This window comes from Bradyrhizobium jicamae (assembly GCF_018130695.1).
Classification (GTDB): domain Bacteria; phylum Pseudomonadota; class Alphaproteobacteria; order Rhizobiales; family Xanthobacteraceae; genus Bradyrhizobium; species Bradyrhizobium jicamae_B.
In genome coordinates this window covers 1-113234 of record NZ_JAFCJX010000020.1, presented here as the reverse complement: position 1 = coordinate 113234, position 113234 = coordinate 1, and the positions used below count along the sequence as shown (strand labels likewise).

Here is a 113234-nt window from a genome sequence, read left to right as displayed (position 1 = left end):
ACGCCGGCGCGATGAAGCTCGAGCTCGGCCCGGTCAATATCGGCAAGGCGATCGAGGCCGCCGCCGAGGGTATCCAGGACCGGCTCGCCACCGACCGGATCGCGCTCAAGGTCGAGGTTTCGCCCAATATCGGTGATTTCATCGGCGACGAGCGGCGGGTTGTGCAGGTGCTCTACAATCTGCTCGCCAACGCCGTCGGCTTCTCGCCGCATGATGCGACGGTGACCATCAGCGCGCGGCGGACCGAGCACAGCGTGGTGTTTGCGGTGACCGATGCGGGGCCCGGCATTCCGCCGGAGATGAAGGACAAGGTGTTCAACTGGTTCGAGAGCCATTCGCACGGCTCCCGGCACCGCGGTGCCGGCCTTGGCCTGTCGCTGGTGCGCTCCTTCGTCGAGCTGCATGGCGGCCGGGTACGGGTCGATTCGACCGTCGGCAAGGGCACCACCGTGACCTGCGACTTCCCGATCGACCAGACCGCGCATCGCAACGCCGCGGAATGAGCGCCCCGACCACATTCTCGGTGCCGCTCGCGAACGAAACCGCGACGGCGCAGCTGATGGCCGATCTCGCGCTCCTGATCGGCGCCGGCGACACCATCACGCTGTCCGGCGATCTCGGCGCCGGCAAGACCGCATCCGCCCGCGCGCTGATCCGCTATCTCGCCGGCGACGACGAACTGGAAGTGCCGAGCCCGACCTTCACCCTGGCGCAGAGCTACGAGCTTCCGTCATTCCCGCTCATCCACGCCGATCTCTACCGGATCAATGATGCGAGCGAGCTGGAGGAGATCGGGCTGTCGCCATTGCCCGACGGCATCGTCGCGCTGATCGAATGGCCGGAGCGCGCGCCCGACGCGCTGCCTGCCGATCGCATCGACATCGCCTTCAGCCATCGTCCCGCGCTCGGATCGACCGCGCGCGCCGCCGAGATCACCGGTCACGGCACATCCGCCGCAAAGGTTTCACGACTGAAGACGCTGCGCCAGTTTCTCGAGCTCGCGGGTTTCCTCGACGCCGCGCGCGAGCGCATGCCGGGCGATGCCTCGACGCGCTCCTACGCGCGGCTGCGCAACGATGACGGCAGCGTCATCCTGATGAACTCGCCGAAGCGGCCCGATGGGGCTGCGATCTACAACGGACGATCCTACAGCGCCGCCGTGCATCTCGCCGAGGACGTCAAGCCGTTCGTCGCCATCGGCAACGGCCTGCGCAAGCACGGCTTCTCGGCGCCTGCGATCCGGCACACCCATCTCGACGCCGGCTTCCTCATCACCGAGGATTTCGGCGGTGTCGGCGTTATTGAAGGCGATCCGCCGCAGCCCATCGCCGAGCGTTATGAAGCCGCGACCGACATGCTAGCGGCGCTGCATCGCGAGACGTTGCCGGAGCAGCTGCCGCTGACGCAGCATTCGATCTACAACATCCCCGTGTTCGACATCGACGCCTGGCTGATCGAGATCGGCCTGATGCTCGAATGGTACATGCCCGATCGCGGCGTCACGCCGAGCGACGAACTGCGCGACGAATTCTTTGCGATGTGGCGCACGCTGCTGGAGAAGCCGGCGGCCGCGCCGCGGACCTGGGTGATGCGCGACTTCCATTCGCCGAACATCATCTGGCTCGCCGAGCGCACCGGCATCCTGCGTGTCGGCATCATCGACTTCCAGGACGCGGTGCTCGGTCCGGCCGCCTACGACATGGTGTCGCTGCTGCAGGATGCGCGGATCGACGTGCCCGAGCAGCTCGAGCTCTCGCTGTTGACCCGCTACATCAAGGCGCGACGCGCGACCGATGACACCTTCGATCCGGCCGCCTTCGCCGAGCTCTATGCCATCATGTCGGCGCAGCGGAATACGCGGTTGCTCGGCACCTTCGCCCGACTCAACCGGCGTGACGGGAAGCCGCAATATCTCAAGCACCAGCCGCGGATCTGGACCTACCTCAACCGGTCGCTGGCCCACCCGGCGCTATCAGGCTTCCGCGACTGGTATCAGGCCCACGTGCCACCACCGGTTCGGTAGACTCCTTGTTTGACGCGTTTTCTTGACGCGAACCGGTATCCACTTCGCTCGAAAACGCTATGGTTTACCGGTTGTTAGCCATCCCTCTCCTACACTGCGCCGGCCGTGCTCCGCCCATGGGGCCGGCGGATCGGGAGCATAGACGGACCATGGCGACGTCGGAGCGGCGCAAGGGTGATCGGGTCGTATTCGAGCGCGGCTTCGCGGCGCATATGATGGGCATCGACGGCACCTGGCGGCGCGACTGCGTGATGGAGGACGTCTCCGAGAGCGGCGCCAAGCTCACGGTCGAAGGCTCGGTCGAGGGCCTGCATCTGAAAGAGTTTTTCCTGCTGCTGTCGTCCACAGGATTGGCCTACCGCCGCTGCGAGCTGGCATGGGTCAACGGCGACCAGATCGGCGTCAATTTCCTGAAACAGGGCGACAAGAAGAAGAAAAACGCCAGGCGTGGCGCGCAAGCCGCCGACGCCTAAGAGCATGATCCGGAAAAGTGAGCATCGGTTTTCCGATCAGATCATGCTCAAACAAAGGCTTCCCGTTGCCCATTATCGTCGCACGGCCGTCATGTCCGATGACTATGGCGTCTGATCGATATGCTTGCCGAATCGCCGTGCTATGATCGGCGCCGCAGAGACATCATGACCGAGACCCTCCTGAAGATGCCCGTCACCCCCCACAAAGCCATGGTGCTCGCCGCCGGTCTCGGCGTGCGGATGCGCCCGCTGACCAACACCAGACCGAAGCCACTGGTCAGCGTGGCCGGCCAGCCGCTGCTCGACCATGTCCTCGACAAGCTCGCCGGCGCCGGGGTCACCGAGGCTGTCGTGAACGTGCACTATCTGCCCGACCAGATCATCGAGCACGTCAAGACCCGCAGCCGCCCGCGCGTGATCATCTCCGACGAGCGCGACCAGGTGCTCGGCACCGGCGGCGCGGTCGTGAAGGCGCTGCCGCTGCTTGGCGACACCCCGTTCTTCCATCTCAACGCCGACACGATGTGGATCGACGGCGTGCGCTCCAACCTGGCGCGGCTCGCCGAAGCCTTCGATCCCGCGCGGATGGACATCCTGCTGCTGATGGCGCCGACCACCTCCAGCATCGGCTATAGCGGCCGCGGCGACTATTCGATGCTGCCCGATGGCGCGCTCCGCAAACGCCGGGAAAACCAGGTGGTGCCGTTCGTCTATGCGGGTGCAGCGATCATGTCGCCGGCGCTGTTTGCCGATGCGCCCGCGGGCGAGTTCTCGCTGACCAAGATGTTCGACCGCGCCAACGAGCAGGAGCGGCTGTTCGGCCTGCGGCTCGACGGCGTCTGGATGCATGTCGGAACCCCCGACGCGGTCCAGGCCGCGGAAGAGGCGTATCTGGAGAGCGTGGCGTAAGCGCCTCACGCTCCGCTGTCATACCCCGCGAAGGCGGGGCACCCAGTACGCCGCGGCCCCTCGGATCAAACACCACTGCCTCTGGAATACTGGGTCACCCGCATGCGCGGATGACGACAGTGGGGCTATATTGCGCCCTGATCCCGAATCAGGCCGCCCATGCGTGTTTTCAGCGTTCCAGTTTCAGCGCCGTTCCTGCGTACCGTCATCTCGGCGCTGGTCGATGGCCGGCTGGTGGACGGATTCGCGGCGCGGCAGGATCCCGCGAAACTCGCACAGGCCACACTCTATCTGCCGACCCGCCGCGCCGGACGGCTGGCGCGCGAAATCTTCCTCGACGTGCTCGATACGGATGCCGCGGTGCTGCCGCGAATCGTCGCGCTCGGCGATATCGACGAGGACGAGCTTGCCTTCGCCGAGCAATCCGACGCGGTCGGCGGCACGACATCGCTCGACATCCCGCCACGAATGGCAGAGCTGGAACGCCGGCTGACCCTGGCGCATCTGGTCGCGGCCTGGTCGCGGACGCCGGTGTCCTCGCCCCTGGTGGTCGGCGGCCCCGCCTCGACACTGCAGCTCGCCGGCGACCTCGCGCGTCTGATGGACGACATGGTGACGCGCGGCGTCGACTGGAACGCGCTCGACCGGATCGTGCCGGACCAGCTCGACAAATACTGGCAGCACTCGCTCGATTTCCTGCGCATCGCCCGCCAAGCATGGCCGAACCATCTGGCCGAGATCGGCCGGATCGAACCGGCGGCGCGGCGCGATTTGTTGATCGACGCTGAAGCGAAGCGGCTGACCGCGCATCATCCAGGCCCGGTGATCGCAGCCGGCTCGACCGGTTCGATGCCGGCCACCGCAAAATTCCTGCATGTGGTTGCAAAGCTCTCGAATGGCGCGGTCGTGCTGCCTGGCCTCGATACCGATCTCGACGACGAATCCTGGGACACGATCGGCGGCGAACGCAACGCCGAGGGGCGCTTCACCACACCGCCGTCCTCGAACCATCCGCAATTCGCGATGCATGCGCTGCTCGACCGCTTCGGCATCAAGCGACGCGATGTCGAGCTGCTGGCCGAACATGCACCGCTCGGGCGCGAAGTGCTGGTATCGGAAACGATGCGGCCCTCGACCGCGACTGCCGAGTGGCACGACCGCCTGGAGCGGCCGGAGATCGTCGCGCGAATCTCCGCCGGCATGGCCAATCTCGCCGTTGTCGAAGCGCCCAATCCCGAGATGGAGGCGCTGGCGATCGCAGTCGCGATGCGCGAGGCGCGGCATCTCGGCAAATCGGCCGCGCTGGTGACGCCCGACCGCGCGTTGGCGCGGCGGGTGATGGCATCGCTGACGCGGTGGAATCTCGAATTCGACGATTCCGGCGGTGACGCGTTGATGGAAACGCCGGCCGGCGTGTTTGCGCGCCTTGCTGCAGAAGCCGCGGCACGCGGGCTCGAACCGCCGACATTGCTCGCGCTGCTCAAGCATCCGCTGTTCCGGCTCGGCGGCTCGCACCGCGCCCTCAAGCGCGCGATCGAGGTGCTGGAACTTGCCGTTCTCCGCGGCACGCGTCCGCAACCCGGTGGCGCGGGACTCGCGCGCGACTTCGCACGCTTCCGCGCCGAGCTCAAAAAGATGCGCAGCGGCGAGCTCTCCTCCGTGCATGCGCTGGAGCAACGCGCCAGGCTGCGCGACGAAGACCTCAATCAAGCCGAAACGCTGATCGCGAAATTGCAGGCGGCGCTGACGCCGCTGGAAAACATCTCGACCACCCGGCCGCATGATTTCGCCGAGCTCGCCGCGCGCCATCGCGAGGTGCTGGTGGCGCTCTCCAGCGACCAGCACGGGATTCCCGTGGCGTTCGAGGAGCGCGCCGGCATGGCGCTGGCCGCCGCGTTCGACGATCTCCTCGCCAAGCAGCAGGTCAGCGGGCTGATGACGCCGCTCGCCGATTATCCCGACGTGTTCCAGACCGCGTTTGCCGACCGCATGGTGCGGCGTCCGGAATCGGCGCGGGCGCAGCTCAACATCTACGGCCAGCTCGAAGCGCGTCTCACCGAATCCGATCGCATCATCCTCGGCGGCCTTGTCGAGGGCGTCTGGCCGCCGGCGCCGCGGATCGATCCCTGGCTGAGCCGGCCGATGCGCCATGAGCTCGGCCTCGATCTGCCCGAGCGCCGCATCGGCCTCTCCGCGCACGACTTTGCGCAGCTGCTCGGCCATGACGAGGTGATCCTCACCCATGCCGCCAAGGTCGGCGGCGCGCCGGCGGTGGCCTCGCGCTTCCTGCACCGGCTGGAAGCCGTCGCCGGCGACGAGCGCTGGGACGCCGCCAAGGCCCTCGGCGAAAAATATGTGCAATACGCCGCCGAGCTCGATCGGCCGTCTCGGGTCGAACCGGTCAAGCAGCCGGAGCCGCGGCCGCCGCGCGCGACGCGGCCGCTGAAGATGTCGGTGACCGCGATCGAGGACTGGCTGCGCGACCCCTACACGATCTTCGCAAAGTACATCCTCAAGCTCGATCCGCTCGATCCCGTCGACATGCCGCTGTCGGCGGCGGATCGGGGCTCGGCGATCCACAATTCGCTCGGCGAGTTCACGGAAAGATTCGCCGACGCGCTGCCCGACAATGTCGCGCAGACGCTGCGCGAGATCGGCGGAAAGCACTTTGCGCCGCTGATGGAGCGGCCGGAGGCGCGCGCGCTGTGGTGGCCGCGCTTCCAGCGCATCGCCACCTGGTTTGCCGAATGGGAGCAGGTGCGCCGCGGCGACATCCACAAGCTCGACGCCGAGATCCGCGGCGAGATCGGCATCCCCCTCGACGGCAAGCGCACCTTCATCCTCTCCGCCCGCGCCGATCGCATCGAGCTACGGCAGGACGGCAGCTACGCGATCCTCGATTACAAGACCGGCCAGCCGCCGACCGGCAAGCAGGTCCGCATGGGGCTGTCGCCGCAGCTGACGCTGGAGGCCGCGATCCTGCGCGAGGGCGGCTTCAAGGAGATCCCGGCCGGCGCCTCGGTCGGCGAACTCGCTTACGTTCGGTTGAGCGGCAACAATCCGCCGGGCGAGCACCGGACGCTGGAATTGAAGATCCGCACCAACGACACGCCGCAGCGGCCGGACGAAGCCGCCGACAGCGCGCGCCTCAAGCTGGAAGCGCTGATCCGCGCCTTCGACGATCCGCAGCAGCCGTATACTTCGCTGAACCTGTCGATGTGGGCCAATCGCTACGGCAGCTACGACGACCTCGCGCGAATCAAGGAATGGTCCGCGGCCGGCGGCCTGGGGATCGAGGAATGGTGAAAGCGCCCCGCCCGATTCCACCCGCTGTCCGCGACGCGCAGGCGCGCGCGTCCGACCCGAAGGCGTCGACCTTCGTGTCGGCCAATGCCGGCTCGGGCAAGACGCATGTGCTGGTGCAGCGCGTGATCCGCCTGCTGCTGGAAGGCGTGGCGCCGGAAAAGATCCTCTGCATCACCTTCACCAAGGCCGCTGCCGCCAACATGGCCGAGCGCGTCTTCACCACGCTTGGCCATTGGGTGACGCTGGACGATGCGGCACTGGATGCCGCGATCAAGGAGGCCGGCATTCCGCATCCGTCCAGAAACCTGCGGAGAGAAGCGCGAAAACTGTTCGCCTGCGCGCTGGAGACGCCGGGCGGGCTGAAGGTACAGACCATCCACGCGCTGTGCACGCGGCTGCTGCAGCAATTCCCGTTCGAGGCCAATGTGCCGGCGCGCTTCGCGGTGCTCGACGATCGCGACCAGAACGAGATGATGGAGCGCGCCAACCTCGCCGTGTTCCTGGAAGCCTCGCGCAATCCCGACAGCGCCACGGGCCGCGCGCTGATGACGGCGATGGCGAACGCCGCCGACGTCACCTTCAAGGATGTGGTGCGTGAGGCGTGCCTCAGCCGCGATCACTTCATGGCCTGGACCGACGCCGCCGGCAGTGCGGCCGCCGCCGCTGCGCAGATGTCGGCGACGCTCGGCGTTTCTCCGGAGGATCGCATCGAGGATGTCGAGCGCGCGATCGTCGACGGTCCCAACCTGCCAAGGTCGAGTTGGCTGGAGACTGCCTCGCTGCTCGAAACCAGCAGCAAGGCAGATCAGAAGCAGGCGGCTCGATTGCGTAGCGCACTCATGTTCACCGGGGCCGCTCAGGTCGATGAATACCTTGGAGTGTTCCTCACCGACGAGCGTTCCCCTCGAGCATCAGTCATCACGAACAACTTCATCAAGCAAAATGCGATTGCTGGCCGACGCATCGAAGCGGAAATTGACCGGCTCGCGCCATTGATCGCAAAACGTCGCGCCGTCACGACCCGCGACCGCACCGAGGCGCTGATCCATATCGCGACCGCGGCCGCCGCGCATTACCGCCGCGAGAAAATCGAGCGCGGCCTGCTCGACTATGACGACCTCATCGACAAGACGCTGGCGATGCTCGACCGCGTTTCCTCCGGCTGGGTTCATTACAAGCTCGACCGCGGCGTCGACCACGTGCTGATCGACGAGGCGCAGGACACCAGCCCCCGGCAATGGGACATTGTCGCGCACATCATCTCCGAATTCACCTCCGGCGCCGGCGCGCGTGACGCCCTGGTGCGCACGGTGTTCGCGGTCGGCGACGAGAAACAGTCGATCTTCTCGTTCCAGGGCGCCGAACCGCGAGAGTTCGACCTGCGTCGGAGCGATTTGAAGAGAAAGTTTGAGGGGGCCGGACTGAAGTTCGACCCGGTATCGTTCAACTATTCATTCCGTTCGGGACCGGCGATCCTTCATTCAGTCGATCAGGTATTCCGGGAACCTGAAATTTTTCGAAGCATCCACGCCGATACTGTCCATCCTCTCCATCACGCGCTCGAAGATGCCGGGCCGAGCCTGATCGAACTCTGGGATCTCGCAGTTGCCGACGACCGCCTGGACATCGAGGGCTGGCGCGCGCCATTCGACGGCGTCTCCGTGACTAGTCCGGAGGTGAAGCTCGCAAAGCGCATCCAGGCCGAGATCAAGCGGCTGGTCGAGAGCGGCACCATGACCGGCAGCGAAGGCGCGCGGCGGCCGCTGCGTTATGGCGACATGCTGATCCTGGTGCGCCGGCGCGGCAATGCGTTCGATGCGGTGATCCAGGCGCTGAAGCACGCCAATATCCCGGTCGCCGGCGCCGACCGCCTCAAGCTTACCGAACACATCGCGATCATCGATTTGATGAACCTCGCCGATGCGCTGCTGCTGCCGCAGGACGATCTGGCGCTCGCGGTGGCGCTGAAGAGCCCGCTGTTCGGCCTGACCGATGACGATCTGTACGATCTCGCCTGGAACCGAAAGGGATCGCTGCGCGATGCGCTCGGCGCGAGGGCTGCAGCAGACCTGCGCTTCGCGACCGTGCTCAAACGCCTCGAACAATGCGAGCGCCGCTTTCTCGTCGAGACGCCGTTTGCATTTTATGCCTGGCTGCTCGGCGGCGATGGCGGACGCGCCCATATCCTGCGGCGGCTCGGCCACGAGGCCAATGACGCGCTCGACGAATTTCTGGAGCTCGCACTGAGCTATGAGCGCAAGGCGCCGGCCTCGCTGCAGGGCTTTGTGGCCTGGCTGCGCGCTGCCGATACCGAGGTGAAGCGCGACATGGAGATCTCGCGCGACGAAGTCCGCGTGATGACCGTGCACGGCGCCAAGGGCCTGGAATCCTCCGTCGTCTTCCTGGTGGACACCACGACCTCGCCCTCGGATACGCAGCGGCTGCGGTTGATCAACCTGCCGCAAGGCAATGCCGGCCCGCATGCTCCGGGTGTCGTGGTGTGGGCCGGCAAGAAGGCGGAAGACCCGCCCAATGTCGCCGACGCGCGCAAGGCGATGCTCGGCGATACCGAGGACGAATACCGCCGCCTGCTCTATGTCGCGATGACCCGCGCCGCCGACCGGCTCGTGGTCGGCGGCTGCCTGCCCGGCAACATGAACACGGTGCGGAAGTCGTCCTGGTACGATCTGATCACCAGGGGCCTCGCCAATTCCGAGCTGCAGATGGAGGAGTTGGAGACACCTGCCGGCAAGGTGACGCGCTATTCGCGACCCGAGGACGTCGCGACCACCGGCGCTGCTACGACAGCAGCGGCGCCAGCGGTCGAGCTGCCGACCTGGTTGCGCACGATGGCGTCACCCGAGCGCGCGGCCGGCAACATGCTGCGTCCGTCCGATCCCGCCGATGATGCCGGCCACAAGGTGCCGAGCGGCGAGACGCTGGCGCTGCGCGCCCGCGCCCTGCAGCGCGGCACACTCGTGCATCGCCTGCTGCAATCGCTGCCCGATGTCGCCGCCGAGCGACGCCGCGACGCCGCGCTGGGCTATCTCGCGCGCAACGCCGATGGCTGGAACGAAGACGATCGCACGGCGCTTGCGGAGCAGGTGCTCAGCCTGATCGCCGACCCGCGCTTTGCCGCAGTGTTCGCGCCGGGCAGCAAGGCCGAGGTCTCGATCGTCGGACGGCTGGAACGGCCGGGGCAACCCAAGGCGCTGGTCTCCGGCCAGATCGACCGCCTGGTGGTGACGCCGTCGGAGGTTTTGATCGTCGATTTCAAGACCAACCACGCCCCGCCGGCGGCCGCCGCCGAGGCCCCGCCCGGCTATGTCAGGCAGCTCGCGCTGTACCGGGCGGTGCTTTCCAGGCTTTATCCCCAGACGCCGGTCCGGGCCGCGCTGTTGTGGACAGAAACGCTTGAAATGATGGAGATTTCGGCCCCCGCGCTGGACGCGGCCCTGCCATAGGATCATGTCCGTGTGACCGAGCTTGACCCGGCAAGATCGCGTTCATAGGTTTGACCCATGCTCTCCGGGCGCGATTCCCAAGCGATTCTTGGACCGCGCCCTTTGTGTCCAAACCGAACGAGGTATTCCCATGGCCGTTGGCAAGGTTTCTGACGCCGATTTCGAAGCCGAAGTGCTCAAGGCGACCGGGCCGGTGGTCGTCGATTTCTGGGCGGAATGGTGCGGCCCCTGCCGCATGATCGCGCCCGCACTTGACGAGATTTCCGGCGCGATGGGCGACAAGGTCAAGATCGTGAAGCTCAACGTCGACGAAAGCCCGAAGACCGCGTCGAAGTATGGCGTGATGTCGATCCCGACCCTGATGATCTTCAAGGGCGGCGAGATGGCCTCCCGCCAGGTCGGCGCTGCGCCGAAAGCGAAGCTGCAGCAGTGGATCACCGCTGCGGTCTGATCCCGCTTTGAATTTGCTGATTGTAGAAACGGCCGGCGCAATGCCGGCCGTTTTGTTTTTGTATCTACCGGATCCAACCCGTCGCGATCGCCGAGGCCAGCTCCGGCTTGCCGTTCTGCCGCGCCAGCGCAGCCATCGCATCGTGATCGTACGGCACATGGCGAAACGTCGCATGCCACGCACCGTCGACCCGTTCGAGGATCGCGTAGCGCGCGTCGGGTGAGCCGGCCTCGACGACGTGCTTGTAGGGATGGACGTCGCGATAGCCGGGCGAGCCGACGCTGCCGGGATTGACGATCAGCCGGCTATCGCGAAGCCGCACCGCGCGCGCGATGTGGCTGTGGGCGCAGAGGATCAGGCGCTGCGTTACGCCGGCGGCTTTCTCCTCGATTGATTCCAGCGAGGCCATGCAGACCTCGCCGCTCGGCAGCACCGTCTCCAGCCAATAGGTCTCGTCGTCGGACGGCGTCGCATGACAGAGGAAAACCTCGTTGCGATAGACGCGCGTGGCCGGCAGCGTGCGCAGCCAGTCGAGATGTTTTGCGTCGAGCTGCGCATGCGCGGGCCGATCCCACGAGCCCATCTTCTCCGGCGGACGATCGATCAGGTAGCGGTCGTGATTGCCGAGCAGGTGAGTGGCATCGAGCGCCATCAGCGCATCCATCGTCCGCCGCGCGTCGAGCGCACCGCTCGCCATGTCGCCGAGATCGACGATGTCGGAAATGCCTTGGGCGCGGATGTCGGCGAGCACAGCCTCCAGCGCGAGATAGTTGCCGTGAACGTCGGCGATGGCGGCAAAACGCATCTATTTCGTTACTCCAGACTCTTCTGCCCCGGACGCAGCGCACCGCGCAGTGGTGCGCTGCAGAGCCGGGGCCCATGTATCGGCATAGGTCCCGGCTCAGCGGAGCGGCACTTCGCGCCGCACCGCGTCCGGGACACGAGAGAACTCATGCAGGAGGCGTACCATTCGCCGCCAGCACGGGGCCGGCGAGATAGAGCGAGCCAGTGATCAGGATGCGCGGCGGCACTTCGTAGGCGAGCGTCGCGAGACGCTGCAGCGCGGCCTCGACGGAAGCAGCAGTCTCCACGCGCATGCCGAGCGCGCGTGCAGCATCGGCCAGCCGGTCCGGCGGCATGCCGCCCGCACGGCCGGGCACCGGCACCGCGATGATGTGACGCGTCAGGCCGGCGAAATTGGCGAGAAACGCATTCGCATCCTTGTTGCCCATCATGCCGGCGACGACGACCAGCGGACGTGACACGCGCTCTTCGAGATCGCCGAGCGTCGCGGCCACGACGCGGCCGCCCTCGGCATTGTGGCCGCCATCGAGCCAAAGCTCGGAGCCCTGCGGTCCCCGGCTGACCAGCGCGCCTGACGTCAGCCGCTGCATTCGCGCCGGCCATTCGGCATTGACGATGCCGGCCTCGAAGGCAGCGATGTTGAGCTTGAATGCATCGATGGCGCGCAAGGTGGCGATCGCCAGTCCCGCATTGTCGAACTGATGCCGGCCGAACAGCTTTGGCGCGGCGAGATCCAGCAGGCCGCGGTCATCCTGATAGACCAGCCGGCCGCGCTCGACACCGACATGCCATTGCTGGCCGGCGGCGTGCAGCGGCGCGCGCATGCGGCCCGCTTGCGTCTCGATCACCGCCATCGCCTCCGGCGCCTGCTCGGCAGCGATCACCGGTACCTTTCGCCTGATGATCGCGGCCTTCTCGCTCGCGATCGACGTCAAATTATCGCCGAGGAATTCCGTGTGATCCATGCTGATTGGCGCGATCACGGAGGCAAGCGGCGTCTCAACGACGTTGGTCGAATCGAGCCGGCCGCCGAGGCCGACTTCGAGCAGCACGACATCGGCGGGATGCGCGGCGAACAGGCAGAACGCCGCCGCGGTTTCGATCTCGAAGACGGTCGCGGGATCGCCGGCGTTGACGCGCTCGCAATGTTCGAGCGCGGCCAGCAATTCGTCGTCGCCGACCAGCTTGCCGCCGCCGACCGCGCCCAGCCGGTAGCATTCATTGAGCCGCACCAGATGCGGCGAGGTGAAGACATGCACGCGCAGGCCTGCGGCTTCCAGGATCGCGCGCAGGAAGGCGATGGTCGAGCCCTTGCCGTTGGTGCCGGCGACATGAATCACCGGCGGCAGCTTGCGCTCGGGGTGATCGAGCCGCGCCAGCAGCGCATGCATGCGGTCGAGGCCGAGATCGATGCTTTTCGGATGCAGCTTCGACAGCCGCGCGATCAACGCCTCCAGCGAGGGTTGCGATGAGGCGGCTGGTGCGCTCACGCGTGCGGCGCAGCCGGCACCGTCTCCGGCGCCGTCACGATCTGGGCCGGCGTCGTGACCGGCGCCGCGGGCTTCGATGCGGTCTCGAGCGCCGGCGCCTTGGTCAGCAGCCGGCACAGCCGCGCCAGCGTCGCCTTCATCTCATGGCGATGCACGACCATGTCGACCATGCCGTGCTCTTTGAGATACTCGGCGCGCTGGAAACCCTCGGGGAGCTTCTCGCGGATGGTTTGTTCGATGACGCGCGCGCCGGCAAAGCCGATCAGCGCGCCGGGCTCGGCGATCTGCACGTCGCCGAGCATTGCATAGGACGCGGTGACGCCGCCGGTGGTCGGGTTGGTCAGCACCACGATGTAGGGCTGCCTGGCCTCGCGCAGCATCTGCACGCCGACGGTGGTGCGCGGCATCTGCATCAGCGACAGGATACCCTCCTGCATCCGCGCGCCGCCTGAGGCCGCGAACATGATGAAGGGCGACTTCTTCTCGACCGCGAGCTCGAGCCCGCGCACGATCGCTTCACCCGCGGCCATGCCGAGCGAGCCGCCCATGAAATCGAAATCCTGCACCGCGACCACGACGCCGGCACCTTCGAGCTTGCCGTAGCCGACCTTGATCGCGTCGTTCAGCCCGGTCTTGGCGCGGGCATCCTTGATGCGGTCGACATATTTGCGCTCGTCGCGGAATTTCAGCGGATCGGGCGTCACCTCGGGCAGCGCCACGTCGAACCAGGTCTCGTTGTCGAAGATCGACTTCAGCCGCGCCACTGCGCCCATGCGCATGTGGTAGTTCGAGCCGGGAATGACGAACTGGTTGGCCTCGACGTCCTTGTAGAACACGAGCTGTCCGGAATCCGGGCACTTGATCCAGAGGTTCTCCGGCGTCTCGCGGCGCAGGATGTTGCGGATCTTCGGCCGGACGACATTGGTGAGCCAGTTCATGGTTCCCTCCAGAATGCGGATCGGTCCCGCATCGGGTGGATATATGGCGGGCCGGAGGAACCCCGGCAAGCCGCTAGAGCCTTTTCCGTTCCGATTGCATCGGAACGGGGCTCTAGATTCTAGTTCTGACGCGTTTTCTTCCCGCGAACCGGGGTCCACTTCGCTGGAAAACGCTCTGGCGGCCTTGTTGCCTCAAATTGTGGCTTATTCTGCGGCCTGCTTGGCGCCGCGGACGCCCTGCGCCAGGGCGGCGACCAGATCGGCCACGGCGGGCACGGTCTTGGTGGTCGCCCGGCCCTCGGCGTCGAGGCTGCCCTTGAGGGCATCGACCAGGGCGGTGCCGACCACGGAGCCATTGGCGTGCTCGGCGATCGCCCGCGCCTGCTCCGGCGTGCGGATACCGAAGCCGACGCAGACCGGCAGCTTGGTGTGCCGCTTGATCCGTGCCACCGCTTCTCCGACCACTTTCGAATCGGCGGCCGCTGCGCCGGTGATGCCCGCGATCGCGACGTAATAGACAAAGCCCGAGGTGTTCGCGAGCACCGCCGGCAGGCGCTTGTCGTCGGTGGTCGGCGTCGCCAGGCGGATGAAGTTCAGCCCGGCCTTCATCGCGGGGATGCAGAGCTCGGTGTCCTCTTCCGGCGGCAGGTCGACGATGATCAGGCCGTCGACGCCGGCGGTCCTGGCGTCGGCCAGAAACGTATCGACGCCGTAGATGTAGATCGGATTGTAGTACCCCATCAGCACGATCGGCGTGGTCGCGTCGTCCTCGCGGAAATCGCGCACCAGCTCCAGCGTCTTGCGCAAGGTCATGCCGACCTTGAGCGCGCGCAGGCCTGCGGCCTGGATCGAGGGACCGTCGGCCATCGGATCGGTGAAGGGCATGCCGAGCTCGATGATGTCGGCGCCGGCCTTCGGCAGCGCCTTCACGACCTCGAGCGAGGTCGCAGGGTCGGGATCGCCGGCCATCACGAAGGTGACGAAGGCCGCGCGGCCCTGCTTCTTGAGTTCAGCGAACTTCGCGTCGATACGGGTGGTCATGGTTTGGCCGTCGCTGTGCTATACCTCTCCCCTCCGGGGAGAGGTCGGCTGCGCAGCAGCCGGGTGAGGGGGATGGAGCGGTTCAAGGCAAGAGCGAGAAGCCTCCGCGCGTCACAAACGAGCGCCGAGGCGAAGCTTTGGCAAGCATTGCGCAATCGACGGCTGGAGCGATGGAAGTTTCGGCGCCAACATCCAATTGATCGATACATCGTCGATTTCGTCACGCTTGACGGCAAGCTGATCGTCGAGGTGGACGGCGTTACACATTCCACGGCTTCGGAAATCAAGCGCGATGCAAAGCGGACGGAGGTCCTTGAGGCCTGCGGATTCCTCGTCGTGCGAGTCTCCAACACCGATGTGTACGAAAACCTCGAGGGGGTGCTCGAGATGATCGAAACTTCACTACGGTTCGAATGAGCGGAGAGGCCCCTCACCCGGCCGCTGCGCGGCCGACCTCTCCCCGACGGGGAGAGGTGAAGAAGGCGCGTCCCTCGGATCACTTCTTCCTGCCCTTCAAGATGTCGCCGACCTGCGGCACGTCCTTGTCGCCGCGGCCGGAGAGGTTGACCACCATCAGATGATCCTTCGGCCGCTGCGGCGCGAGCTCGGACAGCTTGGCGATCGCGTGCGCCGATTCCAGCGCGGGGATGATGCCTTCGAGCCGCGACAGCAGCTTGAATGCTGCCAGCGCCTCCTCGTCGGTCGCCGAAAGATATTTCACGCGGCCGGTTTCATGCAGCCAGGAATGTTCGGGCCCGATGCCGGGATAATCGAGGCCGGCCGAGATCGAGTGCGCTTCCTCGATCTGCCCGTCGGCATCCATCAGAAGGTAAGTGCGGTTGCCATGCAGCACGCCGGGACGGCCACCCGCGATCGACGCCGCATGCAGCTGCGTCAGGCCGTGGCCGGCCGCTTCGACACCGAATATCTCGACGCTGGGATCGTCGAGGAACGGATGGAACAGCCCCATCGCATTGGAGCCGCCGCCGATGCAGGCGATCAGCGAGTCCGGCAGGCGGCCTTCCACTTCCTGCATCTGCTCGCGCGTCTCGTGGCCGATGATCGACTGGAAGTCGCGCACCATCATCGGATAGGGGTGCGGCCCTGCCACCGTGCCGATGCAGTAGAAGGTGTTGTGCACGTTGGTGACCCAATCGCGCAGCGCGTCGTTCATCGCGTCCTTCAGCGTGCGCGCGCCCGACTGCACCGGGACCACCTTGGCGCCGAGCATCTCCATGCGGATCACGTTGGGCTGCTGCCGCTCGACGTCGACCGCACCCATATAGACGACGCATTCGAGGCCGAAGCGCGCGCACAGCGTCGCGGTTGCCACGCCATGCTGGCCGGCCCCGGTCTCGGCGATGATGCGCTTCTTGCCCATGCGCCGCGCGACCATGATCTGGCCGAGCACGTTGTTGACCTTGTGCGAGCCGGTGTGATTCAGCTCCTCGCGCTTCAGATAGATCTTGGCGCCGCCGAGGTGCTCGGTGAGCCGCTCGGCGAAATACAGCGGCGAGGGCCGGCCGACATAGGCCTTCAGATAGCCGTTCATCTCGGCCTGGAACGCCGGATCGGCCTTGGCGTCGGCGTAGGCCTTTTCCAGCTCGAGGATCAGCGGCATCAGCGTTTCCGCGACATAGCGTCCGCCGAAGATGCCGAAATGCCCGCGCTCGTCAGGCCCGGTGCGGAAGGAGTTGGGAAGGTTTTTATTCATCGAACCGTCAGTTCTTGAGTGGCGCGCGCAGCGCGAATGAAAGCGCGGATCAGCTCGGGATCCTTGATGCCGGGCGACCGCTCGACGCCCGAGGAGACGTCGACGCCGCCGGCGCGGGTGACGCTGACGGCCTCCGCGACATTGTCGGCATGCAGCCCGCCGGAGACCATGAAGGGTACCTTAAGATCGAGCTTCTCCAGCACGTGCCAATCGAAGGTGGCGCCGAGCCCGCCCGGCCGCGTCGCGCCCTTCGGCGCGCGGGCATCGAACAGGATGCGGTCGGCGACGCTGGCATAGCCGGGCAAGGCTGCGAGATCGTCCGCGGCCTCGACCGGCAGCGCCTTCATTAGGGGCAGGCCGAATTTCTGCTTGATGTCGCGCAGCCGCGCGGTGGTTTCCTTGCCGTGCAGCTGCAGGATATCGGGCCGCAGCGTCTCGACGATGTTTTCGAGCGTCGCGTCATCGGCGTCGACCGTCAACGCGACCTTGACCGCGCGCCCCTTGGCGCGGCCGCCGAGATCGCGCGCGACCTCGAGGCTGATGTGGCGCGGTGACGGCGGGAAGAACACGAACCCGACCATATCGGCGCCAGCATCCAGCGCGACGTCGAGCGTCTCGCGCGTGGACAGGCCGCAGATTTTGACGAGCAGGGACATGGTCTCTCAGAACGAATTGTCAAAGCGGATTTTCGGGCAGCCGGAACCGGGCTCGCCCGGGACCGACGGGGCGGGTTCTACAACGTCGCGCCCTGCTTGTCTCGCCCGGCAGACCCGTAAAAACCGAGCTGGGCCCGCGCCGGCTGGCGCTGGGCATCGCCCCGGGCGTTCGCCGCCCTGAGATCGGCGAGTTCGGCACGGGCCTGGCGGGCATCGGCCTCATGCTGGCGGGCGGCACGGCGCCAGCGTCCCTGCCGGCGCCAGACCGCGGTGCCGCCGGCGATCACGCCGAGGATCGCCACGGCGATGATGAGGACGAACAGCGGCATCGTCACTGAATTGAGGGGCCCGAACGACACCGTGACCCAATGACGGTTGGCGACCGCGAAGGCGATGAAGATCAGTCCCAGCGGGATGACGACCAATGCCGTGAAGAATTTTCGCATGACCATCTCTCATCGCGATGGAGCTCGGCGGGCCCTCGAGCCCGCGGCACGGCAGATGCAGACGCGTTATTTAAGCGTCGGCCTTGGGCGCGTCCACCTCACCGTCCTCGCGGTTCAGGCGCTCGCGCATTTCCTTGCCGGTCTTGAAGAACGGCACGCTCTTCTGATCGACGGGCACATGCTCGCCGGTGCGCGGATTGCGGCCGGCGCGGGCCGGGCGATGCTTGACCGAGAAGGCGCCGAAGCCGCGCAGCTCGACGCGGTCGCCGCGCGCCAGCGCGGCAACGATCTCATCGAGAATCGCATTCACAATGTTCTCGACGTCCCGCTGATAGAGATGCGGGTTGTGCTCGGCGATACGCTGAACGAGTTCGGATTTGATCATTGAGAGTGGCGCCCGGGGTCTTGCGGAAGACCATTTCCGTGAAAATGCCTTGAACTGTCAAGACGCTAAATCAAGTTTGGGTGCCGCGAAATCACGTGACAAAGTGCCCAAGCAGGGGTTTTGGCGCCTCCCGCTCCGCGGGAAGCGCTTCAGCAACACGCTTTTACAGCGTTAGTTGGTCGCACCCGGGGTCCACAGGGCCAGCATGCCGTCGAGGCCGAAGCGATCGACCGCCTGCACCATGCCGCCCTGCTCGATTCGCCGCGCGATGGCGCCGAGTCCCACCGCATCAAGCGATATCGATACCGCCGTGCGCAGGAAAGTCAGGTCGCCGAAGCGCGGATTGAGCTTGTAGTCGTGCACAGGAAGGCCGCTCTTGACCTTCTTCTCGGCCACCAGCCAGGCAATCGCGGTCTTTTCGTCGCCGAGCTGGTCGACCAGCTTGAGATCGACGGCCTGCCTGCCGGTGAAGACGCGGCCATCGGCTACTTTCTCCAGCAGCGTGTCATCCATGCCACGCCGCTCCTTCACCAGGCCGCGGAACCAGGCATAGGAATCCTTCACCAGCGCGTCGATCGCGGCGCGCGCCTCCGGGCTGGTCGGTTCATAACCGTTCGGCGCAGCCTTCAGCGGCGAGGATTTGATCTCTTCCATCTTCACGCCGACGGTTTTCAGCAGCTCGGAGACATTCGGGTACTGGAACAGCACGCCGATCGATCCGACCAGCGAGCTCTGCTGGGCGACGATATGGTCGGCGGCGATCGCGCCGATATAGCCGCCGGATGCGGCGAGCCCCTCGACCACCACGACCAGCGGCTTCTTTTCCTTCAGCCGAACCAGCGACTGATAGAGCTGCTCGGAGCCGGCGGTGGTACCGCCCGGCGAATTGATGTGCACGACGACGGCGGCGGCCTGCGACTTCTCCAGCCGCTCCAGCGCCTCGACGCGCTGCTGGTCGCTGCGGATCAATCCTTCGATGTTGATGCGCGCGATCGCGCCCGACGTCGCCAGCGTGCCGCGCCCGCCGGCCGCAATCACCGCGATGCCGATGATCGCCGCGATGGCGACCAGGGCTGCGGTGACGCGCCAGAAGGTCAGCTTGCGGCGGATGCGGCGGCGATCGACGATCACGTCAGAATCCAGCGACATTGAAACTCTCCAAAAATGTCCCGCGCGTCGCGCAAGCGCAGCGTCGTCACGCCCGGTGAAATACACCAATTGCGGCGCAATATGAAGAAAACATGGCCCGCAAACCCGTAGGGAGTAGCCCGGATGGAGCGCAGCGCAATCCGGGAAAGCCTATCCGCGGATGGCGCGGCCCCGGATTTCGCTGCGCTTCATCCGGGCTACGAGACCAGGCTACGAGGCCCCAACAAAAAGGCCCCGGCTTTGCGCCGGGGCCTGATCGATCCGCTCGAACTTGAGCGGATGCTTACTTGTTCTCGCCGCGGTTCTTGAGCGCGGTGCCAAGGATGTCGCCGAGCGTCGCACCCGAATCGGAGGAGCCGTACTGCGCGATGGCTTCCTTCTCTTCGGCGACTTCCAGCGCCTTGATCGAGACCTGCACCTTGCGGGCCTTCTTGTCGAACTGGATGACGCGGGCATCGACCTTCTCGCCGACGGCGAAGCGTTCGGCGCGCTGGTCGTTGCGATCGCGGGCGAGTTCAGACCGCTTGATGAAGGTGGTGAAGTCGGTGCCCGAGATCTTCACCTCGATGCCGGCTTCCTTCACTTCGAGCACTTCGCAGGTCACGACCGCGCCCTTCTTGACGTCGCCCGGCTCGGCGAAGGGGTCGCCTTCGAGCTGCTTGACGCCAAGCGAGATGCGCTCCTTCTCGACATCGACGTCGAGCACCACGGCCTTGACCATGTCGCCCTTCTTGAAGTTGTCGATCACCTGCTCGCCCGGAAGCTTCCAGTCGAGGTCGGAGAGATGGACCATGCCGTCGACGTCGCCCTCGAGACCGAGGAACAGACCGAACTCGGTCTTGTTCTTGACCTCGCCCTCGACCACCGAACCGACCGGGAACTTCTCGACGAAGACTTCCCAGGGATTGCGCATGGTCTGCTTGAGGCCGAGCGAGATGCGGCGCTTGACCGAATCGACTTCGAGCACCTGCACCTCGACTTCCTGCGAGGTGGAGACGATCTTGCCGGGGTGCATGTTCTTCTTGGTCCACGACATCTCGGAGACGTGGATCAGGCCTTCGATGCCCGGCTCGAGCTCGACGAACGCACCGTAGTCGGTGATGTTGGTGACGCGGCCGGTGAAGCGGGCACCCAACGGGTACTTGGCTTCAATGCCCTGCCACGGATCGTCCAGCAGCTGCTTCATGCCGAGCGAGATGCGGTGGGTCTCGTGGTTGATCTTGATGATCTTGACCTTCACCGTCTGGCCGATGGTGAGCACCTCGGTCGGATGGTTGACGCGGCGCCACGCGATGTCGGTGACGTGCAGCAGGCCGTCGATGCCGCCGAGGTCAACGAACGCACCGTAATCGGTGATGTTCTTGACCACGCCGTCGATCACCTGACCCTCTTCGAGGTTCTGCACCAACTCCTGGCGCTGCTCGGCGCGGGTCTCTTCGAGAACCGTGCGGCGCGACACCACGATGTTGCCGCGGCGGCGGTCCATCTTGAGGATCTGGAACGGCTGCGAGTTGTTCATCAGCGGCGCAACGTCGCGGATCGGACGGATGTCGACCTGCGAGCGCGGCAGGAAGGCCACCGCACCGTCGAGGTCGACCGTGAAGCCGCCCTTGACCTGGTTGAAGATGACGCCGTTGACCTTTTCGTTGTTCTGGAAGGCCTTCTCGAGCTTGCCCCAGCTTTCCTCGCGGCGCGCCTTGTCGCGCGACAGCACGGCTTCGCCGAGCGCATTCTCGATGCGGTCGAGGAACACCTCCACGGTGTCGCCGACCTTCAGATCGCTTTCGCGACCGGGGCCGGAAAATTCGCGCAACGCGACGCGGCCTTCGGTCTTCAGGCCGACGTCGATGACGGCCATGTCTTTCTCAATTGCAACCACCTTGCCCTTGATGACCGAGCTTTCCTGCAGGTTGCCGCCGGCAAAGGACTCATCAAGCATCGCGGCGAAATCGTCGCGGGTCGGATTATAGGAAGCAGCAGTATTCGAAGCCATTTGTTCTCCAGATGCGGTATCTCGCCGGCCGTTCGGGTTGATGGGCGTATCGCGCGTGAAGTGTCGGGGTTCCGCAAACCCCAACGACCGCTCATCGCGCGAGGCGCAACAGCGGGCCGGCAGATGACTGCACGTTCGGTACGTATTGATTTTGTCCGGGGCCAGAAACGCGAATATCGATTTCAAGACCGGGAGCGGGCGTTCCTCCAGAAACGGCAGGGGTTCAAACCCGTTGCCGGCCCGCTCGGGACAGCCTCGATCAGATCGATGGTGGCCCGGACGGCGCTGATATAGCCCCCAAGCCCCCTTTCGGCAAGCTGGAAATGGCCTGATTCAGGGGCCCTTAAGGCTGACGAAAGCTTAGCCCAAACTGTCAAATCCCACGTTCAACCGCTTGTTGACCGCATCCTCCGAAAGGCATGCGGAGGGGCCCGGATGGAACCCGGCCTTAAGCCTCCTGGGGCACCATGGCACCGTTACAAAAAACAGGGGGAGTGACACCAATGAAGAGCTTCATCGTGCTGGCGGCGGTTGCCGTCCTGACTGTCGGAAATGCCATCGCCGCGATGCCCGGCGCCGTTTCGACCGAGCACAGCAAAGCCACGACCACGATCGCGCAGCCGGTCCTGTCGATGGCCGACCAGGAACTGCCGTTCGACCGCTATTGGTCGAAGAACTGACCTAAGGGATCCATGCCGGATCGGGAGCGCGATGATGACGCCATCGCGCTCCTTTCCTTTTGAGGGATAGCTTAGCGCTTGCCGCGGACCGCCTCGACGATGGCGATGGCAGCCTCGACGCTCGCATCGATCCCGAGATTTGAATTATCCAGCGTATGCGCATCGTCAGCCGGACGCAGCGGCGCAACGGGCCGGTTCCGATCCCTTTCGTCTCTGCTGATGATATCGGCCAGGATCGCAGCCTCATCAGCCTGCTCGCCACGCGACTGTGCCTCCAGCGTCCGCCGCTGTGCCCGGACCTTCGGATCAGCCACGACGAAGATCTTCACGTCCGCATCCGGGCAGATCACCGTGCCGATGTCGCGGCCGTCGAGCACCGCGCCGGGCGGCTCGGATGCGAACTGGCGCTGAAAGTTCAAGAGCACCTCGCGCACCGCGGGGAAGGCCGAGACGATCGAGGCGGCGTTGCCGACCTCATGCGACTTCAGCGCCGGATTGCCAAAAGTCCCCGGATCGATCGCGCGCGCCGCCGCGATCGCCAGCGCCTCGTCATGCAGATCGCCGCCGGTCTCCAGCACGGCATAGGCCACCGCGCGATAGATCACCCCGGTGTCGAGATGGCGATAGCCGTAATGCTGCGCGAGCCGCTTGCCGAGCGTTCCCTTGCCCGAAGCGGCCGGTCCGTCGATGGCGATGATCATGATGTCCTGTGTCTGGTCCTGTCAGAGGCCGCGGGCACGCCGCAACGGCCGTTCCTCGGTGAAGATGTTGCGGGACGAGAATTCGGCCGGGCTGCTGAAGGTGAGGAATTCGCGCATGGCGTCGGTCGGCGCCGTGACCGTGAACCAGGGCTCTTCGAGGCGGCGTGCCGGATCGCAGACCCAGGACGGCACCCGCCCGAGACGGCGCTGCTTTGCCAGATACTCAGCCATCGCGCCAACCAAAGCGTCGAGCTTCGCATCCCCGGTCAGTTTCGGTTCGCGCTCGATCGTAGCGAATTTCGCGTCAAGCGTAGCCGCCAGATCAAAGCTGTCCACGAACTCGGCCAGCATAACATCCTGCGGCGAGCCCGCGACGATACGGTCGACTGCTTCAGCGAGGGTATTCGGGCGCATCGGCGGCTCCCTCACGACTCATGTTCTTCAACAAAAACCGTTGCTTCTCGGAAGATGCGGCGCTCATTGGAAAATAGCGCCCCAGAAGACTGATTGCATCCTCCACAGTCGCGATACCGACGACACGCATCAAATTCAGGATGTCGAGCCGTTCCGTTTCGCCGCGCGCAGGGTCCATGATCCTGAAGGCCTTCAGCTTCATCGCCAATAAATATCTGGCCGACGGGACCGATACAGTCAAACCCGTCGCAGACCCGTCACGTGGAAACGTACCAAACTCGAGGTGATCGCCTGCTTGATCGGCAAATGTGCTGAGATGGAACGCAACTCCATCATTGAACCAATCGTCTTGCCACCCATTCTCCGCGGCGATCTCGCTCACGACGGCTGCCAACCAGTTGGGCAGCGGATGTTCGAGCCGGGATACGTCGACATCATCGGTGGAGAACCGAAAGTTGCTGGCCAACATCAGGGCCGAGCCGCCGTAGACAGCAATCTGCAACTTCGTCCCAGCCAGCGCAGCAGCACGGCCGATGCGATCGAAGGCATCAAGCAGTGCGTCGCGGCCGAATGCTGCAGTCATTGCTCCCGCCTCATGAAAACTCCGCGCCGAGCGAGCGCATCATCGGAAGAAAATCCGGGAAGCTGGTGGCGATGAAGGTGGTGTCGTCGACCTTGACCGGCTTGTCGGCAGCAAGGCCCATCACCAGCGCGGACATCGCAATGCGGTGATCCATGTGGGTGGCGACGAGGCCGCCGCCGGGGACGTGGCCGCGGCCTTCGACGATCAGGTCATCGCCGGAGACCTCGACCTTGACGCCGTTGACGCGCAGCATGTCGGCGGTCGCTTCCAGCCGGTCGGATTCCTTGACGCGCAGCTCCTTGAGCCCGCGCATGATCGTCGTGCCCTCGGCAAAGCTCGCGGCGACCGCCAGCACCAGATATTCGTCGATCATCGAGGGCGCGCGCTCCGGCGGCACCTCGACGCCGCGCAATTTCGAGGCGCGCACGCGCAAGCGTGCCATCGGCTCGCCGGCGTCGCCGCGCACCTCGCTCTCCTCGATCGAAGCGCCCATTTCTCGTAACGTCGTGAAGAGGCCGGTGCGCAGCGGATTGGTCATGACGTCGGTGAAGACGACATCGGAACCGTCGACGATCAGCGCCGCCACGATGGGAAAGGCTGCCGAAGACGGATCCGCGGGCACCACGACCTCGGCGCCGCGCAGCTCGGGTTCGCCGATCAGCGCGATCCGGCGGCCGTGGCTGCCCTCTTTCGTCGAGGTGATGTCGGCGCCGAAATGCTTCAGCATCAGCTCGGTATGGTCGCGGCTCGCTTCCTGCTCGATCACGACGGTCTCGCCAGGCGCGGACAGGCCCGCCAGCAGCACCGCAGACTTGATCTGGGCCGAGGCGACCGGGGTCTTGTAGACGATCGGCACCGGATAGCGGGCGCCGTGCAGGGTCAGCGGCAGCCGGCCGCCCTCCCTGATATCGCCGGTCCGGGCGCCCATCAGCTCGAGCGGATCGAGGATGCGGCGCATCGGGCGCGAGCGCAGCGAGGCGTCGCCGTCAAACACAGCCACGATCGGGCAGCCCGCGACCGCCCCCATCACCAGGCGGCAGCCGGTGCCGGAATTGCCAAAATCGAGCGGCGCCGTGGGGGTGGCGAAGCCGCCGACCCCGACCCCGTTGACCGTCCAGGCAAACGGCCCGGTCCGCTCCACCCGGGCGCCCAGCGCCTGCATGGATTTGGCGGTATTGAGCACGTCCTCGCCTTCCAGGAGGCCGGAAATGCGGGTTTCGCCGACCGCCAGCGCCCCAAGGATCAGGGCGCGGTGGGAGATCGATTTGTCGCCGGGGACGCGGACTGTACCGGCCAGGGGGCCGCACTCACGGGATTCCAGCGGGGTTGGGGTGTCAGAATGGGCCAAGATTGTGTCCTCTCGCGCCGCGGCAGGTATCACATAGGCAACACCGCGTCACGCGCCCGTCAAATGCGCGCAAACCGCTATTGACAGCAGCGTCCCAACTAGCCAAGTGAAGCACCGTTTTTCAGGAAAATTCTGGGATCACCACGTGGCCAAGTCCGACCTCGGAACCAAACGCATTTGCCCGACCACGGGCAAGAAGTTCTACGATTTGAACAAGAATCCGGTGATCTCGCCCTATACCGGCGAAGTCGTGCCGATCGCGCCGATTGCACCGCCGCGGGGCCGTGCCGCAGCCGCCAGCGCGCCGCCGACCGCCGCCGAGATGCCGGAGGCCGCGGAAAGCGAAGAGTTGGTCTCGCTCGAGGAGGCCGATGCCGAGGAGAACACCGGCAAGGTCAAGGCTCAGGTTCCCGAATCCGAGGACGATATCGAGGTCGATGAGACCATCGAGGACGATGACGACGACGATTCGACCTTCATCGCCGACGACGAAGAGGGCGATGAGGACGTCACCGACATCATTGGTGACGTCGGAGGCGATGAAGAGACTTGAGATCGCCGCTGATCTATGATCAACGGTGCTGCCGCGCGAGTCGCCTAGGACTCGCCGGCCGGGACTGACCCACCGGGTCACCCCACTGGAAGACTTACGGGGCCATAGCTCAGCTGGGAGAGCGCTTGCATGGCATGCAAGAGGTCGGCGGTTCGATCCCGCCTGGCTCCACCAGCCTTCGCTTGCTTCGCAAGCTACGGCTCGGCAAGCCACGCCGAACTCTATCGTAGCGAAGCAAGCGAAGGCTGCCGCGGCGTAGCCCGAAGGGCGAAGCCGGGCTCCATCCGTTTGAATTGGATGTAAGCTCTCCTCGACAGCTGGGGAGCGTGCCGTGAAGTACGTCTACATTCTTGAGAGCCTCGATTCTCTGCATTTCTACGTCGGGATTACCGACGACCTCCGCGCGCGACTGGTTAAACACAATGCTGGCGAGGTGCCTCATACGTCGAAGTACGGGCCTTGGCGCCTGAAGACTTACATTGCATTCAGCAACGAGCAGCAGGCAGTCGCGTTCGAGAAATACCTGAAATCGGCATCAGGCCGCGCGTTCGCCAAGAAGCGCCTCTGACCGCCCCCTACTCCCCCAACACCGCATTCAACCGATCCCTCAACGCGACGATCTCGTCCTTCATCGCCACGAGCTCGCCGACCGAGCACGCTGACGCAGCGAGAATCGACTGCGGCACGCTCTTCGCCTTGTCCCGCAACGCCTCGCCCTCCGCCGTCAGCTCGATCAGCACCTGGCGCTCGTCCTCGGTGCTCCGCGTGCGCTTGATCAGCTCCGCCGCCTCCAGGCGCTTCAAGAGCGGCGTCAGCGTGCCGGAATCCAGGAACAGCCGCTCGCCGATGGTCTTGAGCGGAACGTTGTCACGCTCCCACAGCACCAGCATGACAAGATATTGCGGATAGGTGAGGCTGAGCCGGTCGAGCAGCGGCTTGTAGACGCGGTTGAAGGCGTGGGCGGCGGAATAGACCGCAAAGCAGATCTGATTGTCGAGCCGCAGCAGCTGTTCGGCGGCGTGTTTCCTGGCCATCTCTTGTTTCGTCCAATTCCGTCGGATTCGCCCCTCATACTGGGCGCGCGGCCACGCGAATTCAATTGCGGACAATTAAATGTGAGGCCATGAAATATGTATTGCGCACAATTTAATTGTCTGCAATAGATATCCGCGTCGAATTCAAAACCCCCGGGAGAACCACCATGTCTGTGAACGTGCTCTACAAGACCAGCGCCAAGGCAACCGGCGGCCGCGACGGCCATGCGGCGACCCTCGACGGCGCGCTCGACGTCAAGCTCTCCACCCCGAAGGAACTCGGCGGTGGCGGCGGCGCCGGCAACAACCCCGAGCAGCTGTTCGCGGCCGGCTATGCCGCCTGCTTCATCGGCGCCATGAAGTTCGTGGCGTCTCAGGGCGGCCCGAAGGTTCCTGCGGACGCCTCGGTGACCTCGACGGTCGGCATCGGCCCCCGTTCAGCCGGCGGCTTCGGCCTCGCGGTCGAGCTCGCGGTCTCGCTGCCGGGTGTTCCCAAGGCCGAAGCGGAAGCCCTGGTCGAGAAGGCCCACCAGGTGTGCCCCTACTCCAACGCGACCCGCGGCAATGTCGACGTCAAGCTGAGCGTGGTCTGATCAGACCCCTCAATACCCACGATACGGAATGGCCCGCCAATACGGCGGGCCATTTGCGTGAGGGCCGCATATGCCTGTGCGCGGCGGACCATTGCTGAGGCGAGCGAAGACCGCTAGCTCTGCGGGCTGAATTCGTAACCCTGAAAGCGATGAGTGCTCCATGACTTCAGAAGCGGCTGCGGGCGCAATGGCCGGACTGCGCGTGATCGATCTGACGCGCGTGCTCGGCGGTCCCTATTGCACCCAGATCCTCGCCGACCACGGCGCCGACGTGATCAAGGTCGAGCCGCCCGCCGGCGACGAGGTCCGCGAATGGGGCCCTCCCTTCCACGAGGAGGACGCGGCCTATTTCGTCGGCATTAACCGCAACAAGCGCTCGATCGGCCTCGACCTCGCCTCCGAGGGCGGCCGCGCGGTGCTCTTGAAGATGCTCGAGACCGCCGACGTGCTGATCGAGAATTTCAAGCCCGGCACGCTCGACAAATGGGGCATCGGCAACGATGTGCTGCGCGAGAAATTTCCGCGGCTGGTGCACGCCCGGATCTCCGGCTTTGGCGCCGACGGCCCGCGCGGCGGCAATCCCGGCTATGACGCGATCATTCAGGCGATGACCGGCATGATCGCGGCCACCGGCTCGGCCGACAGCGGCCCGATGCGGATCGGCGTGCCGCTGGTCGACATCACCACCGGCCTCTATGCCGCGATCGGCATCCTGATGGCGCTGTCGGAGCGGCAGCGCTCGGGCCTCGGCCAGTTCCTCGAAACCACGCTGTATGAAACCGGCCTTGCGATCATGCATCCGCACACCGCGAACTATTTCATGCATGGCAAGCCGCCGTCGCTGACCGGCAACGAGCATCCGAACCTCGTGCCCTATGCGATCTTCCCGACCAAGACCGACAACATCTTCATCGGCGTCGGCAATGACGGCACCTTCCGCAAGCTCGCCAAGGAAATCGGCAAGGAGGAGCTCGGCACCGATCCGCGCTTTGCCCGCAACAAGGACCGCATCGCCAATCGCGACGCGTTGCGCGCAGAGCTCGCCGCGGTGTTCAGCCAGCACGAGGCCGAGCCGCTGTGCAACCGCCTGCTCGCGGCCGGCCTGCCCGCCGGCCCCGTGCAGAAGATCGACCAGGCGCTGACCAACCCGCACACGCTCCATCGCGGCGACGTCATCGAGAAGGATTGGTACAAGGGCGTGGCATCGCCGATCCGGCTCGACCGCACCAGGCCGAGCCTGCGCCGCACGCCGCCGAAGTTCAGCCAGCACTCCGCCGAGGTACTGGGCGAGTTCGGCTACTCCCAAAGCGAGATCGATGCCCTGCGCGACAAGGGCGTCGTCTGCGGTCCCGAGCGCAAGCGCTGAGACCATGTCTTGTTTGTGCATGATCTGTTCGGAAAACCGCGCCACACTTTTCCGGATCATGCACGAGCACCGATATTCATCTGACTATTGCCGCACTGCGGCGTAGCGCGCGCGGCTCCGCGGCCGCGCGTCTTCGCCTAATTTCCGGCTTCCCTTTTCCTTGCGCTTGCTGCTTTCGTTTCAGCCGCTTACACAAGTCATGTGAACGTCATAAGGCGCTGCTAGCGCAAGCGCACATTTTTGACGGCCCTAGGGAGGTTTTCTTGATGGCTCTTCGACACTTTGGTGCGGCTGCCGCAGTCGCGGTCACGCTGGCTTTCGGCGCGTCGCCCGCGCTCGCCGTGACTGAAATCCAGTGGTGGCACGCGATGACCGGTGCCAACAACGACGTCATCGTCAAGCTCGCCAACGATTTCAACGCCGCGCAGGGCGATTACAAGGTCATTCCGACCTACAAGGGCAATTACGCCGACACCATGAACGCCGGCATCGCCGCGTTCCGCGCCGGCAACGCGCCGCACATCATGCAGGTGTTCGAAGTCGGCACCGCGACCATGATGGCCGCGACCGGTGCCGTGAAGCCGGTCTACAAGCTGATGGCCGACGCCGGCGAGAAGTTCGACCCGAAGGTCTATCTGCCCGCGATCACCGGCTACTACTCGACCTCGAAGGGCGAGATGCTGTCGTTCCCCTTCAACTCGTCGTCGACGGTGATGTGGGTCAATCTCGACGAACTGAAGAAGAACAATCTCGAGATCCCGAAGACCTGGCCTGACGTGTTCGAGGCCGCCAAGAAGCTCCATGCCAACGGCCATCCGACCTGCGGCTTCTCCAACTCCTGGGTCACCTGGGTCAATCTCGAGCAGCTCTCCGCCTGGCACAACGTGCCGCTCTCCAGCAAGGCCAACGGGCTCGACGGCTTCGACACCGTGCTCGAGTTCAACAGCCCTCTGCAGCTCAAGCACCTCGAAAACCTGGTCGAGCTGCAAAAGGACAAGACCTACGACTATGCCGGCCGCACCAACACCGGTGAAGGCCGATTCACCTCGGGTGAGTGCGCGATCTACCTGACCTCGTCGGCTTTCTTCGGCAACGTCAAGGCCCAGGCCAAGTTCAACTTCACCGCCGCGCCGATGCCGTATTACCCCGACGTCAAGGGCGCGCCGCAGAACTCGATCATCGGCGGCGCCTCGCTGTGGGTGATGGGCGGCAAGTCGGCCGACGAGTACAAGGGCGTCGCAAAGTTCCTGACCTTCCTCTCGGACACCGATCGTCAGGTCTATATCCACAAGGCGTCGGGCTATCTGCCGATCACCAAGGCGGCCTATGACAAGGCGAAGTCCGAGGGCTTCTACAAGGACCAGCCCTATCTCGAGACGCCGCTGCTCGAGCTCACCAACAAGGAGCCGACCGAAAACTCCCGCGGTCTGCGCCTCGGCAACATGGTGCAGCTGCGTGACGTCTGGTCGGAAGAGATCGAGCAGGCGCTGGCCGGCAAGAAGACCGCCAAGCAGGCGCTCGACGCCGCCGTCGAACGCGGCAACACCATGCTGCGGCAGTTTGAAAAGACCGCCGTTCGCTGACATGATGCTCTAGACACTCTCCGGATCGGCAGGCCGCATGGGGCGGCCTTCCGTTTCCCGCATCGCGCATCATGCAAAAGCAATCCATTTTCCAGTCGAAGCTGTTGCCCTATCTGCTGGTCGCACCGCAGCTGGCGGTCGTCCTGATCTTCTTCTACTGGCCGGCCCTGCAGGCGGTGATCCAGTCCTTCCTGCTGCAGGACGCCTTCGGACTGTCGACCAGCTTCGTCTGGTTCGAGAACTACGTCGAGCTGTTCAAGGACCCCGCTTACTTCGGCTCGATCGTCCGCACCTTCGTCTTCTCCTTCGCGATCGCCGTCTCCTCGCTCTCGTTCGCGCTGCTGCTCGCCGTCATGGCCGACAAGCCGCTGCGCGGCGGCATGCTCTACCGCACGTTGCTGATCTGGCCCTACGCGGTGGCGCCGCCGGTCGTCGGCGTGCTCTGGATCTTCATGCTGCACCCCTCGCTCGGCGTGCTCTCGCGCTATCTGCGCAACATGGGCATCGACTGGAATCCGCTGCTCAACGGCGACCAGGCGGCTGCGCTGATCATCCTCGCCGCCGCCTGGAAGCAGATCTCCTACAATTTCCTGTTCTTCCTCGCAGGCCTGCAGGCCATACCGCGGAGCGTGTTCGAGGCCGCCGCGATCGACGGCGCGCGTCCGATGCGGCGCTTCTGGACCGTGACGTTCCCGCTGCTGTCGCCGACCATCTTCTTCCTCCTGGTCGTCAACATCGTCTACGCCTTCTTCGACACCTTCGGCATCATCGACACGATGACGCGCGGCGGCCCCGGCAAGTCGACGGAGACGCTGGTCTACAAGGTCTATAGCGACGGCCTGATCGGCGGCAATCTCGGCAGCTCGGCGGCGCAGTCGGTGATCCTGATGGGCATCGTGATCGTGCTGACCGCGGTCCAGTTCCGCTTCGTCGAACGCAAGGTGACCTACTAATGGTCGAGCAAGAGGGCTTTCGACGCTACGTCGCGCACGTCATCCTCTGGATCGGGATCGCGATCGTCGCGTTCCCGGTCTACATCGCGATCGTCGCCTCGACCCAGGACAACGCGTTGATCGCCAACGGGCAGATGTCGCTCTTGCCCGGCGGGCATTTCTTCGAGGTCTACTACCAGACCATTTTCATCGGCACGAGCGGCTCGACCCGCGAGCCGGTCGGCAACATGATGCTGAACTCGATGATCATGGCACTGATGATCGCGGTCGGCAAAATCGCGATCTCGATCATCTCGGCCTATGCGATCGTGTATTTCCGCTTTCCGTTCCGGATGCCGATCTTCTGGATCATTTTCATCACGCTGATGCTGCCGGTCGAGGTGCGCATCTATCCGACCTACAAGATCGTCGCCGACCTGCACATGCTCGACAGCTATGCCGGCCTGGCGCTACCGCTGATCGCCTCCGCCACCGCGACGCTGCTGTTCCGGCAGTTCTTCATGACCGTGCCGGACGAACTGCTGGAAGCCTCGCGCATCGACGGCGCCGGCCCCTTGCGCTTCTTCTGGGACACGCTGCTGCCGCTGTCGCGCACCAACATGGCGGCGCTGTTCGTGATCCTGTTCATCCTCGGCTGGAATCAATATCTTTGGCCGCTGCTGATCACCACGCGCGACGACATGCAGACCATCCAGATCGGCATCCGCAAGATGATCACCACGACCGATGCCTTGACCGAATGGCCGGTGGTGATGGCGACCGCGGTGCTGGCGATGCTGCCGCCGGTGTTCGTCGTGGTCGCGATGCAGAAATTGTTTGTCCGCGGACTCGTCGAGACGGAAAAGTAAGCTATGGCCAACGTCACCCTGCGCAACGTCCGCAAGACCTATCCCGGCGGCTTCGAGGCCATCAAGGGCGTCAATGTCGACGTCGGCGACGGTCAGTTCTGCGTGCTGGTCGGCCCCTCCGGCTGCGGCAAGTCCACGCTGCTGCGCATGGTCGCGGGGCTCGAGACCATCACCGGCGGCGAGATCGACATCGGCGGCAAGATTGTCAACCAGGTCGAGCCGGCCGATCGCGACATCGCGATGGTGTTCCAGAACTACGCGCTCTATCCGCATATGAGCGTCTACAACAACATGGCCTATGGCCTGCGCAACCGCGGCATGGCGGAAGCCGAGATCACGACCCGCGTCGAGGAGGCCGCGCGCGTGCTCGAGCTCGCGCCGATGCTGGAGCGCAAGCCGCGGCAATTGTCCGGCGGCCAGCGCCAGCGCGTCGCGATGGGCCGTGCCATCGTGCGCCAGCCGAAGGTGTTCCTGTTCGACGAGCCGCTGTCGAACCTCGATGCGAAACTGCGCATCGCGATGCGGGTCGAGATCCGCAAGCTGCAGCGCCGGCTCAACGTCACCTCGATCTACGTCACCCACGACCAGCTCGAGGCGATGACCTTGGCCGACATCCTCGTCGTCATGAATGGCGGCCAGGTCGAGCAGATCGGCAACCCGCTCGACATCTACCAGCGCCCCGCGACCACCTTCGTTGCCTCCTTCATCGGCGCCCCGCCGATGAATCTGATGCCGCTGCGCTCGGACGAGTTGAAGTCGCAGATCGCAGGCGTCGACGGCGCCGGTATCGTCGGCATCCGGCCGGAGGATTTTGCGATCTCCAATGAGACGGTCGCCGGCGGCGTGGCGCTGGGGCTCACCATCGAGGCGATCGAGCATGTCGGCGCCGAGACCTTCGTCTATGGCACCCGCCAGCGCGAGGAACAGGGGGTTGCCGCCAATCCGGGCGACCTGCCGCCCGGCGAGGTGATCGTCCGGGTTCCCGGGATTTCCCGCCCGGTCATCGGCGAGCGGATCCGGGCCGTCGCCCCCCGCGACAAACTGCATCTTTTTACCGCTGACGGCCGCACCCGCCTCGGCCAGTGACCGACCGGCCGATTTTTGTGCTGATCCACAAGGGATTTACGTCGGATTCAGGGGGTGCTTGATAGCATCCCCAGTCGCTACCATATTGTTCACTGACCGGAGGGCCAGGCGGCCCGCCGGTTGCATGGGGTGCCGCAAGGGCCCCTCAAAGTCGCTTCGAGAGGACTTTGTAATGTCTCGTGTTCCATCGTTGTCCAGTCCGTTCCTTCTGGGATTCGACGAAATCGAGCGTGCGCTCGATCGGGTCGTGAAGGGTGCCGACGGCTATCCTCCGTACAACATCGAGCGGTTCGACCGCACCAATGGTGCGCCCGAACGCCTGCGCATCACGCTCGCGGTGGCGGGTTTTACCCGTGACCAACTCGATGTGACCATTGAGGAAAACCAGCTCGTCATCCGGGGCCGCCAGCAGGACGACAAGGCCCGGCAATACATCCATCGCGGTATCGCCGCGCGCCACTTCCAGCGCACCTTCGTGCTGGCGGAGGGGATGCATGTGCTGGGCGCGGATCTGAAGAACGGGCTGTTGTCCATCGACCTCGCCAGGCCGGAACCTGAAAGGGTCATTAAGACAATTGCCATCAATGAACACGAATAATGAAACCAGGAGCGGACTCGACCGCTTGTATGACTAAGGAGTCGAGACCATGAGTGCGACGAATACGATTTACGAGAACGAGAGCGTCACACCGGAGGCGCTGGCCCATCTTGGCGAGGGTCATATCGCCTATGTGAAGCAGGTCCGTTCCGAGGATGTGCCTGACCTCTTTCCGCAGGCGCCGAAGATCGCGCCGGGCTTGAAGCTGTTCGCGCTCCACGCCGCCGACGGCACGCCGATCATGCTGACCGACAGCCGCGAAGCCGCGATCGCCAATGCCTGGAGCAACGAGCTGCAGGCCGTCAGCGTCCACTGACGCAACGCTGAATTCAGCATCCGCGAATTCAAATGCGCGGGCATGCCTCGAGGTCGAGGCGGCCCGCGTATTTTTCTGTGACTCTCTCACAGCAAAGCGGGAAGCTTTCGCCATGGACCCCGTGTCACAAATGCGCGCCAGCCTGCTGCCGATCCTGCAGGTCTGGGAGCAGGAATTGCGAAGAGATTTTCCCGACGTGACGACGAATATGTACGATCATTCGGTCGGTGCACTGACCGATTGGAACGGTCACGTCGTTGGCATCGACTGCTTGCTCAAGCAAGCCGCTCCGACATCGCCTGACAACTTGGCGCTAGAGGTATCCCTTAGGCACTTGCACAAAGCGCCATCGCTCGATTCTGCGGACGTCGTGTGGGGACACCCGAGTGGCTACGTTGAAGCAAGCGTTTTGCCCGCATATGTCGCGTTCTCCTCCGATCATCTTGCGGAACTGGTTAAACGGTTGCCCGAACTATTTACGGCCCTCAAGCAGGCGATCCGACAAGGCCGCCCCTCACGTGACCCGGATATCGTCAAGCCGATCTAGGCGCGACTATGCCTCAGCTACCCGACTGCTCCGCCAACCGCGCGCGAATGTCCGGCTTCAGCACCTTGCCGACCTTCGAGCGCGGCAGGTCGTCCCAGACTTCGATCTGCTTCGGCGTCTTGACGCTGCCGATCTGCGCCTTGACGAAGGCGGCGAGCGCCACGGCGTCGATCTGCTGGCCGGCGCGCGGCTGCACGACGGCGACGATGCGCTCACCCCATTTGTCGTCGGGCAGGCCGATCACCGCGCAATCCTGCACCGCCTCATGCGCCCGCAGCGCGTTCTCGACCTCGATCGAGTAGACGTTGAAGCCGCCGGTGATGATCATGTCCTTGGCACGGTCGACGATATAGAGGTAGCCGTCCGCGTCAATGTAGCCGATGTCGCCAGTGTGGTGCCAGCCATGCGCAGATGCCTCGGCGGTCGCTTGCGGATTCCTGTAGTAGCCGTCCATCACCAGCGACCCGCGCACCACGATCTCGCCGCGCTCGCCCGTCGGCAGCAAATGGCCGTCGCCATCCATGATGCCGGCCTGGACCAGCGGGCTGATCCGCCCCGCCGAGGACAACCGCTCCATCGCGATCGTGCCGTCGGGATTGTAGTGCTCGTCGGGCGCCATCATCGAGATCATCATCGGCGCCTCGGTCTGGCCGAACAGCTGCGCCATCGGTCCGATCCGCTGCAGCGCCTCGGCGAGGCGCGATGCCGAGATCGGCGCCGCGCCGTACCAGAAGCATTGCAGCGAGCCGAGCCTGCTACGATCGAGCCGGGGATGATCGAGCAGCATGTAGATCACGGTCGGCGGCAGGAACGTGTGCGTGACGCGGTACCGCTCGATCAGGTCGAGGAACTCGCCGATATCGGGGTGATGCATGATCACGATGCGCCCGCCGAGCGCCATGATCGGAAAGCACAGCACGCCGGCCGCGTGCGTCAGCGGCGCCAGCGCGAGATAGACCGGGCGGCCCTTGAACGGGTAACCCATCAAGGTCAGCGCCGTCATGGTCTCGATGTTGCGGCCCGACAGCATGACGCCCTTCGGCTTGCCGGTGGTGCCGCCGGTGCCGGGGATCATCGCGAGATCGTTGATCGTGTCGCGCTGGTAATGGTCATCGGTGAGACCGGCGAGCCAGCGCTCGAATGAAGGCGCAAACGGCAGCTCGGCATCGAGGCAGACCAGCGTGCGCAGTTTTGGCAGCTCTGAACGTGCCGCGGCGATCATCGGCGCGAAGCTCGAATGGAACAGCAGCAGGCTGCAGTCGAACTGGTCGAGGATGAACCGGTTCTCGGCCGCCTCATTGCGCGGATTGATCGGGCACCACACAGCAGCAGCACGCGAAATGCCGAACACACAGGCGAATGCGAGTGGATCGTTGCCGGACAGGATCGCGATCTTTTCACCCGCAGCGATACCCGATCGGTCGATCCCGCGCGCGATCCGGTAACTCAGCTGTTGAACCTCGCGATAGCTGAGATCGCGTCCATCCATCGTGAGGCACGGCGCATCGGCGCCGAGCGAGGCGCCTTTGTCGAGGTAATCGATGAAGCGCATGGATCCCCTCAAGCATGATGAGTTCGGGTTAGAGTCGAGCGCGTTGTAGATTCACCTCTCCCTTGGGAGAGGTCGGCGCGGCAGCGCCGGGTGAGGGGTTACGGTCCCTCGTTGGAGCCGAGCCCCCTCACCCGATTTGCTGCGCAAATCGACCTCTCCCCGATGGGGAGAGGTGAAGAAAGATCGCCGTCGCAGCTGCTCCTAATCGTGCACGGTCAGGATCGGCTTGCTGACGAGACCAAAACTGCGCAATTGCCCGAGCAGCTCGTGATGGCCGAACGCCTGGCAGCCGGAGGCGAAGCCCACGCGCTTCGGCGGCTGCTGCAGCAGATGCGCAGCGGCATAGGCCTGCAGCAGGCCGGTCTGCTTGTAGTTGCTGTTGCCGTTGATGACACAGTGCGCGCGCCCCAGCGGACCGGAGGCATGCACCGAATCCAGCGACTTGTTGACGCGCGGGTTCTCGCGCGGCGGCATGGTGTTCATCACGCCGGCCGCGGTCTGCGCCAGCGCGACGTAGCGCTCGTCAGGCTTCATGTCCTTGGTCGCCTCAAGTGCTGCGGCGACGATCTGCGGCACGCCCAGCATCAGCGCGCGGTTGAACACGCCGCCCAGCACCTTCACATTGGCCACGCGCGGATCGCGCTTGAACCACACCGGGTGCGAGGTGCCGCCCCAGGGCAGCGCCAGCGCCAGCTCGTGCTGGCCGGGGATGGCGAGGTTGTAGAGGCCGGCATCGGCCTGATGCTCGACGTATTTGTTCTGCTCCAGATAGTAGGCCTTGGCCATCGCGGCGTTGACCAGGATGGTCTGCGTCGATGCGATGGTCGGGCTGCCGCCCCAGAACACGGCGATATCGAGCGTGTCGAGGCCGGGCGTCTCCAGGCACAGCTGCGCTGCGATCTCGCCGGTGGTGTACATCTGCGCGATGCCCGGCGACAGCAGCAGGCCGGCATTGGCAAACTTGGTGCCCCACTCCTGCTCGAGCGTGATCAGCCAGTCCTGCTCGCCGGTCGTGTCTGTGTAATGGCATCGGGACGCCCAGCAGGCCTGCACCACCTCGCCGCCGAACTTGGCGAAGGGACCCACCGTGTTGAGCACCACCGAGGCGCCGCTGAACAGCTCCGTCAGCGCGCTCACGGTGTGCGGCACTTCGACCACCTCGTAGTCGGCGGTCTCGATGCCGGCCACGTTCGCCTTCATCGCGGCGTTGAGTTTCTCGGCGCTGCGGCCGGCAGCGACGAAGGGGATGTTGTACTCACGCAGATATTCGCAGACCAGCCGGCCGGTGTAGCCGGACGCGCCATAGACGATGACGGGCTTCTTCGCACTCATAGCGTTCCTCCGAAATGTTCGTTGTCTGGTTCTTTGCTCACATGCCCATGCCGCCATCGACTGGCAGGCCGACACCGGTGATGAAGCGCGCTTCCTCCGAGCACAGGAACACCGCGGCATTGCCGATGTCGGTGACCTCGGCGAGACGGCCGAGCGGGGTCTGCTCGACCACCGAGCCGACTGCCGCGTTGACGTCGGCTGCGAGCCCGACCTTGACGATGTCATTGGCGAGCTGCATGCCCATGTCGGTCGGGATCAGGCCCGGATAGATGCAGTTGACGCGCACGCCGAAGCCGAGCTTGCCGGCTTCCATCGCGCCAATGCGCGTCATACGGTCGACCGCGGATTTGGTGCCGGAATAGACCGCGATGGCCGGGAAGGCGATCGTCGCCGCGACCGAGGCGATATTGACGACCGCGCCGCCCTTGCCCGCCGGCCCGCCCGGCCGCATCGCGCGGAAGGCGTGCTTCATGCCGAGCACGGTGCCGACGATGTTGACGTCGCACATGCGCCGCGCGTCCTCGGCCTTGACCTCGGAGATCAGCGAGGTGATCTCGATGCCGGCATTGTTGATCAGGATGTCGTAGCCGCCGAGCGTGCCGACGGTCTTGGCCACCGCCCGCTCCCATTGCGCATCGTCGGTGACGTCGAGCTGGGCGAAGCCGGTCGTGATGCCTTCCTTCGCGATTGTCGTCGCGGTGGCGTTGCCGGCCTCCTCCAGGATGTCGGCGATCATGATCGAGGCGCCGGCGCGCGCCAGCGCTTGCGCGATCGCGGCACCGATCCCTCGGGCACCACCGGTGACCAGGGCTTTTCGTCCTGCAAGGCTCTTCTCACTCATGACGTGCTCCTCCGTTGCTGCTGATGAATGCGGGCTTGGGGCTGTGGCCGGGGCATGCGTCGGCGCGGCGCGATCGCAAGTGCGAGCCACAACCAGATCGGCGGGCGCGATGGGCGTGCCCGCGAAACGTTTCCTCCTGAACGGACATCTTGACGACTGTCCAAATTGGTTGCCGGAGCCTCTGCCAGAAGCTTGACACTTGTCAAGGATGAATTTGACAGCTGTCAAAAGACGTGATGAGAGGAGATGGAGCGATCCGCGCCTGGCGCGGTATAGATCGTTGACGCACCGGCGCTCGAAGACCGGTGCGCAAGGGAAGGCACGGAATGGCGCGGCAGGCGACGGGTGCGGCTCAGCGGGTGGCAGTGGCGACCGAGGCGCTGCGCGACGAGAAATTCAATGCACGGCGGATCGAGCTTGCCGAGGCGGCGCTCGAAACGCTCGGCGAACTCGGTTTCGCACGCACCAGCCTGCGCGAGATCGCGCAGAACTCCGCATTCACGCATGGCGTGTTTCACTATTATTTCAGCGACAAGCTCGACCTGATCTGCTGCTGCGTCCGCCACTACAAGGCCAAATGCGTGACGCGCTACGACGAGGTGGTCACGACTGCGCAAAGCCGCGACGAGTTGACCAACGGTTTCCTCGCCAAGCTTGCAGCCACGCTGCAGGACGAAGCACGCATGCACCGGCTCTGGTACGATTTGCGCTCGCAGGCGATGTTCGAGGCCGCGTTTCGCAAGGACGTGCTCGAGATCGACAAGAGCCTGGAAGCGATGATCTGGCGAATCGCCTCGCGCTATGCGGAACTCGGCGGCACGAAGCCGGCATCATCGCCGGCCGCGCTTTATGCGTTGTTCGACGGCCTGTTCCAGAGCGCGCTGCTGCGGCATCTCGCCGACGACGAGAGAGCGATCCCCGAATTGCTCGATGAAGTCCGCCGTCTGCTGCCGACGATCTGCTGAGGCGTGGCGGCTGACGCGATCATCCGCGTGGCGTGATACGTGCCACGCAACGGGAATTCTCAAAGCGCGGGCATGTCCTCGACGCGATCGGCAGACGCGCCCGCATGTTTGGGCGACATCAGCGCGATTAAATCTGCAGCAGCAGTCTGCGATCGCCGCCGCGGAAGTTCTGCGCTGGCTTCTTCGATCGCCTGGATACGAAGCAGGATCTCGATCGCGATCTTCCTGAGGCGATCATTCTCCACCCGCAGGCTCTGCGCGATGCCGGTTGAAGCTGACGATCGTTTGCGCCAGCGATGCAGCGTCATCACGCTGATGCCGAGCTGCTTGCAAATGTCCTTTTGCGCAACGCCGCGCTGCGCCAGCGCCTCGGCTGTTGCAAGCTTTTCACCGATGCTGATCGACGAATGCTTCTTCACACAACGTGCTCCCCGCCCCCTGACGCCTCATTCGGGAAATCCGCGCACGCCATGCGTATTCGACGATCACGCCGAACCCGAACAGCGTGAGCAACAGCACAAGCTCGTGCATTGAGCGCTGAGGGCTCAGTGAACGGCTTGACGTCTGTGCCTTGCGGATTTCCCCGTGCGACGTCCCCCCGGTCGGCGCAGCGAAATGAGTGGTCTTCGTTTCCCATCTTCGCGCGGTCATCCCTCATGACTTGCGCGAAGCCTCAGGCAGGTCCCCTGCCGGTTCCATTACAAACTGATGCGATTGGAACTGTCCAGCCTCAACCCGATGATTCCGATGGCTCGACAACGAAAATTCGTAACGAGATTTTGCGGAGCACCGTTTTCTCCGGAATTCTACGGACAGAATTCCATCGCTGAAGAGCGATGCCGCTCGGCGCGACAGCGCGATGCCGTCGTGATGATTCGCGGGACGTGCTTGCTGTTCAGGCCGCGCTGGCCGGCGGCAGCGCCAGCACCGAATAGATCGCCTGGGCGTCGCGCGAGGCGCGCAGCTTCTTGGCGACATCGACGTCGCGCAGCAGGCGGGCGATGCGCGCCAGTGCCTTCAGGTGGTCGGCGCCGGCGCCTTCGGGCGCGAGCAGCAGGAAGATCAGGTCGACCGGCTGGCCGTCCATCGCCTCGAAATCGATCGGACGTTCGAGACGCGCGAAGAAGCCGAACAGCTTTTCCAGTTTCGGCAGCTTGCCATGCGGAATCGCGACGCCATAGCCGACCGCCGTTGTGCCGAGCTTCTCCCGCTGCAGCAGCACCTCGAAGATCGCCCGTTCATTCTGGCCGGTCAGCGCAGCGGCGCGGGACGCGAGTTCCTGCAGGGCCTGCTTCTTGCTGATGACTTTCAATGCCGGGAGAATCGCCTCCGGTGCGACCAGATCGGTAATCGGCATGGGGCGTTCCGAGGTGAATGAAACCGTCAGGTTGCGAAATAGGCGTTACAGCGGCGGCGTCAAGAAGACGAGGCGGGAGGGGGGTTTAGCCCGGGTCCCGGTTCGCAGGGCTTCTACTCCAACGCATCTGCGGTGCCAACTCCTGCAAGTCCTGTTCCGCGCCCTATTCTTAAGGGCGGCGGACCATAAGCAGGGCCAGCTTTCCGCGTCAATGGCGTCCCCCAGATAACTCAGGGGGTAACCGTGGGCGGGTCGACCCAGCCGACATGGCCGTCCGCGCGGCGGTAAATGATGTTCACCCGGCCGCTGCCGCCATGCTGGAATACCAGGCAAGCGGCCCCGGAGAGATCCAGTTCCATGACGGCCTCGCTGACCGACAGCCGCTTCAGCGACGTCGTCGCTTCGGCGATGATGACGGGGCTGTATTCGGTGACCTCGTCGTCATTCTCCGGCGCCTCGATCACGTAGCTCGGCGCATCCAGCGGCACGCCATTGAGCTCCGACAGTGCTGCGGAGGCCGCGTAGGCCTTGCGCGCCGAGCGGTCCTTCAACCGGCTTTTGTAGCGGCGCAGGCGCTTCTCGATCATCAAGAGCGCCGCATCGGCGCTGGCATAGGCGTCGGTCGCGTTCGAATCGGCTTCCAGCGTGATGCCGGAATCCAGATGCAGGGCGCAATCGGTTCGGAAGCCGAAGCCATCCTTGCTCAGCGTGATGTGACCCGAATAATTGCCATCAAAATACTTCCGCAAGACCTCGTCGGTGCGCTCGCTGACGCGCGCCCGAAGCGCCTCGCCGATGCTGATGCTCTTTCCCGAGATTCGAAGGGTCATTTGATGCCTCGATTGCTGTGGTGCCTCGATTGTTCTTGTTGCTGTTGGAGCGCGATCAGTCCGGAAGGGGAAGTCATGTTGTCCGGATCACGCTCGGGTCTCCTTGGAGAACATGGTCTGCCGGAACGGAATGTCCACGCCAGAGATCACGCATCAGGGGGAATTGAGACTATCGCGAATTGACGCAAACGCAATCAGCGCCTGATCCGGCAAGACAGCCCGGAAGAGTTAGGCCGAGGCGGTGTCGCGAGATCGGTCGGTGGACGCGGCGGGGGCGGAAAGGGCATTGCCGAGCATGCTCTGTTTGTCGCGCCGGCGTTGCACCGACGACGGGATGCGCATCGCTTCGCGGTACTTTGCGACGGTGCGCCGGGCAATATCAATGCCCGAAGCGCGCAAGCGTTCCACGATCGTGTCGTCGGACAGGATCGCCGACGGGGCTTCCGCGTCGATCAGCTGCTTGATGTGGTGGCGCACTGCTTCCGCCGAATGCGCCTCGCCGCCGTCGGCCGAGGCGATCGAGGCGGTGAAGAAGTACTTCAATTCAAAACTGCCGCGATTGGTCGCCATGTATTTGTTGGCGGTGACGCGCGACACCGTGGATTCATGCATCTGGATCGCGTCGGCGACCGCCTTCAGATTGAGCGGCCTCAAGTGCGCGACGCCATGGGTGAAGAAGCCGTCCTGCTGCCGCACGATCTCGGTGGCGACTTTCAGGATGGTGCGGGCGCGCTGGTCGAGAGCGCGCACCAGCCAGGTCGCGTTCTGCAGGCAATCGGTGAAGTAGGACTTGTCGCCGTCCTTCCTGATCGTCTTCGACAGTTCGGTGTAATAGGTCTGGTTGACCAGCACGCGCGGCAGAGTGTCACTGTTGAGCTCGACATGCCAGCCGCCGTCGGGACCCGGCCGCACATAGACGTCGGGCACCATGGTCTGCGTCCGCGCCGAACCGAACTTCAGCCCCGGCTTCGGATCGAGCCGGCGGATCTCCGCGATCATGTCGGTGATGTCTTCATCATCGACGCCGCACAGCTTGCGCAGGGACGCGATGTCGCGCTTGGCCAGGAGATCGAGATGCTCGACCAGCGCCTGCATCGCCGGGTCGTAGCGGTTGAGCTCGCGCAGCTGGATCGCCAGGCATTCGCTCAAATTGCGCGCACAGACGCCGGGCGGATCGAACTTCTGCAGAACGCTGAGCACCTCGTCGACCGACTGCTGTGAGGCGCCAAGGCGCTCCGCGGCCTGGCCGAGATCGGCCGGCAGATAGCCGGCCTCGTCGACGAGATCGATCAGATACTGCCCGATCATGCGCTGGGCAGGTCCCGTGAAGGCGACCGACAGCTGTTCGGCGAGATGATCTGACAGCGTCAGCTCGGCGGCGACGAAGGCTTCCAGATTGTACTCGTCGTCGCTGGAGGCGCCGCCGCCCCACTCCGTATAGACAGAAGGCGGCGCGTCCTGCGCGGCGCGCGCGGCAGCTTCCGCCGGCTCTTCGGAGAAGACGTTGTCGAGGCGGGTATCAAGGGTCTGCTCGATGTCGGTGCGGCTGCCGAGGTCGCGGTTCAGCCATTCCTCCTGGCCGGGCTCGAAGGCATCGCCGGCCGATCCGCCGGCCATGTCGGCTGCCTCGCCGCCGCCCTCATAGCTGCCTGCCTCGTAGCTGCCACCCTCGTCGGAGTCGCCATAGTCGGCGCGTTCGCTGACCGCCTCGCCGGCCACCGGGGCCTCGGGGGTTTCGGCCGCACGCTCCAGCAGGGGGTTGCGTTCCAGCTCCTCCTCGACGAAGGCCGAGAGGTCCAGGTTCGACAGCTGCAGCAGCTTGATCGCCTGCATCAGCTGCGGCGTCATGACCAGCGACTGCGACTGGCGGAACTCTAGTCTTTGCGTCAGCGCCATGGAGGCAAGAACGATCCCAAAAGTTGGCTCGATTCTTGCTTATCCTAGTCCAAAGCCGATGTACACGGCTTGACTGAAACGAAAAAAGGGTTAGAGGCGGAATTCCTCGCCAAGGTAAAGGCGTCGTACATCCGGGTTGTTAACGATCTCTTCCGGACTGCCTTCCGTCAAGATTTCTCCGGCATACACGATGTAGGCGCGATCGGTAAGGCCGAGCGTTTCGCGGACATTGTGGTCGGTGATCAAGACGCCGATGCCGCGATTGGTGAGATGGCGCACCAGGTCCTGAATGTCGCCGACCGCGATCGGATCGATGCCGGCAAAGGGTTCGTCGAGCAGCATGTAGTTCGGGCGCGTGGCGAGAGCGCGCGCGATCTCGACGCGGCGCCGCTCACCGCCGGACAGCGCAATTGAAGGGCTTTTGCGCAGGCGCGTGATGTTGAATTCGTCGAGCAGCGAATCGAGCTCGTGCTCGCGCTTCTTTTTCGAGGGCTCGACGACTTCGAGCACGGCGCGGATGTTCTGTTCCACCGACAGGCCGCGGAAGATCGAGGCTTCCTGCGGCAGATAGCCGATGCCGAGCCGCGCGCGCTGATACATCGGCAGCTTGGTGACGTCGTGGCCATCGAGCTCGATCGCGCCGCGATCGGCCTTGATCAGGCCGGTGATCATGTAGAACACGGTGGTCTTGCCGGCACCGTTCGGGCCGAGCAGGCCGACCGCCTCGCCGCGGCGGACATAGATGCTTACACCGCGCACGACCTGCCGGGTGCCGAAGCTTTTTTCCACGCTATGCACAGCCAGGTAGCCCGGCCGCTTGATCAGATTGGGGGCAGCGGCGCCGTTGCTCCTGGCCTTGGCGCGCGGACGCGGCGCCTCCTCGGCCCGCGGCGGCTCGACGGCCTGCAGTTCCAGTCCCGGCATCGCAGCCGCGCGCGCGATCGGCGGCGCGTCACGCACCGGGCTCGTCAGCATCTCGCCAAAGGAATCGTCAACCGCGGTGATGTCCTCGCGCGAGCGCGCGAAGCCCGGGCTGCGCTTCGCAGGGCGCCTTCGGAACATGCCGAGTAAGTCCACCATCCCTGCTTCGCTCAGCCCTTATGCCGTGATCCCGCGACCTTGCCCGCGGATGAAACGATTCGCACGCGAACCTTGATTGAAGCGATGCCCCACCCGCATGACCCCGACGCGTGCGCAGCGTCTTCCCGAAAAATCATGCTCAAACCAAGACCGACGCCGCCAATCCCCCTCGGCGCATCCCTCGTCGGACTGCATCAGTAAATACAGTCTCGCACGGCCGGCTTCAACCTCGCGCCGCCAAAATATTATCTAACATATTGATCTATCTGGATTTCGTCGATGTCGGCGACGGCGTGGCGGCGGGCTGGGCCGGCGGCGAAGCCGCGCAGCCCTGGCCCTCCTGTCCCTGCGCCACCGTCACCTGGACCCGGCTGTCGGACTCGACCCGCGAGACGCCGGTGATCATGTCGACCCGGAGGCGGTCGCCGCGCACCACGTTTTTGCATTGGGTCAGGACCACACCGCCCGTCATGGTGATCAGATTGGCCTTGGTGTCGAAGATCGCGACCTCGCCGGTCACGACCTGATCCTTCTGGGTCACGACCACGTTGCCGCGCGCCTCGAGCCGCTTGATCGACGAGGAGCCGCCGGGGCCGGCCGGCGTGGGTGACGGCGTCGGCTCGATCTTGCCTGCCTTGGCGTCCTTGGTGCCTGCAGGCGGCGTCGAGGGCTGGGCCGATTTGTCCTCGTAGAACGCGACCAGCGTCTTCGAGGTCATGACTGTGTCGCCCTGCACCACCTTCACCCCACCGGCGAAGGTCGCTTCCTTTTTCTTGTCGCGCATCTCGAGCGAGGCCGCCTCGATATGAATCGGCTGGTCGCGATTCTGCGCAAAGCCCTGCATGGCGTTGGGCACCGACGCGCTGCCTTGCGCCCACACCCTCTCGATCGCGATCAGCGCGAGACCGAAGACGATGACGGCAAGGATGCGCGGAAAGGGCATCTTGCTCCCTACTTCTTGCTGCCCGGAATCAGCGACGGCATCGTCGGTCCCGAGCCGGGTGCCACCGGCGTGCCGCAGCCCTTGCCCTGCCCGCCGCCCTGCGTCTGCATGAACAGGCCCTGCACCTTGCCGCTGTTGGACTCGACGCGGGAAACGCCGGTGGTCATGTCGACCAGCAGCTTGTCGCCGCGCAACACGTTCTGGCACTGGGTCAGCACCACGCCGCCCTGCATCGTGATCAGATTGGCCTTGGTGTCGAAGATCGCGGTGTCGCCGGTGACGACCTGCTCCTTCTGGGTGACGACGACGTTGCCGCGCGCCTCCAGCCGCTTGATCGACGACGAGCCGCCCGGCCCCGGCTGGGTCGACTGCATCGGCGCGCCCTTCGCGGGCTTGGCAGCAGCTTTCGGCGCGGCCGCCGGTTGCGAGGATTTATCCTCGTAGAACACGACCAGCGACTTCGAGGTCATGGTGGTGTCGCCCTGCACCACCTTCACATTGCCGGAAAAGGTCGCTTCCTTCTGCTTGTCGTGCATCTCAAGCGAAGCCGCCTCGATCTGGATCGGCTGGTCGCGGTTCTGCGAGAAGCCCTGCATGGCGTTGGGCACGCCCGACATCGTGCCTTGCGCCCAGGCATTGCCGGACACCATCAGCGCGAGCGCAAAGGTCGCCGCGGCTACGCTTCGCGAAAACAATTTGACCATCGCTATCATCTGGGAGTGGCGGATTTGCGCGGCTTCGGCGCGGGCGGCGGCGGCGCTGGCTCGGGCTCTGCCGCGGCCGGCGCAGGCGGCGCGTTGCCGTCGCCGAGCTTGTCCAGATCCATCACCACATTGCCCTCGAAGCGCACGACCTCGCCGCTGTTGATGATGCGGAGCCGGTCCGAGGTCAGCGTACCCTGAAGCAGCTTGACGTCGACATGCTCCTCCGACGTCACCATGCCCTTGTTGATGTCGATCAGCGCCTGCGAGAGCTTTGCCTCATAGCCCGTCGACGACTGCAGGAAGATATCCTTCTTCAATTCGAGCAATGACTGCTTGCTGTCGTAGAAGCCGGTTTTCGCATCCAGCGTCACCGTCGACTTGTCTTCCATCTGTACCTTGGCGCGGACGATCTTCAGCTCGACATGATCAGGATCGGTGAGATCCTGGATCGCGGCCTTGGCCCAGACCTCGTAGGGACGCTTGTCGGTCGAGGAGAAGCCGGCCATATGCGGCGATTCCATCGTGACCTTGGTGCCGGAGACGACGACATTGCCGATATCGACCGGCAGCTTCGGCAGGTTGACGCGGAACTTGTTGAAGACGGACACGAACACGATGACAGCCATCGACAGCGCCACCGCCGCCGGCACCGCGATGCGCAGGATCCGCACCATGCGGCTATGGCGCGCGGCGGCGGCGAAGCGCGCCTCGAGACCTGCGACATAGGCTGGATTCTGAACCGAATTCACCGCTGCTCCGAAAGGCGATCAGTATCCGCCATTCTACCCGGGACGGGCCGAATATGCAGCCCGGACCTCACGTCGCGCCCCATCTCCCGACCACGCGTGAACAGTTTGGCCGAAACGGGGCGGAACCCGCCCCCAATCATCCGGCAAATGCCGGGGGATCGCTCCGGCCCATCATGCCCGGCGGACTTTAAGAATGGGCGAAAATGTCCTCGGCCTCCCAGCCGTCGAGGTCGAGCCTGGCGCGGGAGGGCAGGAAGTCGAAGCAAGACCTGGCGAGCTCGGTCCGCCCCTCGCGCGCCAGCATGACATCGAGCTTGTCGCGCAGGGCATGCAGATGCAGCACGTCGGAGGCGGCATAGGCAAGCTGGGCTTCGCTGAGCGCGGTCGCACCCCAATCGCTCGACTGCTGCTGCTTGGACAGTTCGACGTTCAGCACCTCGCGCACCAGATCCTTCAGGCCGTGGCGGTCGGTATAGGTGCGGCACAGCCGCGAGGCGATCTTGGTGCAGTAGACCGGCTGCGGCATCACGCCGAAAGTATGAAAGAGCACCGCGACGTCGAAGCGCGCGAAGTGGAAGATCTTGGTGATCTCTGGATTGCCGAGTAGTGCCTTCAGGTTCGGCGAATCGGTGTGGCCCTTCGGGATCTGGATCACGTCGGCGGTGCCGTCGCCATTCGACATCTGCACCACGCAGAGCCGGTCGCGATGCGGATGCAGCCCCATGGTCTCGGTGTCGATCGCGACAGAGTCGGTATAGCGGGACAGATCCGGCAGGTCGCCGCGATGCAGGCGGATGGTCATGAACGAAGGCCTCAACTCTTGACGTCGATTCGGGAATGACACTAGCGCTCCGGGGCTGCGGAGGCGAGCGGGTAGCTCTTTTCCTGTGGCGGAAAGGGCACGCAATCAAGCGATTTTTCGCCCGGAATTCCGCATCTCGCCCGATGAAATCGTCTCCCGGCCTCCCTATCTGTTGCCGACGCCCGCCTCCTCCCGCATCCAAGAACAAGAGTCATGACCGAACAGACCGTCGCCGCGCCGATCGACGCCCCCCGGGAAAGCCAGCAGGGCTTTACCCGCTACCAGTCGCTGCTGATCGCGCTGCTCGCCTTCACGCAATTCACGATCATTCTCGACTTCGTGATCATGTCGCCGCTCGGCGCCATCCTGATGCCCGCGCTCAACATCACCCCGGCGCAATTCGGCGTGGCGGTCTCGGCCTATGCTTTCAGCGCCGGCATCTCCGGCATCCTCGCCGCCGGCTTCGCCGATCGCTTCGACCGCAAGCGGCTGCTGCTGTTCTTCTACGTCGGCTTCACGCTCGGCACCCTGCTCTGCGCGGTGGCGCCGAACTACCACGTGCTGCTGCTCGGCCGCATCGTGACCGGCGTGTTCGGCGGCGTGATCGGCTCGATCGTGCTCGCCATCACCACCGACCTGTTCGCGCTGCATCTGCGCGGCCGCGTGATGGGCTTCGTGCAGACCGCGTTCGCCGCAAGCCAGGTGCTCGGCGTTCCCGCCGGACTCTATCTCGCCAATCACTGGAGCTGGCACATCTGCTTTGTCGCGATCGTCGGCATCTCGATCATCGCCATCATCGTCATTGCCTTCGCGATGCAGCCGGTCGACGGCCATCTCAAGCTGCAGCACGACAGCAATCCGTTCCGCCATTTGATCGCAACCGTCGGCGAGCGCCGTTACACGCTGGCCTTCGGCGTCACGACGCTGCTTGCGACCGGCGGCTACATGCTGATGCCTTTCGGCAGCGCCTACACCGTGCACAATCTCGGCATCGACATCACCCATCTGCCGACAATCTATCTGGTCTCCGGCCTGTTCAGCATCGTCACGGGCCCCATGGTGGGCCGCGCCTCAGACCGGTTCGGCAAATATCCGATGTTCGTGTTCGGCAGCATCGTGTCCATCATCATGGTGCTGATCTACACCCATCTCGGTCCGTCGACGCTACTGACCGTCATCGTCGTCAACGTGCTGATGTTCGTCGGCATCTTCTCGCGGATGATCCCGTCGCAGGCGCTGATCTCGGCCATCCCCGACGCCAGCCAGCGCGGCGCCTTCAGCGCGGTGAGCGCCTCACTGCAGCAACTCTCCGGCGGCCTCGGCTCGGTGCTCGCCGCCGCAATCATCGCCGAGCAGGCCGACGGCACGCTGATCCGCTTCGACTGGCTCGGCTACATCGTGATCGCGACGGCAATCGTGTCGGTGGTTGCGATGTACTTCGTGCAGAAGGCGGTGGCGAGGCGGACGGGGACGCTGGTGGCGTGAGGCGGCATCGCCTGTTAGGGCAGCGCCGGCAGCCAGCTAACCTATCGAAATCGCTTGAAAGTTTGCCCCTCCAATAATAGTTATTGTTGGGTGTTTTGGAGGAGATCTCATGGCGATGAGTGCCGATCTGGGAGAAGCTTTGGAGAGCTTCGTGCTGAAGCTTGTGGAGTCCGGCCGCTATCATTCCAAGAGTGAGGTACTGCGCGAGGGCGTGCGCCTCGTTCAGGAGCGAGAAGCAAAACTCGCTGCACTAGACGCCTCTATTGCACGCGGGCTGGCCGACGCGGACGCGGGCCGGGTCGAACCCAGCTCCAAAGTCTTCGATCGCCTGGAAAAGAAGTTCGCGACCAAGATCAAACGCACGTGATCGTTGTCCTCACCGCAGAAGCCGAGGCCGACATCGAGCAGATCACGACCTATGTGGCGGAGCAGAGTCCGCAGAGCGCGCTCAAGCTCGTCCGTGAACTTCGTGCGCGATGCGAATCATTGGCCGATGCACCTCGCGGCTATCCTTTGGTGCCACGCTATGAAGATCATGGCATCCGTCGCCGCCCGTTCGGCAACTACCTGATTTTCTATCGCGTCGGTGCAGACACGATCGAGGTGATCCATGTTCTGCACGGCGCGCGGGACTACGAGCGATTGCTCTTCCCGGAGGATTGATGTTGGGCGAACGATCGCGCGCACCGGGAGACCGAGGAAGCTGTGGCAAAACTCAACTTGCACGAGCTGAACGACTGGATCAGCCGCGCCCGAATTTCGCGCGATGCATCTGAAACTGTCTGCCTCGCTCAAGAAGTCGGCAATGAAGCGTTTGGTTTGGCTCGAAGCGCAGCGCGAGCGCATTCACGGCGTGCCTGCGCCCGATCGAAGTCGGTACTAGCAAATCCAAGGCGGGCGAATCCTGCGATCATCCAGTGATGCTACGAGCGACGTTGCCAAATCAAGGGATCACGGCTCGTGTGGAAGACTGCAACGACATAGATTGCATCGCGCGTCTCACGAAACACAATGACGTATGGGAATCGGCGCAGCAACGCGCGGCGCGTCTCTCTGTAAACTGGCGTGAACTGTTTGGGATTATCTCCGATCCGCGTTAGCGCGGCTCGCAGGGCGTCACGAAACTGCGGTACGATGTGCGGTGCATGCGCGTCGTACCAGCGAACGGCTTCGGCGAGATCAGCCCGCGCCGCTCGCGTGAAGAGTATCCGAACCACTTACCGCGACCGGCGATCGAACTCGGCGTCAATCTCCTCCCAGGGGATCGCATCGCGGCGATCCGCGTCGAAGGTCGCAAGCCGGCGGCCTAGCTCAGCTTGCTGCTCGGGAGTCAGCTGTACGTCGGTAGCGGAAAGGCTGTCCCAAAGCTCGCTGATGAGGTCGAGCCGTTCCTTGGGCGTCAAGCGACTGATGTCGAGCGTTGCCATAGTCCGGAATCCTTTGGGTCAACGAAATCACAATCCTCGCGACCACGTCGAGGACAAATATCGTGATCGCAACAGCTAAAAGGAAGATCGGGCCTCGGCGATCACCGGCTTAAGGCTCCGGATTACCGCTTTGGGGGACATCCAAAGGAAAAGTGGTGCCCAGGAAAGGACTGGATCGCCACCATCCAGAAAATCTGAATTTGCTAGGGTTTTTAGCCGCCCGGTGGACTCCTTGTGTACCGACGCTGTGTACCGTTTTCAAGCCGGTTCGTGCGGTGCGCCGTAGGATCAATTCAGCGTTTTGTCGGCTTCCGTTCCGACGCGGAGCGCGGATTTGAAAGCCGCATCGAACAATCCCCTGAACTGCATCGCATTGACGTTCGAGATATGAGCCGTATCACGGAAATTCGCTTGGCCGTCCCGGACCAGATAGCAATGGTCACGCTCGCAGACCACGGACTGCGGATCGACGGCAATAAGCCGCGGATCGTTCCTGTATCCGTTGAGGTCGCGAGTAATTTCGCTTCTGAGGTCGCTCATCGTTAGACCTGGATCGGCCTCAACCTTCCATTCGCGGATGGCGCTTCCGACCCGGACCTGCTTTTCGATCCAGCGCTGCGGTAGGTCGAAGCCGATGTTCAGGAGCGGCATGATCAGCACGACCGTCTTGCCCAAGGAATGCAGCCTATCAACTAACGACGATATCTCGACAGAATTTCCCCAGTTCCCGCCGAGAACAACGATGCTCGGTTGAGTGTGGTTTACAAGAAAGTCGAGCGTGCTCTGGTTGAAGTCACGACACGCACGCTGATCCCCAGCGTTTCGAGCCGGATCGTCGATGAATGGTCTGCATGCGCTCTGGGTCGCGATCAGACCGTGTATACCGTTCGCAGCGGCCGCCGCAGAAATCGGTTCAAGATACTGGTTGGCGAACGAATCGCCCCAGAGGATAGTGGAGGGCCGCCCCGCAATCTCCTCACCTCCGAAACTGCAATAGGTCTCCGCGGCCTTCTTGGTGGAGTTCGCATTCCTGAAACACTCGTCTCTGGGGGTGTTGGTCTTTCTCGCCAGCTCGGCCGGCAGCAAGTAGTCCGGCAACCTGTTTGGAAATCCCTCGTCGAGGAATGCGACCGCGATGAACCCGGCGAGCGAGGCAAACACTGCGCTGGAGCCGACCAGGAGACGGCGGAGGGTCCAATAATCCCGTCGCGTCCTGACGGGCTGCTCCACGCAACGGTACGACGCCGCGCTGAGGGCGAGAGTTAGACCCAGCATCAACATATTGTGCGTGGCGCTCACGTTTTCACCGTGGAGAGACAGCCAACTCAGTGCGAACACCCAGATGGGCCAGTGCCATAGGTAAATCGAATAGGACCAGTCACCCAGCCGCTGGATAGGAGAGAACCCGAGCCAGCTCCTGGCGCCAGTCCCCTGTCGCGCTGCCACGATCATTGCGGCGCCGAGTATCGGTGGGATTGTGAGCAGACCCGGCCATCGCAATTCCGGAACGGGACAGGCGATGGAGAGTGCAACCAATGCCCAACCCGCGATGGCCACGACCGGGTTTTCGGTCCACGGCTTCGTATCCCCTTTGGAGCGCCGCCGGATCTCCAAAGCGGCGATCAATCCACCTGCCAGCGGCTCCCACGCTCTGGCGCGGAGCGAGAAGTAGGACGAGCCCATCGCATCGCTCTGGCTCTTCCACAAACACCAGGCGAGGGACAAGGCGGCGGCGATCTGAATTGCGATCAGCACCGCGCCGATCTTCGATTTCGAGGTGAAAGCCGATCGCCAGATCAGCGACACGACTAGCGGCATCCAGATGTAGAACTGCCACTCCACCGAAAGCGACCACGTATGCAATAGCGGCTTCGTCTGTGCAGCCATGGCGAAATAACCATTGTCGCTGTCGAAGGCGAAATTCGACACGAATGTCAGCGCAGAGAGGGCCTGCAGAAGATGCTTCAGGTATTCGCGGGGCAGCGTGAGGAACCAACCAGCGAGAACGGACATCACGATGGTTACGGCGAGAGCCGGATAAATCCGGCGCATCCGCATGGCGCCGAACGCAATAAATGAGAACCGACCATCGGCCAGGTCGTTCAGCACCTTGCCGGTCATCAGATAGCCCGTAATCACCAGGAAGATATCGACGCCGACAAATCCGCCCGCGAACCCGAAGACGCCGTAGTGATAGCCAACCACAGCAGCGACCGAGAGCGCTCGCAGCGCGTTGATATCGATCCGAAAGTCGCTGTGACGTCCCTGCTTGCTTGAGGTCGCAAATGCAGCCGCCGTTCCGTCCATTGCCAGCTTTTTCACCCCAACGTCCCCTCTGGCCGGTTAGGCCGCACCACGTTCCCTATCCGGACCTTGGGAATTTTCCCAGGTGTGACGGCTGTTCTCAGTAGAATTACTGGCCGCGGACGCGATGCAGAACCTCGCTTCATAGCTCGCCCAGCATCCGAGCTACCGCGGTGGGGGCAAAGCGCTTCCCGGATTCACTTACGAATCCTTCTTTTTCCAGTTCGATGGCGATCGCTCGGAGTGAATTGCGGCCTCGTTTAGGGCTCTTGCGCCGAAGCCTGCGGGCGAGTGCGATCATCCTGCCGCCGTGCTCAGCCGCATCGATTTCGGCATGGCTCTTCCGGCCCTCCACCTTCATCCCAGCAGTTCTTTTTCGGTCCCGGGCCACCTTCAGCTTGGCGACCAGCCGAGCCTTTTCGTACTGGTGAAAGGCACCGGCGATTTGGCGCATCATGACGCGGGAAGGGTCGCTGCTGTCTGTCAAGTCATCGCCGTTGGCTGTCAGCACACGAACGCCGCGGTTGATCAGGGCCAGAATACCAAGTTCCTGAGTGACAAGCTCGCGAGCGAAGCGGCTGGCATCCTCGACGATAACGGTCCTAACCCCGTTGCCCTCGATCTGGTCGAGCAAGGCAGTGAACCCGGCCCGGCTCTCGATCGGGTCTGCTCCCGAGACTGCGGCGTCAGTGAACTCGCCGACGAGGTCGAAAATCTTTCGTTCTACATCTCCAAATTGCCAAAGGCAGCGGCTCTTCGTGGAAGACACCCGGAGAACAGCTAAGGAACAGCGTTCTCCACCTGTTCGGCACTCGAATGCGATTGCTCCCCGCGTGGGGAAAAGCAGGACGTGCACTCGAATGGTCGTCCGTCGCGTGGACTCCGGTGGAGCGAGGCACCACCATGCGAGGTCCAAATTTTTTTTCTTGCATAGGCCCCCATATCGAATGACCCGTTCCGACATCGCACCGCCAAAAGAGGCCCCTTTCGCCAACGACAACTTTCAAGAATTGAAGTGCGACTTGCATGGGCAGGTCGGAGGCCATTTCGCTCAATTTTCCCCGGACTTTTCACAGATAGACAAGGTTGAGCCGCTCTCGGCTGAGGCGGAGCGCTCTTCTATGGTTTCAGGCGCCGCAGGGGTCATGCAGGAGCTAGAGAGGGGATCAGGTACCCATCGTCCGGCTAAGCGCGATCGGTTTGCCAACTGGACCAAGAAGACCAAGATCGGCCGCAGGAGCATCACCAGACAGTTGACGCTCCGCCAGGTCACCGATCTCAAGTCCGCGTGGCACCATGCGAAGACCATCGGTCAGCCGGTGAACAGGTTCATCACGTTCCGGCCGAAGGACATCAATGATCAGGACCCCGAACAGCGGATCAAGACCTGGTGGAGCTGGCGTAACAAGCTGGCTCAATTCGCCCGCGATAACGGGTTCGACTTCACCTGTCTCTGGACCCGGGAATCGAAGCGCGAGACCGCCAAGGACGAACACCTGCACGTCCTGATGCATGTGCCGCCGCCACTTCAGAAGCGGTTCGACAAAGTGGTTAGGGCATGGTGCAACGGCTCCGAAGAAATCGACGTGCGCGGCTGCACGTACCGCATCAGGCGCAACGAGAAGGGCGGCGAGGAGAGTGTCCTGACCTACATCGCTAAGAACAGCCCCCAGGCCGGCCGCTATCTCAACCATACCATCCAGTATGGCGGTCCGATTTTCGGTCGGCGCTATGGGTTGTCCACCAACCTGACTGCCCGCGCCCGGAGCCGCGACGAGGTTCAGGGAGGACTGCGGCGAGATCTTCGTCTGCCCTCCATCCAAGTCGGGGTCTCAACGGCTGTGCCGGTGGCCGCGAACGAGGACGCACCGAGCCGATATCGCAACCAGGCCGCCTAGGAGCCCCGCTGGTTCGCTCTGGGAAGATGGGGCAGGATACTGCCTCATTCTCCATAAAACCGCCCAGCGACCTTCCTCTTTGATCCTGGAGGTGTCGCCCTTTGAGGCTGCGGTCCCGGTGGGCCTTACGCTGCCCTATTAGGCGAATTACGCATTTTCGGACCGAAACCTCAGATTTTGCTTTGATCTCAGCCGCTTAGGCGGGATTCAAAATTCCCCAGAAATTCGATTTCCGGCGAATTTCCCGGCTCCGCAGCTGTCGACGTGAGCGCCGGTATCTGCACCTTGTTCACAACCGGCGCCTTCATCTCGATCGTGTAGTGCCGGTACTTGTCGGCTTCAGATTTCTTCCCGTGCCCACGATGGCATCGGACAAACTGTCCGGTACCTGCAACGCTCCGAGTTCCGTTTTGAACCAGTGCCTAAGGGCGTGGTTGGGCGCCTTGCGGGGGTCCTGAAATCCCGGCTGTGACCTCACCCACTTCGCGACGTCGTTGCTCACGCTCTTCGATGCATGCTTCTTGTTCGGGTCACCTGAACTGCGGTTGTAGAATAGCGGCCCCTCGCCACGCTGTTCGACGAAATCCAGAAAACCTTCGTCAATGATGGCTTGGTGGATGGGGGTATCCCGCTCACTCCAGGTGTTCTTCAGCCGGCCGCCATCCTCGGCTGCGCGGATCGACATCACCCAAATGCCCTTGACCTTCCGGATGCGACGGCCCCAGAGCTGAGCCACCTCGCCGATCCTGGACCCGCTGAGGGCGGCAAGCCAGGGCAGCCAACGCTTCGCCTTCGATCGCAAGTTTTGCGAGGTCTGTTCCCTGCCGAGCGTGAGAAGCCGAGTGACCTCCTCCGTCGCATAGGGAAGTTGGCTCTCTCCGGCACGGCCTCGCGTGCTCACGGTGATCTTCTCGGCGACGTTTTCTCTCAGCCGGTGGTTATCGACCTCGTAGCTCAACAGCCTCTTGATGCAGGCCAGGTAGCCGTCGTTGATCGTCTTGGCCGCCAAGTTCTTTTGCACCAGGTCGTCCTTCCAGCCGACGATGTCGTGCTTGGTCAATCGCTCGATGTCCTCGTGGCCGACAAACTCCCGGAGTGAGTTCAGATGCCCCCTCCACGTCGAGACGGTGTTTGGAGCGGGCTGCACCTCGGTGCGCCACGCCTCAAAGACCTCGGTCAAGGTTCGCTCCGATCGAAATACCGGGTACTGCGCCAGGAACGTATCGGTGCCGTAGATGCCAGCCGCATTTTCCTTCAGCCGGCGCGGGCCAGTTTGTCCCGCCATGGCGATCGCCGTCAGCAGGCGCTTCCGCGTAGCGTAGTCCACGCGCATGCAGTTCTGGTCCAGGACCCAATCACAGAGCAGCCCAAAACGGTTCTCTAGGCCTTGGTCGTGGTCCGGCAGGACGGGCAGCGAGTTGATGCCCTGAGTGAGATTGTCCCCGAACTGTTGCGCAGCCAGGTCGCATTCATCGGGCACCTGGCCGGGAATAATCTGAGGAACATTGATCAGACGTCCCTCCTGGACGGCGCGGTTCAAGGCCTTGTGCGCGATCCAGGCGGCTCGTTCACCGGGCTCCTGCTGAAACTCCTCGACGTAAAGCTCGTGGACCAAGCGCGCGAGCCCCATGATCTGCATGTGGCTGAGCCGCTTCGGTGGCGATCTGCGCGCAGCCCAGAGCCTTGCCAGCGCCGTCCCCGCTTGGTTCTTGCGGATTTCAGCCACAGCGGCATCGCGGGTCCGCAGCGAGAACTTTACCTCGGCTCCGATCTTGGCGGTGACCACGAACGCGGGACTGCCCATGCACTGCTCGAACGTCAGCAGCGCTCGGTCATTGTCCAGCATTCGCAAAATATCTGAAGGGGTCCTCGTCCTGTAGCTGAAGAACGAAGAGTCGCTGTCCTTGGAGAGGTAGGCCATTCGATAGTTCATCGCGCTGTGTCCCGGTGTTGTGTACCGGTCAGCGGCTCATTTTCCCTGCAATGTAGCGATTTCAGTCGCTTGGGTAGTCGATGGTGCCCAGGAAAGGACTCGAACCTTCACGGCCGTGAAGCCACTGGCACCTGAAGCCAGCGCGTCTACCAATTCCGCCACCTGGGCACGTGGGGCGGCTTAGTAAGGACCGCTTACGCGCTTGTCAAATGGATGAATCGAAAATCAAATAGTCTGTACAGGGTGGCCATGATGGCGTATCGCCAAACGGCTAACCTCCCTCAATGGCTCTCGAATCCGGCAGGAACTACCCCATGGCATCGAACCTGGAAACGCTCATCACGGTTTTCGGCGGATCGGGGTTTTTGGGGCGGAATGTGGTGCGGGCGCTGTGCAAGCGCGATTATCGGGTCCGCGTCGCGGTCCGCCGGCCCGAACTGGCTTTTCACCTGCAGCCGCTCGGCCGGGTCGGCCAGATCCACGCGGTGCAGGCCAATGTCCGCTATCCGGCCTCGGTCGAGGCGGCGATGCGTGATTCGCAGGTGGCCATCAACCTGACGGGCATCCTGACCGAAGGCGGCGAGCAGACCTTTGACGCCGTGCAAGCCAAGGGCGCAGAGGCGGTCGCCAGGGCAGCCGCGGCGGCCGGTGCACGGATGGTGCATGTGTCGGCGATCGGCGCCGACGAGAATTCGCCCTCGGCCTATGCCCGCGCCAAGGCGGCGGGCGAGAAGGCCGTGCTGGCTGCGGTGCCCTCGGCCACCATCCTGCGGCCCTCCGTCCTGTTCGGCCCTGAGGACCAGTTCACCAACCGCTTTGCAGGCCTGGCGCGGATGTCGCCGGCGCTGCCGCTGGTCGGCGGCGGGCTCAACAAGATGCAGCCCGCCTATGTCGGCGACGTCGCGCAGGCGGTCGCCGATGCCGTCGACGGCAAGGCCAAGGCCGGCGCCACCTACGAGCTCGGCGGGCCGGAAGTGCTGACCATGCGCGAGATCATGGAGATCATCCTCCAGATCACCCAGCGCGACCGCATGCTGCTGCCGCTGCCGGTGGGGCTGGCCAAGCTGCAGGCGATCTTCCTGCAATTCGCGCCGGGGATGCTGAAGCTGACGCCGGATCAGGTCGCGCTGCTGCAGATCGACAATGTGGTCTCCGACGCGGCGAAGTCCGCCGGGCTGACACTGGAAGGCTTGGGCATCGCGCCCGATTCGCTGGAAGCAGTCGCCCCGCAATATCTCTGGCGCTACCGCGCGACCGGCCAGTTCCAGAAGAAGAGCGCGTAAGCTTTTCACCTCTCCCCGCCCTTCTGCGGGGAGAGGTCGACGCCGGAGCGGTAGCGCAGGCGGCGGGTGAGGGGCATGGCACACTCGCGCCGCAAGCTCACAGCGTGCCGACTGCGTTGATCGGGGAGTTGGAGAGGCTGATTGCAGGCGCACCGCCGTGCACAGCCCCTCACCCGCCGCGCAAGAGCGCGGCGACCTCTCCCCGCAAAAGGGCGGGGAGAGGTGAAGAAGCTTATTTCCCCATCGCCAGCGCGATCAGGCCGAGGGTGCCGGCGATCACGCGCCACCAGGCGAAGAAGGTGAAGCCGCGGCGGGTGACGAAGTTGAGGAACGCCTTCACCACAATGATCGCGGTGATGAACGACACCACGAAGCCGATCGCGATGATCGTCATGTTGTCGGACGAGAAGTCGCCGCGGTTCTTGTAGAAATCGTAGGCGAAGGCGCCGACCATGGTCGGGATCGCCAGGAAGAACGAGAATTCCGCCGCCGCGCGCTTCTCCGCGCCGAGCAGCATCGCCGCCACGATGCTGGCGCCGGAGCGCGACACGCCCGGGATCATGGCGAGGCACTGCGCGAGGCCGATCCAGAAATAGGTCATCAGCGGAAAGCGCGTCGCGTCGTCCTCATGCGGCTTGAGCTCGAGTTGGTCGACCCACAGCAGGACGGCGCCGCCGACGATCAGCGTGAAGCAGACGACCCAGGGATTGAACAGCACTTCCTTGATGTATTTGCCGGCGATCAGGCCGATCACCACGGCCGGCAGGAACGCGAGCAGCACGCCGATCACGAAGCGGCGGTCGTCGGCATTGGTGAACATGCCGATCGCGACGCGCGACAGCTTGACGAAGTAGAGCGCGACGATGGCGAGGATCGCGCCGAGCTGGATCAGGATGGCAAAGCTCTTCCAGAAATTGCCTTCGCCGAGATTGAAGAACCGTTCCGCCAGCAGCAAATGGCCCGTCGACGACACCGGGAGGAATTCTGTCACGCCCTCGACAATGCCCAGAATCACCGCCCGCAACGTGTCCGACATCATGATTTGGCCTGCCTTGTTGTGGAAAGTGGGCCCTTCTCGCCTATTCGTCCCTATGCTGCAATCGCAAAAAACCGGCAAACATAGGTTGCCTGACTGATTTGCTCGGCTATAGCGTTTTCGAAACCTGCCTGTGACCTGAGGCGACTACCGGTTCGCGTGAGGATGCGGCAATGAGGCGGCAGCAAGGCCGAACCGGTCGCGATTGTGCCGGGTTGATGGTTTGTTAAGCGCCGTAAAACTACCAAGGACTTCATGTACACGCTGTATCACCATCCGTTCTGCCCGCAGTCGCGCTTCATTCGCCTGGTGCTTGGCGAGTACGGCCTCGATCTGCGTCTGGTGGAGGAACGGGTCTGGGAACGGCGCGAGGCCTATCTGGCGCTCAACCCGGCCGCGACCACGCCGACGCTGATCGCCGAGGGCTTTCCGCCGATTCCGGGGGCGCCGATCATCGCCGAATATCTCGACGAGGCGCATGGGCTCGAGGTCGGCGAACGGCGCCTGCTGCCGGTCTCGATGGCCGAGCGGATCGAGGTGCGCCGGCTCATGGCGTGGTTCAACGAGAAATTCTTCGAAGAGGCGTCCAACCCGCTGGTGACGGAACGCATCTACAAGCGTTTCATGAGCGAGGAGAATGGCGGCGGCCCGCCGGCGCCGGACGTGATGCGCGCGGCCAAGGTCAATGTGCGCTATCATCTGACCTATATCGGCTGGCTCGCGAAGACGCGGAACTATCTCGCCGGCGACCGTCTGACCTACGCGGATCTCGCCGCCGCGGCGCATCTTTCGGCGATCGACTATCTGGGCGATGTGCCATGGAGCGAGGACGACGCGGCAAAGGCGTGGTACGCGCGGGTGAAATCCCGCCCGTCGTTCCGCCCGCTGCTCAGCGAGTGGCTGGCGGGGGTGCCGGCATCGCGCACCTATGTGGACCTCGACTTCTGAACCAGGCGGTCAAGCTCTCTCCCGCTGATCTCAAGGCGGCGCTGGTGCGCGAAGCGCAGGCGCTCGGCTTCGGCGTCATCGGTGTCACTGATCCCGATGCGACCACGCAGGCCGGCCGATATTTTCTCGAGTTCCTCGCCGGCGGCGGCCATGGCGACATGGACTGGCTCGCAGCGAATCCCGAACGCCGCGCCGATCCGCGCGTGCTGTGGCCGGGCGTGCGCTCGATCATCATGCTCGGCGTCAATTACGGACCGGATGCGAATCCACTCGACGCGTTGACGCGCAAGACCATCGGCACGATCTCGGCCTATGCGCAGGGCGACGACTATCACGACGTGATCAAGAAGCGCTTGAAGACATTGGCGCGCTGGCTGGTCGCAATGTCCGGCGACGAGGTGAAAGTGTTCGTCGACACCGCCGCTGTCATGGAGAAGCCGCTGGCGCAAGCCGCCGGCCTCGGCTGGCAAGGCAAGCACACCAACCTGGTCTCGCGCGAGTTCGGATCATGGCTGTTCCTCGGCGCAATCTTCTCGGCATCCGATTTGCCGCGCGATGAAGGCGATGTCGATCATTGCGGCTCTTGCACCGCGTGTCAGGACATCTGTCCGACCGCGGCATTCCCCGCGCCCTACAAGCTCGATGCGCGGCGCTGCATCTCGTATCTGACCATCGAGAACAAGGGACCGATCCCGCGCGAGTTTCGCAAGGCCATCGGCAATCGCATCTATGGCTGCGACGATTGCCTCGCCGTGTGCCCCTGGAACAAGTTCGCGCAAGCGGGGCGCGAGGCAAAACTCGCCGCACGCGATGAGCTGCGTGCGCCGGCGTTGTCGGACCTCGCACGGCTCGACGACACCGCGTTCCGTGCGCTGTTCGCCAAATCCCCGGTCAAGCGCATCGGCCGCGACCGCTTCGTGCGCAATGTGCTGATTGCGATCGGCAACTCCGACGATGCGTCTCTGGCCGCGGAGGCGCGGCGATTGCTCGATGATGAGAGCCCACTGGTACGCGGTGCGGCGGTGTGGGCACTGTCGGAGTTGATCGATCGGAATGAGCTTGCCGCATTGGCCTCACGGGCCGACGACAAGGACGAAAATGTACGGCAGGAATGGCAGGTCGCAGGGATTGTCTAACCCTCATGGTGAGGAGCGCGTAGCGCGTCTCGAACCACGAGGCCCGGCCTGTGGCCTCAACCTTCGAGACGCGCTGCGCGTTCCTCAGGATGAGGGTTTAGAGAGACTTGATTTCACCGCGCCCTTCCCGTCATGGTCGCGGGCCATGACACAACAGCCATTCTTCGCCAAACGCGGCGACGCTTTCATCCCCAATCCAGTCTCAAACGGGCCGTGGGATCCGAACTCGATGCATGGTCGCGTCGTGGTCGGTCTGCTCGGCCATGTGATCGAGGAGCGTCACGGCTCCGACGACTTCGTCCCGGCGCGACTGACGGTCGACATGTTTCGGCTGCCGAACGTCCAGACGCCGGTGGAAGTGACGACAAAACTCGTCCGCGAGGGCCTGCGAATCAAGGTGGTGGAAGCGGAGTTCTTGTCCGGCGGCATCAGGATGGCGCGCGCCTCGTGTCAGTTGTTGCGCCGGACGGAAAATGCGCCGGGCAATGTCTGGTCGCCCGCCAACTGGGACGCGCCGCTGCCCGACACGATCCCGGCTCCGACCGATCCAAGGCTCGGCATGAACGGCAAATGGACGACGCGGCCGATTGTCGGCCACATGGGCTCGCTCGGGCCGCGGCGATTGTGGATGAGCGAGGTCCGCGACCTCGTCGAGGGCACGCCGATGTCGCCGTTCGTCCGTGTCGCGACAGGCGCGGATTTCGCGAGCCCCTTCGCCAATGCCGGCGATCACGGGCTCGGCTACATCAACAGCGACGTCACGCTGTATCTGCACCGCCTGCCGGTGTCGCCATGGATCGGTTTCGACGTGGTGAACCATCACGCCAGCGAGGGCATCGCGATCGGCGAATGCTGGCTCTATGACGAGAAGGGCCCGATCGGCACCTCGACGGTCGCCGCGCTGGCCCAGCGCAAGCCGATGACCAACGTCCCGCCGCCGTAGGTCTCCTCATCGTCATTGCGAGCGAAGCGAAGCAATCCATGCATCCGCGCACGCAGAGCGATGGATTGCTTCGTCGCTTCGCTCCTCGCAATGACGGAAGGCTACGTCAAATGCCGCGCCATCTCCGGCCGCGTGCGCAGCTCCGCGCCCTGCTTGCCGACGATCTTCGCGATCCGTTCGGCTGCAAAGTTGAGATCGACGAAGGCCGGCGCGGTGTTGGCGACTTCGTGGTACTCCGCGATCTTTCCGTCACGCAGCCGCATGATCGCGACGCCCTCGAACATCGCACGCGCACCCTTGGCTTCCGGCAAGGTCGAGCGATAGCTGAAGGTGTAGCGCGCATAGAGCGTCGCGCCATCGCTGACGGGCTCATGCATGTCCCAGCGGAAATCGGTCGCGGTCCGATAGAACCAGTCGTCGATCATCTCGGCGATGCGTTCATGGCCCTTGAACGCGCCGTAGAACACGTCGTGATAGACGCCGTCTTCCGTGAAGAGCTTTGCGAACGCCTTGCCGTTGCGCTGCTCGACGGCATCGCAGAAGGCGCGCAGCATTGTTGCGATTTCCATTGGCGTTCTCCCTGAGGAGAACTTTAGCCGATCTCCGCCACCGCGGCGATGATGCGCGCGATGTCCTGCGGGCGCGACAGGCGGTGATCGCCATCCTGGATCATGGTCAGCACCACATCCTCGGCCGGCAGCCGGTGCGCCAGCGCGAAGGCGTGCTTCCAGGGCACGTCGGGATCCTGCGCGCCCTGCAGGATGCGGACGGGACAGCCGACATCGATCTTGCTGCCGAGCAGCAGATGATTGCGCCCCTCCTCGATCAAATTGCGCGTGATCGGATACGGCGTGCCGTCACCATATTCAGAGGGACGCAACCACATACCCTTGCTCTCGATCTCGGCGCGGATCTCGGGCGTGAATCCTTTCCACATCAGTTCCTCGGTGAAGTCGGGCGCCGGCGCGATCAGCACCAGGCCCGCGAGCTTGCCCTTCGTCATCGCGCGGCGGCCGATCTCGCGCGCCACAAGCAGCGCCATCCAGCCGCCCATCGAGGAGCCGATCAGGATTTGCGGCCCGCGGCAGAATTGCTCGAACACCGCGACGCTCTCGTCGAGCCAGCGGCCGATCGTGCCATCGACGAACGCACCGCCGGATTCGCCATGGCCGGAATAGTCGTAGCGGACGCAGGCGCGGCCGTGCGCGGCGGCCCAGTCGTCGAGCGCGATCGCCTTGGTCCCCTTCATGTCGGACTTGAAACCGCCGAGCCAGACCAGCCCGGGACCGGTCCCAGCACGGGCCCGCACCGCGATCCGGCGCCGATCAGCGCCCTCGCCGAGACAGATAAAGGCGGGTTCCTGCTCGGCTGCGGCGGTTTGGCTCATGGTTCGGGTCACTCGCGTGTCAGACGCCTGCTTTTCAATCAGCCGGGGGCCGTGGTCAACTCGTCGGCCGCTCCCGCACCGGAGGCGTGGAACGGCTCGACTGCGCCTTGCGCGGCACGAAGGCACGCTATATGTGCCGGGCGTGGCCAAAATGCCGCGCATTTGACGGTTTTGCCGGCTTTACTGGCGAGTGCGCTTGCCCGTCGCGGCGTCTTGCTTCAAAATATCGGCCTTCCTTCACAGCTTTGGAGAGTTACCCATTCGCCGTCCCAATAGAGCCCCGCCCACCGTCGCCAAAGACGGGCCGCGCACCAATGATGAAATCCGCAACGCGCAGATCCAGTTGATCGATGCCGATGGTGTCAACAAGGGCACCGTCGAAACCATGGTGGCCATCAAGATGGCCATGGAAGTCGGAATGGACCTCGTCGAGATTTCGCCGAATGTCAGTCCTCCCGTCTGCAAGATCATGGACTACGGGAAGTACAAATATTCAGCGCAGAAGAAAGCCGCCGAAGCCCGCAAGAAGCAGAAGGTCGTCGAGATCAAGGAGATCAAGCTCCGCCCGATGATCGACGATCACGACTATGACGTGAAGATGCGCGCGATGCAGCGCTTCTTCGAGGAAGGCGACAAGGTCAAGATCACCTTGCGTTACCGCGGTCGTGAGATGGCGCACCAAGAGATCGGCACCAAGCTTCTGGACAAGGTGAAGGCCGACGTGGCGGAGTTCGCCAAGGTCGAGCAGGACGCGAAGTTCGAGGGCCGCCAGGTCGTGATGGTGCTGGCGCCGCGCTGATTCGAATTCAGCGGTGAGACACGGCGGCCCGTCAGATCATCTGGCGGGCCGTTTTGTTTTCGAATTGATTACGTCCTTGTCGCCTGCCAGGTGCCGCTGCACTGGTCGCCGGTGATGATGCCGCGCCAGGTGCCGGAGCCCGAGCTTGCGACCAGCCGGCCGCCGCCGGTGGCATGGGAGGCGCCGACCGAGACGGCAACCGCAACCGCGCCGCCGCGGTTGATCGTGCCGGACACCCGGCCGCCGCCGGCCGAGGAGACCCGGCTGCCGGTCACCATGAATGGCACGCTGTAGCCGGAGCTGCAGACGCCCCTGGTGGTGGCAAACACCACGTTCCAGACGCCGTTATAATTGCCGCGGGCGGGCTTGGCCTCGGCGGCGCCGGGGGCCATGCCTGCCGCAAGGCAGGCCAGCAGCGCCAGCCAGCTCACGGAGCGGAACCGGGGACAAGCAGCAAATCGGGAGGAGGATCGGGAAGAGGAGGAGGGATGGGACATTTTCGTCGCGCCTCAGGCTGGACTGCAATGCCTCTCAGTCACATGACCCCGTTCCCCGGTTCATCGTTGCCAAATGACCGATCCTCTGCCATAAGCCCAGCCTTCGCCGCCCGGCTGATCAAGGGCTGCCGTGGCGACGTCACGTGCGGGTTTCTCCAATTCGGGAAAAACCTCAGCACTTCCAACGCTCTAACGAGCATTTTAGCCGGCAAAACGCTCTCACGGGCGATTTTCGTGCTGGCCCATAGGAGAGCCAAATGCCCAAGTTGAAGACCAAATCGGGCGCTAAAAAGCGCTTCAAGGTGACTGCCACCGGCAAAGTCATGCACGCCCAGCGCGGCAAGCGCCACGGCATGATCAAGCGGACGAAGAAGCAGATCCGTCAGCTGCGCGGCACCCGCGTGCTGTTCAAGACCGACGGCGACAACGTCAAGAAGTACTTCTTGCCGAACGCCTGATCGCTCCTCCGCTTTGAACCGAGCCGCGTCGTCGCGGCTTTCAGTCACCTCTTCACCCAAGGATTTCCGTCATGTCTCGCGTCAAACGCGGTGTGACCGCTCACGCCAAGCACAAGAAAGTCTACAAGGCCGCCAAGGGCTATTACGGCCGCCGCAAGAACACCATCCGCGTCGCCAAGCAGGCCGTCGAAAAGGCCGGCCAGTACGCCTTCCGCGACCGCAAGCGCAAGAAGCGCACCTTCCGCGCGCTCTGGATCCAGCGCATCAACGCCGCCGTCCGCCCGTTCGGCATGACCTACAGCGTGTTCATCAACGGCCTGTCCAAATCGGGCATCACCGTCGACCGCAAGGTGCTGTCGGATCTCGCGATCCACGAGCCGGTTGCGTTCCAGGCGATCGCCGAGAAGGCCAAGGCTGCGCTCGCGGCCTAAGAGAGGCTACGCGTTAGCGGAGCTTCGGACCCTTCAGCGCTCTCTGCGAATAACGCTGGGCGACCTGCGCCCGGCAGAACGCCGTGGCCGAGATGTACATGGTGCCGGACTTGTTCCGGTACTTTCGGTCGCAGACGCGCAGCTCGCGCTGATAGACCAGCCTCCGCGCGCCCTTGAGGCGGGACAGGAAATCCGCCTCACATTTCTTCTCGACGACGGCGCCAAACTGCGTATCGCCGCCGGCGCCGTATTCGCAGGCCTCGAAGACCTTCATCGCGCCATTGCAGTTCGGCGCTTCGTTCAGCGACGCGATGATGTCGTCCATCTGGGTCGACTTGGCCGGGCAGTCCGCAGTCGCCGCATGTGCCACGCCAAACGTGGCAAGGACAACCAGGCCGGCCAGGCAGGATTTCGAGAACATCGCGCAGTACCTCCGCAGCTAAGTTCACCTTCGTAACGCGCCTACGGAGACAAGTTCAAGACAGCCGATCAGGTGCCCGAAATGACCGGCTTTTTGCTTGACGTTACGGCCTTCGGGCGGCGACAACCCAGCCGAATTTGGGGAGCATGATCCGGAAAAGTGGACGCCGGTTTTCCGATCGGATCATGCTCAGACTAAGAGAGCAGGGAATAGACCGTGTCCGACCTCGCAACGCTCGAAAAATCCATTCTCGCTGAGATCGCCGCAGCCGGCGACGAAGCCGCCCTCGAGGCGGTGCGCGTCGCAGCCCTCGGCAAGAAGGGCTCGATCTCCGCGCTGCTTGCCACGCTCGGCAAGATGTCGCCGGACGAGCGCAAGACCGAGGGTGCAAAAATCAACCTCGCCAAGGATGCGGTGACGCAGGCGCTGGCAGCCAAGCGCGACGTGCTGAAATCCGCAGCGCTCGATGCACGCCTCGCATCCGAGACCATCGACGTCACGCTGCCGCTGCGCGAGCCGCCGGCCGAGACCGGCCGCATCCATCCGCTGAGCCAGGTGTTCGAGGAGGTCTCGACCATCTTCGCCGACATGGGCTTTGCGATCGCCGAAGGTCCTGACATCGAGACCGACGATTACAACTTCACCAAGCTGAACTTCCCGGTCGGCCATCCCGCCCGCGAGATGCATGACACTTTCTTCTTCAACCCCAAAGAAGACGGCTCGCGCATGCTGCTGCGGACCCACACCTCGCCGGTGCAGGTGCGCACGATGCTCACTCAGAAGCCGCCGATCCGCATCATCTGCCCCGGCCGCACTTATCGCATCGACTCGGACGCGACGCACACGCCGCAATTCCACCAGGTCGAGGGCCTCGTGATCGACAAGGGTTCGCATCTCGGTCACCTCAAATGGATCCTGCACGAGTTCTGCAAGGCGTTCTTCGAGGTCGACCATCTCAATATGCGCTTCCGCCCGTCGTTCTTCCCGTTCACCGAGCCGTCGCTCGAGGTCGACCTGCAGTGCCGCCGCGACAAGAACGAGATCCGCTTCGGCGAGGGCGAGGACTGGATGGAGATTCTCGGCTGCGGCATGGTGCACCCCAACGTGCTGCGCGCCTGCGGCATCGATCCCGACGTCTACCAGGGCTTCGCCTGGGGCATGGGGCTGGACCGCATCGCGATGCTGAAATACGGCATCGCCGATCTGCGCCAGCTGTTCGAGAACGACGTGCGCTGGCTGAACCACTACGGCTTCAAGTCGCTTGAAGTGCCGACCATCTCCGGGGGATTGAGCGCGTGAGCTTGATCTTCCTAAAGGCAATGGACGCTCTCTCCGTTCCCTCCCCCCTTGTGGGGGAGGGTCAGGGAGGGGGGTAGCCCAGGATGCCGCACGCAGTCGTCAGCGACCGTCAGCGCAACAGAGCGAAGCAGCTTCGCCAGACGATGACGCCTGCCGAAACGCTGCTGTGGCGCCACTTGAAGGCCAATCGGATGGATGGAATCGGATTCCGTCGTCAGACCCCGATCAAGAACTACATCGTCGACTTCGTCTGCTTTTCCGCGAATTTGATCATCGAGATTGACGGCGAGTCGCACAATTTTGCGGAGCGTCAGAAGGCCGATGAGCGACGCGACGCTTTTTTTGTCGCCGAGGGTTTTCGCGTTCTGCGCTTCACCAATGAAGAGGTGATGTCGAATCTCGAAGGCGTCGTAGCGGCCATCCGCGAAGCGACGTCCGTCGGAGCAAGCGGCTTACCCCCCTCCCTGACCCTCCCCCACAAGGGGGGAGGGAACGGAGAGACCGCCCCAGAAATTCCAGTCAACACCAATAAGAACCGAGGCACGCAGCCATGAAATTCACCCTCTCCTGGCTGAAGGACCATCTCGACACCGACGAGCCGCTGGAAAAGCTCGCCGACAAGCTCACCATGATCGGGCTCGAAGTCGAGAACATCGAGGACAAGGCGAAGGCGCTCGCGCCGTTCACCATCGCGCGCGTGATCTCGGCCGAGCAGCACCCAAACGCTGACCGGCTGCGCGTCTGCATGGTCGACACCGGCGACGGCGGTGCGCCGGTGCAGGTCGTGTGCGGTGCGCCGAATGCGCGTGCCGGACTGATCTCCGTGTTCTCTCCGCCCGGGACTTTCATTCCCGGCAAGAACATCACGCTCGGCGTCGGCACCATCAGAGGCGTCGAGAGCCGCGGCATGCTGTGCTCGGCGGCCGAGCTGCAGATCTCCGAGGATCACGACGGCATCATGGAGCTGCCGGCGGATGCGCCGCTCGGCAAGGGCTATGCCGACTGGGCCGGGCTCGGCGACCCCACGATCGAGATCAACCTGACGCCGAACCGGCAGGACTGCACCGGCGTGCACGGCATCGCGCGCGATCTGTCCGCCGCCGACTTGGGCAAGCTGATCGATCCCGGCATCAAGCCGATCAAGGGTGAATTCCCCTGCCCGGTGCAGGTGAAGGTCGAGGACGCTTCGCTGTGCCCGGGCTTCGCGCTGCGCCTGGTGCGCGGCGTCAAGAACGGCCCGTCGCCGGAGTGGCTGCAGAAGCGCCTGATCGCGATCGGCCTGCGTCCGATCAACGCGCTGGTCGATATCACCAACTTCATGACCTATGACCGCGCGCGGCCGCTGCACGTGTTCGACGCGAAGAAGGTGACGGGCAACCTCACGGTCCGCCGCGCCAAGGAAGGCGAGAGCCTGCTCGCGCTCGACGGCCGCACCTACAATCTCGATCCCAATATCTGCGTCATCTCCGATGAGCACGGCGTCGAATCGCTTGCCGGCATCATGGGCGGCGAAGCCTCGGGCTGCGATGAGACCACGACGGATGTCCTGATCGAGTCCGCGCTGTGGAACGAGATCAACATCGCGCAGACCGGCCGCAAGCTCGGCATCAATTCGGATGCGCGCTACCGCTTCGAGCGCGGCGTCGATCCGGCTTTCATGGTGCCCGGGCTCGAGCTCGCCACCAAAATGGTGCTGGAGCTGTGCGGCGGCACGCCGTCCGAGACTTTCGTGGTCGGCAAGCGCTTTGGCGAGGATCGTCTGATCGATTTCCCGCTCGCGGAAGTGAAGCGCCTCGCCGGCATCGAGGTGCCGCTGGTCGAGATCAAGCTGATCCTGACCCGGCTCGGCTTCATGATGGCCGGCACCGGCCCCGTGGTGAAGATCGCGATCCCGTCCTGGCGCACCGATGTGCAGGGCAAGGCCGATATCGTCGAGGAGATCGTGCGCATCGTCGGCGTCGACAAGGTGCCGATGACGCCGTTCGAGCGCGGCGAGGAGCCGCGCAAGCCGGTGCTGACGCCGCTGCAGCTGCGCACCCGCCGCGCCAAGCGTGCGCTCGCCGCGCGCGGCATGGTCGAGGCGGTGACGTATTCGTTCATCACCAAGGCCGCCGCCGAGCTGTTCGGCGGCGGACAGGCCGAGCTCGTGCTCGCCAATCCGATCGCCTCCGACATGTCCGACATGCGGCCGAGCCTGCTGCCCGGCCTCGTCGCGGCCGCGCAGGCCAACATCAACCGCGGCTACGCGGATATCGCCCTGTTCGAGGTCGGCCAAGTGTTCCGCGGCGACAAGCCGGAGAACCAGCTGGTTGCCGCCTCCGGCGTGCGTCACGGCTATGCCTCGTCGAAGGGTTTTGGCCGTCACTGGTCGGGCTCGGCGACATCGGACGCGCTGGACGCCAAGGCCGATGCCTTCGCGGTGCTGGCGGCGGCCGGCGCGCCGATGCAGGCGCTGCAGATCGTCTCCGGCGGCCCCGCCTGGCTGCATCCCGGCCGCTCCGGCACCATCCAGATCGGCCCGCAGAACGTGCTCGGCTATTTCGGCGAGTTGCACCCACGCGCCGCCGAGGCGCTCGGCGCCGACGGCCCGATGATCGTGTTCGAGGTGATCCTGGAGCGCATTCCCGAAGCCAAGCAGAAGGCGACCCGCGCCAAACCGCTGATCGACTTCTCGGCGTTCCAGCCGGTCTCGCGCGACTTCGCCTTCATCGTCGACCGCAAGGTCAAGGCCGGCGACATCGTTCGATCAGCGCAGAACGTCGACAAGAAGCTGATCACGGGCGTGACGTTGTTTGACGTCTACGAAGGCAAGGGCATCGATCCCGACAAGAAATCGATCGCCATCGCCGTGACGATCCAGCCGCGCGAGAAGACGCTGACCGACCAGGAGATCGACGCGGTCGCGGCGAAGATCGTGGCCGAGGTGACGAAGAAAACCGGCGGCACGCTGCGCGGCTAGTGCCGCGGACGACACTGCTGGACTCCCTCTCCCGCTTGCGGGGGAGGGCTGGGGTGGGGGTCTCTCCACTTGCGACACTCTTTGTGGGGAGAAAGCCCCCACCCGCATCGCATCTGACGATGCGATGCGACCTCCCCCGCAAGCGGGAGAGGTGAAACCAACAGAGATCGTGCCGTCCCTCCCAATGTCCCCGCTCAGCCTCCTTCCCTCCGGCGTCAGCCTCAACGTCGCGCTCGCGCTCTGCGCCATTGCCTTCGTCTCCGGCACCGCGCGCGGCTTCTCCGGTTTCGGCTCGGCGCTGATCTTCATGCCGCTGGCCAGCAGCGTCGCGGCGCCGCGGCTGGTGGCGGCGCTGCTGCTGGTGATCGACTTCATCGCGGCGACGCCACTGCTGCCGAATGCGTGGAAGCAAGCCGACCGCAAGGCCACGGCCGTGATCGTGGCGGGCGCGCTGGTCGGCGTGCCGATCGGCACCTATTTCCTCAGCGTGCTCGATCCCGTCACCACGCGCTGGATCATCTCCGGCTTCGTGGCGGCGCTGCTGCTGCTCCTGCTGTCGGGCTGGCGCTATCGCGGCAAGGACCACGCCTGGCTCTCGGTCGGCATCGGCGGCCTCTCCGGCTTCTGCAGCGGGCTGGCCCAGACCGGCGGCCCGCCGATCGTCGGCTATTGGCTGGGTCGCCCGATCGCCTCGGTGATCGCGCGCGCCAACATCCTGTTGTTCTTCGGCGCCTCGGATTTCTTCTCGCTGGTCAGCTACGCCGTCACCGGCCTGATCACGTCAGATTCAATCAAGCTCTCGCTGATCGTCGGCCCGGTCTACGCCATCGGCGTCTGGTTCGGCGCCTCGCTGTTCGGCAAGGCCAGCGAACGCGTCTTTCGCGCCATCTGCTACGCCCTGATCGCGATTGCCGTGATCGCCGGTCTGCCCGCGCTTGATGGCGTGCTGCGCGGCGGCTAGGCTCGCCACAACGAACGAAGAAAAAGGGAGAGACCGATGATCGACCGCCGCGATGCTCTGAAGCTCGCACTCGGAGGCGCCGCCATGCTCGCTGCACCCGCCGTCCTGGCGCAAACCGCCAAACCACGCACGCGCATTGTCCTTCTCGGCACCAAGGGCGGCCCGCGCGTCGGCATCGGCGCGTCGAACCCGGCCAATCTCGTCGTCGTCAACGACACGCCCATCGTGATCGATTGCGGCATGGGCGTCAGCCGTCAGCTGGTGAATGCCGGCGTGCCGATCCCGTCGGTGAAATACATCTTCATCAGTCATCACCATTCCGATCACAATCTCGAATACGGCAATCTGTTCTACAACGCCTGGGCCGCCGGCCTGTCGACGCCGATCCATTCGTTCGGCCCGAAGGGCATCGAGGCGATGACCAAGGAATATTGGGAGCTGAACAAGTTCGACGTCGAGACCCGGATCGAGGACGAGGGCCGGCCCGATCCGCGCAAGCTGCTGATCGCCAAAGACATCACCGAGGACGGCGTCGTGTTGCAGACGCCGGACGTCAAGGTCACCGCGTTCCGCACCCCGCATCCACCGATCGTCGACAACTTCGCCTACAAATTCGAGACACCCGACGGCACCATCGTGTTCTCCAGCGACACCGCCTACAACCCAAAACTCGCCGAATTCGCCAAGGGAGCCGACGTGCTGGTGCATGAATGCATGTATCTGCCCGCCGTCGATCGGCTGGTGCTGAAGACCAAGAACGGCGCGACCTTGAAGAAGCACCTGCTCGACAGCCACACCACCACCGAAGACGTCGGCCGCATCGCCGCCGCCGCCGGCGTCAAGACCCTCGTGCTCAGCCACTTCGTCCCCGGCGACGACCCGCTCGTCACCGACGACAACTGGACCGAGGACGTGAAGAAGAATTTCTCCGGCAAGATCGTGGTGGCAAAGGATCTTATGGAGCTGAAGCTGCCGGTGTGAGAACGCGAAACTGTATCATCAAAATCATTGTCATCGTCCGGCCTGTGCGCGCACAAGGACCGGTCGACCCAGTACGCCGTGCCCCATCGGCGCAATCACAACCGCCTCTGGAATACTGGATCACCCGCGTGCGCTTGCGCGGGTGATGACACCGTTAGGCTGTTTGACACTTAAATCCGAACCAACCCCATCGTCGTCCTGGCGAAAGCCAGGACCCATTACCCCAAATGCGAATTGGCGCGCGACGCTGGGGCCACGATCTCTTTTACAACAACACTCGGTGGTTATGGGTCCTGACTTTCGTCAGGACGACGGTGGGGATGGAGCGCACCACACACTCGCAGTTTTCCCCGCCCCAAATTCCACGCTACACTCCCCGTTATGACCGGGGCAGCTCTCCACGCGATCTTTGATCTTGCGGCCTGGTGCGCCGCCGGCCTCGCAATGCTGTGGCTGTCGCGGGTCCGCGGGCTGCAATTCCCCCGACAATCCTTCGAGCTGCCTTACATCGCGGCGCTGGTGTTCGGCGCCGGCATCGGCGCCTATCTGTTCGGCACGCTGAACCTGTGGGTCTCCGGCGTCTCAGGCATTGCCCGCTCGGTCGAGGGGGCGCTGGCCGGCGGCATCGTCGCGATCGAGATCTACAAATGGCGGCATGGCATCACGGCGCGGACCGGGGCGCGGTTTGCGCTGCCGCTGGCGGTCGGCGTCGCCGTGGGGCGGATCGGCTGCTATCTCGCCGGCCTCGACGATTTCACCTACGGCACGCCGACCACCCTCCCCTGGGGCCATGATTTCGGCGACGGCATCCTGCGCCATCCGGTGCAGCTCTATGAGAGCCTTGCGATGGCCGGCTTTGCGGTTTTTTATGTCATCGCGGTGCTGAACCGGAATGCCACTGTCATCACCAATGGATTCTACCTCGCCCTCGCCTATTATGGATTGCAGCGCTTCCTCTGGGAATTCCTCAAACCCTATGGCGCGCTGATCGGACCGCTCTCGCTCTTCCACCTGCTGTCGCTTTTCATCCTGGTCTATGCCGCCGTCATGCTGGCGACGGCGCAAAATACGAGTGTGAAGCATGAACGCGCCGCTGCGTAAGGCCCGCCCCTACATTTTCTGGGGCCAGACCCAATCGCTCTGCGAAACCTGCCTGACATTGGTGCCCACCAAGATCCAGATATCAGACAATGAAGTGTGGTACGAGAAGCGCTGCAAGCAGCACGGCGTGCAATCCACTTTGGTCTCGACCGACTCGGCCTATTGGCGGCTGTGCAAGGATTTCATCAAGCCCGGCGACCGGCCGCTCGCCTTCCAGCGCCACACCGAATTCGGCTGCCCCTATGATTGCGGGCTGTGCCCCGATCACGAGCAGCATTCCTGCCTGGCGCTGATCGAGATCACCGAGCACTGCAACCTGACCTGCCCGGTGTGCTTTGCGGAGTCCTCGCCGGCGCGGACCAGCTTCACGCCGCTGGCCAAGATCGAAAAGATGCTGGACGCGCTGGTCGCGAGCGAAGGTGAGCCGGACCTGGTGCAGATTTCCGGCGGCGAGCCGACGCTGCATCCGGACTTCTTCGCGATCCTCGATGCCGTGCGCGCCCGGCCGATCCGCCATGTCATGATCAACACCAACGGCCTGCGCATCGCGCGCGAGCCTGACTTCGTCGCAAAGCTCGCGGAGAACAAGCGCGGGCTCGAAGTCTACCTGCAATTCGATTCGCTGAAGCGCGACGCGCTGGTCAATCTGCGCGGCGCGGACTTGCGAAAAATCCGCCAGCAGGCGCTGGAGAATCTGGAGCGCCATGGCGTCTCCACCACGCTGGTCGCCACCATCAAGCGCGGCGTCAACGACAGCGAGATCGGCGACATCGTCCGCCATGCGCTGACCTGGGCATGCGTGCGCGGCGTCACCTTGCAGCCGGTGCAGGACGCCGGCCGCAACGAGCATTTCAACAAGGACACCGACCGCATCATGCTGTCGGAAATCCGCCGGCGCGTGGTTGAGACCGGCGTGTTCGGCGACAAGGATATGATTCCGTTGCCGTGCAATCCCGAGAGCATCTCGATCGGCTACGGCCTGCGCAACGGCGAGAAGGTGCTGCCGCTGACCTCGCTGATCCCCCAGGAGCAGCTCGTCGCCGTGATGCCCAACACGATCAGCCCGGAAAAATATCCGATCCTGCGCGAAAAATTCGTCGACTTGTTCTCACTGTCGTCGGGCCCGCTCAACACCTCTGAGCGGGTCTGCGAGTTGCTGTGCTGCCTGCCGAGCTTCGAGGTGCCGCAGGGATTGACCTACGAAAACGTGTTCCGCGTCACCATCGTGCAATTCCTCGATCGCTTCAATTTCTGCGTCGGCAACGTCAAGCGCAGCTGCATCCACTTCGTCACCGAAAGCGGCGCGATCATCCCGTTCGACACCTACAATCTGTTCTACCGCAACGGCAAGATCGACGGCATCCGCGCGGCGATGGCCGGCCAGACCTATCGTGAAGCAAGGGAAGCTGCGGAGGTGCCGCGATGAGCGATACGACCCCACCGGCTGCGCCACCGGAGCCGCCGCTTCAGGAGGGCGCTTCCCCGATCTTGCCGCCCCGCCGCAACGGCTGCCTCACCGCGTTCATGGTGATCGCAGGGATCGTGCTGCTCGCGCCGGGCATCTGCTTCCTTGCCTTCGCCAATGACGCGGCCCCGCTCGGTCTGATTGGATTGGTCCTGATCGGGGGCGCGATCTTCCTTTTCATCCGCGCCGCAACCCCGCCCAAGCCCCGGCCGTAGCGTTGCATCGTCATGAGCAGCCCCGAGACGCCGCCTCCTGTCCCGCCATCCCCGCCGCAGCGGCACGGTTGCGCGACCGCTTTCATGGTGCTGTTCGGGATGGTCCTGTTGCTGCCCGGCCTGTGCGCCATCCTGTTCGGGGTCGGCATCATGGCCGACCAGCGTCCGGATCCCGCGACGATCTCGATGGTCGTGCTCGGCCTCCTGGTCGGATTCGCAGGCATCATGCTGATCCGCGAGGCAATCAGGGGGCCGCGCCGCTAGGAACCCGTGCAAACCCGCAGAAACCCGTGGTCCGGGGCGCAAAATCGGTCAACCAAACCGCCAATAAACCATTGTTTTTTTGCGTTTTCTGACTATATTGCGCCGCAACGCGTAAGGTGTGCCCGGTCCATTGACCGGGCTTCCTTTTTGGGGCGATGCGTCCCCGTCAAATTTCTTAGGTATGAGCGTGATCGGGGCCGATTGGCCCACTGAGCGAACGGCCGGCCCTGTGGTCCGGCGAGATCGCGCTCAAGACCCTTTGCACGACCAGAAGAAGAGCCATGAACCTTCGTAACGTCGCCATCATCGCCCACGTCGACCACGGCAAGACCACCCTCGTCGACCGCCTGCTGCAGCAATCCGGGACCTATCGCGAGAACCAGAAGGTCACCGAGCGCGCCATGGACTCCAACGACCTGGAGCGTGAGCGCGGCATCACCATCCTGGCCAAGGCGGCCTCGGTGCAGTGGAAGGACACCCGCATCAACATCGTCGACACCCCCGGCCACGCCGATTTCGGCGGCGAGGTCGAGCGCATCCTCAACATGGTTGATGGCGCGCTGGTGCTGGTCGACGCTGCGGAAGGCCCGCTGCCGCAGACCAAGTTCGTGGTGTCCAAGGCGCTCAAGGTCGGCCTGAAGCCGATCGTCGTGATCAACAAGGTCGACCGCCCCGACGCGCGCCCGACCGAAGTCATCAACGAGGTGTTCGACCTGTTCGCGGCGCTCGACGCCAGCGAGGAGCAGCTCGACTTCCCCATTCTCTATGGATCGGCCAAGCAGGGCTGGATGGGCGACAGCCCGGAGGCCTCGCACGACGCCGGCATGCAGCCGCTGTTCGACCTGATCCTGCGCCACGTGCCGGCGCCGACCGTCGAGGAAGGTCCGTTCCGGATGATCGGCACCATCCTGGAAGCCAATCCCTATCTCGGCCGCATCATCACCGGCCGCATCACCTCGGGCGCCATCAAGCCGAACCAGGCGGTGAAGGTGCTCGGCGCCGACGGCAAGACCATCGAGCAGGGACGCATCACCAAGATCCTCGCGTTCCGCGGCATCGAGCGCACGCCGCTGGATGAAGCCGAAGCCGGCGACATCGTCGCCATCGCGGGCCTTACCAAGGGCACCGTCGCCGACACCTTCTGCGATCCCTCCGTCGAGGCGCCGCTGGTGGCGCAGCCGATCGATCCGCCGACCGTATCGATGTCGTTCATCGTCAACAACTCGCCGCTCGCCGGCACCGAAGGCGACAAGGTGACCTCGCGCATGATCCGCGACCGCCTGCTGCGCGAGGCCGAGGGCAACGTCGCGCTGCGCGTCGTCGAAGCCTCCGACAAGGATTCGATGGAGGTGTCGGGCCGCGGCGAATTGCAACTCGCGATCCTGATCGAGACCATGCGCCGCGAGGGTTTTGAGCTCTCGGTGTCGCGTCCGCGCGTCGTGCTGCAGAAGGACGAGGCCACCGGCCAGTGGCAGGAGCCGATCGAAGAGGTCGTGATCGACGTCGACGAGGAGCATTCCGGCGTCGTCGTGCAGAAGATGAGCGAGCGCAAGGCCGAGATGATCGAGATGCGCCCGTCCGGCGGCAACCGCCTGCGGCTGGTGTTCTACGCGCCGACCCGCGGCCTGATCGGCTATCAGGGCGAGTTGCTGACCGACACCCGCGGCACCGCGATCATGAACCGCATCTTCCACGGCTATGCCAACTACAAGGGCGAGATCCAGGGCCGCCGCAACGGCGTGCTGATCTCCAACGACCAGGGCGACGCGGTGGCCTATGCGATGTTCAAGCTGGAAGACCGCGGCCCGATGATGATCGAGCCGGGCTGGAAGGTCTATCGCGGCATGATCGTCGGCGAGCACACCCGCGACAATGATCTCGAGATCAACGTGCTGAAGGGCAAGCAGCTCACCAACATCCGCACGACCTCGAAGGACGAAGCGGTGCGCCTGACGCCACCGATCCGGATGACGCTGGAAAAGGCGCTGGCCTATATCGAGGACGACGAGCTCGTCGAGGTGACGCCGAAGTCGATCCGGCTGCGCAAGAAGCATCTCGATCCGAACGACCGCAAGCGCGCGGAGAAGGCCAAGGAAGCCGTCGCATAACGACGGCGGATACGCGATGGAGAGTGTCGACGTCGCCATCATCGGCGCAGGGGCCGCGGGACTGGGCGCTGCGAACGCGCTGAAAGACTCCGGCCTCTCGACCCTCGTCCTCGAAGCCCGCGACCGCCTCGGCGGCCGCGCGCATACGATCCAGGCGGCACCGGATGTCGTCTTCGATGTCGGCTGCGGCTGGCTGCACTCGGCCGACAAGAACTCGTTCGTCGGCATCGCCGGGCAGCTCAATTTCGAGCTCAACAAGTCGCTCCCGCCCTGGCGCGAGCGCGCCTATGGCCAGGCCTTCCCGCAAGCCGACCGCGACGAATTCGTCCGCGCCCTCGACGACTTCTACGACCGCATCGAGAAGGCTGCGCAGTCCGGCAAGGACGCGCCGGCGAACCGGTATCTCGCACCGGGCAATCGCTGGAACCCGATGATCAACGCGATCTCGACCTATGTGAACGGCTGCGAGCTCGACCAGGCCTCGATCCTCGATATCGACGCCTATGAGGACACCGACCACAACTGGCGCGTCCGCCGCGGCTATGGCGCGCTGGTCGCCGCCTACGGCGCAAGCGCGCCCGTCGCGCTGAACTGCGCGGTGACGCTGATCGATCATTCCGGCCCGCGCGTGCGGCTGGAAACCTCACGCGGCCGGCTTGAAGCCGGCAAGGTGATCGTCACCGTGCCGACCAATCTGATTGCCGACGAAGCGATCCGCTTCTCGCCGGCCCTCCCCGACAAGCTCGACGCCGCGCGCGGCCTGCCGCTCGGCCTCGCCGACAAGGTGACATTGGCCCTGGCCGATCCCGAGGCGCTGCCGAAGGAAGGCAATTTGCGCGGCGCCACCATGCGCACCGAGATGGGCACCTATCATATCCGCCCGTTCGGCCAGCCCTGCATCGAAGGCTTTTTCGGCGGCCGCTTCGCGCGAGCGCTCGAAGACGCCGGCGACGGCGCCATCGCCGCCCACAGCATCGACGAGATCACAGGCTTCCTCGGCAACGACTTCCGCCGCAAGCTGTCGCCCCTGAAGGAATCCCGCTGGGCCCACGACCCCTATGCGCGCGGCTCCTATTCCCACGCCCTCCCCGGTCACGCCGGCGCCCGCGCGGCGCTCGCGGCCCCCGTCGACGGCCGCCTGTTCTTCGCCGGCGAAGCCACCTCGCCGAACTTCTTCTCAACGGCGCATGGTGCGCGGGATTCGGGGGAGAGGGCGGCGAAGGAGGTGCTGATTGCATCAGCGCGCAAATAGAGCGCTACTCAATCACCCTCGCCCGCGCATCGGCGTCGGGCACGAAGCAGGACTCATACTTCCCGAAGATCTTGTACCGGTTCTTCGCGATCACGCTGTAGACCGCGTCCCGCAGCGGCTTCGGCACCGCGAACAGGACGCGGGTCCATTGCCATCCCGGCAGATGGCTCAGCACGGTGAGGGCTGCGTCGGATTTCAGATGCGCGACGCCGCCGTGGATCACGGCATTGGTGTCGGGATCAGCGGGGTCGATGCCGAAGGCGCGGGCGAGGCCACTGCCGTAGTCTGACTGGATCGGGGTGAAGCGGAAGCGGCGCGCGGTGTCGCGGGCGATCACGAAGCGGACCCAGCGCGAGCAGAAGATGCAGACGCCGTCATAGAGGATCACGTCGTCGTCGGGCCAGGTTGTCATCTCTATTCCTTGACGCGTTTTCTTCACGCGAACCGGTTCCCACTTCGCTTGAAAACGCTACCGGTTATCCAACATCAACAATGCGACCAGCATCAACACGATCGCGGGACCGGTTTTCACCAGCGCGCCGAGCGGCTCGATCCAGAGGTCGGGCGTGAGGATCGCGGCGCCGGCCATGTATCCGAGCGACGCCAAAATGCCCCAGATCAGGCCGAGCGCAGCGGTGCGGCGGACGGCGATCAGGACGCCGATCGACATGTCCATCAGGCTGGTCAGCACCGTGATCGGATCAACCAGTGCTGGCGGAAAGTGGTGCGCGCGCAAAATGCCGACGGCCGCGTCATACGAGATCACCAGCGCGATGAAGCCGGAGACGACCCAGAACAGCGTCAGGCTCACGAAGATCAGCGCCTTGATCAGGAACAGCCGCGCGAACCATTTGTCCTGGATGGTGGCCGCATGCGCGCCGAGCGCTTGCGCGATCGTCTTCGGCGCGATGCCGGTGGCCTGAATCCAGGCCGCGGGATCGCCGGTGACGCCGCGCCGCAGCTCGGCGATTGCAGTGGAGCGCAACGGCGGCATCCAGCCGAGGCGGCCGGCGAGATCGCCGAGCCTGGCGCCGAGATCGATCAGGAACGCGGGCGGGGTGATGCGCCAATGATTGGCCGTGCCGAGCGACCAGCGGAATTGGTCGATCACCCCGCCGAGCGTGATCGGCTGTGGCTGCATCAGGTCCCAGCTGACGGCGCGAACACTCGCGTCCGCGATGTCGCGTTCGGCGAGCCAGGCGATGGTCGCGCAGATGTCCTCGACCGCAACCGGCTGGAATGGCGTCGCGGCCTCCTTGGCGGGCAGATCGACCGGCAGCGCCGCCAGCGCGCGCAGCATGGCGCTGCCGCCATAGGCCGAGGGTGCGATCACGAAGCCCGGGCGCAGGATCGCGTGGGGGATACCCGACGCCTCGATCAGGCGTTCGGCCTCACGCTTGGTGGTGCTGAAGGCGGTGCGATCCTGGTTCGCGGCGCCGGGAATCGAGATGTGCACGAGCCGGACCGCGCGGCCGCTGTCGCGGATGCCCGCGAGCAAGCGCGCGACGAAATCGCGATGCACGGCGCGCGTATCGCTGCCGGGACCATCCTGCAGCACGCCGAGGCAATTGACCACGAGATCGGCCTCATGCTCCCGGATCAGCCGCGCCAGCGCCGCCGCATCCATCGCCATGATCGGCAGCTCGATATCGAGCGCGCCCACTTTCTGCGACGGCGACAGGCTTCGCGCGACACCCACGACATGAAAGCCGCGCGTGCGCAGATCGTCGGTGACGTAGCGACCGATCAGGCCGGAGGCGCCGAGCAGAAGGATGTTTCGTGCGGCTGCCATGAAGAATTCCTAGAACGGCTTTGCGATCATCAGCCACAGGATGATCATCACCGAGCCGAAGCCGGGAATACCAAACAGGAACCAGCGCCGGAAGAGCTGGAAATAACGCGGCGGCAGCGCCTGGCCTTTCTCCACGGCGGACTGTGCGAGGGTTCGCATCTCCATCTGCATGAAGACGACCGGCACCCAGAAAATCCCGGCGATGGCGTAGAGCACGAGCGAGGTGAGCAGCCAACCTTCCCTGATGCTCGTCGCCGACAGCATCATCAGCAGGCCGCCGCTGACCGGCTGCAGCAGCACTGCAGTCAGCGTGAAGATCATGTCGGCGATGACGACGGTCGACGCGGTGCGCGCGATGAAGGCGACATCGCCGCTCCGATGCGCCATCAGCATGAAGAACGCAATGCCGGTGCCCGTGCCGAGGATCACGATGGCACCGAGCACGTGCAGATATTTGACCAGGAAATACAGCGTCATCGCTTGCCGCTCGCGACAGGACGCACGGCCTTCAGCGCGCGATCGAGCTCGGATGCCGCAAGCTTCACGCCGTTCTCCTTCTCAGGCAGCCAATGCCCCTCACCGCCATATGCCGGCAGAACATGAAAATCGACCTTGCCGCCTGCCTTGGCGAAGGCGTCGGCGAGCTGGCGCGAGAAGGCGGGCGAGAAATAGCTGTCATTGGCGGCAACCAGCCAGGTGACGGGGATGCGCGCATGCGCGCCGAATTCGGCCGCGGATGCGATCAGCGTATGCGGCGCGCAGACCTGGTTTGGAAAATCATTGGCGCGGCCGCCGCGGCCCGGTGCGAACAGGATGATGCGCAACACGCCGCCGGGATTGTCGCTGGTGAGCGCCAGCGCGCCCCACGCGCCGGCGGAGTGGCCGACGATCACAGTGCCGTCGGCCCGGATGAAGGGCTGCTTGCGCAGATACTCCATCGCGGCGACGATCTCGTCGGCCGTTGCGCGACCGGAACGCGAATAATTCGCCTCATCACAGCCGCCCTGGTCCTCGACGTATTTGCCGCCGGTGGCGCCGTGACCGAGCCGTTCAGGCACCAGCACCGCAAAGCCACGCGCGACCAGGAAAGCGGCAAGCGCAGTATATTCCGGTTGCGGCGCCATCGCGCGATGCAGGACGTTCTGCGTCGTCGCATGCGCGATCAACGCGAGCGGAAAAGGCCCGTCGCCGGATGGGCGAAACAACAGCGCATGGGCCGGCGTCGCAGGATCTGGCGTAGGCACCAGCCATTGCTGGCGCCGGCCGGGCTCGGCTTCCGCGCCTTGCGCGCCGAGCGCCGGCTGTGCCGACGTGGCGGACGGAACGAGCATCATCAGGAGGGCCGCCGCCATTAACACTTTCACCTGCTGCATAAGCCTTCCTGACGCGGTACTCCCAAATCGCCCGCAGAATACCGACGACGAATCAAAGCGGACGAACTTTCCCCGTGACATAAACAGAGTCATCCTGCGCCGCCGCGGCCGCTCCGACATCGGTTGCCGCCCGCTCCAGCCGCAGCCTGTCCTTTTTCGGCACAAAGTTTCGCGAAACTGATGCAGAAAATCCACAGGTTAACCGATAATTAACGATAGGTCTTGCCGCCAGCGCGGCGACTTGGTTTGATTGTGTCCATGAGCACAACCCTGATCGAGGTCCGGCCGGCCAAAGCTGCAGACGCAGCCGCGGTGGCGTCTACCCATGACGAAGCCTGGCGCTCCGCGTATCAGGGCATCATCCCCGGCGCCGAGCTCGAGAAGCTGATCAACCGCCGCGGCCCGCAATGGTGGGACAGTGCGATCCGCAAGGGCAGCCGCGTCAGCGTGCTGGTGTTCGGCGACAAGATCGCGGGCTACGCCAACTACGGCCGCAACCGCGCCCGCAGCCTGCATTTCGAAGGCGAGATCTACGAGCTCTATCTGCGCCCGGAATTCCAGGGTCTCGGCTTCGGCCGCCGCCTGTTCACCGCCGCCCGCCGCGACCTCTTGCAGAGCGGGCTGAAGACCATGGTGATCTGGGCGCTGTCGGACAATGACGGCGCCACCGAGTTCTACCGGGCGCTGGGCGGCCGGATGGTGGCGCGCTCCTCGGAGCGTTTCGGGCCGAAGTCGCTCGACAAGGTCGCTTTCGCCTGGTCGAACTGAAAATCCTGCTTCTCTCGCAGCTGCAGCAAGGCTAAACCGGCCGGCAAGCGCTTTTGCGTGACCGCCTGCCCCCGGGCCGGCGGCGCGTCAGAACAACAAAATTCACATCATCCGACTTTCAACGCCACGCGGAGCAATCCATGCGTATCGACGCCATTTCGACCGGAAAGAATCCGCCCCACGACGTCAACGTCATCATCGAAGTCCCCGTGGGCGGCGAGCCGATCAAATACGAAATGGACAAGGAGGCCGGCACGCTGGTGGTCGACCGCTTCCTCTACACGCCGATGCGCTATCCCGGCAATTACGGCTTCATCCCGCACACCCTGTCCGGCGACGGCGATCCCTGCGACGTGCTGATCATCAACACCCGCGCGATCATCCCGGGCGCCGTGATGAGCGTGCGTCCGGTCGGCGTGCTGCTGATGGAGGACGAGGCCGGCGGCGACGAAAAGATCATCGCGGTGCCGTCGTCGAAGCTGACCATGCGCTACGACAAGGTGAAGAACTACAGCGACCTTCCCGACATCACGCTGCAGCAGATCCAGCACTTCTTCGAGCACTACAAGGATCTCGAGAAGGGCAAGTGGGTGAAGATCCTGCGCTGGGGCGATGCCGAGGAAGCCTGCAAGTTGATCCTGGAAGGCATCGAACGCGCGAACAAGACGTAAGACGATTGCTCCCTCGCCCCGCTCTTGCGGGGCGAGGGAAGAAATCACACCGCCGGCGCGGGCAGGCCGTGAATGCCGCAGGCCGCACGCAAGGTGTTCACCAAAAGGCACGCCACCGTCATCTGACCGACGCCGCCCGGCACCGGCGTGATCGCGCCGGCGACGTTGAGCGCCTCGGCATAGGCGACGTCGCCGACCAGCTTCGGCTTGCCGCCGGGCACCGGGATGCGGTTGATGCCGACATCGATCACGGTTGCGCCCGGTTTCAGCCAGTCGGCGCGCACCATCTCGGCCCGGCCAACCGCGGCGTAGACCAGATCGGCCTGGGCGCAGAGCTTTGGCAGATCGCGCGAGCGCGAATGCGCGATCGTCACCGTGGCGTTCTCGTTCAACAAGAGCTGCACCAGCGGCCGGCCGACCAGATTGGAGCGGCCGATCACGATCGCATTCATGCCTTCCAGCGAGGCATGCACGCTCTTGGTCAGGATGATGCAGCCGAGCGGCGTGCAGGGCGACAGCGCGGCAAAGCCGCCGGCGAGCCGGCCGGCATTGTTCGGATGCAGGCCGTCGACGTCCTTGGCCGGATCGATCGCGTTGATGATGGTCTCGGTATGCACGCCCTTCGGCAGCGGCAGCTGCACCAGGATGCCGTGCACCAGCGGATCACGGTTGAGCCGGCCGATCAGCGCCAGCAGCTCGTCCTGCGAAACCTCCGCCGGCAGCTTGTGCTCGAACGAGGCCATGCCGGCGGCCTGCGTCTGGGTATGCTTGCTGCGGACATAGACTTCGCTCGCCGGGTCGTTGCCGACCAGCACCACCGCAAGCCCCGGCGTGATCTGGTGGTCGCGCTTGACGCGGGCGACCTCGTCGGCGACGCGGGCGCGAAGCTCGGCGGCAATGATCTTTCCATCGATGATGCGGGCGGTCATGTCGGTCCTTTCTCAATCCGGCTTCGGCGCGGTCAGCTTTTTCAAGGCATCGCCAAGTTGCTTGGGATCGCCGTCGACCGCGACCTGCTTCAGCCGCGAGGTGGCACCGGACAGCAGCCTCACTCTCGCCTTGGGCACGCCGAGCGCCTTGGCGAGCAATTCCGTCACCGCACGGTTGGCCTCGCCGCCCTCGGCGATGGCGCGCACCCGCACTTTGACGACGGAGCGGCCATTGGCCAGTGTTTCAATCCCGTCGATATCGTCGCGGCCGCCACGTGGCGTCACCCGCAAGGCGACGCTGATGCCCTCGGTGGAGTAGCGCCAAGGGTCCATCAACAAGGGTCCATCAACAAGGATCCATCAAGATGGGTCCATCGAGACGCGGTCAGATCACGTTGGGGTAGATGTAATAGGCGATCACCCGCTGGATGAACAAGATGATCAGGATCACGATGATCGGCGAGATATCGAGCCCGCCCAGATTGGGCATCACGTTGCGGATCGGCCGCAGCACCGGCTCGGTGATTCGGTACAGGAACTCGGCCACCGCCGACACGAACTGGTTGCGCGTGTTCACGACGTTGAAGGCGACCAGCCAGGACAGGATCGCGGAGGCGATCAACAGCCAGACATAGAGATCGAGGACGATGACGACGATGTCGAGGACGGCGCGCATGTGGGGGAGCTCGCAGGGTGGGACAGCCTGCTAGATATCGGTTCATCCCCCCTCAAACAAGGGAAGTTCCCGGCAAAGAGGCTCGAAAACCGCAGTTTCACCGTCCTTGACTTGGCCTTGGGCGAGACTGTAAATGGCGCCCGATTGTCGGCCGGGATCCTCAGCAACACCCGGTCGCGATGGGGCCATAGCTCAGCTGGGAGAGCGCGTCGTTCGCAATGACGAGGTCGGCGGTTCGATCCCGCCTGGCTCCACCACGCTTCGCCCTTCGGGCTACGCGTGGCGCAGCCGCGCGGTGCCCGAAGGGTGAAGCGTGGTGTCCGGCGAAGCCCAAAGGGCGAAGACGGACTTACTCCGCAAGCCCCCTCACGTCCCCGTAAACCTTGGCGGCCGCTTCTCCACGAAACTCGCCACGCCTTCCTTGAAGTCATTCCCCTTCAGCGCGATCTGCATCTCGCGGTTGGCATCGATGGTCGCTTCGGCGAGCGTCTGGAACGGCACGTCGTAGAGCTGGCGCTTGATCACGGCGATTGCGCTCGGCGAGACGAAGTCGGCGAGGTCGCGCGCATAGGCATAGGTCTCCTCGCGCAATTTGTCGGCGGGGTACAGACGGTTGACGAGGCCGATGCGCAACGCCTCGTCGGCGGAGACGCGGCGTGCGGACATCAGAAGATCCAGCGCATGGGCGTGGCCGACGATGCGCGGCAACATCCAGCTGATGCCGTGCTCGGCGATCAGGCCGCGACGCGCGAAGGCCGTCGTGAACACCGCGGTGTCGGCGGCAAAGCGCAGGTCGCAATAGAGCGCATGCACGAGGCCGATGCCGGCAGTGGCGCCGTTCAGCATGCCGATGACGGGCTTCTTGATCGCGGGATAATAGGCGTAGCGCGTCTGCCAGTCGGCGCGGCGGTTCATGTCGAACGGAATGTTGTCGCCGCGGCGGACCTCGTTCGGATCGATGCCCTGCAGCGCGTCCATGTCGGCGCCGGCGCAGAAGCCGCGGCCCGCGCCGGTCAGCACGATGACGCGGACATTGTCGTCATTGGCTGCGGCCTCCATCGCGTGACGCACGTCGCGCTCCATGATCGCGGTCCACGCATTCATGCGGTCGGGGCGATTGAGCGTGATCGTCGCGATCTTGTCGGCGACGTCATAGAGGATGTGTTGGTAGCTCACGGCGATCTCCCAGCGCATTATTGTTGTTTGGCGCACGACCCGATCGGCCGCGCTAAGATTGCAGCGAGATTAACACATCCGAAAAAATGCAAAGACGAATTGCGCCGGCGCGATATTCCGCGCGACGGCTATTCAGCGGCCTGCAGCATCGCCACACGCGGCGCGCGCGTGATCCAGTCGTCGACAAAATCCTTCAGCCACGCGCGTTCGGCGGCATCGTGCACGGCGCGCTCGGCGAAATGCAGATGGCGCGGCTGGGCGCCCGGTGAGTCCATCCGCACGCAACCGCGCGTGGTCCAGCGATGCATCATCGCGTAGGTCACATCGGGATGAAACTGCAGGCCGAAGGCGTTGCCGAACTGAAACGCCTGCACCGGAAAGTCATCGCCCTCGGCAAGCAGCTCCGCGCCATCAGGCAGCTGGAAGCCCTCGCCATGCCAGTGATAGACCCGCGCCGGCCAATTCGGGCATAGCGCGCGGCCAGCCGCGGTCGGCCGGATCGGATAGTAGCCGCACTCGACCCGCCCCTCGATATGCGGCGCGACCCTGGCACCGAGCTGCCGCGCCAGCATCTGGGCGCCGAGGCAAATACCCAGGAACGGCCGCTGCTCGCGCAGGGCGACCTCGATCCAGTCGATCTCGTAGCGGACATATTCGTCGGAATCGTTGGCGCTCATCGGCCCACCGAACATCACGGCGCCAGCATGCTCATCGAGCGTGTCGGGGAGAGAATCACCAAACCGCGGACGGCGGATGTCGAGGGAATAACCCAGCGCGCGCAAGGCATTACCGATCCGTCCGGGGGTCGATGTCTCCTGATGCAGCACGATCAGGACCGGCCGCAATTTCGGCGTACCTAAGGGCGGCCTTCGGCTCGCGAAGGGCACCACGCTGGTTTGGTCGGACCGGAACAACATCGCCTCTGGCTCAACTATTCGGCAGTCAGGAAAAGATCATAGCTAAGTGATTCTTAATTTCGTGTGAGTTCGAGCACACTCACGTGACCTGTGAGGCAAATCACGGGCCAACCAGATCCGATCGGGGTGAGGAGATCAGCGCTTGCGGAGCTGGAAGCCGCCGACCGCGTGCAGGATGAAGGAGCGCGGGAAAAAGCGGAGCAGGAACGGCACCAACTTGATGAAGGCGCCCGGCAGCACGGCGCGCTTGTTGGCCATCAGGCCGCGATAGGCCTGCTGGGCGACATCGGCCGGTGAGACATTGAGGATCGCCGAATCGAATCCGGGCGCAAAGCCGGCGCGGGCCTGGAACTCCGAGGGCACCGGACCCGGACAGACCACGGTGACGCGGACGCCCTGCGGCGCGAGCTCGCAGCGGAGCGCCTCCGAGAACGACAGCACATAGGCCTTGGAGGCGTAATAGACGGCCATGCCGGGGCCGGGCAGGAAGCCCGCGATCGAGCCGAGATTGAGGATGCCGCCGCGGTTGCGGATCAGCTGATCGGCAAAGCGCAGCGACAGGTCGGTCAGTGCCCGAATATTGACCGCGATGCTGTCGAGCTGCTCAGCCCGGTCGCGTTTGATGGCAAGGCCGAACAGACCGAAGCCGGCATTGTTGACCAGATATTCGAGCTCGACGCCAGCGGCCGCCAGCGCATCGGCGATCTTGTCACCGGCGTCGTTCTGCTTGAGATCGCAGGGAATCACGATCGGCGCCGGGCCGCCCTTGCCGGCGAGCTCGCGCGCGAGCGCTTCGAGGCGATCGGCACGCCGCGCCACCAGGGCCACACGGTGACCATTGGAAGCAAAAACCCGTGCCAGTTCGGTGCCTATGCCCGCCGATGCTCCGGTTATCAGCGTCACACGCTCAGTCACGATACAATCTCTTAAATTCAAATTTCCGGACGGCCACGAACGCCGCGACGAGAGCATAGGGGCATGGTGCGATGCAAGCCACCTGTCAACATATCGGTATGCAGATAGGCCTGAGGTTTGAATTGAAATGCAGCAATATCAAGCGCTCTCGCGCAGGAACGTCGCCGGCCTCCATCCAGATTAAAGTTTCGTCATCTCTGAAAGCGGCGCGACGATGGCCTGCGCGAGCAGACCAACGTGTCAGATTGCCGCGTCGGCGGTGCCCCAGGGGCCCTTCGGCAACGCAGCCTGCTTCTCGGCCACGCGATGCTTGAGATCGAGGCGGTCGCGCGATGAAATTGCGAGCAGGTCGGCGGCGCGCCACACCACATTGTCCTCGAACTCGCTGACCTGTCCGTCGGCATAGACCAGCTCCCACATCATCTCGACGATGCGCAGCCGGCCTTCCTCGTTGACCGAACGCATGATGACGCTGGTGAAATGATACAGATCGACCGCCTCACCCTCGACCCGCGTCGCCGAGGCGATCAATCGGTCGGCGGTGCCGGGATCGAGCTTGAAACGGCTTTCGATCAGGCTGTGCAGCTTGCGCTTCTCGACCGGGCTCGGCTCGCCGTCGAGCGAGATGACGTGCACCAGCAGCGCGGTAGCCGCCAGCCGATAATCGGTATCGTCGAATGCCCTGTCGCCTTGCGAGTCAGATGAGACGATATCGGAGATGAATTGGCGCAGGCCGTCGAGCATCGCGATCTCTGTGCTGTCTGTGTTGAAAGCTATATGGCGTGGAAACCGAACCCGCGCAATCGGCGCGGGTTCCCGCAAGCGCATTACGTTTAGGCAATCTGGCTGGATTTCGTCGTCATTGCGTAGGGTGGGCAAAGCGCAGCGTGCCCACCTTCACGAGCACTCCGCAGATGGTGGGCACGTCGCTGCGCTCCTTTGCCCACCCTACGAAGCTCGCAATGACGGGGAGAGAGCTGCGCCGCTCAAGGTATCTCGTACACCACCATCTTGTCGGCGATGCCGCGCAGCGCGGCTTGCTTCTGGATCGGCTTGATCGACGCCTTCTCCAGGATGCTCGCGACCTCGGCCGATTCGATCACCGGCTGCGTGAGGTGGATTTCCTGCGACGTCGACAGGCTCTGCACGCGCGCCGCGATATTCACGGTCTGGCCGAAATAATCCTGCCGTTCGTTTAGCATCACCGCGAGGCACGGCCCCTCGTGGATCCCGATCTTGACGATCAGATCCTCCTTGCCGCGCTCGGCGTTGAGCTTCTGCATCGCGGCGCGCATCCGCAAGCCCGCATTGAGCGCGTGCTCGGGGCGGATGAAGGTCGCCATCACGGCGTCGCCGATCGTCTTCACGACGGCGCCGCGCTCCGACGAGATGATCTCGAGCAGCGCGTGGAAATGCGCGCGCACCAGATCGAACGCGACAATGTCGCCGACGCGCTCATAGAGCGCGGTCGAGCCCTTCAGATCGGTGAACAGGAAGGTCAGCGCGGTGATCTTCAGCCGCTGGTCGCCATTGAGATTGTCGGCCTTGTAGACGTCGCGAAACGTCTGATTGCTCAGCATCCGCTTTGCGGTGAGGATCGGCTTGCGCTTGCCGATCATCTCATGCAGCGCATCGGATGCGACCCACACCGCCGGCAGCACGCGGGTGTCGGTCTGATTCTCCAGCGACAGCCGCAGCGGACCCGGCCGCAGCACCGTGGTGCCGGTCGGCGCCTGCAACTTGTTGAACACGATCGAGTACTGCTGGCGCTCGGTGGTCGGCTCGCCCTGCACGTCGAAGAAATGCGCTGAATGCGTCACCGGCTCGAACACGATCAGGAACTGCTTCGGCAGCTGCAGCGACAGCAGCGCCTTCTCGCCGGCCGGCAACTCCAGCGCCTCCAGCGTCACCTCTTTCAGCATCTGGTCGAGCGTATCTTCGTTGAGCTCGAGGCCCGAGCTCCAGAACATCTGGCGGACATATTCCCAGATCGGCAGCGTGTTCGGATCATGCGCGCCGATGCGGCGCACCCGCGGGCTGACGGTGAAGGCGACCTCGACGAGATCGTCGACGGAGGCCTCATAGCCGGCGGCGCAGAGCGCGCAATTGTAATCGTCGTGACGCAGCGACTTCAGCGTCGAATGCGCATCGAGCACGCCGCCGCAGCCGGGACACAACACGTTCCAGCTCATGTCGAACAGGCCGAGCCGCGAGGCATGCAGGAAGCCGGAGATCACCTTCTCCTGGTCGAGCCCGGTACGGTTGGAGAAATCGAGCAGGTTGATGCGGTTGAGATCGCGATCCTGTCCGTCAGCGATCAGTTTCTGCATCGCATCGACAACGGCCGGGTCGGCCGTCTGTCGGAGGACTGCGAACTGGGCCTGGGTGTTGTCGTTCATGGTGACCTAGATGATACCTCAGGATTATCCGCGCAAGAGGATATTACCGCGGCGTGATCGCGAACATCGGGGAGCGGTTGGGCTGCGTCGTCACCACGCCGATCGGCAGCACCGGCTCCTTGTCGGCAAGTGCAACGCGGAAGGCGCCGATCAGCTTGGCCAGCGCCAGCGTGGCCTCGACCAGGGCAAAATGCGCGCCGATGCAGACGCGGGCGCCGACGCCGAACGGCAGATAGGCGAAGCGATCCGGCGGCGTTCCCGTCATGAATCGCTGCGGCACGAAGGCGTTGGGATCGCGCCAGAGTTTTTCGTGACGATGCAGCAGCCACGGCGCGATGAGGATCACGTCCCCTGTCCTGACCGGCCGGCCCGCGATCGTGTCAGGCCCCGCTGCGGCGCGCGCAATCAGGAAGGCCGGCGGATAGAGCCGCATGGTCTCGTCGATCACCGCGCGGGTGAATTTCAGCCGCTCGAGCTCGAGCGCGCCGGAGGCCGTCACGCTGCGCACTTCGGCCGCGAGCTGCTCCTGCGTCGCCGGATCGAGCGCGAGCAGATACAGCGCCCAGAACAGCGCGGTCGCGGTGGTCTCGTGGCCGGCCAGGATCATGGTCGCGACCTCATCGCCGAGCTGCGCGTCGTTGAAGGCGGCGCCGGTCTCTGGATCGCGCGCGGCGCCCATCAGGTCGAACAGGTCGCGCGCCGGCGCGTCCGCATCCTTGCCGGCGGCGCGGCGTTCGGCCATCAGCTGGCCGACGAAGGCGGTCCAGCGCTTGCGGAAACGGGCGCGGCGAAAATCCTGCGGGCTCGGCCAATTCAGCGGCAGCAGCAAATCAAGCATGTGCGGCCGCGCCAGCGTCTCGCCATACTCCATCACGAAGTCGCGCAGCGCCGCGCCGTGACGGTCCATGCCGAACGAGAACATGGTGCGGCCGGCGATCTCCAGCGTCATCCGCTGCATCGCCTCGCGCAGATCCACCGGGCCATTGCTCGCGGTCTTCAGCTTGGCGATCGTCTCATCGGTCGCCGTGATCATGTAGGGCTCAAGCGTCGTCACCGCGCGCGGCGTGAACGCAGGCGAGAGCGTGCGGCGCTGGTGCTTCCAGGCGCGTCCCTCGGCGATCAGCAGGCCCTCGCCGAGGATCGGGCGCAGCACGCGGATGCCGGCCCGCGTCCGGACGTAATTCTCGTAATTGTCGACCAGCACATGCCGGATCGCATCCGGCGTGTTGAGGATGAAGCTGGAGCGGCCGAAAAAGCGGCCCTGGACGATGTCGTCCTCGTAGGCGCGCTGGCCCCAGCTCTCGATCGGCGAGTGGCGGATCGCTCGCATCCGGCCGAACGCGGTCATGTTGTCGGGCGCGCGCGGCGGGGCCGGCGGCACCAGCGGATGCCGCGTGACCGTCATGTCGTAGACTTCGGCAATGCTCATGGTGTCAGCTCCTGCCTCAGGCGACGTCCAATTCAGCCACGCGATCCCGGCGCCAACAAGGCATCTGGGAATTAGCTAATAAGTCAGCTCGGCCACGGCAATCCGGTTCTCGGAAGCCGGCCAGGCTCGCACCACGATCCGCTCCTCGTTGAAGATGCCGACCACGGCGCGGCCGATCTCGCCGGCAGGCAGCCGCAGTGTCGCAACTGCATCGGTCGGCACGCCCGGCTTCACGTCCGTCGGCTCCTTGCCGTCGAGCAGCACGACATCGCGCGGTAGCCCGAAATAGCCGCGCGGCCGCGACAGCAGCACGATCGCGCCGGCGCCGGCATCGGCCTGCGCCATCGGCCGCGCGGCGCGCAAATGCACGATGTCGGAGGAGCGCGGGAACGGCGAACGATAGAAATGCGTCGTGACCGAGCCGGGGGATGTCAGCACGATCTCGAGCGACCACGACGGATCGACCTGCGCGGGACCCCAGCGGCCATCGGCGCCGGTCTGCGAGCTATGAATCGGCCCGCCCATGCGTTCACCGGTTTCCGCGGCAACGTGATAGACGTCAACGGTCGCACCCGAGACCGGGCGATTGGTCTGCATACCGCCCGGCGTGCCCGTGACGAGGCCGCTGAGCCGGACCTCACGCTCAGGCACGATCTCCATGTGCGAGGGCTCGCGTCCGGCGATGAATTTGTAGATCTCGCGGAAGGCGCGCGGATGATACGCGGTCTCGCGATGATCGATCGCGCCGAGCGCGAGATTTTTGGCGCCTTTCAGCTCCGGACCTTCGTTGGTCACGTTGGTCGGGGTGCCCGGTTTGCCGACGAAGCGGCCATCGGCTTGCGCATATTTGTCGAGCCCGTCGCTGCGCAGCGTCAGGAACGCGGTGCCCGGCGTGACCTCGCTCTCGCCCTCGTTCAGGCCGCGCAGGAACGGGCCGCGGCCGTTGAACTCGTTGCCGAGCCCGTCATCCCAGGCGAATACGCCGTGATTGGGCGTGCCGCACAGCACGGCGTGGCTGACATCTGCACCGCCACCATTCTTGACGACGTTGCGGATCGCATTGCCGCCGCGGGAATTGCCGACCAGCGCGACGCGCGACGCACCAGTCTTCTGCTTCAGCTCCTTGATCGCCTCGCTAAGCTCGCGGCGCGCGTCTTCCGTCGACGAGCGGCCCGGCTGCTCGACCTTGTCGTCATTGCGCGCCAGGGGGTCGGTGAAGTTGATCGCAAACATCCGATCGCGCGGCACGCCGTTGGACTCCATCCGCCACAGCGTCGTCATCCAGAGCGGCGCGTGATCGCCATTGCCGTGCACGAACAGGATCGGCGGAACGTCGGCGACGGGCGTCGACTGCGCAAAGGCCGGAACAGCAAAATTGGCCCCCAGCAATGGCAGGGCGCTGGCCCCCTTCAGGATCGTCCGTCGCGACAGCTTCATTTCGCCCCTCCCTCTCACGCTTTTCGCTACTTTAGCTGTGCCCTACGCCCGCGAACAGTGCCGTAACTACTGGACAGGACAGGGTTTTCACAGGCATCAGTGTTCTCTGCAGATTTCATCGGCAAGCCATAGCAGGCCAAACGGAACCGGATATGACCGAACCGCCGAAACGCACCGACAGTATCACTGCACCTCTCAAATACTCGGTGTTCCGGCGGATCTGGCTCGCCAGCCTGCTCTCCAACCTCGGCATCCTGATCCAGGGCGTCGGTGCGGCCTGGGCGATGACCCAGATGACGTCCTCGGCCGACAAGGTCGCGCTGGTGCAGACCGCCTTGATGCTGCCGATCATGCTGATCTCGATGCCGGCCGGCGCCATCGCCGACATGCACGACCGCCGGGTCGTCGCGATGGCCTCGCTCGTGATCGCGCTGACCGGCGCCACGGCGCTGACGGTGCTGGCCTGGCTCAATCTGGTGACGCCGAACCTGCTGCTGGCGCTGTGCTTCATCGTCGGCAGCGGCATGGCGCTGTTCGGCCCGGCCTGGCAGTCCTCGGTCAGCGAGCAGGTGCCGGGCGAGACGCTGCCGGCCGCGGTCGCGCTGAACGGCATCAGCTACAACATCGCGCGCAGCTTCGGCCCGGCGATCGGCGGCATTATCGTCGCATCCCTGGGCGCGGTCGCAGCGTTTGCGGCCAACGCGGTGCTCTATCTTCCGCTGCTGGTGGTCCTGTTCCTGTGGGAGCGCGTCAGCGAGCCGTCGCGGCTGCCGCGCGAGCGGCTGACCCGCGCCATGGTCTCGGGCGTGCGCTACATCACCAATTCGCCGTCGATCAAGATCGTGCTGACCCGCACCATGGTCACCGGCATCATCGGCGGCTCGGTCTCGGCGCTGATGCCGCTGGTGGCGCGCGACCTCTTGCATGGCGGCGCACAGACCTACGGCATCATGCTCGGCGCTTTCGGCATGGGCGCGGTGATCGGCGCGCTCAACATCAGCGAGGTGCGGCGGCGGCTCAGCGGCGAAGCCGCGGTGCGCGCCTGTGCGCTGTCGATGGCGGGTGCGATTGCGGCGGTGGCGCTCAGCAAGGAGCCGGTGATCACGGCGGCCGCGCTGGTGGTTGCCGGCGCGGTGTGGATGCTGGCGGTGGCGCTGTTCAATATCGGCGTGCAGCTGTCGGCACCACGCTGGGTCGCGGGCCGCTCGCTCGCCGCCTTCCAGGCCTCGATCGCGGGCGGCATCGCGATCGGCAGCTGGGGCTGGGGCCATCTCACCGACATCGCCGGCGTCGAGACCGCGCTGCTGGTTTCCGCAGTGCTGATGCTGCTGTCGCCGCTGCTCGGCATCTGGCTGCGGATGCCGCCGGTCGGGGCGCGCAACGAGGCCGCGACCGAGGCGCTCGCCGATCCCGAGGTGCGGCTGCAGCTCACCGGCCGCAGCGGCCCGCTGGTGGTCGAGATCGAATACCGCGTCGCCCAGGACGACGCCCGCGCCTTCCACAATGTGATGCAGGAGGTGCAGCTCAGCCGGCAGCGCAACGGCGCCTATGGCTGGTCGATCGCCCGCGACATCGCCGATCCTGAGCTGTGGACCGAGCGCTACCACTGCCCGACCTGGCTCGATTTCCTGCGCCAACGCAATCGCGCCACCCAGCTCGAGCGCGAGCTGCATCAGAAGGCGATCGACTTCCACATGGGCCCGGACCCGGTGCGGGTGCGCCGGATGCTGGAGCGTCCATTCGGCTCGGTGCGCTGGAAGGAAGAGACGCCGGACCGCGCCGCCAACGAGGTGCTGCCCGTGGTCGCGACCGCGGCGGGAAGCAGCACCTGATCTGACGACCGCACCGCAACCGCCTTGTCCCACGACGGGCATCGTGCGTCCGGCTCGCTAAGCCGGATCGCCGGCTGATCTCACAGACCCCGATCAATGCCGCCACCGGGCGGGTCGCGTCACTGCGTCGCTTTGCGAAGCTTGGGCGGCGACGCCTAGACTTGCGGCCAACCAAAACAACGACTGGCTCACCAAGAGCCGTTCAATCGGGGCAGGGAGAACGCCATGACCACACGAAACAAGGACAAGACGTCGACGCGTCGCCGCTTCCTGAAGGTGGCTGCGGCGGGAGCTGCCACCGCCGTCGCCGCGCCCACCATCGTCAGCGCCCAAGGGCCGATCAACATGCGCTGGCAGAGCACGTGGCCCTCGAAGGACATTTTCCACGAATACGCCCTCGACTACGCCAAGAAGGTCAACGACATGACCGGCGGTGATCTCAAGATCGAGGTGCTGCCTGCCGGCGCGGTGGTGCCCGCCTTTGGCCTGCTCGACGCTGTATCCAAGGGCGTGCTCGACGGCGGCCATGGCGTGCTTGTCTATCACTATGGCAAGCAGACCGCGCTGGCGCTGTGGGGCTCGGGGCCGGGCTTTGCGATGGATGCCAACATGCTGCTCGCCTGGCACAAATACGGCGGCGGCAAGGAGCTGCTCGCAAAACTCTATGAATCGATCGGCGCCAATGTGGTGTCGTTCCCCTATGGGCCAATGCCGACACAGCCGTTCGGCTGGTTCAAGAAGCCGGTCGCCAAGCCCGACGACCTCAAGGGCGTCAAATTCCGGACGGTCGGCATTTCCATCGACGTGTACACGGCGATGGGCGCAGCGGTGAATGCGCTGCCCGGCGGCGAGATCGTCTCAGCCATGGACCGCGGCCTGCTCGACGCCGCCGAATTCAACAACGCGACCTCCGACCGCGTGCTCGGCTTCCCCGACGTCGCCAAGGTCTGCATGCTGCAGAGCTTTCACCAGAACGCCGAGCAGTTCGAAATCACCTTCAACAAGGACAAGTACAACGCGCTGCCGGAGAAGATGAAGGCGATCATCGCCAGCGCGGTGGACGCGGCGTCCGCCGACATGTCGTGGAAGGCGATCGACCGCTACTCCAAGGACTATGTCGAGTTGCAGACCAAGGACAACGTCAAGTTCTACAAGACGCCCGACGCCATCCTGAAGCAGCAGCTCGAAGTCTACGACGAGGTCGCCAGGAAGAAGTCCGCGGAAAACCCGCTGTTCAAGGAGATCCTGCAGTCGCAGATCGCGTTTGCGAGACGCGCGACGCAGTGGGAGCAGGATACCGTGGTGAACCGCCGCATGGCCTACGATCACTACTTCGGCGCCAACGCCGCAGCCAAGAAGCTCTGACGTCGAAACAGGCCCGGCAAGGCACCGGCCGGCCCACGGTCCCCGGCAGGTGCCGGGTGCCATGTCGAGACCATTTTCTCCACCGAGCGGCCGCAACCGATGAGCGTCCAGAGCCTCCTGTATTCGATCGACCGCCTGAGCACCTGGATCGGCAAGGCCACCGCCTGGCTGATGATCATCCTGATGAGCGCCGTCTGCATCGAGGTGTTCAAGCGCTACATCATCAACCGCCCGACGTCGTGGATCTTCGACCTCGACAACATGCTGTACGGCACGCTGTTCATGCTGTGTGGCGCCTACACGCTCGCGCAAAACGCCCATGTCCGCGGCGATTTCCTGTACTCATCGATGCGGCCGCGCACCCAGGCGATGCTGGACCTGGTGCTGTACGTCGTGTTCTTCATCCCCGGCATCGCCGCGCTGATCTATGCCGGATATTTCTACGCCGCGGATTCCTGGCACATCAAAGAGCATTCCAACGTCACGGCGGAGGGCCCGCCGGTCTACCATTTCAAGACGGTGATCCCGATCGCCGGTGCGTTGATCATGCTGCAGGGGATCGCCGAGATCATCCGCTGCGTCGTGTGCCTGAAGACCGGCGAATGGCCGAGCCGGCTCGCCGACGTCGCCGAGACCGACGTCATCGAGGAGCAGCTCGCGCACAGCGAATATGTCGACGAGGAATCGCGCAAGCTCGCCATCGAGGGCGCACAGCGCATCGATGAAATCGCGCGCCAGCGCGGCATGGGCGGAGATGTCAACACATGAGCGATCCGGCCCTTGGCCTGCTGATGCTGGCGCTCATCGTGGTCGTGATCATGATGGGCTTTGCCACGGCCTTCACGCTGATGGGCCTCGGCATGTTCTTCGGCTTCATCGCCTTCTACGATCCCTCGCAAAACTGGACGCAGAACCGGGTCTTCGACCTGATGGTCCAGCGCACCTACGGCGCGATGACCAACGACGTGCTGATCTCCATCCCGCTTTTCGTGCTGATGGGTTATGTGATGGAGCGCGGCGCGCTGGTCGACAAGATGTTCTATTCGATCCAGCTCGCTTTCCGCCGCATGCCGGCCTCGCTTGCGGTCGCGACCCTGATCGTCTGCACATTCTGGGGGATCGCCAGCGGCCTTGTCGGCGCGGTCGTGGTGCTGATGGGCGTCATCGCCTTCAATCCGATGCTGCGTGCCGGCTATGACGTGAAGCTCGCCTCCGGCGTCATCACCGCCGGCGGCACGCTGGGCATCTTGATCCCGCCATCGGTGATGATCATCGTCTACGCGGCCGTCGCGGGACAATCGGTCGTCAAGCTGTACGCAGCGGCGATGTTCCCCGGCTTCTTCCTGGCCTTCCTCTACCTCGTCTATGTCGTGGGCTGGGCGCTGATCAATCCGAAGATCGCGCCGCCGCTGCCGGAGGAGCAGACCCGCGTCAACGTCCCGGACTGGATCAGGCGATTCCAGGCGGCCTATTCGCCGAACATGTTCGTCGCGCTGTCGAAAGCGTTGATCTCGCCGGTCAAGGCACGGGAGCTCAGGATCGACGGCAATCCGATGAACTATGGCGTCATCGTGCAGAATTTCCTCGTCGCCCTCGTTCCGTTCCTCTTGGCCGCGGTGAGCCTCGGCACGGTGTGGTGGTACGTCGTCATCCACCAGCAGGCGGGCGGCGCGAGCGAAGCCGTCGAAGGCCTGCAACAGCTCGGCAGCGCCGTCGAGACCAAGGAAGCGACGCCGGCCGAGAAAGGACCGGACGTCCAGTTCTATCTCTGGTTTGCGATCAGCACGGCGGTGCTGGCGCTATGGACCGCCCGCTCCTATTTGCGCATGGACGGCGAACGTTTCGAGGTGTTGAAGCTCCTGACCTCGTCGGTGATGCCGCTCGGTATCCTCACGGCGGTGGTGCTGGCCGTCATCCTGTTCGGCATCACGACCGCAACCGAATCCGCCGCGGTCGGCGCCGCCGGCGCCTTCCTGCTTGCCTTCCAGGCCCGCACCCTGGACTGGAAGCGCACCAAGGAAGCGGTGTTCCTGACCGCCAAGACCACCGCGATGGTATGCTGGCTGTTCGTCGGCTCCGCACTGTTCTCGGCGGTGTTCGCGATCCTCGGCGGTCAGGCCCTGCTGGAAAGCTGGGTGCTCTCGCTCAACATGTCGCCGGTGCAGTTCATGATCCTGTCGCAGGCGATCATCTTCCTGCTCGGCTGGCCGCTGGAGTGGACCGAGATCATCATCATTTTCGTGCCGATCTTCCTGCCGATGCTGAAGCATTTCGGCATCGACCCGATCCTGTGGGGCACGCTGGTGTTCGTGAACTTGCAGGCGGCGTTCCTGTCGCCACCGGTCGCGATGTCCGCGTTCTACCTCAAGGGCGTCGCACCGAAGCATGTCACAATCAACCAGATCTTCGCCGGCATGATGCCCTACATGCTGATCGTGATCCTTTGCATGGTGATCATGTATGTCTGGCCGGGGATGACGCTGTGGCTGCCGAACTACCTCTATGGCGGCTGAGATGTGGCGAGGGCGGTTCTACTGTCCGTGCGACGCCAGCGTTGCCTGACAGGCCTTGCTCAGCCGGGCGCGGTTCTGCTTGAGACAGGCCAGCACGACCTGATCGCCTTCGCTGAGATGGGCACGGCAGAAGCGCGAGGCATCGCGGCCGCAGGCGTCCTGGCCCTGCTGTTGGGCCGACGCGGCGGACGCGATCAGAACGAACGGAACGATCAAAAGAAGTCTGGTCATCTCTCAAGCTTTCAAAAAAATGCGACGGCGCCTTTTAGAGCGTTTCGACGCATGGCAGAAGCTTGGAAAACGGCCGAACGGTCCGCTCGTTCCGGACAGAGCAGAAGCGCCTGCGTCTGATCGCCGCAAGCGCCTCCGAAACGCGAAAGATTATTGCGCGGCGACCTTGCGCTGGGCGGCCAGATCGCGGTCCAGCACGACGCGGCAGCCGTTCGAGAGATCCGCGCGATGCTTGATCATGCAGGCGGTGATCTTCGGGATGTTCGGGATCTCGGAGCTGCACAGGCGGAACGCATCGCCCGAGCACATCTGCTGCGCTTCGGCGCTGAAAGCGAAGCTCGCGGTCGAGGAAACGGCAGAGAAAGCAGCGACAAAGGCCAGCGCAGCAGTGGCCTTGCGAACCCAACGCTTGAAGGTGGTGGTCATGATCGGCTCCCATCCGGCGCCGCGGAATGCAGCGCCCGTTGTCTGATGGGCGGATCATGCGCGGTTCCCTGTTCCGCGGCTGTGACCGACATCACGCAGAGATAAGAGGCTCTTTTTGTTGGGCTCCCAAGGCCGTGTTGGGATCACGTTAAGACCTTGTTGGCATTAATCGGACGTTACGGATGTGGCGTAGCCCGAGTTCCCAGTGAGTGTGCAGCGATGCGTAATGCGTTAGGCCTGATGATGGCCAGTGTTTTGGCGGCGGTCGTGATCGCCGGAGTTTGGTACTGGACCTCCTCGCCGCGTGTTGACGCGGCTCCCCCGAAAACCATGGCCGCCCGGCAGCCCGATCCGGTGCCGCCGCAGGCGACCGCCAAGGACGACGTGCAGGTCACCGCGGCGCTGTCGAAGCGTGCGGAAGCCGCACCCGCCCCCGCCGTCGCGCTGCCCCCGGCGCCGGCGCCTGCTCCGGTCGCTGCCGCGCCGAAATCGACCTGCACCAATCCCGATGCGCTCGGCGTCAGCCGCACCGTCGTGGTCGACACCACGGGCGGTCCGGGCTTCGGCTTCCTGCAGTACAAGCAGTTCGACTTCCTGACCGACAAGGAAGTGTTGCTGACCTTCGACGACGGTCCGTGGCCGACCACGCCGGCGGTGCTGAAGGCGCTGGCCGATGAATGCACCAAGGCCGTGTTCTTCCCGATCGGCCTGCACACCACCTATCACCCGGACATCCTGCGGCAGGTCGCCGCCGCCGGCCACACGATCGGCGCACACACCTGGTCGCACGCTCATCTCGGCGGCAAGAAGATGACCGAGCAGATGGCCAAGGACGAAATCGAGAAGGGTTTCAGCGCGGTCAAGGAAGCGCTCGGCACCGCACCGGCCCCGTTCTTCCGCTTCCCGGCGCTGGTGACGACGCCGGCCACCACGACCTATCTCGGCAGCCGCAACATCGCGATGTTCTCGGTCGACGTCGACTCCAACGACTTCAAGTCGAAGACGGCGGATGAGGTGATCAATAACGTGATGACCAAGCTCGACAAGGAGCACAAGGGCATCATCCTGATGCACGACCTGCAGAAGCACACCGCACAGGCGCTGCCGACCTTGCTGCGCAAGCTGAAGGCGGGCGGCTACAAGGTGGTCGCGATGAAAGCCAAGACCCAGCTCGAGACGCTGCCGGAATACGATGCGATGATGGTGAAGAAGGAGAGGATGCCGACCGCTGCGGCGACCCGTCCGATCAGCAGCGTGATCCAGACGGTCAACGACTGACCGACGCACTGACACCATCGCTCAACGAAGAGCGCCCCTGGAGTTTTCCAGGGGCGCTTTTGTTTTCTCAGCTCACCAGTAGATGCCGTGACGGTGCAGCTCGCCGATGATGCGGCTGCGTGTCCAGGTGTGCGCATGGTGCCGCCGCGCGGACCTGTGTGACGCGGTCCTGTAAGTCGGCTTGGTGGAAGGCGTCGCAGTCGGCTCGACCTTGGCCTGCTGCAATTCCGGCTGTTGCGCGGCGGCCGGAGCCGGACGCGCGGTGTATCTCGGTGTGTCGGTCGCGGGCTTCGGCGTCTCGACGACCGATGTCGCCTCCGGCGGCCTCTGTGGCGCTTCGACATATTTACCGGTCGGATTGGCCGGCGCAGGCGCCACCGCCGGTGCATTCTCGCCCCCGCCCAGCGTCAGGCTTCGCTCGCCGGCCTGCGCCGTTGCCGACGCCAGAACCAACGCCGAGATCAGAAACAGTTTTTGCATTGTTGCGTCTCCCGCTGATGGCGCGAAGACTATGTCGATTGAGCGGTTCCATGTGTGAGCGGAATCACACCTGGCAGAGATGTGACTCGAACCTCGCGGGCCTGTGCCGCTACCGCACGACGGCCTTCTGCGTCTCGATCTTCGCCGTGAGGCCCGCGCGGCGCGCTTTCAAGTCGGGATTGTCGTCCTGCCCCGACGCAACATCGAGTGCCGCGAGCGCCTTCCGGTAATACAACAGTGCGTCCTCCTTCCCGTCCTCGCTCGCAGGCTGATAGCCGGTCTTGTCAGCATCGGCATCATCAGCAAGAAAATCCGCCGCCTGCTCGAGCGCGACCGAGAGCTTGACCTGCCAATTGGGCTGCGCCGGCGTCGCGCGTGCGATCGCCTTCGCGGCGTCATCGTAGGCCGCCAGGGCATCCCTGTACTTGTTCTGCCGCACCAGCACGTCGCCGATCTTGATCCGGATTTCGACCAACGTGGTGAGCTGCGCGGCCGATGTCGACGTACCGATCAGCGCATCAAATCCCGATGCCGCCGAACGATAGCGCCGCAGCGCCTCGTCGATCAGTCGCAACGCCAGGTTATCGACCGGCTCCGGCTTGATCAGCAACTCGCTGCCGCGGCGAACCAGCACGTCGGCCCGCTTGGCGTTGAGGTTGGCGAGCGTTCGCTGCAGCGAGGTATTCGACGGATCCCGCGCCGCGAGCCCCTCGACGATGCGCAATGCCGCGCCGTAGTTCTGCAGCGCACCGCGCCATTCCTCTTGCCGCACCAGCGTATCGCCGAGCAGCGTGTAGTCGGTGATCAGGCTGGAGCGCCAGGTCGGATTGCCGGGATCGGAATCGTAGAGTTGTTGCCGGCCCGCGACCGCGGCCTGGAATTCGACCTTGGCCTCTTCCGGCTTGTCCTTCAACACCTGGCCGATGCGCCGGTGGTTGTTGGCGATGTTGGAGATCAGCGACGCATTGTCGGGGGTCCGCTTCAGTTGGGCGTCCATGATCGCGGTCGCTTCGCGATAATTGGCGAGCGCAATATCACGATCGCCCGGCTGATCCCGCTCGCTGTAGACCTGGCCGATGCGGTTCTTCTGGGTCGCGACACCGATCGGATATTTGTCGGTGATCTTCTCGGCAATTCCCAGGCCTTCCTGATACTTCTCCAGCGCCGCCGCCCAGTCGCCCCGCGACTTCTGGATATCGCCGACCTTGTCGAGCACGACGACGAGCTCGTTCTGGAACATCTGCTTCTCGGGATGGCGCGCAACGAGGCTGCGCGCGATCTCGACCGCCGCCCTGTATTCGTCCTCCGCCTTCTGGACGCTGACCTTGTCGCGGATGCTGCGCGCGTACTGGTCGCCGATCCTGAACTTGCTGGCGTAGAGCAGGCGCTTGAACTCGTCGTTGTTCGGATAGGCGTCGAGGAATTGCTGCGCCAGCCGCTCGCCACGCACCGCAAATTCGAGCGCAGCAGCGTTGTCGCCGATCGCATCCTTCACATCCGAGATCGAGAGGATCAGCCAGGTCTCGATCTCCGTCGTCTCCGGCGAGGTGCGCTCGACGCCGACCCGGTTCAACGTCAACTGCGCATCGTCGAGAAGTTTTTGCGCGCCCGCCGCCCGCAACGTGCCGTCATTCAAGAAGCCGGTCAGGCGTGCGACCGAAGTCTTCACCGAATTGAGCGCGATCCGGCGATTCTCGTCCGCTGCCAGCTTCTGCTTGTTCGCTTCCAGCGTCTGCTTGTTCGCTTCCAGATAGAACAACGCCATCACACCGGCAATGATGACCGCGACGGCGAAGGTTCCGAGCGCGGTCCAGCGCTTGATCCGCTCGCGTCGCTGCGAGGTCTTCAGCAGGCGCTGCACGCGGTCGAAGCCACCGCCATAGCGCTCGGCCCATGCCGCGGTGCGCGGCCGCGCGTTCCACCACGTCAGTCGCTCCTCGACCTGATGCGACGGCAGTGTGGCGTCGTCGCCGTCGGCGATCGCGAGCAGACCGCGGTAACGCTCGCCGGCCTGCTGCTCGCTGCGCAGCCAGCCGGGATCGCTCCCCTCGCCGCTGACCTTGTCCCAGCGCCGCAGCAGCGCCTCGTGGCCGACATCGATCCGCGTGGTCGGCAGGAGGTCCTTCTGTTCGGAGAGCGGCGGCATCAGGAACGAGCAGTCCTGGGCGCGGAAGCGATCGAGCACCTTCCGTACCGTCGTCTCGCTGACGCCGGTCTCCGCGACCAGCCGCTGGAACTGCAAGGCGCGACGGATCGCCCGTCCCTCCTTGTCGAGCTCGGACAGTGCGCGGAATACCTGTTCGACGGCGAGCTGCAGGGCTGGACCCGGAATGTCCTGCAGGATCTCGTCAGCATGGCGCGACAGCGCGTCGGCAAAGCCGCCGATATTGCGGTAGTGCTCGAGCGACAGATGGCGCTGCGGCAGAGCTGCGCCGGTCTCACCCGTCGCTGCTCCCATCCTGGCGGTGGGCTTGCCGGCCTCCTCCCACAGCCGCGACAGGCAATGCTGCAGCACCGGCAACTGATCCATCTCGGTGCCGCAGTCGTTCAGCAGCCGCTCGACAAGCTCCGGATCGATGGTCGCACCGGCCTGCTCGACGGGCTTGCGGATCACCTCGTCGAGCTGGTCGCGGGTCAACGACGGCACCAAGAACTGCGCGGCGCAGACGGCTTCGGGCAGCCCGTGGAAGCGTGCGCAGTCGCCGATGAAATCGGAGCGCATCGTCAGCACGATCTGGATCTTGTTCGACTGCGCCCGGCTGGCCTCCAGCAGCAGCTGAACGAATTGCGTGGCGCGCTCGCGCGCCTGCGCATCGTCGGCATTGGGGCCGAGCGAGCTCGCGCTCGCGAAGCGAAACAGTTCCTCGAACTGATCGATGACAAGCAGGATCGAGGCGCCCTTGACGCCATTGGCGTCGGCGACGGCGTCGAGAATGCCGAAGCTCGAGCGCTGCAATTGCGCAGCGATTCGATCCTGGCGCGCCGAGGCGATCATGGGGTCATCGTCGGTCGACAGCTGCGCCAGCAATCGGGTCAGCCGCTGCAGCGGCTCGTCGCCCGGACGCATCTCCTTCCACACCCAGTTGCGGCCGCCGGCGCCCTGGGTCTCCCGGTCGAGCCACGGCAACAGGCCCGCGCGCACCAGCGAGGACTTTCCGCTACCGGACGAGCCGACCACGGTGACGAAGCGGAAGCGGTCGATCAGGCGATACAGCGCGAAGGTCTGGTCTTCGCGGCCGAAGAAATAGGCGTAATCGTCATAGGCGAACGGCCGCAGGCCGGGGAACGGATGTTGCGCCGACACCGCCTGCAATGTGACCGCGGCGTTCATGGCGCGGGGCGCATGGCCGGCACCAGCTGATCGAGCAAATCGGCGGTCGGCGTGCTGGTCGCGGAAAGGTCGACGACGAAATCGATGTCGCCGCGCGGAAACAGGAATTTGCTGGCCTTCTTGCGCGTGCCGGGTGGGGGTGCTGCGACCACCGCGCGGTAGGAGAACTGCTGCTTGCGGCCAAGCTGGTGCCAGTCGCGCAAGCCGCTCGCCTCGGCACGTACCCACACCTCGGACGCCGAAGCCCAGCACAGCACCACGGCGTCGCATTCGGCGAGCTGCTTGCCGTTGAAGCTCTTGATCTCGGAATCCGGGCCGTCGAACGCCGGCAACAGCGTCTCGAGCTTCCGCTGCTGCAGCGCCTGCGCCAGGTTGAGCGCGTAATCGCTGTCGGCCTCGCAGTGATGCAGATAGAGCCGGATCTCGCCGCCTTTCTCCAGCACTGCTTCGATCGGCCGAACCGGCGCGATTGCGATCAGGTGCTGGTTGACGAAGTCGACGAACTTGCTGAGCGTGTCGCCTTCGATCTTGTCGGCCGGCAATTGCTTGTCGAAGCGCGCCAGCACCTCGACCGGATGCCGCGCGATGTCGCGCGCGGCTTCGTTGGCGGCAGCGGGCGTGGTCCAGGCGCCCGGCGCCCAGACCAGGCGATGGAATTTCGCGCTGGCATCGCCGGCAGCCTTCACGGCGGCGCGCGCGAGCTGCAGCTTGACCATCGGCAGCTGATCTTCCGGCGCCTCGCCGGCGCGCTCGCCGAGCAGATGGATCGAGATCTCCGCTTCCTGCAGCGCGGCATCAATGTCGGCGACGGCCGACGTCAGCGGAATGTCCTGCGCCGGCGCCGGCACGACGGTATGGCCCTTGCCGACCAGCTCGGAGACGATGCGATCATACTGCGCGCGCATGTCGGAGGCAGGCTTGGCGACATAGATGGTGCGGCCGGTCGGCGGATAGCGCGGCTCGACCGGTGGCGGCGGGCTCCGCTTGAGAAGATGCGCCGCCAACAGCTTGATCTGGTCCCAGTAGCGGGTATCGACGGCCTCGCCGCGCTCGAAATATTCGTGGTCGCCGGAAAAATCCTGCGGGTCGTTGTTGCGGCTGAAGAAGTTGAAGCCGACCTGCCCCTGCAGCAATTGCGGCCGCTCGGCAAAATCGATGAAGCGCTTGTTGACGAGGATGATGCGGTCGCGCAGGCCCTCCTGCGGATGCGTCTTCGCAAAGGTATCCAGCTCACGCTTGCACCATTCGCTGGCCAGCCAGTTCTTCGACAGCACCACGACGAGCAGCGAGGCGTTCTTCAGCGCGTCTTCGAGCTCAGGCGTGAACTGATCGCCGGGCGAGATGCGCCTGATATCGCGCCACACCACGGGACGCTCGGGGCCGAGATCGCGGAACTCGTATCGGATGTTTTCGTCTAAAAACGTAACGAACCCTTTTCGGTCCGGCCGATCAGGCGGAGGAACGTCATCGTCCCGTGCGTACGAAATGAAGATGTCGGTCACAGCCGTCTTCCTCGGTTGCCGACTGCAATAAAAACTACTTAAGTCTGCCGTCGCGCAGGGGTCAAGTAATCCAGATCACACACGCAATCGTTGCGCGGCGATGCGCCGCGCACGCGACGTTCGGGTTCCCGGGGATTCCTGCAGTCCCGGGGATTCCTGCAGTCTCTCTGCGCAACGCGCCTCGCCTGACGGCGGTGAGACGGAATGCCACGCGTCGTGCCGACGCATCACGTCCGCACCTGGTTGCCCTGATATCGATGTGCTGGAGGGTGGTGCCGCAAGAGGGACTCGAACCCCCGACCCCGTCATTACGAATGACGTGCTCTACCAACTGAGCTATTGCGGCGAACCGTTCGGCGACGGCCTCTCGGCGCGAGCCACCTGATATCGGGCACGGCCCCGATTGGCAAGGAAAAGCCGGGCCGCAAGGTCCCGGATTTAATTGCCCCAGCGCGCCAAAAACCCGCGCCAGCCGCCGGCCTGGGCCTTGGGCGGGCCGATTTGTTCCGCAAATTCATCGGGCGGGCCGTCCTCATCGACCCCGGGATCATCGGGGGCGCGAACGAGCGGGATCACGGCCGGAATTGGCGCCGGCGTCGCCTTGGGCAGGTCGGTGCGCGCACGGAACAAGGGGGCCGGCGCTGATTCGGGCTGCGGCTGAGGGGTTGGCTCGGCCGCAGCGGCAGGCTCCGCCTCTGCGGTCGGCGGCGCATTATCCTGCGCGGTGACTGGCGCCGGCTCGACCGGCTTGGTCTCGATGGGGTTGGCCTCGACCACCTTGGCCTCGATCGGCTCGGCTTCGACCGGCTTGGCAACCACTGCAGGCTCGCTCGGCGCGGCCTCCTTAAGCTCCTTCGGCGGCTCGACCCGGCGCGGGGCCAGCATGGCTTCCTCGAAGGGCGAGGGCTCGATCGCACTGCCTTTGTCGGAAGGGAGCGCCGCCAGCGGCGTCTGCCACTGGAACGCATCGAGCCGGCCGGAGACCGGCGACACCGGACGCCAGCGGTCCGAGACATAGCCGTCGGCGGTCCAGACCGGGTCATGCAGCGCGCGCACCGCGCGCAGGGTCCAGGCACGGGCGCGGCCGCTATCGCCATGCTCGGTGCGCTCGAGCTCGGCCATCAGCAGCGCGACGCGCTGCGTCGGCGCGGCCACGAACGGCTCCAGCGCGGCCCGCGCCTTGGTGAATTCCGTGGCGTCGATTGCGGCGCGCGCGATCGCCAGCGCGCCCTCGACCTGGCCCGGCGTCTTCGCCGCCAGCGTCTCAACCCGCACCAGGCGCTGCCGCGCGGAATCGCCGAGCCGCACATGGGCGTAGGCTTCGGCGAGATCCGGATGCGGCTGCGCCAGCCAGGCAGCCTCGACGAGGCGCATCGCGCGGCGGACCTGATGCGCCTCACTCTCGAACTTGCTGGCGAGCACCGCCGCCGGAATCAGGGTCGGCGCCAGCTTGACCGCCTCCATCGCGCTCTCGCGCGACAGATCGCGATCGACAGTCTCCAACTCCAGCGCGCGCGCCGTCAGCAGCACGCCGCGCTGCCGGCGATAGGTCGCCTTGTCGATCAAGCCGGCAGACTGGTTGTTGTCGAGGATCGACAGCGCGCCGGCCCAATCGCCCTTGGCGCAGCAGAAGCCGAGCACCGCATGCGACGCCCATGACGAGGACGGCGACAGCTTCAGCGCTTCCTCCGCGAGCATCACGGCAGCGACGGGATCGTCGGCGCGCTGCGCCTCGATGAACAGGCCGCGCAAGCCGAGCAGGCGCGTGTCCTTGCGCTCCGCCATCGCGCGGAAGGCGCGCTGCGCACCGTCACGGTCGCCATCGAGCTGCGCCGATTGCGCGTGCAGCAGCAGGGTCAGCGGATCATGGCCGGCATGGCGCCGCGCCACGTCGGCATGCGCACGCGCCGCACTGGAATCGCCATGGCCGATCGCGAGCAGGCCCTGCGTGATGGCATGGCGGCCGCGGGCGTGACGTCGTTCGCGGTTGCTGCGCCGGATGTGGCCCGGCGTCTTCCAGACGAGGCGCAGGATCCACCAGGCAAACATCACTGTCACGATGACGATGCCGAGCGCGAGCGCGAACAATGACAGCGAGACGGTGTACTTCGTGCCGCCGAGGATCAGCGCGACGTCGCCGGGTTGCTCGGCGACCCAGGATGCACCCCACGCCGCCAGCGCGATCAACAGCAGGAACAGAACGATGCGCAACATCCGGGACCTACTGCAAGAGTCTATTGATTAACCGCGGACAATGCCGCCATGGCGTTATCGGCAAATTTGCGCGAGGCGTCGAGCGCCGCCTTGCGCGCCGCGACCCTGTCGAGCCAGGGCTGCGCCGCCGTGCGATCAGCCGGCGGCAGCGACTGCAGCTCGCGTACGGTCAGAGCGAGATCGTTGTGCACCGCCGCCGATGTCACGCGCGCGACGATGCTGCCGGGATCGGTGCCCGTTCCATCGGTGCGCTCGATCTTCACGAGCTTGGCAGCGCCGGCCTGCAGCCGATCGACGAGGCCGGTGCCGCCTGTCGTCGCCTCCGCCGGAGGCGGCGCAAGCTTCGGCACGATCTCGAGCAGCTCGCGGCAGAGCTTGTTGCCATTGGGCACGCCGGCCGCCGCGAAGGCATCCAGCGGCTTCAAGTCATCGGCATTGTCTGAGAGCGCCTTGGCGGTCGACAGCGCCGATGCAAAGGGATCGCCCTGACGGACCGCCATATCGAGCAGCGAGGCCGCCACGACGCGGCGCAGCGGCGCGTCGTCGACCGGTTTTGCCTCTGCGGCCTTGGTGTCTGCGATATTGGTGTTTTGCTTGGCGATCTCGGCGCTCTGCGCGCGCACCGCACCTTCGACCTTGTCGATCCGCGAATTGATTCCCGACAGATCAGGCGCCGGCGCGCCATCGCGCGGGGCGGCCTTCACGTCGTTGATCGCGGCAGCGAGCTTGTCGGACTGCGCGCGCGTCGCGGCAAGTTCGGTGCGCAGCGCGGCGATCGATTTGTCCAGCGCTTCCAGCCGCGCGGTCGCGGCAGGATCAGATGCAGGTACGGCAGGCTTGCCGAGTTTCGTTTCGAGCCCGGCGACGCGCGTCGCCAGATCATCGATCGCGCCGGCATTGAGCTGGGGCACCGGCGCGGACGCCGGCTGCACCGCGGGCCAGCCGAGCAGCCAACCGACGGCGATCACGAGCGCAGCGGCAACCGCGCCGGAAACGGGTGCGACAACCCAGGGAGAAATTGGCTGAGAGATCGGCCGCGACGGCTCCGCCGGTGCGGCGGCTGCGGGTTCTGCGGTCGCGGTCTCGGGTTGGGGCTCAGGCTGCGGCTCGGTTTGCGCAGATGCTTCCGGTGCGGCCTCCGCGACGACCGTTCCCTGAGCAGACATTCCCTGAGCAGACTTGGTCTCGCTCGACACTGCCTCGAGATCGATGGTCGGCGGATTGCGCTTGGGACGGACGGACTCCGGCGCCGGTCCTGTGTCCTCGGGCCTGTCTTCAGCCATCACGGGGTTCCTCAAAGCCACTTGGAAACGAATACTAGCAGAATCGGCCCGGCTTCTTAGAGCACGATCGCGGAAATGGAGCACCGGTTTTCGGTTCGGATCGCAGTCAAACGAAAGAATAATGCGCGGTCAGGATCGTAACGTACGGGCAAGAACATCGAACAGGGCATTTTCATCAGGAGATGCCGCCACCACAACCTGCGTGGCGCCGGCATCATGGAGAACGGACGCCACCGACGCTGAAATGCAGCATTGCGGCAGGGCCAAGGCGGAAATCTCGACACCGCCGGCCCGCGCCGCCTCCAGGAAGGCGCGCGCGCTGCGGCGGGAGTAATGCAGCACGGCTGATATCTCGCTAGCCATGAACGAATCGCATATCTCGCGCGGCAGGTCCTGGACCGGCGCCATGCGGTAGGTGGTATGAGTGATGACAGTAAAGCCCTGCTCGCCGAGTTCGCCGGCGAGATCGCGCGCGAGATCGGCGCCGGCGAGGTAGAGCAGCGTCGCCGCCGGCTTCAACTGTCCGGCTTTGGCACGCTTTTTCACGAGGTCGCGCAGCGCGCCGGCATCGCCCTTTGCCGTGATGACGTCCTTGAAGCCGGCCACCCGCGCCGCTTCCGCCGTGTGACCGCCGACCGCGAACAATGGCAGGCCAAGCAACCGGCTGACCGACAGGTCGATCGCGCGCAGTGCATTGGCGCTGGTCAAGATGACGGCGTCATAATCGGCGTCGTGATCGTCATGGAACGGCAACGGCTCGAAGCGCAGCATCGGCGCCGGGAGCGCCTTGATACCGCGCGCGCGCAGGCTCGCGAGCGTCCCCTCATTGTCGGGCTGCGGGCGCGTGACGAGGACAGCCATGGTCAGGCCTTCCCTGCCGAAAAATAGGCCTTCGCAGCCGATTGCACGTCGCGACCTCGCAATGCTACCTCGTGATCTCAGCTTGTTAGCACAAGGGCCGAAATTGGGTAACGAACCACCGATGCTGGTGTTGGGGATCGAGACCACCTGCGATGAAACCGCAGCTGCCGTGGTCGAGCGCCAGAGCGACGGCTCGGGCCGGATCCTGTCCAACGTCGTGCGCTCGCAAACCGAGGAGCACGCCCGCTTCGGCGGCGTGGTGCCCGAGATTGCCGCGCGCGCCCATGTCGACCTGCTCGATGGCATCATCGACCGCGCCATGACGGAAGCCGGCGTCGGTTACGCGCAATTGTCGGCGGTCGCGGCGGCCGCGGGTCCCGGCCTGATCGGCGGCGTCATCGTCGGCCTCACCACGGCGAAGGCGATCGCGATGGTGCATGACACGCCGCTGATCGCGGTGAACCATCTCGAGGCGCACGCGCTGACGCCGCGGCTGACCTGCGCGCTGGCGTTTCCCTATTGCCTGTTCCTGGCGTCCGGCGGTCACACCCAGATCGTCGCCGTGGTCGGCGTCGGCCAATATGTGCGGCTCGGCACCACCGTCGACGATGCGATGGGCGAAGCCTTCGACAAGGTCGCAAAGATGCTGTCGCTGCCCTATCCGGGTGGACCGCAGGTCGAGCAGGCCGCCGCGGGCGGCGACGCCAAGCGCTTTGCGTTTCCGCGCCCGATGCTCGGACGCGCCGATGCGAATTTCTCGCTGTCGGGCCTGAAGACCGCCGTACGCAACGAGGCCAGCCGGCTGGCGCCGCTGGAGCCGCAGGACATCAGCGACCTCTGCGCCAGCTTCCAGGCCGCGGTGCTGGAGTCGACGGCCGATCGATTGAGCGTCGGCATCAAACTGTTCGAGGAACAGTTCGGCCCGCCCCGCGCACTGGTCGCAGCCGGCGGCGTCGCCGCCAATCACGCGATCCGCGGCGCGCTGCAGGATGTCGCGGCGAAAGCGCAGACCACGCTGATCATTCCGCCGCCGGCGCTCTGCACCGACAATGGCGCGATGATCGCATGGGCGGGCGCCGAGCGGATGGCGATCGGCCTGACCGACACGATGGACGCCCCGCCGCGCGCCCGCTGGCTGCTCGACGCCAATGCAAAAGCGCCGGCCGGTTTCGCCAACAGCCGCGCTGGATATTGAGTGATGCTTAGCGGAGCGCGCCGCGGACTCCCATTCACCTCGCCCCGCTTGCGGGGAGAGGTCGGATTGCATCGCAGATGCAATCCGGGTGAGGGGGTACAGGTCTCAACAATCGGCCTGCTCGCGGATAGAGCCCCTCACCCCAACCCTCTCCCCGCAAGAGCGGGGAGAGGGGGTCCTGACGAGCGTGCCTGATGGCAGCCATCACATCCGTCAGCGTGATCGGGGCCGGCGCCTGGGGCACCGCGCTGGCAGGCGTTGCGGCGCGCGCTGGACGCAAAGTCGTGCTCTACGCACGTGATCCCACGCATGCGACGCAGATCCAGACGACGCGCATCAATCCGCGGCTCGCTGGCGTACAGCTCGATCCCGCCATCACCGTGACCTCGGACATTGCATCCGCTGGCCGTGCAGATGTGATCCTTGCCGTCACGCCGGCGCAGCATTTGCGCGCGGCGGTCAGCCATCTCGCGCCGCATGTTGCTGATGGCACACCGGTGATCGCCTGCGCCAAGGGGATCGAGCACGGCACCCACAAATTCATGACCGAGGTGATCGCGGAAGCCGCACCGCAGGCGATCCCTGCGATCCTCTCGGGCCCGAGCTTCGCCGACGACGTCGCGCGCGGCTTGCCGACCGCGGTGACGCTCGCCGCGAAAGACGAGGCGATCGCGAGCCATCTGGTGCAGGCGCTGGGCTCGGCGACGTTCCGGCCCTATCACACGACAGACGTGCGCGGCGTCGAGATTGGCGGCGCGGCCAAGAACGTGCTGGCGATCGCCGCCGGCATCGTCGTCGGCCGCAACCTCGGCGCCTCCGCGCTGGCCGCGCTGACCACGCGCGGCTTCAGCGAGTTGGCGCGGCTCGGCCGCGCCTGCGGTGCGCGCCCGGAAACGCTCTCGGGTCTCTCCGGCCTCGGCGATCTCTTGCTGAGCTGCTCGACCGCGCAGTCGCGCAATTTCGCGCTCGGCATCGCGCTCGGCCGCGGCGAGGCGGCGCCTAGCGGCAAGCTCGCGGAGGGTGCATTCACCGCGCCGGTGCTGGTCGAGCTCGCGGCTTCGCAAAAGGTCGATATGCCGGTATCACATGCGGTGGCCGCGATTCTCGGCAACAGACTGACTGTTGACGCCGCGATCGAAGGCCTGCTGACACGGCCGTTCAAGGCGGAGGAATGACGATGGCGTACTGGCTGGTGAAATCCGAACCATCGGTGTGGTCCTGGGACCAGCAGGTCGCCAAGGGCGCGAAGGGCGAAGCCTGGACCGGCGTCCGCAACTTCACCGCGCGGCAGAACCTCGTCGCCATGAAGAAGGGCGACAAGGCGTTCTTCTATCACTCCAACGAGGGCAAGGAGATCGTCGGCATCGCGGAGATCATCAAGGAGGCCTATCCCGATCCGACCGACAAGACCGAAAAATTCGTCTGCGTCGACATCAAGGCCGACAAGCCGCTGAAGACCTCGGTGACGATGGCCGCGATCAAGGCCGACAAGAAGCTATCAGAAATGGCGCTGGTGAAATATTCGCGCCTGTCGGTGCAGCCGGTGACCGCGGAGGAGTGGAAGGCGGTCTGCAAGATGGGTGGGCTGTAACGAGGATGCGTAGGGTGGGCAAAGCGCAGCGTGCCCACCATCACGAGCACGCCGGAAATGGTGGGCACGGCGCAAGCGCGCCTTTGCCCACCCTACGAGACTGTGACTCTTTCAGGCGGATATGATTCTCTACGCAAATTGATTTGCCGGAGAGAATGATGGC

Annotated in this window: 112 protein-coding genes and 4 tRNA genes (1 of these 116 running past the window's edge); 55 read left to right on the top strand and 61 right to left on the bottom strand. The window is 64.6% G+C overall.

The window, feature by feature from the left end; all coding sequences use genetic code 11:
• From JQ604_RS27115 to trxA, 7 genes are all read left to right on the top strand, one after another.
• A protein-coding gene (locus JQ604_RS27115) for a sensor histidine kinase (RefSeq protein WP_212363733.1) crosses the window boundary here: on the top strand, positions 1-503 show its final stretch. 2011 nt of this gene lie to the left of the window's left edge; 503 of the gene's 2514 nt are visible here — the last part of the coding sequence; its start codon lies off the left edge, out of view; its stop codon occupies positions 501-503.
• The gene (gene tsaE / locus JQ604_RS27110; protein WP_212363732.1) at positions 500-2023 is read left to right on the top strand and encodes a tRNA (adenosine(37)-N6)-threonylcarbamoyltransferase complex ATPase subunit type 1 TsaE; all 1524 of its coding nucleotides are present in this window, start codon (positions 500-502) and stop codon (positions 2021-2023) included. Before JQ604_RS27115 ends, tsaE begins: the two co-directional genes overlap by 4 nt.
• 149 nt (positions 2024-2172) lie before the next feature.
• Positions 2173-2496: a PilZ domain-containing protein gene (locus tag JQ604_RS27105; RefSeq protein ID WP_212363731.1), complete on the top strand. Its 324-nt coding sequence runs from the start codon at positions 2173-2175 to the stop codon at positions 2494-2496.
• Between the two features lie 186 nt (positions 2497-2682).
• On the top strand, positions 2683-3405 hold the full coding sequence (locus JQ604_RS27100) for a nucleotidyltransferase family protein (RefSeq protein WP_212363783.1): 723 nt from the start codon (positions 2683-2685) through the stop codon (positions 3403-3405).
• 159 nt (positions 3406-3564) lie between these two features.
• Complete coding sequence (gene addB, locus JQ604_RS27095) at positions 3565-6711, top strand: double-strand break repair protein AddB (RefSeq protein ID WP_212363730.1); 3147 nt, start codon at positions 3565-3567, stop codon at positions 6709-6711.
• Positions 6705-10175: a double-strand break repair helicase AddA gene (addA, locus tag JQ604_RS27090; protein ID WP_212363729.1), complete on the top strand. Its 3471-nt coding sequence runs from the start codon at positions 6705-6707 to the stop codon at positions 10173-10175. The genes addB and addA overlap by 7 nt, the downstream gene beginning before the upstream one ends.
• Before the next feature lie 130 nt (positions 10176-10305).
• Positions 10306-10626 (top strand): thioredoxin, encoded by a 321-nt coding sequence (gene trxA, locus JQ604_RS27085; RefSeq protein ID WP_016847387.1) that lies wholly within the window; start codon positions 10306-10308, stop codon positions 10624-10626.
• Between the two features lie 64 nt (positions 10627-10690).
• On the opposite strand, the gene JQ604_RS27080 is transcribed toward trxA, so the two are convergent.
• The 4 genes from JQ604_RS27080 to trpA form a co-directional block, all read right to left on the bottom strand.
• Positions 10691-11431, bottom strand: a complete 741-nt coding sequence (locus tag JQ604_RS27080) for a metallophosphoesterase family protein (protein WP_212363728.1) — start codon at positions 11429-11431, stop codon at positions 10691-10693.
• A gap of 145 nt (positions 11432-11576) precedes the next feature.
• Positions 11577-12920: a bifunctional folylpolyglutamate synthase/dihydrofolate synthase gene (locus JQ604_RS27075; RefSeq protein WP_212363727.1), complete on the bottom strand. Its 1344-nt coding sequence runs from the start codon at positions 12918-12920 to the stop codon at positions 11577-11579.
• Entirely contained in the window at positions 12917-13858 is a 942-nt protein-coding gene (gene accD / locus JQ604_RS27070) for an acetyl-CoA carboxylase, carboxyltransferase subunit beta (RefSeq protein WP_212363726.1), read from the bottom strand. The genes JQ604_RS27075 and accD overlap by 4 nt, the downstream gene beginning before the upstream one ends.
• 204 nt (positions 13859-14062) lie before the next feature.
• Positions 14063-14899 (bottom strand): tryptophan synthase subunit alpha, encoded by an 837-nt coding sequence (trpA, locus tag JQ604_RS27065; protein ID WP_212363725.1) that lies wholly within the window; start codon positions 14897-14899, stop codon positions 14063-14065.
• 72 nt (positions 14900-14971) lie between these two features.
• Here trpA and JQ604_RS27060 point away from each other — a divergent pair, with 72 nt between their 5' ends.
• Positions 14972-15316, top strand: coding sequence for an endonuclease domain-containing protein (locus tag JQ604_RS27060; protein WP_212363724.1), 345 nt, complete (start codon positions 14972-14974; stop codon positions 15314-15316).
• A 79-nt stretch (positions 15317-15395) separates the two neighbouring features.
• Here the strand turns inward: JQ604_RS27060 and trpB are convergent, their stop codons facing one another.
• From trpB to rpsA, 6 genes are all read right to left on the bottom strand, one after another.
• The gene (trpB, locus tag JQ604_RS27055) at positions 15396-16613 is read right to left on the bottom strand and encodes a tryptophan synthase subunit beta (protein ID WP_212363723.1); all 1218 of its coding nucleotides are present in this window, start codon (positions 16611-16613) and stop codon (positions 15396-15398) included.
• Positions 16610-17269: a phosphoribosylanthranilate isomerase gene (locus JQ604_RS27050; RefSeq protein WP_212363722.1), complete on the bottom strand. Its 660-nt coding sequence runs from the start codon at positions 17267-17269 to the stop codon at positions 16610-16612. Before JQ604_RS27050 ends, trpB begins: the two co-directional genes overlap by 4 nt.
• 77 nt (positions 17270-17346) lie before the next feature.
• Entirely contained in the window at positions 17347-17715 is a 369-nt protein-coding gene (locus JQ604_RS27045) for a lipopolysaccharide assembly protein LapA domain-containing protein (protein ID WP_212363721.1), read from the bottom strand.
• Positions 17716-17785: 70 nt separating this feature from the next.
• Positions 17786-18100 (bottom strand): integration host factor subunit beta, encoded by a 315-nt coding sequence (locus JQ604_RS27040; RefSeq protein ID WP_212363720.1) that lies wholly within the window; start codon positions 18098-18100, stop codon positions 17786-17788.
• A gap of 171 nt (positions 18101-18271) precedes the next feature.
• The gene (sppA, locus tag JQ604_RS27035; RefSeq protein WP_212363719.1) at positions 18272-19249 is read right to left on the bottom strand and encodes a signal peptide peptidase SppA; all 978 of its coding nucleotides are present in this window, start codon (positions 19247-19249) and stop codon (positions 18272-18274) included.
• Positions 19250-19532: 283 nt separating this feature from the next.
• Complete coding sequence (gene rpsA / locus JQ604_RS27030) at positions 19533-21242, bottom strand: 30S ribosomal protein S1 (protein ID WP_212363718.1); 1710 nt, start codon at positions 21240-21242, stop codon at positions 19533-19535.
• 503 nt (positions 21243-21745) lie between these two features.
• Here rpsA and JQ604_RS27025 point away from each other — a divergent pair.
• A complete protein-coding gene (locus tag JQ604_RS27025; RefSeq protein WP_212363717.1) occupies positions 21746-21922 on the top strand; it encodes a hypothetical protein in 177 nt (58 codons plus the stop codon).
• Positions 21923-21993: 71 nt separating this feature from the next.
• On the opposite strand, the gene cmk is transcribed toward JQ604_RS27025, so the two are convergent.
• Genes cmk through aroA form a run of 4 tightly spaced genes read right to left on the bottom strand, consistent with a single transcriptional unit; the run spans position 21994 to position 24968 of the window.
• Positions 21994-22623 carry a (d)CMP kinase gene (cmk, locus tag JQ604_RS27020; protein ID WP_212363716.1) on the bottom strand — a complete coding sequence of 210 codons (630 nt, stop codon included), beginning with the start codon at positions 22621-22623 and terminating at the stop codon, positions 21994-21996.
• 21 nt (positions 22624-22644) lie between these two features.
• Entirely contained in the window at positions 22645-22974 is a 330-nt protein-coding gene (locus JQ604_RS27015) for a hypothetical protein (RefSeq protein ID WP_249158692.1), read from the bottom strand.
• Positions 22975-23014: 40 nt separating this feature from the next.
• A complete protein-coding gene (locus JQ604_RS27010; protein ID WP_212363714.1) occupies positions 23015-23620 on the bottom strand; it encodes a hypothetical protein in 606 nt (201 codons plus the stop codon).
• A 10-nt stretch (positions 23621-23630) separates the two neighbouring features.
• On the bottom strand, positions 23631-24968 hold the full coding sequence (gene aroA, locus JQ604_RS27005; protein WP_212363713.1) for a 3-phosphoshikimate 1-carboxyvinyltransferase: 1338 nt from the start codon (positions 24966-24968) through the stop codon (positions 23631-23633).
• Positions 24969-25113: 145 nt separating this feature from the next.
• On the opposite strand from aroA, the gene JQ604_RS27000 reads away from it, so the two are divergent.
• From JQ604_RS27000 to JQ604_RS26990, 3 genes are all read left to right on the top strand, one after another.
• Positions 25114-25521 carry a TIGR02300 family protein gene (locus tag JQ604_RS27000; protein ID WP_212363712.1) on the top strand — a complete coding sequence of 136 codons (408 nt, stop codon included), beginning with the start codon at positions 25114-25116 and terminating at the stop codon, positions 25519-25521.
• A gap of 98 nt (positions 25522-25619) precedes the next feature.
• Positions 25620-25695: transfer RNA gene (locus JQ604_RS26995), tRNA-Ala, on the top strand.
• A gap of 157 nt (positions 25696-25852) precedes the next feature.
• On the top strand, positions 25853-26089 hold the full coding sequence (locus tag JQ604_RS26990) for a GIY-YIG nuclease family protein (RefSeq protein ID WP_212363711.1): 237 nt from the start codon (positions 25853-25855) through the stop codon (positions 26087-26089).
• Positions 26090-26096: 7 nt separating this feature from the next.
• Here the strand turns inward: JQ604_RS26990 and JQ604_RS26985 are convergent, their stop codons facing one another.
• Positions 26097-26555 (bottom strand): MarR family winged helix-turn-helix transcriptional regulator, encoded by a 459-nt coding sequence (locus JQ604_RS26985; protein ID WP_212363710.1) that lies wholly within the window; start codon positions 26553-26555, stop codon positions 26097-26099.
• A 167-nt stretch (positions 26556-26722) separates the two neighbouring features.
• On the opposite strand from JQ604_RS26985, the gene JQ604_RS26980 reads away from it, so the two are divergent.
• From JQ604_RS26980 to JQ604_RS26940, 9 genes are all read left to right on the top strand, one after another.
• A complete protein-coding gene (locus JQ604_RS26980) occupies positions 26723-27148 on the top strand; it encodes an organic hydroperoxide resistance protein (RefSeq protein ID WP_212363709.1) in 426 nt (141 codons plus the stop codon).
• Between the two features lie 160 nt (positions 27149-27308).
• Complete coding sequence (locus JQ604_RS26975; protein ID WP_212363708.1) at positions 27309-28514, top strand: CaiB/BaiF CoA transferase family protein; 1206 nt, start codon at positions 27309-27311, stop codon at positions 28512-28514.
• Between the two features lie 266 nt (positions 28515-28780).
• On the top strand, positions 28781-30097 hold the full coding sequence (ugpB, locus tag JQ604_RS26970) for a sn-glycerol-3-phosphate ABC transporter substrate-binding protein UgpB (RefSeq protein WP_212363707.1): 1317 nt from the start codon (positions 28781-28783) through the stop codon (positions 30095-30097).
• A 71-nt stretch (positions 30098-30168) separates the two neighbouring features.
• Positions 30169-31050, top strand: coding sequence for a sn-glycerol-3-phosphate ABC transporter permease UgpA (gene ugpA / locus JQ604_RS26965; protein WP_212363706.1), 882 nt, complete (start codon positions 30169-30171; stop codon positions 31048-31050).
• Complete coding sequence (gene ugpE / locus JQ604_RS26960; protein ID WP_212363705.1) at positions 31050-31898, top strand: sn-glycerol-3-phosphate ABC transporter permease UgpE; 849 nt, start codon at positions 31050-31052, stop codon at positions 31896-31898. The genes ugpA and ugpE overlap by 1 nt, the downstream gene beginning before the upstream one ends.
• A gap of 3 nt (positions 31899-31901) precedes the next feature.
• Positions 31902-32984, top strand: coding sequence for a sn-glycerol-3-phosphate import ATP-binding protein UgpC (locus JQ604_RS26955; protein WP_212363704.1), 1083 nt, complete (start codon positions 31902-31904; stop codon positions 32982-32984).
• Between the two features lie 172 nt (positions 32985-33156).
• A complete protein-coding gene (locus JQ604_RS26950; protein ID WP_212363703.1) occupies positions 33157-33582 on the top strand; it encodes an Hsp20 family protein in 426 nt (141 codons plus the stop codon).
• A 49-nt stretch (positions 33583-33631) separates the two neighbouring features.
• Positions 33632-33898, top strand: a complete 267-nt coding sequence (locus JQ604_RS26945) for a DUF1150 family protein (protein ID WP_212363702.1) — start codon at positions 33632-33634, stop codon at positions 33896-33898.
• A gap of 112 nt (positions 33899-34010) precedes the next feature.
• Entirely contained in the window at positions 34011-34445 is a 435-nt protein-coding gene (locus tag JQ604_RS26940; RefSeq protein ID WP_212363701.1) for a hypothetical protein, read from the top strand.
• Between the two features lie 13 nt (positions 34446-34458).
• On the opposite strand, the gene JQ604_RS26935 is transcribed toward JQ604_RS26940, so the two are convergent.
• The 3 genes from JQ604_RS26935 to JQ604_RS26925 all read right to left on the bottom strand — a co-directional run bounded on the left by JQ604_RS26935 (position 34459) and on the right by JQ604_RS26925 (position 38170).
• Entirely contained in the window at positions 34459-35997 is a 1539-nt protein-coding gene (locus tag JQ604_RS26935) for an AMP-binding protein (protein ID WP_212363700.1), read from the bottom strand.
• A 201-nt stretch (positions 35998-36198) separates the two neighbouring features.
• Complete coding sequence (locus JQ604_RS26930; RefSeq protein ID WP_212363699.1) at positions 36199-37329, bottom strand: DUF5938 domain-containing protein; 1131 nt, start codon at positions 37327-37329, stop codon at positions 36199-36201.
• 37 nt (positions 37330-37366) lie between these two features.
• Complete coding sequence (locus tag JQ604_RS26925) at positions 37367-38170, bottom strand: SDR family NAD(P)-dependent oxidoreductase (RefSeq protein ID WP_212363698.1); 804 nt, start codon at positions 38168-38170, stop codon at positions 37367-37369.
• A 326-nt stretch (positions 38171-38496) separates the two neighbouring features.
• Here JQ604_RS26925 and JQ604_RS26920 point away from each other — a divergent pair, with 326 nt between their 5' ends.
• On the top strand, positions 38497-39135 hold the full coding sequence (locus JQ604_RS26920) for a TetR/AcrR family transcriptional regulator (protein ID WP_212363697.1): 639 nt from the start codon (positions 38497-38499) through the stop codon (positions 39133-39135).
• Positions 39136-39194: 59 nt separating this feature from the next.
• Here JQ604_RS26920 and JQ604_RS26915 read toward each other — a convergent pair whose 3' ends face one another.
• The 9 genes from JQ604_RS26915 to JQ604_RS26875 form a co-directional block, all read right to left on the bottom strand.
• Positions 39195-39554: a helix-turn-helix domain-containing protein gene (locus JQ604_RS26915; protein ID WP_212363696.1), complete on the bottom strand. Its 360-nt coding sequence runs from the start codon at positions 39552-39554 to the stop codon at positions 39195-39197.
• 476 nt (positions 39555-40030) lie between these two features.
• On the bottom strand, positions 40031-40492 hold the full coding sequence (gene ptsN / locus JQ604_RS26910; RefSeq protein WP_212363695.1) for a PTS IIA-like nitrogen regulatory protein PtsN: 462 nt from the start codon (positions 40490-40492) through the stop codon (positions 40031-40033).
• Between the two features lie 230 nt (positions 40493-40722).
• Positions 40723-41322 (bottom strand): ribosome hibernation-promoting factor, HPF/YfiA family, encoded by a 600-nt coding sequence (hpf, locus tag JQ604_RS26905; protein WP_212363694.1) that lies wholly within the window; start codon positions 41320-41322, stop codon positions 40723-40725.
• Between the two features lie 228 nt (positions 41323-41550).
• Positions 41551-43218, bottom strand: a complete 1668-nt coding sequence (gene rpoN / locus JQ604_RS26900; protein ID WP_212363693.1) for an RNA polymerase factor sigma-54 — start codon at positions 43216-43218, stop codon at positions 41551-41553.
• A gap of 90 nt (positions 43219-43308) precedes the next feature.
• Positions 43309-44298, bottom strand: coding sequence for an LPS export ABC transporter ATP-binding protein (gene lptB, locus JQ604_RS26895; RefSeq protein ID WP_212363692.1), 990 nt, complete (start codon positions 44296-44298; stop codon positions 43309-43311).
• Between the two features lie 262 nt (positions 44299-44560).
• A complete protein-coding gene (locus tag JQ604_RS26890) occupies positions 44561-45241 on the bottom strand; it encodes an LptA/OstA family protein (protein ID WP_212363691.1) in 681 nt (226 codons plus the stop codon).
• 8 nt (positions 45242-45249) lie between these two features.
• Entirely contained in the window at positions 45250-45945 is a 696-nt protein-coding gene (locus tag JQ604_RS26885) for an LptA/OstA family protein (RefSeq protein ID WP_433996289.1), read from the bottom strand.
• 5 nt (positions 45946-45950) lie between these two features.
• A complete protein-coding gene (gene lptC / locus JQ604_RS26880) occupies positions 45951-46694 on the bottom strand; it encodes an LPS export ABC transporter periplasmic protein LptC (RefSeq protein ID WP_212363689.1) in 744 nt (247 codons plus the stop codon).
• 187 nt (positions 46695-46881) lie between these two features.
• Positions 46882-47496 (bottom strand): ribonuclease D, encoded by a 615-nt coding sequence (locus JQ604_RS26875; RefSeq protein WP_212363688.1) that lies wholly within the window; start codon positions 47494-47496, stop codon positions 46882-46884.
• 213 nt (positions 47497-47709) lie between these two features.
• Here JQ604_RS26875 and JQ604_RS26870 point away from each other — a divergent pair, with 213 nt between their 5' ends.
• The 3 genes from JQ604_RS26870 to JQ604_RS26860 all read left to right on the top strand — a co-directional run bounded on the left by JQ604_RS26870 (position 47710) and on the right by JQ604_RS26860 (position 49644).
• Complete coding sequence (locus JQ604_RS26870; protein WP_212363687.1) at positions 47710-48981, top strand: MFS transporter; 1272 nt, start codon at positions 47710-47712, stop codon at positions 48979-48981.
• 109 nt (positions 48982-49090) lie between these two features.
• The gene (locus JQ604_RS26865) at positions 49091-49348 is read left to right on the top strand and encodes a type II toxin-antitoxin system ParD family antitoxin (RefSeq protein ID WP_212363686.1); all 258 of its coding nucleotides are present in this window, start codon (positions 49091-49093) and stop codon (positions 49346-49348) included.
• Positions 49345-49644: a type II toxin-antitoxin system RelE/ParE family toxin gene (locus tag JQ604_RS26860; RefSeq protein ID WP_212363685.1), complete on the top strand. Its 300-nt coding sequence runs from the start codon at positions 49345-49347 to the stop codon at positions 49642-49644. The genes JQ604_RS26865 and JQ604_RS26860 overlap by 4 nt, the downstream gene beginning before the upstream one ends.
• Positions 49645-49904: 260 nt before the next feature.
• On the opposite strand, the gene JQ604_RS42210 is transcribed toward JQ604_RS26860, so the two are convergent.
• From JQ604_RS42210 to JQ604_RS26840, 4 genes are all read right to left on the bottom strand, one after another.
• Positions 49905-50198: a type II toxin-antitoxin system RelE/ParE family toxin gene (locus JQ604_RS42210; protein WP_212363684.1), complete on the bottom strand. Its 294-nt coding sequence runs from the start codon at positions 50196-50198 to the stop codon at positions 49905-49907.
• Positions 50199-50408 carry an addiction module protein gene (locus tag JQ604_RS26850; RefSeq protein WP_212363683.1) on the bottom strand — a complete coding sequence of 70 codons (210 nt, stop codon included), beginning with the start codon at positions 50406-50408 and terminating at the stop codon, positions 50199-50201.
• 288 nt (positions 50409-50696) lie between these two features.
• Positions 50697-52730 carry an acyltransferase family protein gene (locus tag JQ604_RS26845; RefSeq protein WP_212363682.1) on the bottom strand — a complete coding sequence of 678 codons (2034 nt, stop codon included), beginning with the start codon at positions 52728-52730 and terminating at the stop codon, positions 50697-50699.
• Positions 52731-52854: 124 nt separating this feature from the next.
• Positions 52855-53676, bottom strand: coding sequence for a recombinase family protein (locus tag JQ604_RS26840; protein WP_212363681.1), 822 nt, complete (start codon positions 53674-53676; stop codon positions 52855-52857).
• On the opposite strand from JQ604_RS26840, the gene JQ604_RS26835 reads away from it, so the two are divergent.
• On the top strand, positions 53660-54610 hold the full coding sequence (locus JQ604_RS26835) for a hypothetical protein (protein ID WP_212363680.1): 951 nt from the start codon (positions 53660-53662) through the stop codon (positions 54608-54610). The two genes, JQ604_RS26840 and JQ604_RS26835, sit on opposite strands and share 17 nt — an antisense overlap.
• Before the next feature lie 304 nt (positions 54611-54914).
• On the opposite strand, the gene JQ604_RS26830 is transcribed toward JQ604_RS26835, so the two are convergent.
• Both JQ604_RS26830 and JQ604_RS26825 read right to left on the bottom strand, forming a co-directional pair.
• Complete coding sequence (locus tag JQ604_RS26830; protein ID WP_212363679.1) at positions 54915-56543, bottom strand: site-specific integrase; 1629 nt, start codon at positions 56541-56543, stop codon at positions 54915-54917.
• 81 nt (positions 56544-56624) lie between these two features.
• Positions 56625-56711 (bottom strand) — tRNA-Leu (locus JQ604_RS26825).
• 146 nt (positions 56712-56857) lie between these two features.
• Between JQ604_RS26825 and JQ604_RS26820 the strand changes: the two genes are divergently transcribed.
• Positions 56858-57826, top strand: a complete 969-nt coding sequence (locus tag JQ604_RS26820; RefSeq protein WP_212363678.1) for a complex I NDUFA9 subunit family protein — start codon at positions 56858-56860, stop codon at positions 57824-57826.
• Between the two features lie 232 nt (positions 57827-58058).
• Here the strand turns inward: JQ604_RS26820 and JQ604_RS26815 are convergent, their stop codons facing one another.
• Positions 58059-58865 carry an undecaprenyl-diphosphate phosphatase gene (locus tag JQ604_RS26815; RefSeq protein WP_212363677.1) on the bottom strand — a complete coding sequence of 269 codons (807 nt, stop codon included), beginning with the start codon at positions 58863-58865 and terminating at the stop codon, positions 58059-58061.
• A 252-nt stretch (positions 58866-59117) separates the two neighbouring features.
• On the opposite strand from JQ604_RS26815, the gene JQ604_RS26810 reads away from it, so the two are divergent.
• From JQ604_RS26810 to JQ604_RS26800, 3 genes are all read left to right on the top strand, one after another.
• A complete protein-coding gene (locus JQ604_RS26810; RefSeq protein ID WP_212363676.1) occupies positions 59118-59810 on the top strand; it encodes a glutathione S-transferase family protein in 693 nt (230 codons plus the stop codon).
• On the top strand, positions 59759-60946 hold the full coding sequence (gene queG, locus JQ604_RS26805; protein ID WP_212363675.1) for a tRNA epoxyqueuosine(34) reductase QueG: 1188 nt from the start codon (positions 59759-59761) through the stop codon (positions 60944-60946). The genes JQ604_RS26810 and queG overlap by 52 nt, the downstream gene beginning before the upstream one ends.
• Positions 60947-61091: 145 nt before the next feature.
• Positions 61092-61889 carry an acyl-CoA thioesterase domain-containing protein gene (locus JQ604_RS26800; RefSeq protein ID WP_212363674.1) on the top strand — a complete coding sequence of 266 codons (798 nt, stop codon included), beginning with the start codon at positions 61092-61094 and terminating at the stop codon, positions 61887-61889.
• Positions 61890-61990: 101 nt separating this feature from the next.
• On the opposite strand, the gene JQ604_RS26795 is transcribed toward JQ604_RS26800, so the two are convergent.
• Complete coding sequence (locus JQ604_RS26795; RefSeq protein ID WP_212363673.1) at positions 61991-62458, bottom strand: nuclear transport factor 2 family protein; 468 nt, start codon at positions 62456-62458, stop codon at positions 61991-61993.
• 23 nt (positions 62459-62481) lie between these two features.
• Positions 62482-63276, bottom strand: a complete 795-nt coding sequence (locus JQ604_RS26790) for an alpha/beta hydrolase (RefSeq protein WP_212363672.1) — start codon at positions 63274-63276, stop codon at positions 62482-62484.
• Between the two features lie 259 nt (positions 63277-63535).
• On the opposite strand from JQ604_RS26790, the gene infC reads away from it, so the two are divergent.
• Positions 63536-64075, top strand: a complete 540-nt coding sequence (infC, locus tag JQ604_RS26785; RefSeq protein WP_212363782.1) for a translation initiation factor IF-3 — start codon at positions 63536-63538, stop codon at positions 64073-64075.
• A gap of 68 nt (positions 64076-64143) precedes the next feature.
• Here the strand turns inward: infC and JQ604_RS26780 are convergent, their stop codons facing one another.
• On the bottom strand, positions 64144-64572 hold the full coding sequence (locus tag JQ604_RS26780) for a hypothetical protein (RefSeq protein ID WP_433996288.1): 429 nt from the start codon (positions 64570-64572) through the stop codon (positions 64144-64146).
• 257 nt (positions 64573-64829) lie between these two features.
• Here JQ604_RS26780 and rpmI point away from each other — a divergent pair, with 257 nt between their 5' ends.
• Both rpmI and rplT read left to right on the top strand, forming a co-directional pair.
• Entirely contained in the window at positions 64830-65030 is a 201-nt protein-coding gene (gene rpmI / locus JQ604_RS26775; RefSeq protein ID WP_008539890.1) for a 50S ribosomal protein L35, read from the top strand.
• 71 nt (positions 65031-65101) lie between these two features.
• On the top strand, positions 65102-65461 hold the full coding sequence (rplT, locus tag JQ604_RS26770; RefSeq protein ID WP_212363670.1) for a 50S ribosomal protein L20: 360 nt from the start codon (positions 65102-65104) through the stop codon (positions 65459-65461).
• A gap of 13 nt (positions 65462-65474) precedes the next feature.
• On the opposite strand, the gene JQ604_RS26765 is transcribed toward rplT, so the two are convergent.
• A complete protein-coding gene (locus JQ604_RS26765) occupies positions 65475-65882 on the bottom strand; it encodes a hypothetical protein (RefSeq protein WP_212363669.1) in 408 nt (135 codons plus the stop codon).
• Between the two features lie 216 nt (positions 65883-66098).
• Here JQ604_RS26765 and pheS point away from each other — a divergent pair, with 216 nt between their 5' ends.
• The 11 genes from pheS to JQ604_RS26710 all read left to right on the top strand — a co-directional run bounded on the left by pheS (position 66099) and on the right by JQ604_RS26710 (position 78487).
• Positions 66099-67181, top strand: a complete 1083-nt coding sequence (gene pheS, locus JQ604_RS26760; RefSeq protein WP_212363668.1) for a phenylalanine--tRNA ligase subunit alpha — start codon at positions 66099-66101, stop codon at positions 67179-67181.
• Positions 67182-67264: 83 nt separating this feature from the next.
• Positions 67265-67735: an endonuclease domain-containing protein gene (locus JQ604_RS26755; RefSeq protein ID WP_212363667.1), complete on the top strand. Its 471-nt coding sequence runs from the start codon at positions 67265-67267 to the stop codon at positions 67733-67735.
• On the top strand, positions 67732-70140 hold the full coding sequence (gene pheT, locus JQ604_RS26750; RefSeq protein WP_212363666.1) for a phenylalanine--tRNA ligase subunit beta: 2409 nt from the start codon (positions 67732-67734) through the stop codon (positions 70138-70140). Before JQ604_RS26755 ends, pheT begins: the two co-directional genes overlap by 4 nt.
• 184 nt (positions 70141-70324) lie before the next feature.
• Positions 70325-71101 carry a sulfite exporter TauE/SafE family protein gene (locus JQ604_RS26745; RefSeq protein ID WP_212363665.1) on the top strand — a complete coding sequence of 259 codons (777 nt, stop codon included), beginning with the start codon at positions 70325-70327 and terminating at the stop codon, positions 71099-71101.
• Between the two features lie 36 nt (positions 71102-71137).
• Positions 71138-72082, top strand: a complete 945-nt coding sequence (locus JQ604_RS26740) for an MBL fold metallo-hydrolase (protein WP_212363664.1) — start codon at positions 71138-71140, stop codon at positions 72080-72082.
• 381 nt (positions 72083-72463) lie between these two features.
• Positions 72464-73183, top strand: a complete 720-nt coding sequence (locus JQ604_RS26735) for a prolipoprotein diacylglyceryl transferase family protein (protein WP_212363663.1) — start codon at positions 72464-72466, stop codon at positions 73181-73183.
• Positions 73164-74609 carry a radical SAM protein gene (locus JQ604_RS26730; protein ID WP_212363662.1) on the top strand — a complete coding sequence of 482 codons (1446 nt, stop codon included), beginning with the start codon at positions 73164-73166 and terminating at the stop codon, positions 74607-74609. The genes JQ604_RS26735 and JQ604_RS26730 overlap by 20 nt, the downstream gene beginning before the upstream one ends.
• Entirely contained in the window at positions 74606-74863 is a 258-nt protein-coding gene (locus JQ604_RS26725) for a hypothetical protein (RefSeq protein WP_212363661.1), read from the top strand. Before JQ604_RS26730 ends, JQ604_RS26725 begins: the two co-directional genes overlap by 4 nt.
• A gap of 12 nt (positions 74864-74875) precedes the next feature.
• Entirely contained in the window at positions 74876-75127 is a 252-nt protein-coding gene (locus tag JQ604_RS26720) for a hypothetical protein (protein ID WP_212363660.1), read from the top strand.
• A 281-nt stretch (positions 75128-75408) separates the two neighbouring features.
• On the top strand, positions 75409-77235 hold the full coding sequence (gene typA / locus JQ604_RS26715) for a translational GTPase TypA (RefSeq protein WP_212363659.1): 1827 nt from the start codon (positions 75409-75411) through the stop codon (positions 77233-77235).
• A 16-nt stretch (positions 77236-77251) separates the two neighbouring features.
• Positions 77252-78487: a flavin monoamine oxidase family protein gene (locus JQ604_RS26710; RefSeq protein WP_212363658.1), complete on the top strand. Its 1236-nt coding sequence runs from the start codon at positions 77252-77254 to the stop codon at positions 78485-78487.
• A gap of 4 nt (positions 78488-78491) precedes the next feature.
• On the opposite strand, the gene JQ604_RS26705 is transcribed toward JQ604_RS26710, so the two are convergent.
• Genes JQ604_RS26705 through JQ604_RS26690 form a run of 4 tightly spaced genes read right to left on the bottom strand, consistent with a single transcriptional unit; the run spans position 78492 to position 81652 of the window.
• Positions 78492-78899 carry a thiol-disulfide oxidoreductase DCC family protein gene (locus JQ604_RS26705; RefSeq protein WP_212363657.1) on the bottom strand — a complete coding sequence of 136 codons (408 nt, stop codon included), beginning with the start codon at positions 78897-78899 and terminating at the stop codon, positions 78492-78494.
• Between the two features lie 57 nt (positions 78900-78956).
• On the bottom strand, positions 78957-80279 hold the full coding sequence (locus JQ604_RS26700; RefSeq protein WP_212363656.1) for an SDR family oxidoreductase: 1323 nt from the start codon (positions 80277-80279) through the stop codon (positions 78957-78959).
• A gap of 9 nt (positions 80280-80288) precedes the next feature.
• Positions 80289-80756 (bottom strand): DUF2269 family protein, encoded by a 468-nt coding sequence (locus JQ604_RS26695; protein WP_212363655.1) that lies wholly within the window; start codon positions 80754-80756, stop codon positions 80289-80291.
• Positions 80753-81652 carry a prolyl oligopeptidase family serine peptidase gene (locus JQ604_RS26690; protein ID WP_212363654.1) on the bottom strand — a complete coding sequence of 300 codons (900 nt, stop codon included), beginning with the start codon at positions 81650-81652 and terminating at the stop codon, positions 80753-80755. The genes JQ604_RS26695 and JQ604_RS26690 overlap by 4 nt, the downstream gene beginning before the upstream one ends.
• Before the next feature lie 258 nt (positions 81653-81910).
• Here JQ604_RS26690 and JQ604_RS26685 point away from each other — a divergent pair, with 258 nt between their 5' ends.
• Positions 81911-82420, top strand: coding sequence for a GNAT family N-acetyltransferase (locus tag JQ604_RS26685; protein WP_212363653.1), 510 nt, complete (start codon positions 81911-81913; stop codon positions 82418-82420).
• 140 nt (positions 82421-82560) lie between these two features.
• Positions 82561-83091, top strand: coding sequence for an inorganic diphosphatase (gene ppa / locus JQ604_RS26680; protein ID WP_212363652.1), 531 nt, complete (start codon positions 82561-82563; stop codon positions 83089-83091).
• A 44-nt stretch (positions 83092-83135) separates the two neighbouring features.
• On the opposite strand, the gene JQ604_RS26675 is transcribed toward ppa, so the two are convergent.
• Genes JQ604_RS26675 through JQ604_RS26665 form a run of 3 tightly spaced genes read right to left on the bottom strand, consistent with a single transcriptional unit; the run spans position 83136 to position 84696 of the window.
• Positions 83136-84020 (bottom strand): bifunctional methylenetetrahydrofolate dehydrogenase/methenyltetrahydrofolate cyclohydrolase, encoded by an 885-nt coding sequence (locus JQ604_RS26675; protein ID WP_212363651.1) that lies wholly within the window; start codon positions 84018-84020, stop codon positions 83136-83138.
• Positions 84021-84032: 12 nt separating this feature from the next.
• Positions 84033-84353: a DUF167 domain-containing protein gene (locus JQ604_RS26670; protein WP_212363650.1), complete on the bottom strand. Its 321-nt coding sequence runs from the start codon at positions 84351-84353 to the stop codon at positions 84033-84035.
• A 52-nt stretch (positions 84354-84405) separates the two neighbouring features.
• A complete protein-coding gene (locus tag JQ604_RS26665; RefSeq protein WP_212363649.1) occupies positions 84406-84696 on the bottom strand; it encodes a YggT family protein in 291 nt (96 codons plus the stop codon).
• 181 nt (positions 84697-84877) lie between these two features.
• Here JQ604_RS26665 and JQ604_RS26660 point away from each other — a divergent pair.
• Positions 84878-84953: transfer RNA gene (locus tag JQ604_RS26660), tRNA-Ala, on the top strand.
• Positions 84954-85062: 109 nt separating this feature from the next.
• Here the strand turns inward: JQ604_RS26660 and JQ604_RS26655 are convergent.
• The 7 genes from JQ604_RS26655 to JQ604_RS26625 all read right to left on the bottom strand — a co-directional run bounded on the left by JQ604_RS26655 (position 85063) and on the right by JQ604_RS26625 (position 92969).
• Positions 85063-85872: an enoyl-CoA hydratase gene (locus tag JQ604_RS26655; RefSeq protein WP_212363648.1), complete on the bottom strand. Its 810-nt coding sequence runs from the start codon at positions 85870-85872 to the stop codon at positions 85063-85065.
• Between the two features lie 128 nt (positions 85873-86000).
• Positions 86001-86789, bottom strand: coding sequence for a glutamine amidotransferase (locus tag JQ604_RS26650; protein ID WP_212363647.1), 789 nt, complete (start codon positions 86787-86789; stop codon positions 86001-86003).
• 135 nt (positions 86790-86924) lie between these two features.
• Positions 86925-87704 (bottom strand): SDR family NAD(P)-dependent oxidoreductase, encoded by a 780-nt coding sequence (locus JQ604_RS26645; protein WP_212363646.1) that lies wholly within the window; start codon positions 87702-87704, stop codon positions 86925-86927.
• Between the two features lie 240 nt (positions 87705-87944).
• Positions 87945-88448 carry a TerB family tellurite resistance protein gene (locus JQ604_RS26640; protein WP_212363645.1) on the bottom strand — a complete coding sequence of 168 codons (504 nt, stop codon included), beginning with the start codon at positions 88446-88448 and terminating at the stop codon, positions 87945-87947.
• Positions 88449-88690: 242 nt separating this feature from the next.
• Positions 88691-90103 carry an adenylate/guanylate cyclase domain-containing protein gene (locus tag JQ604_RS26635; protein WP_212363644.1) on the bottom strand — a complete coding sequence of 471 codons (1413 nt, stop codon included), beginning with the start codon at positions 90101-90103 and terminating at the stop codon, positions 88691-88693.
• Between the two features lie 43 nt (positions 90104-90146).
• The gene (locus JQ604_RS26630) at positions 90147-91532 is read right to left on the bottom strand and encodes a cytochrome P450 (RefSeq protein WP_212363643.1); all 1386 of its coding nucleotides are present in this window, start codon (positions 91530-91532) and stop codon (positions 90147-90149) included.
• A gap of 75 nt (positions 91533-91607) precedes the next feature.
• Positions 91608-92969, bottom strand: a complete 1362-nt coding sequence (locus tag JQ604_RS26625) for a hydrolase (protein ID WP_212363641.1) — start codon at positions 92967-92969, stop codon at positions 91608-91610.
• Between the two features lie 152 nt (positions 92970-93121).
• Here JQ604_RS26625 and JQ604_RS26620 point away from each other — a divergent pair, with 152 nt between their 5' ends.
• The 4 genes from JQ604_RS26620 to JQ604_RS26605 all read left to right on the top strand — a co-directional run bounded on the left by JQ604_RS26620 (position 93122) and on the right by JQ604_RS26605 (position 98679).
• Positions 93122-94801 (top strand): MFS transporter, encoded by a 1680-nt coding sequence (locus JQ604_RS26620; RefSeq protein WP_212363639.1) that lies wholly within the window; start codon positions 93122-93124, stop codon positions 94799-94801.
• Positions 94802-95026: 225 nt separating this feature from the next.
• Positions 95027-96166 (top strand): TRAP transporter substrate-binding protein, encoded by a 1140-nt coding sequence (locus tag JQ604_RS26615; RefSeq protein WP_212363637.1) that lies wholly within the window; start codon positions 95027-95029, stop codon positions 96164-96166.
• Positions 96167-96265: 99 nt separating this feature from the next.
• Positions 96266-96934: a TRAP transporter small permease subunit gene (locus JQ604_RS26610; protein ID WP_212363636.1), complete on the top strand. Its 669-nt coding sequence runs from the start codon at positions 96266-96268 to the stop codon at positions 96932-96934.
• Entirely contained in the window at positions 96931-98679 is a 1749-nt protein-coding gene (locus JQ604_RS26605) for a TRAP transporter large permease (RefSeq protein ID WP_212363634.1), read from the top strand. Before JQ604_RS26610 ends, JQ604_RS26605 begins: the two co-directional genes overlap by 4 nt.
• An 18-nt stretch (positions 98680-98697) precedes the next feature.
• Here the strand turns inward: JQ604_RS26605 and JQ604_RS26600 are convergent, their stop codons facing one another.
• Together JQ604_RS26600 and JQ604_RS26595 are read right to left on the bottom strand one after the other, a co-directional pair.
• Positions 98698-98910 carry a cysteine rich repeat-containing protein gene (locus JQ604_RS26600; protein WP_212363632.1) on the bottom strand — a complete coding sequence of 71 codons (213 nt, stop codon included), beginning with the start codon at positions 98908-98910 and terminating at the stop codon, positions 98698-98700.
• A 150-nt stretch (positions 98911-99060) separates the two neighbouring features.
• Positions 99061-99336, bottom strand: coding sequence for a hypothetical protein (locus tag JQ604_RS26595; protein ID WP_212363630.1), 276 nt, complete (start codon positions 99334-99336; stop codon positions 99061-99063).
• Between the two features lie 219 nt (positions 99337-99555).
• Here JQ604_RS26595 and JQ604_RS26590 point away from each other — a divergent pair, with 219 nt between their 5' ends.
• A complete protein-coding gene (locus JQ604_RS26590; protein WP_212363628.1) occupies positions 99556-100614 on the top strand; it encodes a polysaccharide deacetylase family protein in 1059 nt (352 codons plus the stop codon).
• A 72-nt stretch (positions 100615-100686) separates the two neighbouring features.
• On the opposite strand, the gene JQ604_RS26585 is transcribed toward JQ604_RS26590, so the two are convergent.
• From JQ604_RS26585 to JQ604_RS26555, 7 genes are all read right to left on the bottom strand, one after another.
• The gene (locus JQ604_RS26585) at positions 100687-101094 is read right to left on the bottom strand and encodes a hypothetical protein (protein WP_212363626.1); all 408 of its coding nucleotides are present in this window, start codon (positions 101092-101094) and stop codon (positions 100687-100689) included.
• 109 nt (positions 101095-101203) lie between these two features.
• On the bottom strand, positions 101204-104425 hold the full coding sequence (locus JQ604_RS26580; RefSeq protein ID WP_212363624.1) for an AAA family ATPase: 3222 nt from the start codon (positions 104423-104425) through the stop codon (positions 101204-101206).
• The gene (locus JQ604_RS26575) at positions 104422-105792 is read right to left on the bottom strand and encodes a toll/interleukin-1 receptor domain-containing protein (RefSeq protein ID WP_349631151.1); all 1371 of its coding nucleotides are present in this window, start codon (positions 105790-105792) and stop codon (positions 104422-104424) included. The genes JQ604_RS26580 and JQ604_RS26575 overlap by 4 nt, the downstream gene beginning before the upstream one ends.
• Positions 105793-106197: 405 nt before the next feature.
• A tRNA-Thr gene (locus tag JQ604_RS26570) sits at positions 106198-106273 on the bottom strand.
• 92 nt (positions 106274-106365) lie between these two features.
• On the bottom strand, positions 106366-108141 hold the full coding sequence (locus tag JQ604_RS26565; RefSeq protein ID WP_212363620.1) for a heme biosynthesis HemY N-terminal domain-containing protein: 1776 nt from the start codon (positions 108139-108141) through the stop codon (positions 106366-106368).
• Positions 108142-108161: 20 nt separating this feature from the next.
• Positions 108162-109424, bottom strand: coding sequence for a COG4223 family protein (locus JQ604_RS26560; RefSeq protein ID WP_212363618.1), 1263 nt, complete (start codon positions 109422-109424; stop codon positions 108162-108164).
• 129 nt (positions 109425-109553) lie between these two features.
• The gene (locus JQ604_RS26555; protein WP_212363616.1) at positions 109554-110285 is read right to left on the bottom strand and encodes a uroporphyrinogen-III synthase; all 732 of its coding nucleotides are present in this window, start codon (positions 110283-110285) and stop codon (positions 109554-109556) included.
• A 121-nt stretch (positions 110286-110406) separates the two neighbouring features.
• Between JQ604_RS26555 and tsaD the strand changes: the two genes are divergently transcribed.
• The 3 genes from tsaD (at position 110407) to JQ604_RS26540 (ending at position 113071) form a co-directional block, all read left to right on the top strand.
• Positions 110407-111480 (top strand): tRNA (adenosine(37)-N6)-threonylcarbamoyltransferase complex transferase subunit TsaD, encoded by a 1074-nt coding sequence (gene tsaD / locus JQ604_RS26550; RefSeq protein WP_212363614.1) that lies wholly within the window; start codon positions 110407-110409, stop codon positions 111478-111480.
• Positions 111481-111674: 194 nt separating this feature from the next.
• Complete coding sequence (locus tag JQ604_RS26545; RefSeq protein ID WP_212363612.1) at positions 111675-112655, top strand: NAD(P)H-dependent glycerol-3-phosphate dehydrogenase; 981 nt, start codon at positions 111675-111677, stop codon at positions 112653-112655.
• Positions 112656-112657: 2 nt separating this feature from the next.
• Positions 112658-113071, top strand: a complete 414-nt coding sequence (locus JQ604_RS26540) for an EVE domain-containing protein (RefSeq protein ID WP_212363611.1) — start codon at positions 112658-112660, stop codon at positions 113069-113071.
• Positions 113072-113234 lie beyond the last annotated feature (163 nt).

Coding starts and splice junctions, on each gene's coding strand:
- trxA (WP_016847387.1), top strand. CDS start 10,306: ATGGCCGTTGGCAAGGTTTCTGACGCCGATTTCGAAGCCGAAGTGCTC.
- rpoN (WP_212363693.1), bottom strand. CDS start 43,218: ATGGCGCTGACGCAAAGACTAGAGTTCCGCCAGTCGCAGTCGCTGGTC.
- JQ604_RS27045 (WP_212363721.1), bottom strand. CDS start 17,715: ATGCGAAAATTCTTCACGGCATTGGTCGTCATCCCGCTGGGACTGATC.
- JQ604_RS26725 (WP_212363661.1), top strand. CDS start 74,606: ATGAGCGATACGACCCCACCGGCTGCGCCACCGGAGCCGCCGCTTCAG.
- JQ604_RS26585 (WP_212363626.1), bottom strand. CDS start 101,094: ATGCAAAAACTGTTTCTGATCTCGGCGTTGGTTCTGGCGTCGGCAACG.
- JQ604_RS26640 (WP_212363645.1), bottom strand. CDS start 88,448: ATGCTCGACGGCCTGCGCCAATTCATCTCCGATATCGTCTCATCTGAC.
- JQ604_RS26920 (WP_212363697.1), top strand. CDS start 38,497: ATGGCGCGGCAGGCGACGGGTGCGGCTCAGCGGGTGGCAGTGGCGACC.
- JQ604_RS26615 (WP_212363637.1), top strand. CDS start 95,027: ATGACCACACGAAACAAGGACAAGACGTCGACGCGTCGCCGCTTCCTG.
- JQ604_RS27060 (WP_212363724.1), top strand. CDS start 14,972: ATGGAGCGGTTCAAGGCAAGAGCGAGAAGCCTCCGCGCGTCACAAACG.
- JQ604_RS27050 (WP_212363722.1), bottom strand. CDS start 17,269: ATGTCCCTGCTCGTCAAAATCTGCGGCCTGTCCACGCGCGAGACGCTC.
- JQ604_RS26780 (WP_433996288.1), bottom strand. CDS start 64,572: ATGTCCCATCCCTCCTCCTCTTCCCGATCCTCCTCCCGATTTGCTGCT.
- pheT (WP_212363666.1), top strand. CDS start 67,732: ATGAAATTCACCCTCTCCTGGCTGAAGGACCATCTCGACACCGACGAG.
- JQ604_RS26930 (WP_212363699.1), bottom strand. CDS start 37,329: ATGAGTGCGAAGAAGCCCGTCATCGTCTATGGCGCGTCCGGCTACACC.
- JQ604_RS26810 (WP_212363676.1), top strand. CDS start 59,118: ATGTACACGCTGTATCACCATCCGTTCTGCCCGCAGTCGCGCTTCATT.
- JQ604_RS26730 (WP_212363662.1), top strand. CDS start 73,164: ATGAACGCGCCGCTGCGTAAGGCCCGCCCCTACATTTTCTGGGGCCAG.
- JQ604_RS27025 (WP_212363717.1), top strand. CDS start 21,746: ATGAAGAGCTTCATCGTGCTGGCGGCGGTTGCCGTCCTGACTGTCGGA.
- cmk (WP_212363716.1), bottom strand. CDS start 22,623: ATGATCATCGCCATCGACGGACCGGCCGCTTCGGGCAAGGGAACGCTC.
- JQ604_RS26980 (WP_212363709.1), top strand. CDS start 26,723: ATGTCTGTGAACGTGCTCTACAAGACCAGCGCCAAGGCAACCGGCGGC.
- ugpA (WP_212363706.1), top strand. CDS start 30,169: ATGCAAAAGCAATCCATTTTCCAGTCGAAGCTGTTGCCCTATCTGCTG.
- JQ604_RS26850 (WP_212363683.1), bottom strand. CDS start 50,408: ATGGCAACGCTCGACATCAGTCGCTTGACGCCCAAGGAACGGCTCGAC.
- trpA (WP_212363725.1), bottom strand. CDS start 14,899: ATGACCACCCGTATCGACGCGAAGTTCGCTGAACTCAAGAAGCAGGGC.
- JQ604_RS26675 (WP_212363651.1), bottom strand. CDS start 84,020: ATGACCGCCCGCATCATCGATGGAAAGATCATTGCCGCCGAGCTTCGC.
- JQ604_RS26830 (WP_212363679.1), bottom strand. CDS start 56,543: ATGAACTATCGAATGGCCTACCTCTCCAAGGACAGCGACTCTTCGTTC.
- JQ604_RS26695 (WP_212363655.1), bottom strand. CDS start 80,756: ATGACGCTGTATTTCCTGGTCAAATATCTGCACGTGCTCGGTGCCATC.
- JQ604_RS26705 (WP_212363657.1), bottom strand. CDS start 78,899: ATGACAACCTGGCCCGACGACGACGTGATCCTCTATGACGGCGTCTGC.
- trpB (WP_212363723.1), bottom strand. CDS start 16,613: ATGAATAAAAACCTTCCCAACTCCTTCCGCACCGGGCCTGACGAGCGC.
- JQ604_RS26650 (WP_212363647.1), bottom strand. CDS start 86,789: ATGTTGTTCCGGTCCGACCAAACCAGCGTGGTGCCCTTCGCGAGCCGA.
- JQ604_RS26635 (WP_212363644.1), bottom strand. CDS start 90,103: ATGAACGACAACACCCAGGCCCAGTTCGCAGTCCTCCGACAGACGGCC.
- JQ604_RS26865 (WP_212363686.1), top strand. CDS start 49,091: ATGGCGATGAGTGCCGATCTGGGAGAAGCTTTGGAGAGCTTCGTGCTG.
- JQ604_RS26950 (WP_212363703.1), top strand. CDS start 33,157: ATGTCTCGTGTTCCATCGTTGTCCAGTCCGTTCCTTCTGGGATTCGAC.
- JQ604_RS26985 (WP_212363710.1), bottom strand. CDS start 26,555: ATGGCCAGGAAACACGCCGCCGAACAGCTGCTGCGGCTCGACAATCAG.
- JQ604_RS26625 (WP_212363641.1), bottom strand. CDS start 92,969: ATGAAGCTGTCGCGACGGACGATCCTGAAGGGGGCCAGCGCCCTGCCA.
- ugpE (WP_212363705.1), top strand. CDS start 31,050: ATGGTCGAGCAAGAGGGCTTTCGACGCTACGTCGCGCACGTCATCCTC.
- hpf (WP_212363694.1), bottom strand. CDS start 41,322: ATGACCCTTCGAATCTCGGGAAAGAGCATCAGCATCGGCGAGGCGCTT.
- rpsA (WP_212363718.1), bottom strand. CDS start 21,242: ATGGCTTCGAATACTGCTGCTTCCTATAATCCGACCCGCGACGATTTC.
- JQ604_RS26975 (WP_212363708.1), top strand. CDS start 27,309: ATGACTTCAGAAGCGGCTGCGGGCGCAATGGCCGGACTGCGCGTGATC.
- tsaE (WP_212363732.1), top strand. CDS start 500: ATGAGCGCCCCGACCACATTCTCGGTGCCGCTCGCGAACGAAACCGCG.
- rplT (WP_212363670.1), top strand. CDS start 65,102: ATGTCTCGCGTCAAACGCGGTGTGACCGCTCACGCCAAGCACAAGAAA.
- JQ604_RS27010 (WP_212363714.1), bottom strand. CDS start 23,620: ATGACTGCAGCATTCGGCCGCGACGCACTGCTTGATGCCTTCGATCGC.
- JQ604_RS26870 (WP_212363687.1), top strand. CDS start 47,710: ATGACCGAACAGACCGTCGCCGCGCCGATCGACGCCCCCCGGGAAAGC.
- JQ604_RS26620 (WP_212363639.1), top strand. CDS start 93,122: ATGACCGAACCGCCGAAACGCACCGACAGTATCACTGCACCTCTCAAA.
- JQ604_RS26710 (WP_212363658.1), top strand. CDS start 77,252: ATGGAGAGTGTCGACGTCGCCATCATCGGCGCAGGGGCCGCGGGACTG.
- JQ604_RS26735 (WP_212363663.1), top strand. CDS start 72,464: ATGACCGGGGCAGCTCTCCACGCGATCTTTGATCTTGCGGCCTGGTGC.
- JQ604_RS26890 (WP_212363691.1), bottom strand. CDS start 45,241: ATGCCCTTTCCGCGCATCCTTGCCGTCATCGTCTTCGGTCTCGCGCTG.
- rpmI (WP_008539890.1), top strand. CDS start 64,830: ATGCCCAAGTTGAAGACCAAATCGGGCGCTAAAAAGCGCTTCAAGGTG.
- JQ604_RS26740 (WP_212363664.1), top strand. CDS start 71,138: ATGATCGACCGCCGCGATGCTCTGAAGCTCGCACTCGGAGGCGCCGCC.
- JQ604_RS26610 (WP_212363636.1), top strand. CDS start 96,266: ATGAGCGTCCAGAGCCTCCTGTATTCGATCGACCGCCTGAGCACCTGG.
- JQ604_RS26665 (WP_212363649.1), bottom strand. CDS start 84,696: ATGCGCGCCGTCCTCGACATCGTCGTCATCGTCCTCGATCTCTATGTC.
- tsaD (WP_212363614.1), top strand. CDS start 110,407: ATGCTGGTGTTGGGGATCGAGACCACCTGCGATGAAACCGCAGCTGCC.
- JQ604_RS26755 (WP_212363667.1), top strand. CDS start 67,265: ATGCCGCACGCAGTCGTCAGCGACCGTCAGCGCAACAGAGCGAAGCAG.
- typA (WP_212363659.1), top strand. CDS start 75,409: ATGAACCTTCGTAACGTCGCCATCATCGCCCACGTCGACCACGGCAAG.
- JQ604_RS26565 (WP_212363620.1), bottom strand. CDS start 108,141: ATGTTGCGCATCGTTCTGTTCCTGCTGTTGATCGCGCTGGCGGCGTGG.
- JQ604_RS26670 (WP_212363650.1), bottom strand. CDS start 84,353: ATGGACCCTTGGCGCTACTCCACCGAGGGCATCAGCGTCGCCTTGCGG.
- JQ604_RS26875 (WP_212363688.1), bottom strand. CDS start 47,496: ATGACCATCCGCCTGCATCGCGGCGACCTGCCGGATCTGTCCCGCTAT.
- JQ604_RS26835 (WP_212363680.1), top strand. CDS start 53,660: ATGACCCGTTCCGACATCGCACCGCCAAAAGAGGCCCCTTTCGCCAAC.
- JQ604_RS27100 (WP_212363783.1), top strand. CDS start 2,683: ATGCCCGTCACCCCCCACAAAGCCATGGTGCTCGCCGCCGGTCTCGGC.
- JQ604_RS26555 (WP_212363616.1), bottom strand. CDS start 110,285: ATGGCTGTCCTCGTCACGCGCCCGCAGCCCGACAATGAGGGGACGCTC.
- JQ604_RS27040 (WP_212363720.1), bottom strand. CDS start 18,100: ATGATCAAATCCGAACTCGTTCAGCGTATCGCCGAGCACAACCCGCAT.
- JQ604_RS26815 (WP_212363677.1), bottom strand. CDS start 58,865: ATGATGTCGGACACGTTGCGGGCGGTGATTCTGGGCATTGTCGAGGGC.
- JQ604_RS26820 (WP_212363678.1), top strand. CDS start 56,858: ATGGCATCGAACCTGGAAACGCTCATCACGGTTTTCGGCGGATCGGGG.
- JQ604_RS26545 (WP_212363612.1), top strand. CDS start 111,675: ATGGCAGCCATCACATCCGTCAGCGTGATCGGGGCCGGCGCCTGGGGC.
- JQ604_RS26580 (WP_212363624.1), bottom strand. CDS start 104,425: ATGAACGCCGCGGTCACATTGCAGGCGGTGTCGGCGCAACATCCGTTC.
- JQ604_RS26765 (WP_212363669.1), bottom strand. CDS start 65,882: ATGTTCTCGAAATCCTGCCTGGCCGGCCTGGTTGTCCTTGCCACGTTT.
- JQ604_RS26630 (WP_212363643.1), bottom strand. CDS start 91,532: ATGAGCATTGCCGAAGTCTACGACATGACGGTCACGCGGCATCCGCTG.
- JQ604_RS26935 (WP_212363700.1), bottom strand. CDS start 35,997: ATGCGCTTCATCGATTACCTCGACAAAGGCGCCTCGCTCGGCGCCGAT.
- JQ604_RS26560 (WP_212363618.1), bottom strand. CDS start 109,424: ATGGCTGAAGACAGGCCCGAGGACACAGGACCGGCGCCGGAGTCCGTC.
- JQ604_RS26840 (WP_212363681.1), bottom strand. CDS start 53,676: ATGTCGGAACGGGTCATTCGATATGGGGGCCTATGCAAGAAAAAAAAT.
- accD (WP_212363726.1), bottom strand. CDS start 13,858: ATGAACTGGCTCACCAATGTCGTCCGGCCGAAGATCCGCAACATCCTG.
- ppa (WP_212363652.1), top strand. CDS start 82,561: ATGCGTATCGACGCCATTTCGACCGGAAAGAATCCGCCCCACGACGTC.
- JQ604_RS26690 (WP_212363654.1), bottom strand. CDS start 81,652: ATGCAGCAGGTGAAAGTGTTAATGGCGGCGGCCCTCCTGATGATGCTC.
- JQ604_RS27015 (WP_249158692.1), bottom strand. CDS start 22,974: ATGCTGGCCGAGTTCGTGGACAGCTTTGATCTGGCGGCTACGCTTGAC.
- JQ604_RS26945 (WP_212363702.1), top strand. CDS start 33,632: ATGAGTGCGACGAATACGATTTACGAGAACGAGAGCGTCACACCGGAG.
- JQ604_RS26600 (WP_212363632.1), bottom strand. CDS start 98,910: ATGACCAGACTTCTTTTGATCGTTCCGTTCGTTCTGATCGCGTCCGCC.
- JQ604_RS26795 (WP_212363673.1), bottom strand. CDS start 62,458: ATGGAAATCGCAACAATGCTGCGCGCCTTCTGCGATGCCGTCGAGCAG.
- ugpB (WP_212363707.1), top strand. CDS start 28,781: ATGGCTCTTCGACACTTTGGTGCGGCTGCCGCAGTCGCGGTCACGCTG.
- JQ604_RS26925 (WP_212363698.1), bottom strand. CDS start 38,170: ATGAGTGAGAAGAGCCTTGCAGGACGAAAAGCCCTGGTCACCGGTGGT.
- ptsN (WP_212363695.1), bottom strand. CDS start 40,492: ATGCCGATTACCGATCTGGTCGCACCGGAGGCGATTCTCCCGGCATTG.
- addA (WP_212363729.1), top strand. CDS start 6,705: ATGGTGAAAGCGCCCCGCCCGATTCCACCCGCTGTCCGCGACGCGCAG.
- JQ604_RS26590 (WP_212363628.1), top strand. CDS start 99,556: ATGCGTAATGCGTTAGGCCTGATGATGGCCAGTGTTTTGGCGGCGGTC.
- JQ604_RS26605 (WP_212363634.1), top strand. CDS start 96,931: ATGAGCGATCCGGCCCTTGGCCTGCTGATGCTGGCGCTCATCGTGGTC.
- JQ604_RS26955 (WP_212363704.1), top strand. CDS start 31,902: ATGGCCAACGTCACCCTGCGCAACGTCCGCAAGACCTATCCCGGCGGC.
- JQ604_RS26595 (WP_212363630.1), bottom strand. CDS start 99,336: ATGACCACCACCTTCAAGCGTTGGGTTCGCAAGGCCACTGCTGCGCTG.
- JQ604_RS26885 (WP_433996289.1), bottom strand. CDS start 45,945: ATGGTCAAATTGTTTTCGCGAAGCGTAGCCGCGGCGACCTTTGCGCTC.
- addB (WP_212363730.1), top strand. CDS start 3,565: ATGCGTGTTTTCAGCGTTCCAGTTTCAGCGCCGTTCCTGCGTACCGTC.
- JQ604_RS26745 (WP_212363665.1), top strand. CDS start 70,325: ATGTCCCCGCTCAGCCTCCTTCCCTCCGGCGTCAGCCTCAACGTCGCG.
- sppA (WP_212363719.1), bottom strand. CDS start 19,249: ATGTCGCTGGATTCTGACGTGATCGTCGATCGCCGCCGCATCCGCCGC.
- JQ604_RS27080 (WP_212363728.1), bottom strand. CDS start 11,431: ATGCGTTTTGCCGCCATCGCCGACGTTCACGGCAACTATCTCGCGCTG.
- JQ604_RS26940 (WP_212363701.1), top strand. CDS start 34,011: ATGGACCCCGTGTCACAAATGCGCGCCAGCCTGCTGCCGATCCTGCAG.
- JQ604_RS26800 (WP_212363674.1), top strand. CDS start 61,092: ATGACACAACAGCCATTCTTCGCCAAACGCGGCGACGCTTTCATCCCC.
- JQ604_RS26540 (WP_212363611.1), top strand. CDS start 112,658: ATGGCGTACTGGCTGGTGAAATCCGAACCATCGGTGTGGTCCTGGGAC.
- JQ604_RS27105 (WP_212363731.1), top strand. CDS start 2,173: ATGGCGACGTCGGAGCGGCGCAAGGGTGATCGGGTCGTATTCGAGCGC.
- JQ604_RS26790 (WP_212363672.1), bottom strand. CDS start 63,276: ATGAGCCAAACCGCCGCAGCCGAGCAGGAACCCGCCTTTATCTGTCTC.
- JQ604_RS26700 (WP_212363656.1), bottom strand. CDS start 80,279: ATGGCAGCCGCACGAAACATCCTTCTGCTCGGCGCCTCCGGCCTGATC.
- lptB (WP_212363692.1), bottom strand. CDS start 44,298: ATGGTGGACTTACTCGGCATGTTCCGAAGGCGCCCTGCGAAGCGCAGC.
- JQ604_RS26720 (WP_212363660.1), top strand. CDS start 74,876: ATGAGCAGCCCCGAGACGCCGCCTCCTGTCCCGCCATCCCCGCCGCAG.
- JQ604_RS26685 (WP_212363653.1), top strand. CDS start 81,911: ATGAGCACAACCCTGATCGAGGTCCGGCCGGCCAAAGCTGCAGACGCA.